Genomic DNA, 94752 nt, shown 5'->3' on the forward strand with positions numbered 1-94752 from the left:
GCGTCGCGCACTCGCGCAATTCGCGGCTTTCGTTAAGCCTTAGCCCATCGAATGCCCCGGCGAGCACCAGCCGTGCAAGCGTTGGCACGAGGACTACGCCGTTGGCCCAATTGCAGCTTTTCGTATAGGCGATGACGCGCTGCGCGCTGTCTTCGTCGATCAAAAGACGCGCTTGCTCGCCGGCGGACTCGACTTCGATCGGTCCGGCCGTTCGGCGAATCGTGACGGCCAATTTGCCGGCCGGCGGCAGACCGAGACGTTGGCAACTCGCGTCGTCGAGCGAGTGCAGATATTGCTCGAGTTGTTTGTCGAGCGGGCGAGGTTCGAAGGCGAAGGGCGCGGACGTGTCCATCGTGGCGGTGTCGGTTCAATGAGTATGCTGTCCCGCAAGGGGGGCGTGGGTCGTCAGCTAGCTTGCTCGCGGCTCAACTGATCGGCGATATGCGCGCTGAGCGCGCCGATGGTCGGATGGTCCCAAACAGCCGAGGCGTCGAGGAGCGTGCCGAATTCGTCGCTGAACGCCATCGTCAACTCGATGGCAAGCAGCGAGTCGAGGCCGATGGCGGCAAACCGGGTTTCGGGCGACAGCGTGAGTTGGCGATCGCGTGTCCGCTTGGCGAGCCAGCTCAGCAACCACGCTTGAAGGCGCGCTTGCAGAGCCGGGTCGGTGCCGCCCGGCGCAGGAGCAGGGCGTTCGCGCGGCGAAAGGGGCATCTCGGCAACGGGTGGCGTCGCGGGCGCGTCGATCGCAGCGATTTCATCGCGCAACAGCGGATCGAGCGTACTGGTGGCCGCCGGCACGCTCTGTTCAATGGGGCCGATTTCGCGCGCCACGTTCGCCGCCCACTCGTTCAATGCGTCGACGCTGGCGAGCGCTCGCCGGCGATTGACTTGACGCTGCGCGGCCTCGATCGCGGTTTCGTAATGATGCTGAACCCAAGCCAGTATCTCCGGGTCGACTCGCCGATGCCGCGCCGCATGCTCGAGGACGCCCAACAGCAACGCCCATTGAGCCGTGGTACCGAGCCAATAGTGCAACCACTGTATCGCCTGCGTGGCGTCGCCGAAAGGCTCGCGGTTGCGCGCCGCGTCTCGCGCCAGTTCATCGGCGAGTTGCCGGAGTTCGGCGGCGAGCGAATGCGCGCCCAAGCGTGCTTCGAGAAAGCCGCTAAGATCGTCGCCGCCATTGAGCACGCGGTTGCCGAGATGCGAGAGCAATACTTCCGACGGCCCCTCGAATATGCGGGCGATCCGTGCGTCTCGATACATCTGCGGCACGTGGTTCGTTTCGATATAGCCTCGCCCGCCGAGCGCCTGCATCAACTCGTCGGTGGACTGCGATAGAAAATCCGAGCCGAGGACTTTGGCGACGAGCAGACCGTCGTCGGGCGCGGCGCGACCGGCGTCGAATTCCACCGCCAACGTGGACACGAGCGTATCGAGCGCGTCGATACGGTGACGCAAATCGCCGAGCCGCTGACGCGTGAGCGGATTGGCCAGCAACAGTCCCGTGCCGATCGAGCGGCGAGCGGCATAACGATGCATGAGTTGAGCGCAGCGCCGCATGCCGCCGACGGCGATCGCGCCGATGCCGAGCCGGGCCACGTTCATCGTTTCTTGCGCGACCGCCATCCCGGCGCCCGCCGCCCCGAGCCGCGCGGCATCGTCCACGCGGGCGTCGTACAAATGCAGCGTGTTTTGAATCATTCCGCGCAGGCCCATCGTCAGTTCCTCCGCGCCGATCGCCAGCCCCGGCGTGCCTTGACGTACGGCTAGCGCAACCATGCCGGCCCCGTCGGCCTGCTTCGCGAACACGTTGATGACACCAGCCCATGCCGATGACCCGCTCCAGCTTTTACGGCCGTTCACGAGCCAATGCGCTTGGTCGATGCGCCGTGCGGTGGACGCGATCGCATAGGGATTGGAACCCGCCGCGGGCTCCGTCAACGCGAACGCCGCCAGCATGCGCCCTCGCGCCAGCGGCTCCAGCAGCGCGGCGCGAAGCGAAGGTTGTCCGTGCCGGAGAATCGGCAGAACGCCCAATGCGTTGTTCAAGCCGACGAAGAAGGCAAGCGTGAGATCGATCGCGCCGAGCTGAGCCAGAACCCGAAACATCTGATCGTGAGAGAGTGCGAGGCCCCCGTGCGCTTTGTCTATCGGCATGCCGAACAAACCTTCATTGCCGAAATCGAGGACGATATGCGGAGGAACGGTACGGCGTTCGTCGATCGTGCGCGTGTCGATGCGCGTGCGGGCATAGTGCCGCAACCACTCGTTCAACTGTTCGACGGTATCGCGCTCGGCCGCTTCGCCCGAGGCGACGGAATGAGACGCGGGGGCAGTCATCGATGCGCCGCCGCTCTCGATGGAGGCGTTCTCGCCGGGGCGGCTGCTCCATTCGCCTTGTTGCGCGAGGATACTCAATTCGCTTTGTTGCAGACGCGCGCGGCATTCGCTGCGCCGTACTTTTCCGCTGGATGTCTTTGGAACATTGCCTGCCAATACGAGCACGATGGCGGCCGGCGCGATGTCGTGACGCCGCCAGACCGCCTCTTGGATCGCTTGCAGCGTGCCGTCGAGATCGCCCTTGCGCTGCGTGCGTTCGACCTCCGCCACGACGACGAGATGCTCGTTTGCATCGCGTTCCACGCTGAAGGCGGCGCAGCCGTTCGGGACGAGCGAGGAATGCGCGCTCGTGGCGGTGTACTCGATGTCCTCCGAATAATAGTTTCGTCCGGCGATGATGATCATGTCCTTCAAGCGGCCGGCGATATAGAGCTCGCCGCGATGAAAGAAGCCTAGGTCGCCCGTGCGTAGGAACTCGTCCGGCTCGATGCCTTCGATGCGGCATTGGAACGTGTCGGCCGTGCGCTCGCGCTGGCGCCAATAGCCGGCGGCGACGCTCGCGCCGGCCACGCATACCTCGCCGACCGCATCCTCCGGGCATTGTGCCCTCGTATGGGGGTCGCGCACGACCACGCGCTGTTCGCCGGCCGCCACGCCGACGCTGACGATCTCGCGCCGGTCGGTATGCGCCGTGATCGACGGCGGTACGCCGTCGAATTCGTCGCGAATCGCGACCTGTTGACGTTGCAGCATCGCGAGGTCCACCTGTACGGCATGCAGCGGCGCCCGCCGCGCGCGTCCGGTGACAAGCAAGGTACCTTCGGCCAAACCATAGCAAGGCGCGAAACTTTCGGCGTCGAAACCGGCCTTGCCGAAGCGCTGCGCGAAGTCCGTCAGCGTCCCGGCGCGCACCGGCTCGGCGCCGCTGAAGGTCGTGCGCAGGCTCGTTAGGTCGAGCGCGGCCAATTGTTCATCGGAGACGCGGCGGCAGCACATGCGGTAGGCGAAATCCGGCGCGCCGGTGACGGTGGCGCGATATTGGCCGATCGCGCCGAGCCATAAATGCGGGTGTTGGACGAACCGCTCCGGCGCCATTAACACCGCGCGGTAACCGCCGAACAGCGGAGCGAGAATGCCGCCGATCAGACCCATGTCGTGATAGGGCGGCAACCAGCTCACCATCGTGCTGTGCTCGCCGCTCTCGAACCATCGGTGGATCAAGCCCAGGTTATGCATGAGATTGGCGTGCGTAACCATCACGCCCTTGGGCTTGCCCGTCGTGCCGGACGTATATTGCAGAAACGCGATTTCCGCGGGCGGGACATCGGGCAATGCGGCGGTCTCGCGAATATCGCGCGCATCGCCGAGATTCAGCAACGGGATCGCGGGCGCGTCGATCTCGCGCAAGAGCTTGTCGCATCGCGCGAGATCGCCCGGCGTGCATACGATGGCGCGCGCACCGGCGTCCTCGACGATGGCCACGACCCGCGCGGCATGGTGGCGGTTACGCGGCGGATAGACGGGCACCGCAACCACGCCCGCGTAGAGGCAGCCGAGAAAGCCGTAGATGTAGTCGAGTCCCGGCTGGCACAGCAGCAGTACGCGCTCTGCGACGCCCACCCGGGCATCGCGCAGCAAGGTGGCGACGCGGCGCGCGGCGAGATCGAGACCGGCGAAATCGATCGAATCTCGATGTTCGTCTTCCGGCGGTCCGCTCAAGAACATATAGGCGGTCCGCTCGGGCCGCGTCGCGGCGTACGAGCGAAGCAATGCATTCAATGTCGCGGGTGACGTTGGCATGGTGGTGGCCGTGGCAGTGGGTTGGGACCGCTAATGACGACACGCATGGAACAAGCCGATCATTCTTTGCATGCTTTTGAGGTGCAGATCGGCGGGCACGACGGACGCGCTAGGTTGGCTATGGCGCTCGGTCCATTGGCGCGCTAGCGCGAGCGTCGCGTGCTCGTCCGCCCGCGTGCGTCGCGCTTCTTCCTCGAATTGGTCGAGCGCGGAGCGCGCCTGGCGCGCGGCATGCCTGGCCCATTCCCAAGCGAGGATGCCGTGATGGCCCAGCGCGATGCGGGCGGCGTGGCGCGCCTCGACGACGTCGAGCGAGTGCCGATAAGCGGCCAGGTCGTGAAATACAAGGGGCAACCAGCGCCCCGGTCCCTGATACTCGCCGAGCGCATCGGAGGCGAAGAGCAGGTCGAGCTGGGGGCAGTAGTAGCCGGATTGACAAACGCTGTGGCCGGGCAAGGCGATCGCGAGCAACTGCATGCCCGCGCCGATGTCGAGCACGTTGCCTGCTTTGATCGGATGCAGCGGGATGTCGGCGAGCGGGCAAAGCGCGCCGTCGAAGGGCGCAGCGAATGCACGGGAGGCCATCGCATCGAGCCTCACGATCGTGCGGCAGGCCGACTCGCTTTGCAGTGCATCGGCCGTGCCGGGCGAGCCGACGACGTGCAGCCAAGGCATGCGCGACTTGAGCGTCATCAAGAGCGAACAATGATCGTAGTGCGAGTGCGTGATCACCCAGTAACGCAAATGACGGATGCCGCCGAAGTCACTCATCAATGCATTGATCTGACGCCATACGAGTTCCGTCATCCCGCTCAATCCCCCCTCCACGAGCGTGGCGGCTTCGTCGTTGATGAGCACGTAAAGCGGCATATCGGCGCGACCCACGATCGCGATTTCGGGCGTCACCCAGCCCGGCGTTCCATACAGCATCGTTAGCTCCGGTAGAGCGCGCAGCCCCAGGTAGCGCCGGCTCCGTAGGTCGTCAACAGATTGAGTTGGCCCGCGGGCATCCGTCCGGTCTTTTGCGCGAGCGATAGCGCGATTGGAAACGCGGCGCTTGCGCTATTGCCGAGCGTATCGGCGCAGATCATGCAGCGTTCCCTTGGCAGTCCCAGTTCCGCGAGCACCGCTTCGATGATGCGCAGGTTCGGCTGATGCGGGACGACGAGCCCGACGTCGCTCGGGCTCAGACGGTGCTTGTCCAGCATCTGCCTGCACGCCTGCACCATATGTCGCGTCGCGTCTTCGAACGTTTCGGCGCCGAGCATGCGGAAGAAATGATGACCGGCTTCGATATCGGCGGCGTCGATGAAGTGCGGTCGTTTCGCACCCGGCGCCTTCGTATGGAGGAATTCGAAACTCGTGCCGTCCGCGCCGAGGGAGATATCGATCAGCCCTTGGTCTTTGTCCGTATCGATTCGAAGAACCATCGCGGCCGCGCCGTCGGCGAGCAAAATCGAGAGGTTTCGTCCGGCATTGCTCGTATCGATGCGGCGCGACAGCGCTTCGGCGCAGACCAGCAGCACGTTGCGATAAGCGTTGCTTGCGAGAAAATGCCGAGCGATCTCGATGCCGTACAACGCGCCGCTGCATTGGGCGCGAATGTCGAAGCATGGAACGTTGCGCAAGCCGAGCCGCGGCTGGATATAACACGCTTGCGAGGGGTCGTGGAAATCGGGCGACAGCGTATTGACGATCAGCAGGTCGATGTCGGCGGGACGCAAGCCGGCCTGCGCGATTGCTTGCTCGGCGGCGGGACAAGCAAGGTCGGCGAGGTGTTCGTCGTCGGCGAGATACCGGCGCGTGACGACGCCCGTGCGCGTGCGAATGAATGCGTCGCTCGTGTCGATGCGCGCCGCCACTTCGTCGTTCGTCACGATGCGTGTGGGCAGGGCATGGCCGAGGCCCGCAATGACCAGTTTAGATGCCATCGGAAGGTATCCCGTTGTTCGTTTCGAAGCTCAGGGGCGTCACTGCCGTCTCACCCCAGCGCCACAGTTGCGCCCCGAACCCCCAGCCGGCGCCGGCCGTCGCGATGACCACGAGGCCGCCGGGGCGCACGATGCCTCGCGCGATGGAATCGTGCAAGGCGAGCGCGACAGCGGCCGACACCAGACAGGCGCAGTCGGCCACGCGCACGACGTATTGCTCCGGCCTAAGCCCGAGGCGTTGCGCCCAGGCATTGACGAGAATTTTCGAGGGCTGATGAAAGACCATCGCATCGACGTCTTGCGCGGCGAGCCCGTTTTTCCGCAGCAGGCGATCGACGATATCGGGAATGGCTTCGGGCATGAAGCGCGCGATCAGCTCTTGCGCCTGCTGCGCGAGCGTGAAATAAACGCCGAAGCGAGGCGGGCGCTGGGAACTCGTCTCTGCTTCGCACTCGGCTCGCTCGTGCGCGCCGCGCCACCGCATCGTCGCCAACCCATAGTGCGTCGCGTCGCTGCGATAGACCGCGTCGAGCCAATCGGCGCCCGAGGAACTGTGTTCGTCGGCCACGAGCACCGCAGCCGCGGCACCGTCTCCGAAATTGGTCGACGATTTGCTCGTATAGTCGACGAGGGCCGACATCCGCTCGGAGGAGCAGACCAGCACTCGGCGCGCACGGCCTTGCTTGATGAAGTTGGCCGCGATTTGCAATTGGAGCGCGAAGCTCGCGCATTCCATTTCCACGTCGGCATTGAGCGCGCGATGCGCGCCCAAACGCTTGCACAACGTCCCCGAGAGCCTCGGTGCGAAGCGGCGCATACCGCTCGCGCTTGCTCCGCGCTCGTCGTGTTCTTCGTGCTCGCCCGTGACGAACGGCGACGTGGAGTTCGACAACACGAGATCGAGCGCCTCGGGTTCGACACCGGCACGTTCGAGCGCTTGCCGGGCGGTATGTTCGGCAAGCGTCAATTCCGATTCGCCCGCTTGCGAATCCATGAAATAGCGCGACTCGATGCCCCAGAATTGCCACCATTGCGCATCGATCGGTTCGACCTGCGCGAATGCGGGGTCGTCGTTGCGCACCAAGCGAGATGGCAGGTTGCAAGCGAGGCTCGCCATGCGGACATTGTGCGGCATCAAACAACCTCCAGTGCGATGGCGGCCAAGCGCGACTTGAAGATATCGAGCGTCAATGCGACGTCGACGGACGACGTTACGGACGTGCGTTGCGGGCCGTCCTTTCGTTCGGCGAGCCAAGCCGGCAACTGATACGGCGCGGGAACGTCCGCATCGGCGCCGGCGACTTCCATTCGACGATCGCCGTGAGACCACGAAGCGAACGGCAGCCAATTGTCGAGCCACGACTCGCGAAAGAGCGCGCCGGGCGTCGCGCCGCCGCCACCGAGCACGTGACCCACGACGTTTTCCGCCGCGGCGCCGACGCCGTGCGGCACCGAGGGAAACCGACGCCCGGCGCCATCGAAGTGGCCGTCGATGCGCGCGACATAGCGCGTGTCGCTCGCTGCGGCGGTGGTCATTTCGACGAGCGCCTCGGCGTCCAATTGAGCGTAGGCGGCGCGCGTAGGCTTGTGCGTATCGACGGTGAATACGATCGCGCCTGCTCCATCGGCAAGGCCGCTGCATTCGATGCCTTCGACGTCGTCGAGCGCCTCGGCTCTGACAACGAGGGCGCGGCGAAACCCTAGCGCGCGGCTTTGGCTTTGCGCGATATCGAGCGCGAAAGTCCAATCGGCATCCAATAAATCGAAGACATAAGCCTGATGCGCTCTGAGATCGCGTTGAACGGGATGGGCAAGACGAGGCCCCGCGATCGATACCGAGTCCGCCACTCGGTTGGGACTCACCGATAGACTCACGATGAGATCGAGTTCGGATGGGAGGCAACGCGCTTGCGATAACGCGAGCTTCGCCGCCTTGACCGCATAGGTGCTAGCAAGCGCTGGCCTACGGTCCGTGCTGCCTGGCAAGGCAATACCCGCGCCTAAGATTTTCATCGTCGATCTCGAAAGCCCGTATAGTGGGGAATCGAGCGGTACTTTATCGATTCGATTAAAGCCGGTATAGCCGCGATATTTAGTAGGCGGGCATTAATTGATGCGTGGTGCATAAAAATGCGATTTAAATAAAAACGGCGCGTTATACGCGCCGTCCTTTTATGCACATTCGTAGTCCGTCATCGCTCGATTTGCTGATTCCAGCGCGTATCCCATTGGGCGCGGTGCGCGTTGATCGCATTCCAATCGACGACCGTCACTTTATGGACGAGCTCATCGATATTGCCGAGGCTTTGTTGCATCGGCGCCGGCATTTTGGCCAGGCGATTGGTCGGGATTTGCTTGCCCGCTTCGGCGGCCTTCTCTTGCGCGGGTGCCGACAGTAAGAACTGCGCGAGTTTTTGCGCGAGTTGATCGTCGGGGTTGTTCTTGACGACACATACGTCGACGAGCAGCAGCACCGGGCCTTCCTTCGGATTCACATAAGCAACCGGCAGCCCCTTGTCCTGCAAATCGGCGACCCCCGTCGGCGTGAGCGGGAAGAGGGCGGCCTCACCGGTTTGCACCATCTCCGAGATCTTGGCCGAGTTCGGAATGTACTCGACCACATTGGGGCCGACCGTGCTCGGCCATTTCGTGAATGCGGGTTCGACGTTTTGCTCGCTGCCGCCCCAGATGCGGTTCAGCGCAAGCAGCCCGTGCAGACCGAAGGTGCTGCTCGAGGCCGATTGAAACACGACCTTGCCTTTGTATTTCGGATCGGCGAAATCGAGCCAAGAGGCGGGCGGGGCCCAGCCTTTCTCCGTGAATAGCTTCTTGTTATAGGCGATGCCCGTCATGCCGAGTTGCACGCCGGCTCCGACGTCGTCCTTCATGCGTGCGAACGGATAAAGCTCCTTGAGCACGGGCGAGTCTTCGAGTTTCTCGCAGACGCCGAGACTGACGGCACGCGCCATCACGCCATCGTCGAGGAAGGCGACATGCACCTGCGGATGCGCGCGGTTCGCGAGCAGCTTGGCCAGGATATCGGACGAGGTGCCGGGCACGACGGTGACCTGTACGTTATTCGCTTTCTCGAACGCCGGTAGGACTTGGCTCGTGTAGGCCTTTTCCATCGGCCCGCCGTTCATGCCGATATAGATCGTTTTCGATTGCGGCCAGGCGGCCGGCGCGGCGAGCATCGCGCCGGCCACGATCGCGGCGGCCGAGAGAGAGCGGAAAGCGTTCATTGAGGTCTCCTAACGATTGAAGAGCAAAGTATCATGCGGGCACGGCCGAGAAGCGGTTGACGTCGAACGCGTCGAGCGGCGTCTCGGTGGCGCCGTCGACGACGAGATCGGCTAGCACTTCGCCGACGCCCGGTGCGAGCAGGAACCCGCCGCCGGAAAAACCGAATGCATGAAGCAGCCGAGGCACCTTGCGGCTCGCGCCGATCACGGGATTGTGGTCGGGCGTGCAACCTTCCACGCCGCTCCACGTGCGAATCAAGAGGGCGTCGCGCAGCGCCGGCAAAAGCGCGCAGGCGTCGCGCATGACCGCGCGCGTCGTGTCCGAGGACGGTTGCGCGAATTGGCCGTCGCCGTGACCGCGTCCGCCGCCGATGACGCAATTGCCGCGTTCGACTTGCCTCGCGTAAATACCGCCCCCGAACACGCCGAGGTTATGCTCGAGAAAGCGCGGCAGCGGCTCCGTGACCCACATATTCGGATAAATGGGCTTCATGGGAACGGCGTCGCCGAAGCGTTCGGCGAGCGTCAGTCCCCAGGCGCCGGCCGCATTGACGAGCCAGTCGCTCTCGAACGTCGTATCGCCCGCGCGCAGCGAGAACCGCTCTCCATCGTAATGCGCCTGAGTCAGCGCGGTAAGCTCGAGTACGAGCGCGCCCGCCGCTCGCGCCGCGCGCGCGAATGCCGGCGAGACGAGACGCGGGTTCGCGTGGCCGTCGCTCGCGCACAGCGAGCCGCCGACGGCAGCCGCGCCGAGCCAAGGATAGCGCCGCCGGAACGCGGCGCCCGACATCAATTGCAATGCCAAACCATATTGCCGGGCCATGTCCGCATACGCTTCGAGACCCGCGAGGTCGGCCTCGCTGCGCGCCAAGCGCAAGTGGCCCGAGACGACGAATTCACCGTCGATGCCGATCCGCCGGGGCAACTCGTCCCAGATACGCCGTGCCCGCATCGCGAGCGGCAGTTGTTCGGCCGGGCGGCCCTGGCAGCGTACGCCGCCGTAGTTCACGCCGCTTGCTTGCGCGCCGCAGTAACCGCGCTCGAGCAGCAGCACGCGCATGCCTTTGCGCGCAAGCGCCAGCGCGCTAGATGCGCCGACGAGCCCACCGCCGACGATCGCCACGTCGAAGTGTCGTGCGCCATCATTCATCGCGAGCGTCCTCGGGCACGTCCGCCACGCGTTCGTCGCATAGCGCGGCGGCGAGCGGGATGGGTTTGATCGGCGCTTGCGCGCGCATTCGTCCGAGCGCCGCGGGGGACAGCCCCGTTTCACACGCGAGCAGCGCCGCGGCCGCCTCGCCGCACATCCGGCCTTGGCAGCGTCCCATGCCGACGCGCGTCAACGCTTTGAGTCGATTGAGTTCCCGCGCGGCGCCCGAACGAATGCATTGGCGAATCTCGCCCGCGTCGATTTCCTCGCAACGGCATACGGTCATTGCGTCGGGCCACGCACCTGCGCGTTCGAAGGGCGGGGGGAACGCCGCTTCGAGCCCGGCCCGGAAGATGCCCGTGCGCTGCTGTGCGCGGCGCGCGGAAACCGCGGCTTCGACGCGCGCGTTCGTGCGGTGGCCCGTGTCGTTCGTAGGGTCCATATCGTCGAGCACCGCGAGTGCGGCCAGGCGTCCCGCGCGTTCGGCGGCGTCGGCCCCCGCGACCCCGGCGCCGTCGCCTGCCACGTAGATCCCGCGCACGGAAGTACGGCCCGCCTCGTCACGTTCGGGAAGCCAGCATTGGCCGAGCGCGTCGTAGCGAAACCGGCAGCCGGCGATATCGGCAAGCTGCGTTTCCGGACGCAAGCCGAAGCTCGATCCCACGGCATCGCACTCGAGCGTATCGATGCGGCTGTCCTGCGAATCGGACGTTTTCATACCCGAGCGCCACGCGATCCCCGCAACGTGGCCGTCGCCCCGCACGCCTTCGAGCGATACGCCTCGCTCGATGCGGATGCCGTGCGCACGAAGCCAGCCGACGTAGTAGAGCCCCTTGCCGAGCACCGACGGATGCGCCATGAGCTTAGGCAATGCGGCCGCTTGCGCGCCGGCACGGCTCGTATCGAGCACGGCAAGCACATGGGCGCCGGCTTTGGCGTATTGATAGGCGACGAGATACAGCAGCGGCCCGGTACCGGCGAAGACGATACGTCTGCCGATTGCGCAGCCTTGCGATTTCAACGCGGTCTGCGCCGCGCCGAGCGTATAGACGCCCGGCAAGGTCCAGCCCGGCATCGGCAGCACGCGATCCGTCGCGCCGCTTGCGATGATCAGATGCGTGAATGGCACGCTTTGCTCGCGCGTTCCGCATAGCGTGGCCAAATGCCCCGCAAGCGTACTCGAATCGGCGGCGGATGAAGGCGCTTGGGCTGCGGCGCCGGCTGGGGTTTCGCATGCCCAGACGAGCGTATTCGGGCGATAGTCGACCTGCGGCAATGCCCGCGCCATCGCCGCATGCAGCGCGGCGGCCTTGCGCGCCTCGAATCCGTACAGTGCGCGCGCCGGCCGTACGAAGCCCGCGCCCTCGGGTGGTTGCCGATAGATTTGACCGCCCCAGCGCGCGTTTTCGTCGAGCACGACCGGATGCACGCCCTCGGCGGCTAGCGTTTCGGCCGCCCGTACTCCGGCGGGGCCCGCACCGACGATCACGACTTTCGCCGGACGCGTCATGGCGCGGTCCCGCAGGGGCTCTGGCGCGGGTGCGTCAGCAGGCGCATGCCGGCTTCGATGCCTGTCGTGCAGGCGCGTAGCGGTTGACCCTCTTCGGTTCGAACCCAGCAGTCTTGGCAAGCGCCGATCAAGCAAAATCCGGCGCGTGGTTCACCCGTGAAATCCGCTGCGCGTAGCGATCGCCGCACCGTGAGAATGGCCGTGAGCACGGTGTCGCCCGCGAGGGCCCGGGCGCGCGTGCCGTCGAGCGAGAAGAAGACGGGAACGCGGCCGGTTTCGGCTATGCGTACCAGTTGCGCTTCGTCGTGGTGCATGTTCGGTGTCCTAAGTACGGAAAGAGCGACGCAGTCAATGCTGGCCGATCAATATGCGATTCAAGCCGTAGATGCGATCGAGCAGCAGCATGGCGGCGGCCGTGACGAAGATGACCAGCGTCGAGACGGACGCCATCATGGGATCGATCGATTCCGTCGCGTACATGTACATGCGCACCGGCAAGGTCACGGTTTGCGGTGATGTGACGAAGATCGACATCGTGAGTTCGTCGAAACTATTGATGAATGCGAGGAGCCAGCCGCCCGTGATGCCCGGGACGATCATCGGGAGGGTGACGCGCCGAAACGTCGTCCACGCGTCGGCGCCCAGCGATTGGGCCGCATGCTCCACGCTGCGGTCCAAGCCGGTTGCCGCGGCCAGCACGAGGCGCAGCACGAACGGCGTGACGATCACTGTATGAGCGAGGACGAGCCAGGCGAACGAGCCCGTCGCGCCGATTAGCGCAAAGAAGCGCAGCAGCGCGATGCCGAGCACGAGTCCGGGGATGACGAGCGGCGACAGCAACAACGCGTTCAAGAAGTCCCGGCCGGGGAAGCGCGCTCGCGCGATGGCCAAACCGGCCGGCAAGGCGATGGCCAGCGAGAGGGTGGCCGAGGCGAACGCGAGCTTCAGGCTTGTGAGGAAGGCCGAAATGAAGTCCGGATAATGCAAGATCGCGCGGAACCATCGGAGAGACAATCCGTGCGTAGGTAACGTGAGCGTCTCTTCGGGCGTAAACGCCACGAGTACGACGATCAAAAGCGGAGCCAGCACGAACGCAATGACGAGCGTGTGGAAGGCGAGGGCGAGTGGGCCGTTGCGTCGCATGGGAATTTCCTCTCGCTTAGCCCATCGCGCGGCCGTAGCGGCGTTCGAGCACGCGGTAGTAGGTCAGCATGATGACTAGGTTGGCGGCGAGCAGAAGCAAGGCGATCGTGGCGCCGAGCGGCCAGTTCAGCGAGCCGAGAAATTCGTCGTAGACGGCGGTCGCCGCCACTTTCAAACGCCTTCCGCCGAGCAAGCCTGGGATCGCGAAGGCGCTGGCCGACAGCCCGAACACCATCAAACTGCCCGAGAGCACGCCCGGCATGATCTGCGGCAGCACGATGCGGCGCAGCGTCGTGGCGGGCGAGGCCATCAAGGAAAGGGCGGCTTGCTCGGTTTGCGGATCGAGCTTTTGCAACGAGGTCCAAACCGGGATGACCATGAACGGCAGCATGACGTGCACGAGCGCGATGATGATCGCGAACTGCGTGTATTCGAGCTTGTAGGGACCGAGGCCGAGGAGCGCGAACGCTTGGTTGACGACGCCGGCGGTGCCGAGCAGCATGCTCCAGCCGAACGCCCGGACGACGACCGACACGAGCAGCGGCGCGAGGATCACGAGCAGGCAGGCGGAGCGCCACGGATCGCGCATCTTCGATAACACATAGGCTTCCGGTGCGCCGATGGCCGCGCACAAAACGGTCGTCGTCGCCGCGATTCCGAAGGTGCGCAAGAAGATCGTTTGATAGTAGGGCGAACTCAAGACGTTCGAATAGTTGCCGAACTGGAACGCGGCGATCGGCCCGACCGACGGATCGAACCGGTAAAACGTCAAAACGAACGTCATCGCGAGCGGCACGAGCACGAGCACCGCGAATAGCGCGAGCGCCGGCGCGCATAGCAGCCACATCGGCGCGTAGGCTCGCCATGTGATGCGCGGCGCGGCGCCCGGCGCTGCCTGCCGCGACGGTTGTTTCACGCCCGCTTCCAGCGTCGCGTTAGCCATGGCGGGTATCCTTCGCAACCAAGCGCACGGCCTCGCGCTTCCAATCGATGGCGACGCTTTCGCCTTCCGCGATCGGCTCGCCCCCCTCGTTCTGACAGCAGACGAGCACTTCGCCGAGCCTGCAATCGACACGGTACAGCCATTGGCTGCCGAGGAAGAAGCGGCTCGTGACCGTTGCGGGCACGCGGCCTCGGCCGCTGACGTCCAAGCGTACCTTCTCGGGGCGAATGCAGATGGTGACGGCATCGCCGGTCGTCACGGCATCGTTTCGCGGGTGCGCCGCCTGACCGACCTCGATACGATCGTCCCCGATCGTCACGTGCAAGTTCGCATCGTCGTGCGCGACGACGGTCCCCGAGAAAAGATTGGCCTTGCCGATGAATTCGGAGACGAACCGGTTTTCCGGTCGTTCGTAGGCACGGTAGGGCGTATCGACTTGCGTGATGCGGCCGGCTTCCATGACGACGACGCGATCGCTGATGGACAGCGCCTCCGATTGGTCGTGCGTGACCATGATCGTCGTCGTGCCGATGCGGCGCTGAATGGCTCTGAGTTCGAATTGCATTTCCTCGCGCAGCTTGGCGTCGAGGTTCGACATCGGTTCGTCGAGTAGTAAGACGGGCGGGGCGATGACGATCGCGCGGGCGATAGCGACGCGTTGACGCTGGCCGCCCGAGAGCTCGCGCGGGAAGCGATCGGCGAATGCATCGAGGCGTACGAGCGAGAGCGCCTCGCGCACGCGCGTGTCGCTCTCGGCCTTGCCGACGCGGCGCATCTCGAGCCCGAAGCGCACGTTCTGCGCCACGGTCATATGCGGAAACAGCGCGTAGCTTTGAAAGACGATGCCCAGGCCGCGCTGATTCGGCTTCATATCGGTGATGTCGCGCCCGTCCAGCACGATGCGCCCGCTCGTCGCTTGCACGAAGCCGGCGATCATCTGCAGTGTGGTGGTCTTGCCGCAGCCGGACGGGCCGAGCAGAGAGACGAATTCGCCTCTTTCGACCGACAAATTCAAATCGGTTACCGCGTGCAAGTTGCCGAACGACTTCGAGACGTCGGCAAGCGTGAGGAACGACATGATTCGGACTCCCTTGCCTGATAGGTCGGCCCTCTCGATGCGTACGCGTATCGGGGCATCAGGCTGCGCCGATTCTGTCCAGCCATATAGGCTGAGTCAATTTAGAATTCCGGTCATTGATAGAAAAATGGAAAAAATTCCGTCCAATGAAATAACTGTGCGACGACGCAGAGATATCTTTCATCGGGTGAGGGGAGGGTTATCCCTCGGCGTGTGCAGCCTCAGGGCACCCGGCGGGGAAAGCTGCGATACTGCGCGGGCGATCGATGAAGCCGACGATATTCCACTGATCAGAACCTGAGGACGGAGAATGGCCCAATGAGCGGGGTATCCCTACAGGAAGACGAGTTCAAGCCCGGCGACGAGAGCGCCGATGCCCCCGGCGTGGGCATGCTCCCACGGGCGTTCGCGCTCGTGCGGGCACTCGCCTTGCACCAAGCGAGCGGGGCGCGCGTGACCCAACTGGCCAAGATGGTCGGGCTCACGCAAGGCACGACGCACCGCATTTTGCGCGCCCTCATCGCGGAGGGCATGGTCGAACAGGACGAGCGCTCGAAGCTGTACCGGCTAGGCGTGGATTTTTTCGCCCTGGCGGCGCAGGCCGGAAATCCGGGCGGCATGCGTATGTTGTGCCGCCCCGCGTTGCTTAGGCTATGCGCGAGTTTGGGCGAGACGATCTTCCTGCTCGCAAAAAGCGGGTTCGACGCCGTGTGCCTCGATCTATGCGAGGGCCCTTTTCCAATCCGTTCATTTACGAACGACGTGGGCGGACGCATCGCGCTAGGGGTGGGGCAAGGGAGTCTCGCGATCCTCGCGTTCCTGCCCGAAGCCGAGCGGGAGGAAATCATTCGCTTCAACGTGCCGCGTATTCGCGGTCATGGCGTACTGGACGAGGTCTATCTGCGTACCGAAATAGAACGCGTGCGCCAGCTCGGCTACGCGGCGCGCAACAGCGGGGTGCTCGAAGGGATGGCGGGCGTCGCCGTGCCCATTCTCGATCGCACCGGAACGGCGGTGGCGGCGCTCAGCGTCGGTACGTTGTCGTCTCGGCTCGGTGAGGACCGGCTGCCGATGGTCGTCGAGTTGTTGAAGCGGCAAGCCGATTCGATCGGCCCATTGACCAATCCCTTCGACGTCGCGCTCAAGCGCCGGCCGGCGCACGGGCTGGGCGCCGCGCTCGGCGCATAGACACACCGGGAATATCGTGCAGGATTAACGATTTAATCGAAGTCTAATACAAGGATGTCGTAATAAATTTGAAATAACCGAGGAGTGAGTCCATTCCGATGCGGGGGCGCTCGATGCATAGTGAGAAAGCCGATCGGCGGCCTGCTAGTTTTTGTAGCGGGGGGCATTTGTTATTTGTTTATCGATAGGGTTCAATACGGTTCGTTGAATAAAACGAACGCCAGATTGAGAGAGATTCGAAAGACTGGCGATACGGATGATAGTCCGAAAGACCAGTCAGTACCTGCCGGGGCACTCTCACTCTTCTGGAGGTTCATCGATGAAACGATCCGTATTGAAGGCATTCGTCGGCGCATGGCTGCTGGCTGCCGGTGGGCTCTTATCGGCCGCAGCCGTCGCGGCACCGACGCTGGTGACGGAGCCGGACCAAGGCTTGACGCCCATCTATACGTTCATGCAGTCGGCGACGAAAACGCTCGATATGACGATGTACGAGCTCGTCGATACGCAAGCCGAGGACATCCTCGTGCAACTGGCGGCCAAGGGCGTCGCGGTACGCGTGATCCTCGATCAAAATCTCGAATCGAACAACAACCAACCCGCGTACGACTATCTGAGCCAAAACGGCGTGAACGTGGTGTGGGCGAACCCGACTTACTCGGCGACGCACGAGAAGGCGATCGTCGTCGACGGTCGAACCGCCGCGGTGATGACGCTCAACCTGACGAGCCGCTACTACGCGAGCTCGCGCGATTTCGCCGTTATCGAGAACGATGCGAACGACGTGGCGGCTATCGAAACGACCTTCGAGGCCGACTTCGCGAGCAATGCCGTGACGCCGCCGACGGGCGACGACTTGGTTTGGAGTCCTACGAATTCGACGTCGGCGCTGCTCAAGCTGATCAATTCCGCGACGAATACCTTGCAGATCGAAAACGAGGAGATGAGCAACTCGAAGATCGTGACGGCGCTCGTCAACGCAGCCAATCGCGGCGTTCAGGTGCAGGTGACGATGACCTACAACTCGAAATACGCGAGCAACTACGACAAGCTGAGCGCCGCCGGCGTGCTGATCAGTACCTACGATCCCAAGGCTTCGCTCTATATCCATGCCAAAGTAATCCTCGCCGACTATGGCACGTCGAGCGCCGATGCGTTCGTCGGCTCCGAAAACTTTTCGGTGGCATCGCTCACGCGCAATCGCGAACTGGGGCTCGTGACCCGCGATTCGTCGCTGATGGCGTCGCTCGCTTCGGTGCTGCAATCGGATTTCCGCGGCGGCACGCTCTACGGCAGCGGCGCGAGCTCGACGCAATCGCCGTTCTTCTGATGGCGGCCTCGCGGCGGGGGTGATCCGCCAAGGCGAGGTGTCCGCCCGCGCCGATTCCGATGGGCGGGCGCGACTCCGGTAAACTCACGCCTTTCGCCCGCATTTTTTTTCTTCGCGCCATGACTCAAGACGAACTCAAGCGACTCGTCGGCCAAGCCGCCGCCGATTATGTAAACGCCCACGTGGCCGAGGGGGCCGTGATCGGCGTCGGGACCGGATCGACGGCCAACTGCTTTATCGATGCGCTCGCGGCTCAAAAGCACCGGTACCGCGGCGCCGTCTCGAGTTCGGTCGCGACGACGGCGCGGCTCGAGCAGCACGGCATCAAGGTGTTCGATCTCAACGAAGTCGAATCGCTGCCCGTGTACGTCGACGGTGCCGATGAAATCGATCCGAAAGGCGCCATGATCAAGGGCGGCGGGGGCGCGTTGACGCGCGAGAAGATCGTTGCTTCGGTCGCCGAGGTGTTCGTGTGTATCGCCGATGCGTCCAAACGCGTGCCCGTACTCGGTGCATTCCCGCTGCCGATCGAAGTCCTGCCGATGGCGCGCACCGCCATCGGCCGCCGGGTAACCGCGCTCGGTGGGGTGCCCGTGTTGCGCGTGAACGCCCAAGGCGCGCCCTATATCACTGACAACGGTAATGAAATTTTGGACGTCAAAGAGCTGACGATCCACGATCCTCGCGCGCTCGAAGCCGAAATCAACGCGTGGCCGGGCGTCGTCACCGTGGGTCTGTTCGCCGGCCGCGGCGCCGATTTGTGCCTGCTCGGCTCCGACGCGGGCGTGGAAACGCTCGTCTATCGCTCAAACGGCTAAAGGGTGGACCGGTTTTTGCCGTAGTACCCGGTATCCGTAGTCGAGCCGCCGCGCGATACCGCGCACGGCGGCACACCACACGGGCACACCACACGTTTTGAGGATTGGATCCGATCATGCAACGCGAACTCAGGCGGGCCCTGGATACGGCCTATTCGCGGCTGAAAGACGGACGGGCGGAACCGGCCACGTTCGCGAGCCACTACGCGTTGGGACTTGGGATCGTCGCGGGCGGGCAAGCCTGCGGCGGGATGACCGAGGAGGAAGCGGCGGGCGAGCGCGCTCATCTGGGCATGCTCGCCGCTTTATTCGAGGTCCAGGCGCGTATCAGGATCGACTCCGACGCGCGGTGAACGCGCTCCGTCCGGCGTGCGAGCCCGCCGGGAGGCGGGTTCGATCAGTTCAATCGGGTTCAATCGACAGTGTTCGTTTGATGCAAGCTCGGCAGCAGCCGATCGAACTCGCGCTTGACGAGTCCGTAGCACTCGCATGCCCGTGCTTCCAACCCCTTGCGGTCGAGCACCTTGATATGCCCGCGGCTGTGATGGATCAACCCTTGATCGTGCAGCTTGCCCGCCGCCTCCGTGATTCCCTCGCGCCGCACGCCGAGCATATCCGCGATCAACTGCTGCGTCACGGCCAACTCATTCGTCGCCGCGCGGTCGATTTCGATCAAGAGCCAGCGGCATAGCTGCTTGCTCAGCGAATGATGGCGATTGCACGCGGCCGTTTGCGCGACCTGCGTCAGCAAGGCCTGCATGTACAGCAACATCAGCCGGCGCAGCAAATCGGAGCGGGCGATCTCGTGCTTGAGTTGCTGCGCGCTCATCCGGTAGGCGAAGCCCGAGCATTGCACCTGCACGCGGCTGGGCATGGTCTCGCCGCCCGTCAGCACTTGTACGCCCGTCATGCCTTCACGCCCAACGGCGGCCAGCTCGACCGAGCCGCCGTCTTCCATCATCGAGAGGATCGAAATGATGGCCGTCGTCGGAAAATAGACGTGATGGATCTTATGGCCGCAGTCGCAAAGCAATTGCTCCGTACGCAGATGGACCAATTCCAGGTGAGGCGTCAGCGCCTGCCATTCATGCGACGGCAATGCGCCGAGCAGGTGATTGCCGTGAAGGTCGGATTGTAGCGTCAACATGATCGGTCCTCGGTTGCTTGCCGCGCCGTGCGCTCTCTTGCACGTGTGTGTTGCGGCTTGTTCGTTACTAGGCGGGCGAGGCGCGGGCATCGGCGAAGATCGAATCATCGGCGGATGATGCTCGCACGCCGCGCCGTCGTTTTGGCCTGTCTCCCCGGCCGGTGCGCCGTCTGTGCGGCAGCGCTCGGTGTGTGCGCCCCGGCAGGTGCGAGGATCGTGCCAAGCCCAGTCGCGGCGAGCCCAGGCGCCAACGAAGCGCGGCGGCATCGAGCGCAATGTGCGCTACCCCCGCTTTTTGTTTCAAATCTGCACAAGGGGCCGGGCCTTTGGCTTGTTGCCAAGCGTGCTCAACTAGTCAGCCCAAGTGCTTGATCGGCTTGAGGTTTGAGACCATGCCGCGCCGCTCCTCGCGCGTCCGCCGTTCCAAACGCAGGCGGACAATGCCCGGCGGCGCGGCTGTCGGAGGCCCCGGGCGTTGGCGCCAAGCCCTGAAAGGCGCCGCGCCGCAAATGAGTCATTGTTGAGACACGGCCAAGACGCCTTGTCGTTGCGTGATTTCCCCAATGGCGAACGAACCGGTCGACGTGGGTGCGATGCCGAACGGTATTACGGTTGCGCGCGACGTACCGTGGCGCCATGGCGATTCGTCGTATGTTGTTTCGGACAACGAAACGTTTCGCTCGAGGTCCAATGTATCGAGGGTGTGAGCTACGTCAAGCCGGTCTGGGCATGCTCGGGAAATTATGCAGGTGTCCGAAACAACGCCGAGCGCGCCGGTGCGACGGCTCAATACGCAGACGATTGGCGGCGCACGGCCTGCGCCGGTTTCGTCAGAGGGATAACCCTGTTCAGGCGTTTCCCAATGGCGCGTCGTGACGGATCCAAGCACCGTAACGCTTACCGGCCGAAGTTTGGCGGGAGGTGCGCAATGAATCAGGTAAAGAAGCGTCGCATGGCGCATCGGGGGGAGTTATGGAGCAGGGCAAAGACCGTTCGCTGGTGAGCAAGGTCATGGACGGGCTCGTCAGCGGCATCGTCGAGGAAAAGTACGGCGCGATTCTGCCGCCGCAGGACGTGCTATCGAAAGAGTTCGACGTAAGCCGGACGGTCATGCGCGAGGCGCTCTCGATGTTGCTTGCACGCGATATGCTCGACGTTCGGCCGAAAGTCGGAACGCGGATCCGGTCCATGCGCGATTGGCGCATGATCGATGAGGACGTCGTGAATTGGCGGTTTCGGGCCAAGCCCGATCCGCAGTTCATGCGCGACGTGATCGAATTTCGGATGTTGATCGAGCCGCGGGCCGCGGCGCAGGCCGCGTCGCGCGCAAGCGTCTCGGAAGTGGCGGCGATTCGCGAAGCGTTCGAGGTGTTTAAAACGCTCGCACCGGGCGATCCCGGCTATCAAGCTGCCGACGAACTGTTGCATACGCGCATCGTCCATGCGAGCGGGAATCAATTCTTCCAGCAGATGGCGGCCATCATTCGCGGGGCGCTATCGGCCACCCATCCGATGCTCAGTCAAAAGCCGGGGGCATGGGAGATCTCGGTGCGGACCCACGAGCGGCTCGTCGAGGCGATCGAGCGGCGGGACCCCAAGGAGGCCGAAGCCGCCGCGTTGGCCGTGATCGACTTTGCGGCCGATGAAATCAGCCGTGAATTCTCGGTCGAAATGCCCAACCGGAGATGATCGTTCGTACCGCATGACAAGACCGGCGCCGTTTCGCGCCGGTCTTGTCGTTTTAGGCAATGATTCGCCGATCCTTTCGTTCAGTGGCAAGAGAACCCGGGCCACGCTTGCGCGTCTTATGATGGCGGACGCCTCGATCGACGGCGATCGAGGCAATGTCATCCAACGAGGAACGATTCGACGATGAATGCGAGAGCAACGATCCACTGGGGCATCGTAGGCGCGGGGCGCATTGCGCATCGCTTCGCACAAGGGTTGGCTCATGTGAGCGATGCGCGCATCGCGCGGGTTTGGTCCCGTCGCGCCGAGAGCGTGGACGCATTCGTCCAGCGTCACGGCGGGCAGCCGAGCGCCACGTTCGATGAGCTGTTGGCCAGCGACGTGGATGCGGTCTACATCGCCACGTTGAACGATACCCATGCCGATTTCGCGCGCGCGGCGTTGGCGGCCGGCAAGCACGTACTCTGCGAAAAGCCGGCGACGTTGAACGTGCGCCAGCTCGAAGCCGTGCTCGATACGGCGCGCGCATCGAAGCGTCTTTTCATGGAGGCCATGAAGCCGCCTTTCTTTCCGCTGTACCGCAAACTGCGCGAGCATTTGCGCGACGATCCGATCGGGCCGGTCGGTCTCGTGCGAGCCGGGTTCGCCGTGGCGGACGTTCCCGCGGACCACCCGTCGTTCTCGCTGCGCGAAGGCGGCGGTGCGCTGCTCGATATCGGCATCTACGAAATGTTTCTGGCCGTCGACTGGCTCGGCGCGCCGCTCGACGTGCAAACGTTTGGCCGACTCGGGCCTTCGGGCGTCGATACGTTTGCAAGCGTCCATGGCAGGCACGAGTCGGGCATCGCGCAAATCTTTTGCGGCCTCGATCTGGACGCGAAGGGCGACGCGCTGCTGGCGGGGCCGCTCGGGCACGTCTGGATCCACGAAAAGTGGTGGAACCCGGTGCGGGCGACCGTCAGTTACGCGGGCGGACGCATCGTCGAGTTGAATGTTCCGTTCGAAGGCGGCGGGCTTAACTACGAGACCGCGCACTTTTGCGAACTGATTCGCGAGGGGGCGCTCGAAAGCCCGATCATGACGCACGAGAAGTCGCTGCAGATGATCTCGATGTGCGACGCCGCGCGTGCTTCGCTGGGATTGAAGTTCCCCGGCGAATAGGCGCTGCGCCGGGCTCGGCGCACGGTATTCGCATACTCTGGGATGTCCCTGTTAGCGTTACCGGCGCGCAGCCCCTAGTGAGGCATGCGCGCGATACGATGTCCTCTCGTTCGACGACGGCGAAAGCGACCGCATGGCGGCTTGCCGATCAATACACGGAGGCATCATGTTAGAAGTGGATCGAAACGGGTTGGTATTGACGCCGTACGGTCAGTTGCCGGCGTCCGAGGTCATCGAGGTGAGTGCCAATCAAATCGTCGGCCTAGCGGATGGCCGCTTGGTTTCGAAGGATATGAAAACCGGCGAGATTGTCGCCGACCACGGCGCGGTCTCTGCCGAAGCATTGAGCGAGGATCCGCGCGTTCGCGCGAAAAGGCTTTGCCAGGACTATCTGAAAGAAAACGGGTTGACCGTCGATCGTCTGGACACGCTCTATCCCGGCTACTACACGTGGGCGGCCGCGACGCGAGTGGATCGCTTCAGCACCACGTGGGTCGTCCCCGACCTGCCGACGGATCAAGTCAATAGAACCTTCTTCATCTGGAACGGCGCCGACGGCGGGAGCTTGCAGCCCGTGTTGCAGTGGGGGAATGGCACGCTTGCTTACCAGATCGCAAACTGGGCCTACGTGGGCGGGTACTTCCATGGAACCTACGTTCCCGTTGCGCCGGGGGACGTGCTTACAGGCATTGTTAAGTTCGTCGCCGGGTCGGGAGACAAGTGGACGTTTAAAGAGTCGTTCGACGGCTATCCGGCGGCCGACCTGACGGTGGTGCGTCCAAACGACGTCAGTTCCGTTTGCCAGTGCTTCGAGGCCTACACCCCCGACCCGACTCAATGGCCGGCCAACGAGTACACCGCGATGAGTAAAATCAATCTGGTGCGAAGGGAAGGCGCATTTCCGCAGTCGAACTTCCAATGGACGATCAGCACGACCACCACGCCGCCTGCGACGAAAAGCGGAAAGACAACGGTGATCGTCAGCGAGTCGGCGGTGAACGGCGAGATCGATTTTTACTTCCACTAAGCGCGCCATTGGGCTCCCGGCTTGCCGCGCGGTACCGCTTGAAGCCGCGGCGAAGTTGCGGGGCCCGGACATGCTACGATGCGCCATCATGTTCACGGAGCGGGATTCATGTCCAAACATTTCGCCAATCTATGGCGCTCGAACAAGAATCTGATCGCCTTTCTGTTTTTAATGGTGCTATTCCGCAGCGCCATCGCCGATTGGAACGTCGTGCCGACGGGATCGATGCTCCCGACGATCCGCATCGGCGATCGTATCTTCGTCGATAAGATGGCCTACGATCTGCGCGTGCCGCTTACGCATATCGAAATCGCGCACTTGGCCGATCCGAAGCGTGGCGATATCGTCACGATCGATTCGAAAGCCGCTCACGAATTGCTCGTCAAGCGGGTAATCGGCGTGCCCGGCGACGTCATAGCAATGCGTGAGAACGTGTTGTATGTGAACGGCGCGCGGGCCGATTATCGCCCGCTCGCTCGCGCGCCCATGCTCGATGCCGCATCGGGCCAAGCCGTCTATTTGACCGAGCGATTCGACGGCGTCTCTCACGTCGTTCGCCTCTCGCCGTTGGCGCCTAGTCCCGTGAGCTCGTTCGGTCCCGTCACGGTGCCCGCGGGCGAATATCTGATGCTTGGCGATAACCGCGACGATAGCGCCGACTCGCGCTATATCGGCTTCGTTCCGCGCAAGGAAGTCATGGGACGCGCGCGCAACGTGGCGTTCTCGCTCGATCCCGAGCACTTCTTTTTGCCGCGCGTGACGCGGTTCGGCGCGGCGCTCGACGAGCCGATCGCGTTCAACCACTGATATTGGACCGGGCGTCACCGCGCGGTGACGCGCCGGCGAAGATATCGCCGTCTATTGCGGCCCGTACACGTAAGCCGAATTGATATGGTCATAACCGTCAGTCATGTCTCCGTCGGTCCATATCGTAACGTTACTGGCTGCGGCGCAAGCGACAAATAGGCAGTTGGCGACGCTGTCTCCGTCGCTTCCCTTGTCGATGAGAAAACTGCCTATTTTTGTACCGTCACTTTGCGTGAGCGTGAGAAAGCAACCCGCCGAGGTCCAGCCAGGTCGGATGTTAATCGAAGAAACGATGCCGGAATAACTCGCCATAGCCGCTCTCCTTTATTGAGTTTTTTGAATCTCGAGGCGCGTTATGCTGCAAGAAAATTTATGATTTCTATCGCGTGAATTAAGCGTGGTCGGTATTGATCGGCTAAATTCAGAGGCAATGTTACCTCAAGGCGGCCGGGTACATTCTATGGGTTGGATGCGCGTAATGGCGCATTCTCACAGTTTAATAACGATTAGTGGATTTTCGTTATTGCGTTCAATGATGCCGTCCGGGCGGCGCGTGACGATCGCCGTAGCGAAAGCGAACAGCCGCCCGATTCGATCCGCTCAATGGCGCGTCGGCAGCGCCAGCCGTCGCTCATAGCGGTGCTGCACCCATTCGAGGACCTGACAAAGCACCCAATAGACGGCTGCCGCCGCGAGATAAAGCGGTAGCGGCTGATAGGTGGCGGCGATGATTTCCTGCGCGCTGCGCAGCAGTTCCGTGACCGTGATGACCGAGACGAGCGACGTATCCTTGATGAGGCTGATCAGGCTATTCGAGAGGCTCGGCACGGCGATGCGCAGCGCCTGTGGCCCGATTACGTAGCGCAACGTTTGCCGGCGCGACAGGCCGAGGCTATAGGCCGCGAGCCACTGACCGCGATGAATGCCGTTGATCGCGCCGCGCATGCTTTCCGACAGATAGGCGGCGACATTGGCGGACAGGGCGATGACCCCCGCGGGCGTGGGGTCGAGCGAAATCCCGAGGCTCGGAAGCCCGTAGTAGATGACGAAGATCTGGACGAGCAGCGGGGTGCCGCGCATGACGCTCACGTACACCCGCGCGATCCAATTGAGCGGCTTGCTATGGCTGATGCCCATCAGCGCGAGCACGACGGCCGCAACGAGCCCGAAGATCATCGAAAGAACCGCGAACTTGACCGTCAAGACGGCGCCCTGCGCGAGCACGGGCAGCGATTGGACGAGCAGCGTAGTGGTGGACATGGCGTATGTTGTTGAGGACAGCTAACGAGCCGGCCCGGGGGCGCCGGGCGCGTGAGCGCACATGATATACGCGACGAAAAGGCCGCGCCGGTTCATAGTCGGCATGCGCGCTGCGTGCGCGCCGAACAAAAAAGCTAAGGGCGGCATCGGTTCGATGCCGCCCTCACGCGTTCCATCTGCGAAGAAGCCGCTTATTTGGCAACCGGCTTCGTCACGTCGATGCCGAACCACTTCTCGGAGATCTTCGCGAACGTGCCGTCGGCTTCCAGTTGATTGACGGCGTCCGAGATCGCCTTGGCGAACTTCGGATTGTCCTTCTTGAACGGAATCGCCGAAGGATTGCCCGTGCCGACGAGGGCGCCCGGGCGCAGCGGCAGTTGCGAGTTCTTGAGCAGATAGGCCACCATCAAGCGGTCGTTCAGCGCGGCGTCGATCCGTCCCGCGGCGAGGTCGCTCAGATACTCGGGCGCGCCCGGATAGGTCTTCACGTCGATGCCGGGCACCGACTTGGCCATATCCATGTAGTTCGTGCCTAGACCGACGCCGAGCTTATGGCCCTTCAACTCCTCGAGCGACTTGAACTGGCGGTCGTCGTTCTTGCGCTGGATCAGCTCGGCGCCCGAGAATGTGTAGCCCGGCGAGAAGTCGAGCGACTTTTGACGCTCGGGCGTCACGCCCACTTGATTGACGATCACATCGAACTTGCCGGCTTGCAAACCGGCGATGATGCCGCTCCATTCCGTCGTGACGAACTCGGGCTTGACGCCGAGCTTGGCGGCCACGGCCTTCGCGATGTCGACGTCGAACCCCACCAGCTCGCCGTTCGCGGCTTTGGAATCGAACGGAGGGAACGTTCCCTCGCAGCCGATGCGCAGCGTGCCGCGGGCCTTGACCTGATCGAGCAGGTCTTCGGCATGGGCGGTGGCCGCCACGAAGGTCAAGCCGATCACGCCGGCGGTGAGGATTTTCTTGAGCGTCGCAAATTTCATGGTTTAAGTCTCCTTGGCGAAGCGCCGGAAAGCGGCGCTTGCGAGTGCGGCCATGATAGCGAAATCGCAATCAAGCCATAAATATCGTTTGTTTATGTCTATATGCGGGCCGCATGCGCGATCGCGTCGACGCATTCCCCCACGAGCGCGGGCCCACGATAGATAAAGCCCGTATAGAGTTGCACGAGCGAGGCGCCCGCGGCGAGCTTGGCCACCGCATCCAGGCCCGATGCGATGCCGCCCACGCCGATGATGGCCACGTCTTCGCCCACTTCGGCCCGCAGCTTGCGAATCACCGCGTTCGAGGCATCGAACACGGGCTTGCCCGACAGGCCGCCGGTCTCGTCCGCATGGGCCATGCCCGCGACGGCCGCGCGCGAGAGGGTCGTGTTGGTCGCGATGACGCCTTCGATGCGGTGGCGCAACAACGTATCGGCGATCGCCTTGATCTGCTCGTCGTCGAGATCGGGCGCGATCTTCAGTGCGAGCGGCACGAGTTTGCCGTGCAGATCGGCGAGCCGCTGCTGCTTATCCTTCAACGCTCCGATCAGCGCATCGAGTTCGTCCGCGCCTTGCAGTTGCCGCAGGTTTTTCGTGTTCGGCGACGAAATATTGATCGTCACGTAGCTCGCGAACGGGTAGACGCGCTCCAGACAGTACAGGTAGTCCTCGGCGGCGCGCTCGATCGGCGTGTCGGCGTTCTTGCCGATGTTCAAGCCGAGCGGCCCGCGGTAACGCGCGGCCTGTACGTTTTTCACGAACTGATCGACGCCGCGGTTGTTGAAGCCCATCCGGTTGATGAGCGCGCCCGCCTCGGGCAGCCGGAAGATGCGCGGGCGCGGGTTGCCCGGTTGCGCGCGCGGCGTCACGGTGCCCACCTCGATAAAACCGAAGCCGAGGGCGGCGAGCCCGTCGATGCAGGCGCCGTCCTTGTCGAGCCCCGCGGCCAGACCGACCGGATTGCGGAAAGCGATGCCCATCACGGTGCGCGGCAAGTCGGGCACGTGCGGCGCGAGCAGACGCGCAACGCCGGTGCGGCCGGCGGCGCCCAGCATGCCGAGCGTGAGATGGTGGGCATCTTCCGCGTCCATGCGAAAGAGGCGGGAGCGGACGAGCGGGTAAAGGGAGCTGAACACTAGAGGGCCGGCGCTTAGGAAATGAGAAGCGCGTTATTTTACCGGTATCCGTTCGGCTGTCCGATGGCCGGGTTAAGGTCGCTGCTGATCCAGCGGCGCCCAGCGCCCGTCCACGAGTCCCTCGAGCGGCCGAAAATTCGACTTGTAGGCCATCTTCGCGCTTTCCCGAATCCAATAGCCGAGATAGACATAGGGCAGCCCCAAGCTTCTCGCTTGCTCGATTTGCCACAGAATGTTGTAGGTGCCGTAACTGGCGTGGGCCGCGTCGGGCTCGAAAAACGTATAAACGGACGAGAGGCCGTCGCCGAGAATGTCGATCATACTCACCATGCGCAGCACGTCCGTATCGCCGGTGGTCTCGCGGAACTCGACGAGACGCGAGTTGATTCGGCTATGCAAGAGGAACTGCTCGTACTGATCGCGGCTGTCGCGATCCATTCCGCCACCGGCATGGCGGGCGGCCTGATAGCGCATATAGAGCACGTAATGCTCTTCCTCGTAATGCAGCGCGGAGACGGCGGCGGCAAGCGTGCCGTGCCGCTTCCAGACCTTGCGCTGCGTGCGGTTCGGCGCAAAGGCGGCAACCGGTACGCGCACCGGCACGCAGGCCCGGCAGCCTTCGCAATAGGGGCGATAGGTAAAGACACCCGAGCGCCGGAACCCGGCCTTGACGAGGTCGGTATAAACGTCTGAGTTGATGAGGTGGCTAGGCGTCGCTACCTGCGAGCGGGCAATGCGTCCTTCCAGGTAACTGCAGGGATAGGGCGCGGTCGCGTAAAACTGCAGCGCGGAAAGCGGTGAAAGCGGCAGCTCATTCGGGTGAGTCATCGGCGGCTCTCAATGCATTGTCCGTTATTCCAACGCGCCGCCTCGGGCATCGGCGAGCGGCGGCACGCGCGTCAAGCTACACCGCATGCGGCAGGACTTCGAGCAGCGCCGCTTTATCGAACTGCCACGGAATGGGAGCCGCGGCCACAGCGGTGCGCACATGGGCGACGAACGTCTTGCGCGCGATCTCACGCCCTCCTAAAGACGCGAGATGCGGCGTATTTTGCTGGCAGTCTATCATTTCTATTTCGTGACGGCGCAGGTGGCCCACGAGTGCGGCGAGCGCGATTTTCGAGGCGTCGCTGACCTGCGCGAACATCGACTCGCCGAAGAACATGCGGCCGAGCGAGACGCCGTACAATCCGCCCACGCGCTGACCGTCGAGCCAGGTTTCGATGCTATGCGCATCGCCGATGCGATGCAGCGAGGTATAGGCGTCGAGGATCTGATCGGTGATCCAGGTGCCTTGCTGGCCGCGTCGCGGCGAGTTGGCGCAACTGCGCATCACGGCCGGAAAATCGGCATCGACGCGGATTTCCCAGCGCGGATCGCGCAGGACGCGCTTGAGCGTTTTGCGCAGCGACGGCGAGACTTTGAATTCGCGCGGCAGCAGCACCATGCGCGGGTCGGGGCTCCACCAGAGAACGGGCTGACCGTCGGAGTACCACGGAAAGATTCCTTGGCGGTAGGCATCGACGAGCCGCCACGGCAGCAAATCCGAGCTCGCGGCCAGCAAGCCCGGCGCACCGCTCGCGCGGCCGAGCGCCCGCGCGACAGGCGGAAAGGGGTCGTCGGGGCCGAGCCAGGGGACCATGCTTGACGTATCGGGATACGAACTAGGAGGCGGCGTGCGATCAGCCGTCGCGCAGCGAGCGGAAAATATCGCCCGTGTGCAACCCGTAGGTGCCGGCTGACCGGTCCGCGAAGAAGAAACGCAGCGTTTGGCCGACCGTCGGGAAGGCGATGTCGTCCCAGGGAATCTCGGCCTCGTCGAACAGGCGCACCTCCAGGCTTTCCTCCCCGGCCTCCACGTCGATATCGAGCAGCCGGGCCAGATAGAACAAGTGCACCTGATGCACGTGCGGCACGTTCAGCAGCGAAAACAGGTGCTGCACCTCGACCCGGGCGCCGGCTTCTTCCAGCGTCTCGCGCGCGGCCGCTTCCGCCGTCGTCTCGCCCATCTCCATGAACCCGGCCGGCAGCGTCCAATAACCGTAGCGAGGCTCGATGGCGCGCCGGCACAGCAACACCTTGTCTTCCCATACGGGGACGGTGCCCACGACGTTGCGCGGGTTTTGGTAGTGCACGGTGCCGCAGTTTTCGCAAACGAAACGTTCGCGGTTGTCGCCGGGAGGGATGCGTAAGCTGACTGCTTGGCCGCAGACTGAGCAGAATTTCATAGGGACGGTGCGGAACTGGGTGATGCGAGTGTATCACCGGGCGCGGCGCGTGCAGTGCGACGGCATCATTGTTCGGACGCCGCACCCGCCAACGAAAAAGCCGGGCAATGCCCGGCTCCTTTCGATGCGGCTCGCGTTCGTTCAGCCGAACAATTTCATCGCTTGCCTGAGGGTGTTGACGACGCCCCAGGCCAGCGGGATCAGCACATAGGCCCAAAACAGGATCAGGCGGGCGGAGCTCGTTTGCCGCGTGGTTTGCGAATCGTTTTGCATAGCGGGATCTCCTTAACGCTCGGCCGCGAGTTGTTCTTCGCTCATGTGATGAACCGGATCGACGCGTTTGACGAGCAGATTGCAGACGAACCCGACGACGAGCAGTACGGCCATGATATGCACGGTCATCGTGTAGGCGTCGGCTTTGGCCACGCCGTGCGCGACTTCATAGGCGCGGATGTAATTGACGAGAACGGGGCCCGCCACGCCCGCCGCTGCCCATGCCGTCAGCAGGCGGCCATGGATCCCGCCGACGAACGCCGTGCCGAACAGGTCGGCCAGGTAGGCGGGCACGGTGGCGAAGCCGCCGCCGTACATCGACAGAATCACGCAATACGACAACACGAACAGGGCGATGTTGCCCGCTTGCGCGAAGCTCGGAACGAGGTAATACAGCAGCGCGCCGAGCACGAAGAACACGAAGTACGTGTTCTTGCGCCCGAGCTTGTCGGACGACGACGCCCAGACGAAGCGCCCGCCCATATTGAACAGCGAGAGCAGACCGACAAAGCCGGCGGCCGCCGAGGCGCTGACCGTGTTCTTGAAGCTTTCCTGGATCATGACGGACGCTTGACCCAGAATGCCGATGCCCGCCGTGACGTTGAGAAACAGGACGAGCCAGACGAGATAGAACTGCGGGGTCGTCAAGGCGCGATCGATATGCACGTGGTTGCGCGTGATCATCTTATGGGTGGTGTCCGGGGGCACCCAGCCCGCCGGCTTCCAATCGGCGGGCGGCACGCGAATGGCCAGCGCCCCGATCGTCATCGAGATGAAGTAGGCAATGCCGAGGACGACGAACGTTTCGGCCACGCCGACGCTCGTCGCGCTTTTGAAGTGATTCATGAGCGCGACGGACAGCGGCGCGGCGATCATCGCGCCGCCGCCGAAGCCCATGATCGCCATCCCCGTCGCCATGCCGCGGCGGTCGGGAAACCAGCGAATCAGCGTGGAGACGGGCGACACGTAACCGAGCCCGAGCCCGATCCCGCCGATGACGCCATAACCCAAATAGAGCAGCGCGATCTGATGCAGCCATACGCCGAGGGCGGAGACGAGAAAGCCGCCCCCGAAGCAGCATGCGGCCGTGAACATCGTGCGGCGCGGCCCCACGTGCTCGAGCCATTTGCCCGCGAAAGCGGCCGACAGTCCAAGGAAGACGATCGCCAGCGAAAAGATCCAGCCGAGCGTGGTCAGCGACCAGTCGCCGGGGGCGGATTGCGTGATGCCGATGACCTTGGTCAGCGGCCCGTTGAACACGGAAAAGGCATACGCTTGCCCGATGCAAAGATGCACGGCGAGGGCGGCGGGCGGCACCATCCAGCGCGAAAAGCCCGGCTTGGCGATAGTCGCCTGTTTAGAAAAGAACGGCGGCGAACCGGCGATGCCGGTCGAATGAGTCGTGCTGCTCACTGGGGTCTCCATCTCGTCTCGTTGGCGTGGGTCAGCGGGCGAGCATGCATGCTCGACATGCGGACAGAACTGTTGCGCGCTCAACGATATGAGCGCAGGTTAGTGCCTGCAATAGGAAACGGGAATGCATAAAGGGTTGTGACGGATGACGTCCGATCAAGTTGGTCAAATATTGGTATGTCAGCAAAGCCCGAAAAACAAAAAAGCCCGATCAAGGGATCGGGCTTCGATGTTTGGGCGATGCTCCTGAAAGAAGCGAATGTGCGCGGTTCTTTCAGATTTTCTCGCGGTGACTGCGCTTTGGCATGAGCGCTTGGTTGCGGGGGTAGGATTTGAACCTACGACCTTCGGGTTATGAGCCCGACGAGCTGCCAGACTGCTCCACCCCGCGTCCGTCGAAAGATAAGAGTATAGGGGAAACCAGAATGCGGTGCAACTGAAATCGACGGAGCAGGGCAAATACGCGGCGCGTTCAGGAACGTCGCCATCGCGCGCGTAGGCTAGAATCGGCCCATGAACCTCGAACACGACCTTCTAGCCATTGCCGATCAAGAGCGCACGCTCGTCTTTCCGCGCTTCGATGCAGCGCGAGCGTGGAAGCTCGGCGTCTTTTTGCGCGAGCTGGCCATTGCCCGCAATCATGCGATTGCGATCGACGTCCGCACGTTCGGATTGCCGCTTTTTTTCACCGCGCTCGACGGCACCACGCCCGATAACTCGGCGTGGGTGCGGCGCAAGAGCAACGTCGTCGCGCACTTCCGGCGCAGCTCGTACGCGGTGGGCTTGCGTCTGCAGCAAACGAACGCGACGCTCCCGGAAAAATATGGTTTGCTCCCGGCCGAGTACGCCGCGGCCGGCGGTTCGTTCCCGATTACGCTGGCGGGCGTCGGCGCGATCGGCGCGGTCACGGTGTCGGGTCTCTCGCAGCGGGCCGATCATGAACTCGTCGTCGAGGCGCTGTGCGCGGAGCTCGAGCACGACTTCGCCAAGCTTGCGCTCGACAAGGTTTGATCGATGCGCGGCTCGGGCTATGTTTGGCTGGCGATCGCCATCGTCGCCGAGGTCGTCGGCACGTCGGCGCTGCGCGCATCCGAAGGATTCACGCGCCTCGCGCCGGCGCTCATCGTCGTCGCGGGATACGGGCTGGCGTTCTACTGTCTGTCGATGACGCTCAAGTCGATGCCGGTCGGCATCGTTTACGCCATTTGGTCGGGCGTCGGCATTGTCCTCATTACGCTCGTCGCCATGGTGCTTTATCGGCAAATTCCCGATCTCGCGGCTGTGGCAGGCCTCTCGTTGATTGTCGCGGGCGTGGTCGTGTTGAACGTTTTTTCCAAGATGCAGGCGCACTAGCGGGCGGCGAACTCGTTGAGCGCCGAGGCCTCAGCCCTGCGGGCGGCCGTCTTGATCGACAAGCACGCGGATGCCCGCGCGCGCAACCGCCTCGCGGCTTGTTTCGCCCTCGGGCGTCGCGGCATCTTCCCATAAGTTGATCGCCCGAGGCACGTCGATTCCGTTACGTTCGGCGTAGTCGAACCAAGCCGTCGATGCCTCCGGTTCGGGCACCGGGCGGTCGTGCAAAAAGTACTGATCCATGGCGGCGCTCGTTAGAAATTTCGGCTGATCCTGCGTAGCAAAAAACGGGCTCCGCTCACGGTGTGCCGCTTGAGCCTCGCGCATGCTACCTTCATCGTTTCTCGACTTTTTCGCATGCCGCCCATGTCCAAGTCAGAATCGATTGCCGCTTCGCGCGACGACGTCGTGACCCGAGTCGAAAACCGCATCGGGTTCATTGAGCTGAATCGGCCGCAGGCGCTCAATGCTCTTTCGCTTCCGATGATCCGCACGATTCACGCCGCGTTGGATGCGTGGCGCGAGGACCCCGAGGTGCTTGCGGTCGTTGCGCACAGCTTGCATCCGCGCGCGTTTTGCGCGGGCGGCGACGTCCGCTTCTTTTACGAGGCCGGGCGCCGGGGCGACGTAGCGGCGCGCGACGCGTTCTTCACCGAGGAATACGCGCTCGATCACGCCATCTTTACTTACGCCAAGCCGTATATCGCGCTGATGGAAGGCGTCGTCATGGGCGGTGGCATGGGCATTTCGCAGGGTGCTCATCGTACCGGCGGGATGCGGATCGTCAGCGAGACGACGAAGATGGCGATGCCCGAGACGCGCATCGGCTTTTTCCCCGACGTGGGTTCCGGTTGGTTCCTCGCGCGCACGCCTGGAGCGATCGGCCGCTATTTGGCCGTGACGGGTGCGACGATCGGCGCAGTCGATGCGCTGTATGCCGGATTGGCCGATGCGTACCTGGACAGTTCGGTGATCGCGGCGCTCCTAGATGCGCTCAGTCGAACAGCGTTCTCCGACGCGCGGGATGTGCTCGCCTGCGTGGAGGGTTTCGCAAGCCCGAACGCGCCGGTGGCGCAGCTCAGGCAGGGGGAGCATGCGGACGGCTTATCGCTTGCCGCGGCGCGCGGGTGGATCGATCGGCACTTTAGCCAGCCCGACGTTCAGTCCATCCTCGGTTCGCTGGCGTCGGAGACCGAGCCCGGCGGGCGCGAGTGGGCGCAAGACATGATTCAGGTGATGCGAGCGCGCTCGCCGTTGTCGATGGCGGTCGCGCTCGAGGTGGTCACGCGCGCGGAAGGGACGATGTCCGATTGCCTGCGGCGCGATCTCGATTTGACGCGTTCGATGTTCGATCACGGCGACGTCATCGAGGGCGTGCGCGCCCGTATCGTCGACAAGGACGACCGTCCCGTATGGCGTATCGCCCGAGCGGAAGACGTCACGCGCGCCGAAGTCGAGCACATGTTCGTCAGTTCTTGGCCGCCCGAAGCGCATCCGCTGCGCCATCTGGTGGGGTAGCTCCGGCGGTAGACGGCGCCGGTCAAGATTCGTCTTGCAGCGGACGCATGAAGGCGCGCATGAATACGAGCGCCCCCCATCCCCATACCGCATTGGCCGCGAAGCCCACGGCGAGTCGCGGGAGCATGTTGCCGCTCGGCCAGATGCCGCGTGCGGGGTCGAGCGCGAAGACGCGCGCGGCCGTCAGGACGATGCCGCCAAATACGAACGCCGGCAGCCAAGGCGCCGTGCCTTCGGGTCCGACGCGCAGCAACCACGCCATTAGGACGGCCCAGGCGGCGCTCCAAAGCGCGTTGGCGATGAATTCGGGGATGCCGAGCGGCGCGAAGGGATCGGTGGAAAAACCCGTGGCCGAAATCAAGCCCGCCGCATGCAGCAATCCGAGCGTGGCTTCGCGAAAAAACAGCGCCGCGAGGAATCCCGAAACGAAAGGCAGAATGAATTTTTGCATGTAGTGCGGGGCGAATGTCTTGGATGCGGGCGGCGCGGCGCGCGGCCCATGCGGATTCGCGGCTTCGCGAAAATCGAAACGAGCGACATTATAGGCGGGCCCCGCGCTTGCGCCGGGCGCTTGCGGCATGCCGGCTGTGCAACGCTCAGAAAATGCTACTCTGAAAGAGCGATGGCATGAGATGAGGAGCGGGCCATGTCCAAATCCTTGAGTCCGGAAGCGGTCGAGGCGTTGCGTCGCTTGGATGAAGTCGGCGTCGGTCAGGCGCCGCCGCTGGTCTCCACGTCGATCGCGGCCGAGTTGCTCGGTGCGGGTCTCGCCGGCGAAAACGGGAGCGGCGTGATCGAGATTACTTGCGACGGCCGCAAATATTTGTCCGGGGATTGCGATTAGGCGGCGAGCGTCGAACCGTACCGGTGCCGACTCTGGGCCCGACGCGGCGACGCGAAGACCGTATCGGAGGGTAGCGATGGAACCGAACGGTATCGATATGGGCGACTACGTCGAGCGTTATCGCGGATTTACGCTCGAAGTTGCCGTCGAGCAGGTCGCGACGGGCTTGAAGTCGCATTACCGCGTCTTGCGCGACAGCGAGATCGCACTCGATTGGCGTTTGCTTTCGGTCGACGATACATGGCCGACGGAGCAGCGCGCCGCACAGCATGCGCTCGGCGCGGCGCGGGCGGCGGTGGATGCCGAGTTGATGTGCGCATGGCCGCGCGAGCCGTAACCGGCATCGACTCCGGCACGCGGGCGGCCGACGCCCGCGCGCCCGATCGAAGTCTCGTCAGGTGATCGACGGTTCGCTCGCGCGCTTGGCCGAGCCGGTCTCGCCCGCGTCGCGCGTTTCAGGCAGGGTGGCCCACACGAGCAGCACCGCGAGGGCGCCGGCCGCGGCTAGGGCCATGAAACTGACCGTATTGCCGAACCGGTCGGAAATGAAGCCGGCGGCTAACGTGCTCAGCGTCGCGCCGATACCGGCCGTCAAGCCGAATAAGCCGATACATAGGTTGTAATGCCCCTTGCCGCCGGCGACGTCGGCTGCGATCAGCGGCAGCATGACGCCGAAGACAGCCGCGCTGATGCCGTCGAGCAATTGCACCGGCACCAGCAGATAGGGGCTCGAGACGCCCGCGAACAGTAGCGCGCGCACGGGCAGCGCCGCGAATCCGAAGACGAGAAGCGGGCGCCGCCCCCAGCGTTCGGCCGATCGCCCGACCCAAGGCGACATGGCCGCGACGACCATCTGCGGCACGATGATGCAGGCCGCAATGACGAGTTGGACGTTATCGGTCATACGGGCCGTCACTTCGCCGGCAGCCAGATTGAGCATGGCGGCATTCGACAGATGGAACAGCGCGATGCAAGCGGCGAAGATCAGCACGCGACGGTCGCGCAGTAGCGAACCGATGCTTTCCCGATGCTGGCGCGAGTCCGGCGGGGGCGTTTTTTCGGCGTCGGGCGAACTCGGTTCGGGCGGCGGCGAGAATGCGGCTCGTCCCGTGTCCTCGATCATCGATAGCGCGATGAGCGCAGGGACCGTCAGCGCGGCGGTCAGCCAGAATACCGCGCGTGCCGACGAGTATTCGCCGAATGCGCCCATCGCCGCCGCGGCGAACGCGCTGCCGATCGAGGCGAAACGCGCGTTCCTGCCGAGCCGGTCTCCCAGGGCGTGGCGACCCACGAGTGCGAACGAGATTGCGGCGATCGCCGGCGTCAGCATGCAACTCGCGAACCCGTGAAAGAGTTCGGCAGCGAGGACAGGCAACAAGGTGGGGCTGGCGGCGAGCAGCAGCGCGCACGCCGCGATCGCCAGGATCGCGGCGGCCCCGGCGGCCTTTTTATTGCGCAGTGCGTCGATGAGCGCGCCGGCCGGCACTTGGCTGAGCATTGCCGTTGCCGTGCCTACGCTCAAGGCGATGCCGATCTCGCCTTGGGTCCACTTGTTGGCGGTCAGGTAAGCGGCGATGAACGGACCGAACCCCGTCTGGACGTTCGCCAGAAAGAAATTCAGCCAGTCGAGCGCGCGAAGACTTCGTGAAATGGCCATCTGCGCGTTCGTTACTTGGTGGGATGGCCGGCCGAGGCCGCCGTGTCTGCCGCAGCCGGCGCGACGGTGCGCACGGGCTGATTGGGCGTATAGGGCGGCGCGGCGTTGACCTGCGCATCGGTCAGATCGGTTTGCAGGTCCAAGCCATCCTCCTTTTGGACGAACCGCAATGCCGACCAATCGGCCGCGATGCTGCGCCGTTCGTGAATCAGACTGCCGACGTCGACCACGGCCGCTTGCGGTTCTCCATGACTGTCGAGCAGGACATCGACGACGCGACCCACGCGCTCGCCGTTAGCGCGTTCGGCGGTGGCGTCGATGATGCCGAGCAAACGCGCATCGTTCGCACCCGCCCCCGATCCGTTTTCCTTGGCCTTGGACGAGGCGGCCGCGGGCGCCTCGTTCGGGCCGATCGACAGCGTGATGGGGACCGTGCGCTGTTTCGGATCGAAGCGAAAATCGCTCCAAGGAAAGCGCATTTTACGGTCGCCGATGCCCATGAAGCCGGCCAATCGGACCAGCATCTCCCGCGGTTTGCCGGCCGTATCGACGAGCATGTCGATGGCGCGCCCGATGACTTTGCCGTCGGGGCGTTGCACGCGTGCGTCGAGCAGACCGTGGGTGTCGCCGTCGGCGAGCGCGCGGGTGGCGATCAGCGGCGGCGGCGCGGCGGGCTTGGCGGGCGGAGGCGGCGGCGCGCTCTGAGGCCGGCGCGGCGGATGATAGACGGGCCTGGGCGCCACGCGCTTGCGTTCCGGGGCTTCGCGCGGCGCCGAGGCCGCCGCCGGCGCGGACGCTTGCGGCTCGGATGCGGGTTCCAGCGCCTCCTGCTCCAGGGGCATCGCATTGAGGTCGGGGTCTTGCGCCGGCGTCAGGGGCGGCGGTCCAAACCATGTACTGCACCCGGCCAGCATCGCTAGCACAAGCACGAGAAAGACGCGCGCGGCGAGGCGCTGACGGGACGATCCGTCGCTCATTGACCGAAGCTCCTATATGTCTGGCGGCGGGCCGGCAAGGCGGCATAGTCGCAGGCCTCGCCGCGTTCACGCGGCCTACATTCTAGCGGGTGAGGTAAAATTACGGGCTCGCCGTTCGTTTTACTCGATGGGGTAATGGCGTGCCGCTGTCGTAGCGCCGCTTCACAGTGGCGCGGTGCGTTTGGGACCGCGCTTGTAGTTAGCTCCGGTGGTGCTAATATCTGCTATTAGAGGTGGCGCATTCTGCGGGCGCCCGATCCCGAACGGACGCTGAAAATGGAAAGAACCGTGGACATCCTTCGCACCGAGGCAGAAATCGGTAAGTTGATGGCCGAGACACGAAAGCTCAGCGACGAAGCAGCAAAGCTGCAAGCCGAAACGGCGAAGCTGAACCGTGAGGCACGATGGTATCCGGCATTCTGGGCCGTTGCCTTTATTGGCGCGGCGGCGGGGTTCGCGAAGCTCTTCCACTAAACACACAAGGCCCGCCGAAAGGCGGGTTTTTGCTATATGCGATATTCGTCCCCGTCCGCTGATGACTTTGAGCGCTTAAAGCATTCGCTCGGAAAGACAGGTAACGAAATGGCTGAGCTTTTTGGAGTGGCCGGCGGTCAACAATGGCGCAAATATACGAGCAGGTCCGAGTCGCGCCAGATGTCGCCGCAGATTCTATTTTTCGGCGCTGCTCGGCTTGCCCTATCTGACGAGGAACTCGCGCGTGTACTCGAGCGGATGCGGGAAATCGGCGCGGATATTGACCTCGCACAAGAATAATAGAGCCGCTGGCTGACCTTCCGGCATCGGCTTGCGCGTCCACTTTTAGCGGGTGAGGTAAAATTACGGGCTCGCCGTTTGCCTTATCCGCCATGTCGCCACGCCCCCCAATCAGTCCCCGCCGCGTATCCGTCGCGCCGATGATGGACTGGACCGATCGTCACTGCCGTTATTTTCATCGGCTCATCTCGCACCATACGTGGCTCTACACGGAAATGGTGACGACGGGGGCATTGCTGTTCGGCGACGTGGCTCGGCATCTCGCTTTTACCGCGGAAGAGGCGCCTGTCGCCCTGCAGTTGGGCGGCAGCGAGCCGGCCGATCTCGCGCGCGCCGCCAAGCTCGGCGAGCAGTGGGGCTACGACGAGATCAATCTGAATTGCGGATGTCCGTCCGAGCGGGTGCAGCGCGGCGCGTTCGGTGCCTGTTTGATGAACGAGCCGATGCTCGTTGCCGATTGCGTGCGGGCCATGCGCGACGCCGTCTCCGTGCCCGTCACCGTCAAGCATCGTATCGGCGTGGACGCCGTCGAGGACTATGCCTTCGTGCGCGATTTCGTCGGCACGGTGGCCGACGCCGGGTGCGAGGTCTTTATCGTCCATGCGCGCAACGCGATCCTTAAGGGCCTCTCGCCGAAAGAAAACCGCGAGATTCCGCCGCTGAAGTACGAGTATGCGTATCGTCTGAAGCGCGACTTTCCGTCGCTGGAGATCGTCATCAACGGCGGGATCAAGACGCTCGACGAAGTGCAGTCGCACCTGGAGCATGTGGATGGGGTGATGCTCGGACGCGAGGCCTATCACAATCCCTACGTGCTGGCCGGCGTGGACGCGCGGTTCTACGGCGGCGGCGACGCCAAGAGCCGCGAGCAAGTGGAGGCGGGGCTCATCGATTACTGTGCTGCGGAACTCGAGCGCGGCACTTTTCTCGGGGCGATTACGCGCCATGCGCTCGGGCTCTATCGCGGCGTGGCCGGCGCGCGAGGTTGGCGGCGCGTGCTTTCGGATAACAAGCGGCTCGCGTCCGGGGATCTGTCGATTTTCGACGAGGCGCGCAGCCATCTTCGCGAGCCTTCGGAAATTATCGACTGAGGGGCTATGCAAGCAGCAATTCTATTCGTATAATCTCGCTTCTTCGTTGCCGAGGTGGCGAAGCGTAAGAAGTAACAGTGGTGGCTGTAGCTCAGTTGGTAGAGTCCAGGATTGTGATTCCTGTCGTCGTGGGTTCGAGTCCCATCAGCCACCCCAAAATTTCCTGCAAAAACAGCGCCCTGACACGGCGCTGTTTTGTTTTGGCGCACGAATCCGAATTTTCGGAGGATGCTCTCTCAAGCTTTGGGGAGAGCATTAAGCTATGCGACGAGGCTAATGCTACGACAAGGTGCACATGTTCCCCGTCATCGAAGTAGATATCGACACGGCTGAGATGTACGAGCAACTCGGTACCAAGGCAAAGTTTTGGTATCGTGATCCTCAGATGGGGCGGTGCCTGTTCAAGCGAGGCAGAGAAAATACGGGCGAAAACTGGGCCGAAAAGTTCGCTTGCGAACTCGCGGCAGTGCTCGGGGTTCCTCACGCATACTACGAATTGGCGCGCTGTGGTGACGACCTCGGTGTCAGTACTCCTAATTTCGTTCCGCGTCGAGGCCGTTTGGTTCACGGCAATGAGGTCTTGGCGGTTACGAAAGAGTACAAGCAAGCGCGGGATGCTCGGTTCTATCAGTCTCGAGCACATACGATTACGCTTGTGCTCTCGATGCTGATGGCCGCCGTAGGGAGCGACGATTGGCCGCTTCAGCCTCCAGACGGCTTCCTGGCATTCCCTGGGGTGACGACTGCGGCCGACGTATTCGTCGGATACTTGATGCTCGATGCGTGGATCGGCAATCAGGACCGTCACGACCAAAATTGGGGCGTGGTCGTAGAGCTTCATGGGCTGGGCGGCGAGCCGCAAATGATTCTGCGGCTCGCGCCGAGCTTCGATCATGGCTCAAGCCTTGCGCGAAACGAGACGGACGAATCCTGCCGTGAAATGCTCGAAACCCGGGACAGAGGGCGTCATATTTCGGCTTATGTGGGGCGCGCGCGATCAGCACTTTACCCGCATGGAGCTACGGGAAAACCGAAAGCTCTTTTTACTCTTGATGCATTTGCTTTTGCGCGGCGTCAATTGCCATCCGCAGGTGATGCATGGTTACGACGACTTGAATCTATCACCCATGAGCGAATTAATGAAATGGTACATATGCTGCCGGATGAATTCGTCAGCGAAATTCGACGCGAATTTGTGGTCGAGTATCTTAAATTAAATCGCCAGCGCTTGCTGGCGTTGCGTGAGGCATCGTAAGCATGGAAGCGCTATATTTGGCTTGGCAGCAGCCGGAATCGCGGGAGTGGATCCCGGTTGCACGACTCGACCGGCAGGATGACGTTTTTCGCTTTGTCTACACAAAGGGCGCCAAGCGCGCTTCGGGCTTTCGCCCATTTGGGCGGATGGTCGCCCTAGATAAAGCCTATTACTCTACTGAACTGTTCCCTTTGTTTAATAATCGAGTATTGACGCGCTCGCGGCCTGAGTTTGCTGATTATTTTCGATGGACAGGGTTGCCGGAAGAGAGCATCTCCGATCCTTTGCCAATTCTGGCGGTAACCGGTGGACTCCGAGGAACCGACCCGATCGAACTGTTCGCGGCGCCCGCAAGAACGGCTGATAACAAATTCAAAGTCGATTTCTTCGCTCGCGGGCTTAGGCATGTTGCTGAACCTAATTTAAACGCGGCTGACGAGCTTGTCGCTGGTGCCCGTCTTTTTCTCATGCACGATATTCAGAATGGCTTCGATCCATTCGCACTATCGCTGCGGACGAGTGATCCCTCGTATTTGGTTGGGTATTGTCCTAAATACTACACGAAGACCCTTTGCACACTTTTGCGTCGTGATCCGTCTCGAGTCTATGTCACTGTCAAACGAGTAAACAGGAGGGCGCCATTGTCAATGCGGTTGCTTTGCAGTTTGCAAGCGGATTGGCCGGAAGACTTTGTGCCCTTTGTCGATAGCGATGACTTTGCGCCTCTTGCTTCCATTTAATGAATTGCCTTCACGTTGTTGGCCGCCACGATCGGACCTCTTGCACGCCACGCGCTCCTCGGCGTGCCAGCGCATAGCGATAATCCTGCCGTCGGCCTCCTAATTGCGGTCGGGCCCACGGCAACAAGCCGATAAGCCGCGGAGCGGCTCATCGCAGATGGTACGATTCGTCCATTGGACGGCTGCCACGGGGCGCCGGCGCGAACAACCGACAAACGAGCGAGCCACTATACGATCATGGGCAACCAAAAGACCGATCCCAAACTCGAGCAAGCATTGACGCGCGGCGACCTCGCCATCCGGCAGGCGAATTCCGTGCGCGCCACCGCGGTGTTGCAGGCCCTCGGCAAGATGGTCGTCGATGCGTGCGCCACGATCGGCGTGGAAGCATTCACGTCGATTCCCGACGGCGAGCGCATCTACGATCCGCACGACGGCCTCTGGCCGCAGAAGCTGTTGATTTCGCTGGACGGTCCCGTCGCCGAGGCCGACCCGGACGAACTGCGCACGGTATGGCTGCTGGCGGAAAAGCCATCGGTCGTTTTTCGTCTCGAATGGCAACGCGCCGACGGCAAGGTCGGGCGGCACGAGGCCCGTCCGTTTGCCATGGTCGCGTACATCACCGATGTCGAGGTGCCGTGGAGCGACGACGAAGAGTAAGGCACCCTGGCCCTGGGCGTCTTACCGCATCAACCTCCGCCTAAACAGCATGGCGCACACGAAGAACGGCGCAATCGCATAGGCGGCAAGTATGCATAGATGCAGGGCTGCGCCGTCCAACGGGCGCCCCAGCATCGCGGCGCGTATCAGTTCCACCGCGTGAGCGAGCGGCAACGCCATGGCGGCATGACGCACGCCGGAGGGCAACTGCGATAGCGGAAAAAATACGCCCGAAAGCAGCAGCATCGGCGTGAGCACGAGCGTCTGATAGAACATAAAGAAATCGTACGAAGGCGCGAGCGCCGTCATGATCATCGCGAGGCTGGCGAACGCGAGTCCCGTCAGCGCCACGACGGGCAGCGCAACGAGCATGGACGGAAATTGCGCATAGCCGAGTACGCCGGCGACCAGCATGATCGCCGCGCCCGAGAGCACCGCCTTGCTTGCCGCCCAAACGATTTCGCCGACGACGACATCGCCCAGGGTGAGCGGCGTGTGCATGATCGCCTCCCAAGTGCGCTGCACATGCATGCGAGAAAACCCCGAATACATCGCCTCGAACGTGGCCGACATCATTACGCTCGAGCCGACGGTTCCGGCCGCTAGGAAGGCAATATAAGAGACGCCGTCCACATGACCGACCATCAAGCCGAGTCCAAGACCGAGCCCGAACAGATAGATCATCGGGTCGGCCAAGTTGCCGATCATCGAAGCCGCGGCCAGCTTGCGCCAGACGAGATAGTTGCGGCGCCACACGGCGGTCCAGTTCGTCGCGTTGGCCGGCAGCGCTAGCCGCCAGCGGTTCGGCTTCGCTTGTTTGTCGCTGCTGCGTGCCGGTGCGCGCGAGTGGTAGGAGGGGGCATCCATCGTTTCGTTCTCGTCGTTTCGGGTTGCGGCCCGCGCATACGGGCCGCGATCGCATTTAGTCTTGCATCTCTCGTCCGGTCAGCCGTAAGAACACATCTTCGAGATTCGCCGGCCGGTGCACGTACCGTAAGCCTGCGCGTCCCGTCAGGCGCGCATGAACGGGTTCGGCGTCGCGCACGTAACAGAACAATGTCTCGCCGCTGATTTCGGTACGCGTGGCGAACGGTGCCAACTCGTCTCGCAAAGCCGTCGGCGCCGGTCCGTAGACCTCGATGACATCGCAGCCGATTTCCTTCTCGACCAGATCGCGCGGCGTGCCCTCGGCGATCTTGCGTCCTTCTTCAATGATGCAAAGCCGATCGCATAACCGCTCGGCTTCTTCCATGAAATGCGTCGTCAGCAAGATTGTCTTGCCGCGGCCGAGCAAGGAGCGCAGCCGGTCCCAAATCAAATGACGCGCCTGTGGATCGAGCCCGGTCGTCGGTTCGTCGAGAATCAGCACATCCGGATCGTTGATCAGCGATCGCGCCAGCGTCAGCCGCCGTTTCATGCCGCCCGACAATTCGCCGACGCGCGCATCGGCTTTGCTCTCCAGGCGCGCGAATTCGAGCAACTCCGGCACCATGGCGCGCGTCTTGCTCGCCGATAGTCCGTAGTAGCGGCCGAAGACGAGCAAGTTCTCGCGCACGCTGAAATCAGGGTCGAGGTTGTCGAACTGTGGGACCACGCCTACGCGCTGACGCGCTAAGCGCGCGCCGGACGGGATAGCGTAGCCGCCAAGCGTTATCGTTCCCGCATCGGGCTCCACGAGACCGAGCAACATCTTCAGTGTGGTGGTTTTACCGGCGCCGTTGGGCCCTAGCAGGCCGAAGCACTCTCCAGCGCGGACATGGAAGGACAGCCCGTCGACGACGGCCTTATCGCTGTAGTACTTCACCACGTCGCGAAATTCGATGGCGTTGTTGGACATGAGGACGAACGAGAGGTACCGCACTAGTTCAGGGCCGACGGTGCCCCATTCTATTGCATAGCACTCGTTCCCCTGCGCAAAGCCAATGCGTGCCTGGCTGGTGCGGCGCAGCGCGGATGGCGGTGCGGGCGCGCGCGGACGAGCGGGAAGTAGGCGTTTTCCTAGCCTTGCAAGTCCCACTGCGCCGCACCATGATTGAAACGACATACCGCGATTCGCGCGGCTCGGAGGCCATGATGGCGAGCTACAAGAAAATCCTACTGTGCTACGACGGTACCCGCGAGGGCCGCAAGGCGCTACGCTGCGGTGCCGATCTCGCGCTCGATCTCAAGGCGGAGACGCATTTGCTCTCGGTCGTCGATATGCGCACGAGCATCGCGCAAAGCGCCGGCCTGCTGACGGACGTGGCGTGCGGCCGATTCGAGGATGCCGCGCGGGAAATTCTGCAAGAGGGCGTGGACTGGCTAACCGAGCGCGGTGTGCTGGCGCATGGTCATTTCGCTTTCGGCCATCCGATCGACGAGATCACCAATCTGGCCAACGAGCTCAAGGTGGATCTCATTGTCGTCGGTCATCGCGCGCGCAGCGGATTGTCGCGATGGTGGATGGGCTCGGGCAATACGCTGTTGCTCGACCGCGTTTCGTGCAGCATTCTCGTGGCCGTTTCCGCGCCGCGCGAGCAGGAACCCGTGGAAGCCGCTACGGCAACGACACCGGCAGGTGCCTCCGGCACTTGAACGCGCCGAGGCCGAGGCGGGGGCGCGTTGTCATCCGTCGCTGCCTCGTATCGGTTTTGATGCCCGTTCGACGCCTACGGATTCAGTTCGACGGCGTCGATTTGCCACGTGAACCAGCCGCGGCGATGAAAAATGACGCTATAAGGCACGCCGCCGGGATCACGGGTGTAAGTGACCGCGAATGTGCTGCTGTCCCGGTAACCCGCGTTTGCTTTGGCCGCGGATGTTGGCGCTGACGCCGGTGAGGCCGGTGCTTGTCGTTCTGCTTGCCCTTGTTGCGCAGCGTCCGTTTGCGCGTCGCCGGCCGGCGGCGGCGCTTCGCCTGGCTCGCCTCGTGGCGGCAGCCCTTTAAGCAATGCGGCTACGCCGTCCGGCGTTGCGTAAGCATCGACGAGCGGATTGACGAACGCCATGCCGACCAGGGCGCCTAATGCCGTCAGCGGGTGTTGAAGCTTCTCGGCATCGACCCGTCGACTCAACATCTGCGTCACCTCCGCCTTGAGACTGACTCTTAAGGCGGGGTAATCGACATACCGATTGATCGTTGCGCTATCGCGCGCCTGCACCGCGTCTCGCAGCCGGCTCAGCACAAGATAGGGCGACGCGTACGAGAAAGCCGCAAGCACGACGACGACAAAAACGACGCCCGTGACGATCGTCGTGGTTAGCGGTTTGCGTGCAGGGGAACGGTACTCAGCGGTCATGAGAGATTGCCTTTATCGATGGTCAATCTACATTGACCGCAAACGCGCCAAAACGATCCGCGCGCATCGCCCGCCTACCCAAAGCCGCTCAACCCCACTGCGCCGCCGGTACGCCTGCACGCTCATCGTCGATGCACCGGTCGATCATTTTGCAGACAGCGTCGATGGTGCCGACCATGATCACGCGCGAAGGACCATGGTAGACGCGCACGGGGGCGCGCCTCGCTGGCTCGGCGTGCAATGCGCTATTGAGCGAAACGCGCGCGAATGCGGGCAACGCGTTCGGTTGCATGCTCGCCCGAGCCGCATCGTCGTGCCGCTCGGGGCTGATGACGGCGGCAACCAGCGGCGGGCATGGAATGACGCCACGCAAATGGCGCAAGCGGCCGAAAGCGCGAAAAGGCATGAGGCGGGCAAGGCGATCCATGACGGCTCCCTAACGTATGCGGTGTACGAAATCAGAATTCGGACGGGCGAATCAGCCCGACCGCGATGCCTTCCAGCGCGAAATCGGCGCTCCCGGCTTGAACGAAGATGTTTTCGTAGTCCGGGTTTTCGGCGATGAGCTCGATGCCGTTGGGACGGCGCTTCAGGCGCTTCACGGTCACGTCGTCGCCCAGACGCACGACGATGATCTGCCCGTCCTTCGCTTCGGTGCGCCGTTGCACGGCAAGCAAGTCGCCGTCGAGAATGCCGGCGTCGCGCATCGAGAGCCCCCGGACCTTCAGCAGGTAGTCGGGCTTGCTGGAGAACAGCGCCGGATCGCAGGCGTAATGCTGCGAGATGTGCTCTTGTGCGAGGATCGGACTGCCCGCCGCGACTCGGCCCACGAGCGGCAGCGATAGCTGCATCAGGCCCGGATGGGGCAGCGAGAACTGATGAGGCATGTCCTCGGGCGCGAGCAGCCGAATGCCGCGCGACGCACCGGCCGCCAACTCGATCACGCCTTTACGCGCGAGCGCCCGCAGATGTTCCTCGGCCGAGTTCGCCGACGAAAAGCCGAGTGCCGCGGCGATCTCGGCACGCGTGGGCGGAAAGCCGCTGTGCTCGATCGACTGGCGGATCAAATCGTATACCTGCTGCTGCCTTGCGGTGAGTTTGGTCATGTCGCACTGTATGGATAGACAGGTTGCTGTATTTTTATACAGTATTCGCGGAAGATCAAGTGCTGTGTTGCGACCCCGTCGCGCCGCTTTAAAACATATAGTTATTAAAAAATAAGTATTTATTAGTTATGAGAATAAAAAGCATCGCCTAGACTGGCTCGACCCGGGCGCCGAGAGATGGGAGAGACGGCGCCGATCGACGATTCCCGCTTGCCCAGGAGAAACCCACGCATGAACTTCCAACAGTTGCGCTTCGTGCGCGAAGCGGTGCGCCGCAACTTGAATCTCACGGAAGTCGCCAACGCGCTGTTCACGTCGCAATCGGGCGTCTCCAAGCAGATCAAGGATCTCGAGGACGAACTCGGTATCGACATCTTCGTGCGGCGCGGCAAGCGGCTCACGGGATTGACGGAACCGGGCAAGGCCGTCCATCAATTGATCGAGCGGATGTTGCTCGACGCGGAGAACATGCGGCGCGTCGCCCGGCAATATGCCGACGAGCAGACCGGCCACCTCGTGGTGGCGACGACGCACACGCAGGCCCGCTATGCGTTGCCGAAGGTCGTGCGCGAATTCACGCGCGCTTACCCGAAGGTTCAGCTCGCGCTGCGCCAAGGCAATCCGCAGCAAATCGCGCAAATGCTGATCGACGGCGAGGCCGACATCGCGATTTCGACGGAAGCGCTCGATCGCTTCTCCGACATCGTGACGTTTCCGTGCTATACGTGGCATCACGTCGTCGTCGTGCCCAAGGGCCATCCGCTCGCCGCGCGCGAACGCGTCACGCTCGAGGAGGTCGCGGAGTATCCCATCGTGACCTACGACCGCGATTTCACGGGCCGTTCGCATATCGACGCATCGTTCGCGAAGATCGGCGCGTTGCCGGACGTGGTGCTCACGGCAATCGATGCCGACGTCATCAAGACCTATGTCGAACTCGGGATGGGCGTGGGGATCGTCGCCGCGATGGCCTACGACCCGAAGCGCGATACCGAACTCGTCGCGCTCGACACGCAGCATCTGTTCGAGGGCAGCACGACGCGCGTGGGCCTGCGCAGGGGCGCCTTCATGCGCGCGTACGCGTACCGCTTCATCGAGATGTTCGCGCCGCAGTTGTCGGAGGCGGGCATGTCGGGGCAGTTGCGCGAAGCGGCTTGATGCACCGCTAACCCGCTTGTGCGCGGGTAGGTGAAACGAGGGCGTTCGCCCGCGAAGGCGGGCGGTTAGAATGGCGCCCATGATGACGACCCAATCCTCCTCCTTAGGCGCGGCGCTGCCGCGCATCGCCGTGCTCGCGACCGGCGGCACCATCGCCGGCTCCGCGGCCGACGCTTCGCAAACCTCGGGCTATCAGGCCGGCGTCGTCGGCGTCGATCGATTGCTGGCCGCCGTGCCGGCGCTATCGAGCGTCGCCGATATCGAAGCGCAGCAGGTGGCGAGCATCGACAGCAAAGACCTCGAAGTCTCGCTTTGGACGACGCTTGCCGAGCGCATCGCGCAGTTGGCGGCGCGCGAGGACATCGACGGCATCGTCGTCACGCACGGCACCGATACGCTCGAGGAAACGGCTTATGCGCTGCATCTGACCGTGAAGACCGCCAAGCCTGTCGTGATGACGGCGGCCATGCGTCCGTCCTCGGCGCTCTCGGCCGACGGACCGCTCAATCTGCTCGGCGCCGTGACCGTGGCGGCGTCGCAGGCCGCGCGGGGGCAGGGCGTCCTGGTTGCTTTCAATAATCGAATCCACAGCGCGCGCGACGTCGTGAAGACGAGCACGTATGCCGTCGATGCCTTCCATTCGCCCGAGATCGGCGCATTGGGCTGGGTGCAGGACGGCCGCGTGGAATTTGCCCGCACCGTCACGCGCGCTCATACGAACGGGACCCCTTTCGCCGCGCGCGCGGGCTGGCCCGTGGTCGAAATCGTCGCGAGTTATGCCGGCGCCTCGCGCACGGCCGTCGATGCGCTCGTGGCCGCTGGCGTGCACGGCATCGTCGTCGCCGGCACGGGCAACGGCTCCATTCATGCCTCGGTGCAAGCGGCGCTGGCCGACGCGCGCGAGCGCGGCATCGCCGTCGTGCGCTCGTCGCGCGTGGGCTCGGGGCACGTCATGCGCAACGGCGCCGCGCCCGACGATGCGCTTGGGTTCGTCAGCGCGGGTTCGCTCAATCCGTACAAGGCGCGCGTGCTGCTCATGCTCGCGTTGAACGCGGGCGTACACGAACCGGCCGCGCTGCAACGGATGTTCGATACGTACTGACGGAATACGGATACCGGCCCGGCGGGGCCTCGGCGCGATGCGCGCGAGAGCGCATGCTCGCGGCGATTGCATGCGTGACAATCCGACAGGCGGACACCCGACGACGACGTCTGACCGACCAAGGCTTCCCCGGCGCCGCCGGGTGCCGCTGCGGACCCCACTGCCGCTTTCAGCCCGGAAGCGGCTTTTTGCCTGCCATGCGTGTACTCGGCGCCGACCTCGTACGCACCCATGCATCGATCGATGCCCGGTCGCTCTCGGTCTTGCCTTGCACGCGCCGGCGAGGCGCCCCACGTGTAGGCCGTTCGCGTTCGATCGAACGGCCGAATACGGCTGATTTCGTTCGTTTGCCTCGAGCCCGATGTTCGGGCCGAGTCCTCATGCCGCGACGGCTTCGGCCGGCGCTCGAGCGATCTCGAAGCCCGACATGATTTCCAGCGCACGCAGCAGCGCCGAGTGATCCCAGCCGCCGCCGTCGTGCGCGGCGCACACGCTGAACAACTGCTGGGCGCTGGCCGTGTGCGGCAGGGCGATGCCGAGCCGGCGCGCGCCGTCGAGTGCGAGATTCAAATCCTTGCGATGCAAATCGACGCGAAAACCGGGCTTGAACGTGCGCGCCGTCATCCGTGCGCCGTGCAGCTCGAGGATGCGCGAGGATGCGAACCCGCCCATCAGCGCTCGACGCACGCGCTCGGGGTCGGCGCCCGAGCGCGCCGCGAACAGCAGTGCCTCGGCGACGGCCTCGATATTGAGCGCGACGATGATTTGGTTGGCGACCTTACAGGTTTGGCCGGCGCCGTTTTCGCCCACGAGGGTGATGTTCTTGCCCATCGAGTCGAACAGCGGCTTGGCGCGCTCGAAGGCCTGCTCCGGGCCGCCCACCATGATCGAAAGCGTCGCGTCGCGCGCGCCGACTTCGCCGCCCGATACGGGGGCGTCCAGGTAGTCGCAGCCCAGCGCGTTGATGCGCTTAGCGAAATCTTGCGTGTCGAGCGGCGAGATGGAGCTCATGTCGATGACGAGCTTGCCGGCCGAGAGGCCCTTGGCCACGCCGTCGTCGGCGAACAGCACGTTGGCGACGTCGGGCGTATCGGGAACCATGGAGATGACGATGTCCGATGCGCGTGCAACCGCCGTCGAATCCGCCGCTATCGTAGCGTGTTCGCGCAGATCGTCGGGTACGGGATAGGCGCCGTTGACGACGAGCGAGTGGCCGCCCTTGAGGAGGTTGCGCGCCATGTGCGCGCCCATGATGCCGAGGCCGATGAATCCGATCTTTGCCATGTCGATAGAGTCCGTTTAGCTGTTTGTCGTCTTGCTTCGGGGGGGGATGATCAAGCGCCGCCCCCGCGAATGGAGGTCAGCGCGGGGTCACCGCGCCCCGGCGATTTCGCGCACCCACGTAAGACCTTCGAGCGTCGTCGTGCGTGGTTTGTACTCGCAGCCGATATAGCCGCCGTAGCCGAGCCGGTCGAGCCAGTCGAACAAAAACGCGTAATGGATTTCGCCCGTGCCCGGTTCGTGCCGGCCGGGGTTGTCGGCCAGTTGAATGTGGGCGATGCGCGGCAGCAGCGTTTGCAGGGTTGCGGCGATTTCGCCCTCCATGCGCTGCATGTGATAGATGTCGTACTGCAGATATAGATTGCTCGAACCGACATCGCGAATCACGTCGAGCGCCTCGCTCGATCGATTGAGCGCGAAGCCCGAGATGTCGTATGAATTGCACGGCTCGACGAGCAGCTTGATCCCTTCCTTTTCGAGCGCGGCGGCCGCGTAGCGCAAGTTCTCGACGATGGTCGAGCGCGCGCGTTCGGGCGTGAGCCCGGGGCCCGGGATGCCGACGAGACAATTGAGCTGCGGCACGCCCAACGCTTTCGCGTAGTCGATCGCGCGCCCCACGCCGTCGCGAAATTCGGCCACGCGATCGGGCAGGCATGCGATTCCGCGTTCGCCCGCTTCCCAATTGCCGGCCGGCAGGTTATGCAAAACGAGGCGCAAACGGTTCGCCTCGAGCCGCTCGGCCAATTCGGCCGCGGCGAAGGGATAAGGAAACAGGAATTCCACTGCGCTGAATCCCGCGCGTGCCGCCGCCTCGAAACGCTCGAGGAACGGCACTTCGTTGAACAGCATGGTCAGGTTGGCTGCGAATTTCGGCATGTTGCTGTCACTCTTCGGTCGGTTGTCAGTCGAGCAGCGAGATCGCCGTCGGCGCGTCGTTGCGCGAATCCGCGAGCGGTTCGAACTCGTTGATGGCGTCGATTTCCGTGCCCATCGCGATATTCGTGACGCGTTCGAGGATGACTTCGACGACGACCGGCACGTTGAACTCGGCGGTCATTGCTTGCGCCTTTTGCAGCGCGGGGGCGATCTCCTCGGGCTCGAACACGCGCAGGGCCTTGCAACCGAGGCCTTCGGCCACGGCGACATGGTCCACGCCGTAGCCGTTCAACTTCGGCGCGTTGACGTTCTCAAACGCGAGTTGCACGCAGTAATCCATCTCGAAGGCGCGCTGCGCTTGGCGAATGAGCCCGAGATACGCGTTGTTCACGACGACGTGCACATAGGGCAGCTTGAACTGGGCACCCACAGCCAACTCTTCGATCATGAATTGGAAGTCGTAATCGCCCGAGAGCGCGACGATCGGACGGCTCGGGTCCGCGGCCCTCACGCCGAGCGCGGCGGGTATCGTCCAGCCGAGCGGGCCGGCTTGGCCGCAGTTGATCCAGTTGCGCGCCTTGTACACATGCAGAAACTGCGCGGCGGCAATTTGCGACAACCCGATCGTGCTGACATAGCAGGTATCGCGGCCGAACACCTTGTTCATTTCTTCGTATACGCGTTGCGGCTTGATCGGCACGTTCTCGAAGTGCGTCTTGCGCTGCAGGCTGCGTTTGCGCGCTCGGCAGGCTTCGCTCCAAGCGCCGCGGTCTTTCAGCTTGCCGGCCGACTTCCATTCGCGCGCTACTTCGACGAACAACTCGAGCGCCGCCTTCGCATCCGACACGATGCCCAGATCGGGGCCGAACACGCGGCCGATTTGCGTCGGTTCGATATCGACGTGCACGAACTTGCGACCCTTCGTATAGACGTCGATGCTGCCCGTATGCCGGTTCGCCCAGCGATTGCCGATGCCGAGCACGAAATCCGCTTCGAGCATCGTGGCGTTGCCGTAGCGATGCGACGTTTGCAGACCGACCATGCCGGCCATGAGCGGGTGATCGTCGGCAATCGCGCCCCACGACATGAGGGTCGGCACGACGGGCACGCCCACCGTTTCGGCGAACTCCACGAGCAGGGCTTCGGCGCCGGCATTGAGCACGCCGCCGCCCGACACGATCAACGGGCGCTCGGCGGCATCGAGCATCGCAAGCGCGGCTTCGATTTGCTTGCGCGTCGCCTTGGGCTTGTACGCCGGCAGCGGCTCGTACGTCTCGATGTCGAATTCGATCTCGGCCAACTGGACGTCGATCGGCAGATCGATCAACACGGGCCCGGGCCGGCCCGAGCGCATCAAATGGAACGCCTGTTGGAACGCGCGCGGCACGAGCGCCGGCTCGCGCACCGTGACGGCCCACTTCGTGACGGGTTTGGCGATCGATTCGATATCGACCGCTTGAAAGTCTTCCTTGTAGAGCCGCGCTCGGGGTGCTTGTCCCGTGATGGCGAGAATAGGAATCGAGTCGGCCTGCGCCGAGTAAAGTCCGGTAATCATGTCGGTACCGGCGGGTCCCGATGTGCCGATGCATACGCCGATGTTGCCCGGTGCGGCGCGCGTGTAGCCCTCGGCCATATGCGAAGCGCCTTCGACGTGACGGGCCAGAACGTGGCTGATGCCGCCCGCGCGGCGCAGCGCCGAATAGAGCGGATTGATCGCGGCGCCGGGGACGCCGAACGCGGTGTCGATGCCTTCTTTTTCCAGCACGAGCACGGCTGCGTCGACGGCTCTCATCTTCGGCATGGTGTCTCCTTCTCCTGTTCGTCAATGCGCAAATCGCGGGTTAGTCGCACTGTAGGACCACCGGAAAGGTTTGATAAGATCGCTTCGAGTTCGTTATTTCGATACAAAAAGTATCGAATCGGTGGCGAAGAGGTGCGCGGCGCGATTGCGTCGCAGGCAGTGCGAGGACGGGAAGATGGATCGTTTCAAGCAGATCGAAACATTCGTGCGCGTAGCCGAGGCCGGCAGCCTGGCCTCGGCGGCATTGGAGGAGGGCGTGTCACCGGTGATTCTCGGGCGCCGAATCGACGCACTCGAAAAACGCCTCGGCGTGAAGCTCATGTACCGCTCGACGCGGCGCCTCGTCGTGAGCGAGGCGGGCGCCGCTTTCCTCGAGCGCTGCAAAGGGCTGCTGGCCGATTGGGATCAGGCCGAGAACGAGTTGGCCGCCGGCCGCCGGGCCGTGAGCGGGCATTTGATCGTCTCGGCGCCGGCCGCGTTCGGGCGCAAGCACGTCGCGCCGCTCGCGCCGTCGTTCCTCGCCGACAAGCCCGGGCTGCAAATGTCGTTCAATCTGACCGACCGAGTCGTCGACCTCGTGCGCGAGGGCTACGATTTGTCGATCCGGATCGGCGGCGCCGTGGATCCGAATTTCGTGGCCGTCAAACTGGCGACCAACCGGCGCGTCGTCTGCGGCACGCCCGCATACTTCGCGCGGCACGGCCGGCCGCGTTCGCTCGACGATCTGCTCGCCCACAACTGCCTTGCCTTCAACCTGCAAGGCGGACAAAACCGCGGCTGGTACTTTCAGCGCGGCGGCAAGCGCGTGACGATGCGCGTGACTGGTTCGCTCGATTGCAACGACGGCGAACTGCTGCACCGTTGGGCCTCCGAAGGGCTCGGGCTGGGCTGGCGCTCCACGTGGGAGATCGCCGATCAGCTCGCCCGTGGCGAACTGGAAACCGTATTGGACGAATTCGCGTTGCCCGAGTACGACATCCTTGCCGTCTACCCGCAGCAGCGCTACGTGCCCGCCAAGGTGCGGTACTTTATCGATTACCTGAAGGAAGTCTATGCGCGGCCCGGCTATTGGGGCGGTAGCGCGTCCGGCGCCGATTCCGCGGCGGATTAGCCGGGCGACCGATTGGCGGGCGATCGTCCTCCGGCCGCGACCCATTGGCGTGGGCCGGAGTCGCGTGCAATCCTTAAATTGCGCCCCGGCGGCCGATGCGCTATACTCTCCGGCTTCTCACTTGCCACACCGGTTGGCCCGATCCAGTTCATCGCATTCGCGGTGCAAAAAGGTATCGGGGCATCGACGCCCGGGTGGCTTCTATCCACAAGGAGTGTGTATGCGTCATTACGAAATCGTCTTCGTCGTACACCCCGATCAGAGCGAGCAAGTGCCCGCGATGATCGAGCGGTACAAGTCCACGATTACCACGCGCGGCGGCAATATCCACCGCATCGAAGACTGGGGCCGTCGCCAACTGGCCTACATGATCGAGAAACTCGCGAAGGCTCACTACGTCTGCATGAACATCGAATGCGATCAAGCTACGCTCGAAGAGCTCGAGCACGCATTCAAGTTCAACGACGCCGTGCTGCGTCACCTGATCGTCAAGATGAAGAAGGCCGAGACCGGCCCGTCGCCGATGATGAAGGAAGTGCAGCGCGAAGAAGCCAAGAAGGCGGCTGCCTCGTCGCAACCGTCCGAAGCGCAGGCTTAACGGTATTCACGGTTTAAGCCACCTGGGTTCCATCGGTTTTCCGCCGCTCTCGTGAACAGGCTGCAACTCACGGCCAGCGTGGTCGAGCGCGAGCCGCTGCGCTATACGCCGGCGGGCGTTCCGATCGCAAGCTGTACGCTGCAGCATCGCGGGGAAGTCGTCGAGGCCGGTATCGTCCGGCAAGTTGAATTGACGATGCCCGCGCTGGCCGCGGGTGCCGCGAGCGGGAAGCTGGAAACATGTGAGATGGGCGTCGAAACGCTCTTCACCGGCTTCCTGGCGAAGAAGAACCGCAACGCGAGAACCTTGGTGTTTCACATCACAGAATTGCAGGACATTGGAAAGGACTGAACATGCCCCGCCCGACTGGTAAGAAATTCGACAAGCGCCGTCAGCAACAAAACCCGCTGTTCAAGCGCAAGAAGTTTTGCCGCTTCACGGCTGCTGGCGTCGAGTACATCGACTACAAAGACATCGAAACGCTGAAAGACTTCATCGGCGAAAACGGCAAGATCACGCCGGCTCGTCTGACGGGTACCAAGGCCCACTATCAACGCCAGCTCGATACGGCGATCAAGCGCGCGCGTTTCCTCGCGCTCTTGCCGTACACCGACCTGCACAAGGCCTAATCAGACGGCGCGATAAGGAGAATTCGAATGCAAATCATTCTTTTGGAAAAAGTCGTCAACGTCGGCAACCTCGGCGACGTGGTCAAGGTCAAGGACGGCTACGCCCGTAACTTCCTGATCCCGCAAAAGCTCGCACGCCGTGCAACGAAGGCTGCGATCGCTGAATTCGAAGTGCGCCGCGCCGATCTCGAAAAGGCTGCCGCCGAGAAGCTCGCCGCCGCGCAAGCGCAAGGCGAGAAGATGGCCGGTCTGACGATCCAGATCGGTCAGAAGGCCGGTGTCGACGGCCGTCTGTTCGGCTCGGTCACGAACGCGGACATCGCCGAAACGCTGACGAAGCAAGGCTTCGCGGTGGAAAAGGCGCAAGTGCGTCTGCCGCAAGGCCCGCTGAAGATGGTGGGCGACCACCCCGTGCAAGTTTCGCTGCACACGGACGTGACGGTCGACGTGACGGTCTCGGTGCTCGGCGAGCACGCGTAAGTGTCGCTAGCCGAACCGGGTATCGCCCCGGTTTGGCGCATAGATTGAAAAGGGCAGGAGCCGGCGCGCCGGTTCCTGCCTTTTTTGTTTTGGCCTCGTTTTCGCCGCTGGCGGATGCCCGGCCATTTCGCGATAATGCCTCCCCATGAACGCTCCGACGAACGATCCGCAACTCGAATCGCTAAAAGTCCCGCCGCATTCGATCGAGGCCGAGCAATCGGTCCTCGGCGGGCTGCTGCTGGACAACGCCGCCTGGGACCGCATTGCCGACTTCCTGTCCCAAAGCGACTTCTACCGGTACGATCACCGGATTATTTTCGAGCATATCGGCAAGCTGATCTCGACGACGCGGCCGGCCGACGTCGTGACGGTATACGAAGCGCTGACGACCTCGGGTAAGGCCGACGACGTCGGCGGCTTGGCCTATTTGAATGCGCTCGCTCAGAACACGCCGAGCGCGGCGAACATCCGGCGCTATGCGGAAATCGTCCGCGACCGCGCGGTGTTGCGGCGCTTGGTGTCGGTGGCCGACGAGATCTCGGCCGATGCGTTCAATCCGCAGGGCAAGGAAGTCCGGCAATTGCTGGACGAGGCCGAATCGAAGGTGTTTTCGATTGCCGAGGAAGGCGCGCGCGGCACCCAGGGTTTTCTAGAGATCGGGCCGCTGCTGACGGAAGTGGTCGAGCGCATCGATACCCTGTATCACACGGCCAATCCGAGCGACGTGACGGGTACGCCGACGGGGTTCGTCGATTTGGACCGGATGACGTCCGGTATGCACGGCGGCGAACTGATCATCGTGGCCGGACGCCCGTCGATGGGTAAAGCCCAGCCCCTGGATGCGCGAGTCAAGACGCTCACGGGCTGGAAGCGGATGGGCGACCTGGAGCTTGGCGACGCACTGGCGTCAGTCGATGGCGCCCCCTCGATGGTGACCGGCATCTACCCGCAGGGCGAGCGGCAAGTCTATCGCGTGACGTTCTCCGATGGACGCTCGGCCGAGTGTTGCGACGAGCACCTTTGGCGAGTTCACTATCGCGAGTGGGAACGGCCACGCGTCGTCGATACGGCGCAATTGCGTACGCTGCTGACGCGCGAGCGGTACCGAAATCGCCTATGGATCGACCTGCCGAGCGGCGATTTCGGTCACCGCGAAGCGCTGCCCGTGGACCCGTGGGTGCTCGGCGCGCTGTTGGGCGATGGAGCGATCGATGGAACGTCGGTGCGCTTTAGCGTCAAGGCCGACGAGACGCTTGCGCGGATGCGCGCGCGCGTCGGTGAGAGCCTTCAACTCGAGTATGCGGGGCAGTACGATTGGCGCATCAAAGGCCGCCCGGCCGCGGCAGGCACCCAGCGCCCCAGCGTAAACCCCATCAAGCAGGCGTTGGAGCTGCTTGATTTGTGGGGCTGCACGAGCTACGACAAATTCATCCCACGCGCCTACTTGGATGCCGCCAAAGAGGTGCGGCTCGATGTGTTGCGCGGTTTGCTCGATACCGACGGCTGGGTGGAGTCGTGGGGCACGGTGCGCTATTCGACCGCGAGCGCCCGGCTTGCGGCCGACGTGACGGAACTCGCGCGCTCGCTTGGCGGATGGTGCTCGGTATCCACGAAGAAGACATGGTGTGTGCGCGACGGCGTGAGGCAGGAAGGCGCGATCGCCTATCAATGCACGATCAGTCATCCGGACCCGCAAAGCCTGTTTCTATTCGAAGGCAAGCGCGAGCGGCTCGAGCGCGGGCGCACGCGGCGCAAGATGCCCGTCGTCGTCTCGATCGAACCGACGCGTCGGACCGAGACGCAATGCATTTCCGTATCGCATCCGACGCGGCTCTACGTCACGGACGATTACGTGGTGACGCACAACACCGCATTTTCGATGAACATCGGCGAATACGTCGCGGTGGAGTATGGATTGCCCGTCGCGGTGTTCTCGATGGAAATGCCGGGTACGCAGCTCGTGATGCGGATGCTGGGTTCGGTCGGTCGTCTCGATCAGCATCGGATGCGCACGGGCCGCCTGACCGACGAAGACTGGCCCAAGCTCACGCACGCTGTGCAGAAAATGAGCGAAGCCCAGTTGTTCATCGACGAAACGGGTGGCTTGAATCCGATGGAATTGCGCTCGCGCGCGCGACGCTTGGCGCGCCAGTGCGGCAAGCTGGGGCTCATCATCATCGATTACTTGCAGCTTATGTCGGGCTCGTCCTCGGGCGAGAATCGCGCGACGGAAATCTCCGAAATCTCGCGCTCGCTCAAGGGGCTCGCCAAGGAACTCGATGTGCCGGTGATTGCGCTCTCGCAGTTGAACCGGAGTTTGGAGCAGCGGCCGAACAAGCGGCCCGTGATGTCGGACTTGCGCGAATCGGGCGCTATCGAACAGGATGCCGACGTGATTCTGTTCATTTACCGGGACGAGGTCTACAACCCGGACAGCCCCGACAAGGGGACGGCCGAAATCATCATCGGCAAGCAGCGTAACGGCCCCATCGGCCCGGTTCGGCTCACGTTCCTCGGGCAGTACACCAAGTTCGATAACTTCGCCGGCCCGCAGACGTTCATGGGCGGCGAGTAATCCGGTGCCGCGGCGCCCGGTCGCGGCATTTCCTTTGCGTTGATGCTCCCAACCTCGCGGCCCCGCTCGGCAAGCCGCGGGGCACCGACGCACGACCGTGCGTCGGTATAAAAGCATTCAGTATGCTTTCGAAGGCGCTCGCCCATTTTGCCTCCCAAAAATACTAGATTTTCAGTATCTCCATTTTCTCCAGAAATACGAGGTTTTACAAAACGGCTTGCGATTTTCGGCTTTGTTTCTCGATCCGGTGTTTAAAACGCCTGCATTTTATTGGCGCTCTATGAATATGTTTGACTGCATTCATTAGCGTCGATATCTTTGATCCGCATTATCCATCGCCACGGGTTTCAGAGTGCTCTCGAGAAGCACTGGCTCGCATCTGCATTTTTCTAATGAGTTCCGGATCGAATTCGAAATCCACTTTCCCGAAGGAGAAAGAGATGAGTCGAGAAAAACTCAAGCCGTTGTTCAACATCTGGGTAAGGCTGCTTGTCGCGGTCCTTTTGATCGGTATGCACGCGCCGCAGGCGGCGGCATCCAACCCGCCGCCGTCGTCGGTCGGCGGCTACTCGGTCGTCAACGCCAATACGGTGGCGTTTAACGCGTCAGGCGGTGCATGGATCATTCTTCATTATGTAGTCGGTAACAATCCCCAGCTCAATGTCGCCATGACGATGTCGGGAACGAACGGCAGCTATTCGGTGACCGGCATTCCGGCAGGAACTGTCGTCAAATATTCGTTCACCGTGGGGCAGGCGGATGGTTCGGCTTTCGACACGACTTGGGCCCAGTTCACGATGGGTTCGACAACGCCGCCTCCGGGCCAAGGGTCGTTTCCATCGGCCGGAACGACGATCAACCTAGTCAACGGTACTAACGGCGCCTATCCGGACAGTCAAGTCTATTGGACGATCGTGGGCATGGACCCGGCGAACAACAATGCCTATGTCCATGTCAACTGTGCCGGCACACTCGTTCCGATGAGCGCCGCAGACGATTCCGAACAGACGAAGAACGGTATCGGCTATGCGAATTATTCGATTCCCTTGTCGCAATGCAACTCGGTGACGATTCCGCAAATTACATCGGCCCGGTTATATCTGAGCTTAGGCAGCACGATGTATTTGCAAGCGGTCGGCAACCCGGTAACAGGGTACACTGGTCCGAACATCGATAACCCAACCGATCCGAATATCGATGTGACGTTCGATTTCATCGAATTCGATATCAATAGCGCGAACTTCTTCGGCAACACCACGCGCGTCGATCAGTTCGGTTTCCCGCTCCAACTGCGATTGCAGGGACAAGGTGGGTACGATCAGACGGTGGGCGAGACGGAGAGCCGGGCGGCCTTGTTCCAGGAGTTCCAAGCGCAGGTGCCGGGGGCGTTCCAAGGGCTCGTGCACGCGCCTTATCGTATCGTTGCGCCGGGACACGGCGGCTTTAGCGCAGGCGGCCCTAACTCGACCTATCTGGACAGCTACATTCAATCGATCTGGAATCAATACACGACGCAAAGCCTGACCTTCACGGACGCGCAGGGCACGTTCACCGGGCATGTCGTCAATGGTCAGTTCCAGTTCACGGACGGACAGGGCACTTACTACGTCAACGCCATGCCGACCACCGGGGAGGTGCTGCTCGGCAACGGGGTGCTCAACGACGCGAGAAACGCGGCGCCGGGCGTCGCGACGGCAAAACAGTTGCAGATACAGGCGCAGTTGTGCGCGGCATTGAATCGGCACGTCGCCGAGAATCCCTCCTTATGGGGTACGGCCAGCGCTTTCTACGCGACGCAGCCGACCAACTCGTACTCGCAGTTTTGGCATGCTCACGCCATCAACAATCTGACGTACGGCTTCCCGTACGATGACGTGAGCGGATTCAGCTCGTCGCTGGTTGGCACCAATCCGACCATCGCGACGATCAGGATCGGGTGGTAACTGTCCGCTCGGACCGCACTGTAGCAACGAAGGCAGGGACCGCAATCGCCGTCCCTGCCTTGCGCGTCAATACGGATAGGCGCAGCCCGGCGTCGAGGGGTTGGTTGTCGTAAGCTGAGCCGTTCCGTTGAAATTACAGAAACTGGCATTTTGCCCATTATTCTGGAAGTAGCTGTTGATTGCATACGACGTATGCGCGTAGAGGTTATTGGGTGTGTAGCACGCGCCTCCCGGCTGCAAGGGACTGCAATCCGCGCCGGCGCCGCACGCATAGTCATAGTCACGTTGATATGCGGTGTCGGGCAGATTGGCGATCGCGACACACCAGATCGCGATGTCCGTCATCGATGCTCGCGCCTCAAGTGTTAATCCCGCTAGTCCCGCCATTGCGGCAACGACTACAGAGCCTAAACGAACGGCTGTGCGCGTATTCGGCATGTTTCTTCTCCATTCTCGATAAATGTCTCATCGGATCGATGCAGACATACCAAAGCCTAGTTCAGCTTTAGGCACGAAAACCTGCACGAATAGCAAGGAGCGCTCGCCGGAATCGGTATTTGCCGGATATTGGGAGGGCGAGGCGGCCTGCATCTTGCGCGCGCATTACGTCCGGGGGTGATCGGGCTTTCTCCGGCGCAAGCGGGCTGGTCTGTTGCTCGCATGCGCCGCGACCTGACGATGATCGTCGGCAGTGGGGCGCTTTCCGGTACACTGTGCGCCGTCACGAAAGTGTCACAGCCAGACGCGGCGTAACCTCTTACCCACGCATGAAATCCGCTCCTGCGCGCGCATGCGGCTCAGACGTCGGCGGCACGTTCCTTAACCGATTGATTTTATTATGGTTTGTTGACTCTATGTTTGGTCGATTCATGCCCACCGAGGGCAAGTTCTTTGAGATTTTCAACGAGCACGCGAAGTGCATCGTCTCGGCGAGCGAGGAGCTCGAGCGTCTGGTCGACAACCTGAGCGAAGCCGAGGTCCATAAGCAACGCGTGCAAGCCAACGAAAAGGCGGCCGACAAGCTCACGCACGAAACGATCGATCTGCTGCACAAAACCTTCATCACGCCGCTCGACCGGGACGAGATTCACAAGCTGATCACGACGATGGACGACATCCTCGATCTGATGGAGGATGTCGCCACGGCCGTCTCGCTGTACGACGTGCAGGCCATGACGTCGGAGGCGAGCCAGCTCGCGCATATCTGCACGCAAACGGCCAAGCACGTGCAAAAGGCCGTCAATATGCTCTCCGATATGAGCCAGGCGCGGCAAATCCTGACGGCCTGCGAAGAAATCGATCGTTTGGAATCGGAAGCCGATCGGGTGCTCCGTGCCGCGATGTCCAAGCTCTTCCGCGAGGAAGACAACGTCAAGACGCTGATCAAGCTCAAGGCCGTATACGAGTTGCTCGAGTCGATCACGGACAAGTGCGAGGATGTGGCGAACATCATCGAAGGCATCGTGTTGGAAAACGCGTAACGCGGGCGGACCACACCGATGCAATCGATTCAGATCGCCACTTGGGGCCTCGCGACGTTGATCGTCGTCGCGCTGGCCTTCGATTTCATGAACGGCTTTCACGACGCGGCCAATTCAATCGCCACCGTCGTCTCCACGGGCGTGCTCAAGCCGCAGCAGGCCGTGGCCTTCGCCGCGGCTTGCAACGTCATCGCTTACTTCATCTTCCACCTGAAGGTCGCACAGACGGTCGGCAAGGGTACGATCGATCCGAAGATCGTCGACCACTATGTGATTTTCGGGGCGCTGGCCGGGGCGATCGTCTGGAACATCCTGACCTGGCGTTTCGGTATTCCCGCGAGTTCGTCGCATGCGCTGATCGGCGGCCTCGTCGGCGCGGCGCTGGCCAAGTCCGGCTGGTGGGCGCTGAACATCGACGGCATTTTGAAAACCGTCGCGTTCATCTTCATCTCGCCGCTGCTCGGTTTCGTGCTCGGCTCGTTTTTCATGACCGCAGTGTCGTGGATCTATTTCCGAACGCCGCCAAGCAAGGTCGATCGGCGTTTCCGGCGCCTGCAGTTCCTTTCGGCCGGGCTCTATAGTCTCGGCCACGGCGGCAACGATGCGCAGAAAACGATCGGCATTATTTGGATGCTGCTGATTGCAACGGGCTATGCGTCGGCGACCGCCGATGCGCCGCCGGTATGGGTGATCGGCGCGTGCTATCTGTCGATGGGGCTCGGCACGTTGTTCGGTGGTTGGCGCATCGTGCGCACGATGGGGCAGAAGATCACGAAGCTCAAACCCGTCGGTGGTTTTTGCGCCGAAGCGGGCGGGGCCATCACGCTGTTTACTGCGTCGGCGATCGGTATCCCCGTGTCGACGACGCACACGATCACCGGCGCGATCGTCGGCGTCGGCGCCACGCGCAAGCTGTCGGCCGTGCGCTGGGGCGTTGCCGGCAGCATCGTCTGGGCATGGGTGTTGACGATCCCTGCCTCGGCGCTGCTCTCGGCGGCCGCTTGGTGGCTTGGGCGGCGCTTCCTATAGGTTGGTCCGCGTGGCGGCCCCGGGAGAGGGCCGCGATGCGGTTATTCGCCGTTGTTCGCGAAACGGGCGATCGGGTCGTCGCTGGTTGCGGTTGGCGCAGGTTGCACGGTCGGCATCGTTGAAGCGCGCATGACCTGCACATTGGGTTCGACAGGCATCGGCTGCACCGACACAGCGCCCGCTTGCCGCGCTTGTTGAGCGGCCTGGCGGGCGACCGGCGGAGGCGGTTCGAACGCATCGGCTGCCGCGTCGATCGCATCCTCGTTGCCCCTGGCCGCCACAGGCGCCGGCGAGGCGGCCGTCAATGGAGCAGACACCACGGGGGCGGGCGCGATTGCCGCCATGACCGGCGGCGGACTCGCAACCCCCACGGCAAGTTGCTTAGGCGCTTCAGCCGGCGCGTCGGGCGTCGCCGGTGAGCGTCGCGCCGCGAGTTCTGTCGGTGCGTCGAACGGCGACTTCGGCTTGACCGGCGCGGCCACGCGCCGAATCCCGTCGAATCGCTTCGCCCAATAGGGGTTGGTCAGATAGTCGAGCCGCACGGTGCCGCCCGTCGAAGGCGCGTTCACGAAGCGCAATTTCCCGACGTAGATCCCCACGTGCGAATGCGGCCGGCCCGTCGTATTGAAAAAGATGAGGTCGCCCGGGGCGATTTCGTCGGGCTCGATCGAGTCCCCGCGGCGGCTCATATCGACCGTCGTTCGCGGTAAATCGACATCGGCGGCGCGCGCGACGACATATCGCACGAGACCGCTACAGTCGAATCCGCTGTCGGGCGTGTTGCCGCCCCAGCGGTAGGGAATGCCGATGAGCCCCATCGCCTCGATGGAGATCTCTTCGCGGCCCGTGCTGTGATCGACGAATCGCGGGGCGCCGGGCGGCATGGTGCGCCAAGCGTTTTCCGCCGATGGGGCGCCGCTCGAGCGCACGGCCCTAGGCGGCGCGCTCGAGCACGCCGCCAACGACAGCACGACAAGAATGACAAGCCAAAATCTCATGAGCGATCAACCGTGGGCGCGCGATCCGAGGCCCCCTCAAGCCGACTCCTCGGCCGACGCTTCAGAGTCTGGAAACGGCCGGCACGCGCTATTGCGGCCGATAGTAGCCCTGCCGGCGGGGCTTCGGCAAGAATTCTTCATAATTTACTTGAAGTTTGGCGGCGATGCGTTGCAGTGTGCCGACATGGTGATTCAACCCCATAAAAGAAAACGCCCGGCAGAGCCGGGCGTTGCAGGTTATCGCGCCGAGACCCGCACGGTCTCGGCGGCGCATCAGAGGATGTCGGAGGCGTAATCGGCCAGCCGCGAGCGCTCGCCGCGCGCGAGGGTGACATGCCCGCTATGCGTCCAGCCCTTGAAGCGATCGACGACGTAAGTGAGCCCCGAACTGCCTTCGGTCAAGTAGGGCGTATCGATCTGCGCGATATTGCCGAGACAGACGATCTTCGTGCCCGGGCCCGCGCGCGTGACGAGCGTCTTCATTTGCTTGGGCGTCAGGTTCTGCGCTTCGTCGATGATGAGGTACTTGTCGACGAAGGTCCGCCCGCGCATGAAGTTCATGCTCTTGATCTTCAAGCGTGAGCGAATCAGTTCCTGCGTGGCGGCGCGGCCCCATTCGCCGGCGCTATCTTCGGTCCGTTGCAATACTTCGAGGTTGTCGTCGAATGCGCCCATCCAAGGCTGCATCTTCTCCTCCTCGGTTCCGGGCAAGAAGCCGATATCCTCGCCGACGGGCACCGTGGCCCGTGTGACGATGATCTCGTTGTAGCGCTTTTCATCCAGTACTTGGGCGAGGCCCGCCGCCAACGCGACGAGCGTCTTGCCCGTACCGGCTTGGCCGAGCAGCGTCACGAAGTCGATGTCGGGGTTCATCAAGAGATTCAACGCGAAGTTCTGCTCGCGATTGCGCGCGGTGATACCCCAGACGTTGTTCTTGTGATGACTGTAGTCGCGCAGGGTCTGCAGGACGGCGGTCTTGCCGTTCAGCTCGCGTACGATCGCCTGGAACGGCGGCTCGCCCGTTTGCGGTTCGAGATAGACGAATTCGTTGACGAGCAGCGACGGACACAGCGGGCCGGTCACGCGGTAATACGTCGTGCCCGTCTTATTGTCCTGCCAGCTTTCCATGCCCTTGGCATGTTTCGTCCAGAAGTCTTGGGGCAGGGCGCGCACGCCCGAGAACAGCAAATCCTTGTCCTCGAGCACCTGGTCGTTGAAGTAGTCTTCCGCGGGCAGGCCGAGCGCGTGCGCCTTGATCCGCATGTTGATGTCTTTCGACACCAGCACGACTTGGCGATCTTGCCGATCGCGCTGCAAGGCGCGCACGACACCGAGAATCTGATTGTCGGCCTTGCCCTGCGGCAGCCCCTCGACCGGTTCGATATCGGCGAGCTTCGTCTGGAAATACAGCCGTCCGAGCGCTTCGCGGCTGCCGAGTCCCGCGAGCGGCAACCCTTCCGCGATCAAGCCGGCGTTCGCGACGAGCGCGTCGAGCGTGCGGCTGACTTGGCGCGCGTTACGCGCAACTTCGGACATCCCCTTCTTGTGGTTGTCGAGTTCCTCGAGCGTCATCATCGGCAGATAGACGTCGTGTTCCTCGAAACGGAAGAGGCAGGTCGGATCGTGCATCAGCACGTTCGTATCGAGCACGAACAGCTTGCGCAATTCGGTTTCGACCGCGGCGGCTTTGGTCGAGCGCGGCTTGGCGGCGCCGCGGGCGGCACCCGTGGGCGAGACCGGTTCCGTCACGGCCGCCGGTTCTTGCTTGCGTGCATGCGCGGGAACGGGAGCCGATGCGGGGGGCGCCACGGGCGTTGCCGGTTGCAGCAGCGCGGCGGTTTGCTTCGGTTTGCGGCCACGGGCGGTGGGAGCGGGCTCGGCGGCGGCCGGCGAAGGCTGTAGCGCGCGCACGGTTGCGCCCGCGTTGGCAGCCGCGCCCATCGGGGCGGCGACATGGGTGGTCGCGCCGTACTCGGCCGCTTCGGTTTGCTCCCCCATGGTCCCCTGTTTTTTGGCGCCTCGCGCCGGCCTGGCTTTGGCCTTGAATTCATCGGGCGGCAACAGACTGCCGAGCTTGCTGGGCGGGGTAGGCAAAGGCATGGTTTCCCTCAAAGAATCGGGTCGCATCTCATACGCCGCCGAATACTCGGCCCCGGGTTACGTGGGCCAGGATTCGCGCAGCGCGTTTCAGGTTTCGGTTCGCCGGTTCGCCTAGATTTCGATCAGCTCCTTCGCAAGAGACCGGCGGCCGGCCAATGGCGAGGCCGCCGAAAAACAAAAAAGCCGCCGCTCCTGTTGCGATGGAGCAAGCGGCTCGGTTTCGAGCATCGCGCGGCGCCTGATGCATGAAACGTCGACCTGATCGACGGCGCACAAGCGGACAAGACGAAGTGAACGGGAACTCATTGCAACGCAATATAACGCGCGTCAAAGTGCTTGTACAGCCTCCAGCGTCTCATCGACGTGCCCCGGGACTTTCACGCCGCGCCATTCGCGCCGCAAGACGCCGTCGGCATCGATCAGAAACGTCGAGCGCTCGATGCCGCGCACTTCCTTGCCATACATCTTTTTCATTTTGATGACGCCGAACAGTGTGCACAGCGCTTCGTCGGCGTCCGAAATCAACGGAAACGGCAGCTCCAGCTTGGCTTTGAAGTTCTCGTGCGAACGCAGGCTGTCGCGCGACACGCCGACGATCTCCGCACCGGCCTTCTTGAACTTCGGATACAAGTCGCGAAACTGCAAACCCTCTGTCGTGCAGCCCGGTGTGTTGTCTTTCGGATAGAAGTACAAGACGAGCTTCTTGCCGCGCAAGCCGGACAGCGTGAAATCGCCGCCCGTCGCGGGGGCCGAAAAATCGGGGACGGGTTGGTCGACTGCAATGGGCACGTGGTTCTCCTGTTTTTATCGCGCAAATGGTCGAATGGGCCGATACGAGCGCCGGCCGGGAAAGCCTTAATCGGGCTGAACGATGAGCTCGCCCGAACGCCCCGGTATCGCACCCCAGGTGACAGGGTACGATGGCAACTCACCGAGGTCCAGCGCGGCATGGTAGTCGCCCATCGTCGCGAACGTATGGCCCTGGGCGTGCCAGCCCGCCAGCAACCGCTCGAAGATCGGGGCAAGCTTCTGGCCTTCGAGCTCAGCATGCAGCGTGAAGACTTGGTCGCTCGGGCTGTGCGCCGTCGAGGCAAGCAGGCGCTCGGCGACATTCGATTCGTCGCAGCCGTCCACGCCGATCAATTCGTCCAGCGTCGGCAGCGTGGTGGGCAACTGGACGTGCTCGAGCGTCTTGCCGCCTACGACGGGCCGGTAAGGCGAGTGGCCGCGGCCGTCGGATGCGTAGCGCATGCCCCAGGCATCGATCTGCTCGAATGCGTGGTCGTTCATCTGCCAGCCGGCCGAGCCGTGCGTCGCGGGCGGCGCACCGAAGATCTCCACGAAGCGCCCGTAACTTTTTTGCATTTCGCCCGCGGTCCAGGCTTGTCCGCGCGAACGAACGTTATCCTGCCAATACACGTGATCCCAGGTATGGATGCCGCACTCGAAACCGGCTTCGTGGATCGCGCGCATCTCGGCCGCCGCACGCCGGCCGATGTCGGGGCCGGGCAGCAGCACGCCGTACATCAATTGCTTGATGCCGTAGTGCTCGAGCACCGAGGTGCGAGAGACCTTCTTCAAGAAGCCGGGCCGCAGGACGCGGCGCAGGGCCCAGCCCGTGTGATCCGGGCCGAGACTGAACAGGAACGTCGCGCGCGCCTTGAAGCGATCGAGCATGCGCGCGAGGTTGGGTACCCCCTCGCGCGTGCCGCGCAGCGTGTCGACGTCGATTTTAAGAACGATACGTGGCAAAGGCGGTCCTTCCCAAGCGGGGCGGCTGCGCGGCGAGGCCGCGATTACTGCTGCTCGACGAGGGCGCGCGCATCGGCCACATGGCCGCGATACGCTTCGAAAATCTTGCGCAACGCGTCGTCGAACGTCGCTTTCGGCGCCCAGTTCAATTCCGTCATCGTGTTCTCGATCTTCGGCACGCGGTTTTGGACGTCTTGATAACCCTGGCCGTAGTAGGCGCCCGAGGACGTCTCGACGAGATTCACGGCCTTGGCCGATTCCGCGTATTCGGGGTATTCCGCCGCGAGCGCGAGCATCTTGTGCGCAAGCTCGCGCACCGAGAAGTTGTTCGTCGGATTGCCGATGTTGTAGATCTTGCCCGAGGCAATGCCGTTCGGGTTTTCGATGATCTTCATCAGCGCGCTGATGCCGTCGTCGATGTCCGTGAACGCGCGCTTTTGCGAGCCGCCGTCGACGAGGCTGATGTTCTCGCCGCGCACGATGTGGCCAAGAAACTGCGTTACCACGCGCGAGCTGCCTTCCTTCGGCGTGTAGATCGAATCGAGGCCCGGCCCGATCCAGTTGAACGGGCGGAACAGCGTGAAGTTCAGGCCTTCTTGCATGCCGTAGCCCCAAATCACGCGGTCCATCAATTGCTTGGAGCACGCGTAAATCCAGCGCGGCTTGTTGATCGGGCCGTACGTGAGCGGCGATGCTTCGGGGTCGAACTCTTCGTCGGCGCACATGCCGTAGACTTCCGACGTCGACGGAAACACGAGGTGCTTACGATATTTGACGGCCGAGCGCACGATCGGCAGATTCGCCTCGAAGTCGAGTTCGAACACGCGCAGCGGCTGCTGCACGTAGGTGGCGGGCGTCGCGATCGCCACGAGCGGCAAGATCACGTCGCACTTTTTCACGTGATATTCCACCCATTCCTTGTTGATCGTGATGTCGCCTTCGAAGAAGTGCATCCGCTCGTGCTGCGTCAGATCGCCGAGGCGGTCCGTCTGCATATCCATGCCGAACACTTCCCAATCGGTCGTCTCGAGGATGCGCTTGGACAAATGATGGCCGATGAAGCCATTGACGCCGAGAATCAGGACTTTCTTGGCGGAACGTTCGGTTTTGACGGAATTCATGGGTGGCGGGAACGATAAGTGAGCTGGGCGAACTGCGCAGGCGTCACGACGGTTTCTTCCCCGTCGCGCTGGTGCCGCAGCTCGGAAATGACGATGGCGCGCGCGTCGCCGCACACGCCGAAACACGTATTATCGCTTACGTGCAGACCGGGGGGCAAATCGGCCAATCCGGCCTTGGCGATCGCGTCGATAGGGGCCAGCCTAGCGCGCGCGATCACGAAGCGCTCGCCGGCGATCTCGGTGAACGCGCCGGGATAGGGCGGCGCGACCGCGCGGATCAAGTTATAGACTTCGCCGGCGGGCTTGGACCAGTCGATGCGTCCGTCCTCGGGCTTGCGCCCGCCGAAGTAGCTGCCGCGCGCCAAGTCGTTCGGCAGATGCGGCGCTTCGCCGGCCAACAATGCCGGCAACACGCGCCAAAGCGTCTGCTCGGCGGCAACCGTCACCTTGTCGAACACTTCCTGCGCCGTGTCGTCGGGCAGGATCGGCACGCTCGTTTGCGCGACGATGGCGCCGGCGTCGGGTTTGGCCGCCATCTCGTGCAACGTCGCTCCAGTCTCGGTTTCGCCGTTGAGCACCGCCCAATTGGTCGGCACGCGGCCCCGATACTTGGGCAGCAGCGAGCCGTGCATGTTGTAGGCGCCGCGCGGCGCAAGCGCCAGCAGGTCGGCGGGCAACATGTGCCGGTAGTAGAACGAGAAAATGAAATCGGGCCGCGCGCGCGCGACGGCCTCGCGCAATGGCGGCCCGGCCGGATCGGCGGGCGTAATCGTCTCGATGCCGTGCTCGGCGGCGACTTGCGCGACGCTGCCGAACCAAATGCGCTCGGCCGGATTGTCTTCGTGCGTGACCACCAGCGCGACGTCGACGCCCCGCGCGAGCAGCACGCGCAGGCAGCGCACGCCGACGTTGTGATAGGCGAAGACGACGGCGCGCGGTTTCATCGGTCGCGCTCCGGTGCGCTCGTTTGCGGCGCGACGGCGGCACCCGTCACGTTCGTCACATTCGCCGTGCTCGGCACCTGAGCGGCGGCGGGCAGATCGCCGGGACGCCCTTCAAGGATCGTCTGCACGAGATAGCGCGGCCGCGCGCGTACTTGCTGGTAGATGCGGCCGATATATTCGCCGAGCAGCCCCAGCGCGAAAATGATCACACCGAGCATGAAGAACGTAATGGCGAACAGCGTAAACACGCCCTGAACTTCGGCGCCGATCACGAAGCGCCGCACCACCAGCAGCAGGAACAAGCCGGCCGAACCCATCGACAAGATCACGCCGATGAACGACAGCCATTGCAGCGGCACGACGGAAAAGCCCGTCACGAGGTCGAAATTCAGCCGAATAAGGCTATAGAGCGAGTACTTCGATTCGCCCGCGAAGCGCTCCTCGTGCGCGACGTCGACCTCGATCGGGTTTTGCGCGAACGTATAGGCGAGGGCGGGGATGAACGTATTGACTTCGCCGCAGCGGTTGATCGTATCGATGATCTGACGGCTATACGCGCGCAGCATGCACCCTTGGTCGGTCATCTTGATGTGCGTGATGCGCTCGCGCAGCCGGTTCATCGCGCGCGAGGCCTTGCGGCGCCAGAGCGTGTCTTGGCGCTGCATGCGGATCGAGCCGACGTAGTCGTAGCCTTCGCGCATCTTCGCCACGAGCTTGCCGATCTCCTCGGGCGGATTTTGCAAGTCGGCATCGAGCGTCAGGACGATTTCGCCGCGCGACGCCTCGAAGCCCGCGAGGATCGCCATATGCTGGCCGTAGTTACCGTTGAGCAGGACGACGCGCGTCGTATCGGGACGCGCGCGGAATTGCTCGGCGAGCAGTGCGGCGGATTTGTCGCGGCTACCGTCGTTGATGAAGATGACTTCGTAGCTGGTCCCCAAGGCATCGAGGGCCGGGTACAGGCGTGCATAGAGCGCGCGCAATCCCTCTTCCTCGTTGTAGACGGGGATGACGACCGTGACTTCCGGTCGTGCCGGCCGGTGTTCCGTATAACTCATGTCCGCTTATTTCCCAAATTGTTCGCAGATCTCGTTGACGGCGCCGCATACGCGGGCCACGTCGCGCTCGGTCATCAGCGTGAACAGCGGCAGCGTGACCGTCGTCGCGCCGAAGCGCTCGGCATGCGGGAACATGCCGGGCGCGAAGCCGCGCGCGCGGTAGAGCGAGAAAAGATGAATCGGCGGGTAATGCACGCCCGTGCCGATCCGGTAATCGTCATGCAGCTTCTGCATGAAGCTCGCGCGGTCGATCGTCAGGCGTTCCAGCGGCAATGTGATCTGGAACATGTGCCAGTTGCCGTTCTCGAATTCGGCGAGCGGCAGCCCAACGCCGAGCGAGCGCGCCGCGCCGCCTTCGAACCCCTGGAAGTAGGCCCGCGCGAGCGCCTTGCGTTGCGCCTGAAAGCGTTCGATATGCGCGAGCTGGCCCAGGCCGACGCGCGCCGCCACGTCGGTGAGATTGTACTTGCCGCCGAGCAGGTCGCAGTCCATGCCGTCGTAGCCCTTGCGCGTGATGCCTTGCAGCCGGTATTTGCGCGCGAGTTCGGCTTCCTCTTCGTTGTTGAGCACGAGCGCGCCGCCCTCGATCGAGGTCAGGTTCTTGTTCGGGTGGAAACTGAACGAGACGATGTCGCCTAGCTTGCCGATGCGCTCGCCGCGCCAGGTGGAGCCGAACGCTTGCGCAGCATCTTCGATCACGCGCAGCTTGTAGGCGCGCGCGATGTCGTAAAGGCGATCCATGTCGACGGGCAACCCGGCCAGATAAACGGGCATGATTGCTTTCGTGCGCGGCGTGATCGCCTTCTCGAGCAGATTTAAATCGATATTGCGCGTGAGCGGGTCGATATCGACGAAAACGGGCGTCGCGCCCACTTCGAGAATCACGTTCGCCGTCGCCACCCACGATGCCGGGCTCGTGATGACTTCATCGCCCGGTCCCACGCCGGCGATACGCAATCCGACCTCGAGCGTGGCCGTGCCCGAATTGAACGTGCGAACGGGCCGGCCGCCGCAAAACGCGGAAAGCTGCGCTTCGAAGGCCTGGTTTTGCGGACCCGTCGTAATCCAGCCCGAACGCAGCACGTCGGCCACGCCGGCAATCGTTTCCTCGTCGATCTCGGGGCGCACGAAGGGCAGGAATGAAAGGGAGTCTTGGGTCATGGGCTTGGCTCGAGTATCGAAGTGTTGTGTCGTTCTGAGGTTCTCGTGGCGCTCGCCGGGGCGAGCGGTGCTTTCAATGCGTCTATCGCGGCGGCTCAACTGCGTGCCAAAACGAGCACGCCGACCAAGATGATGCCGATGCCGACGAGTCGCTGCAGGCTCAAGACCTCGCCGAACAAATACCAGGCCGCGAATGCGTTGACCACGTATCCGAGCGAGAGCATCGGATAGGCGATCGAAACGTCGACGCGCGACAGGCCGACGATCCAGACGACCACGCTGATCACGTAACAGGCAAGGCCGCCGATGATCGGCAATTGGGTCGCGAGCTTGAAGCCGATCGGCAGAATATTCGCACGGGTGAATTCGAAGTGTCCAACGGCGTTCACGCCGGCCTTGAGCAGCAACTGCGCGCAGGCGTTGAGCGTCACGCCCGCCAAAATGCAAAAGAGGGAAATGGGATTCATCGATGAAAAGGCAAGCGGTGCCGGCGGATGCGGCGGTCAGGGTTTCTCGACGACGACGCGCCGCGCATCGCTTGCGATGACGCGCATCGGAACATGCGCTTCGGCGAGGTCGCGGTAACGATCGGGTTTCATCTCGGCGAGGGCCGGGCCGCCGGCGTTCCAGCGGGCGATCCATTCGTCGATCGTCGGCACCCACTTCGACGGCTCTTGCGTGACCCCGAACGTCAACTCATCGGGGCTGGCGACCATGATCATCGTATGGCCGACGTAGAACGGCAGCGTATGGTCTAGCATGGCGACCGAGTAAAACGGCGTGCCGGCCGGCAGGCGAGCCAGTTCCGCCTTGATGGCCGGTGCGAGCAGCGCGCCCGAGCTTTGGCGTCCGAATACTTCATGGCCCGCCCCGGCGATCGTGCAGAGCATCACCCAGGCGGCGCCGAATACGACCGCCGACGGCAGCACGCCGCGCTCGGGGCGTTTGAGCACGGCGAGCGCCGCGAGGGTCATGACGAAGGCTACGCCGAGCGCGGCGAAGACCCAGATCTGGAAATCGCGATAAAGCCCGTTCGGCGTACGGGCATCGCCGAGGCGCGCAATGAAGACGGCGCCGATCGCGCCCGCGACGAGAAACCCGGCGTAACCGACGAGATGGCGGCGCCAAGCCTGGCGCGAGACGTGCGGCAAGTAAGCGCCGATGATGAGCGCAAGGGCCGGTGCGACCGGCAGCACATACGATACTAGCTTGGAGTGCGAGGCGCTGAAGAACAGGAAGATCAACGCGCTCCAGACGACGAGCAATTTGCCCGGCGCAAACCCGTTCAATTGCCGCGGCTGGGCCAGCGCGTGACGAATGCTGCGCCAGCCGAGCGGCAGCCAGGGCAAGAAGCCCACGAGCAGCACCCAGACGAAGTAGTACACGGGGCCGGGGCGGTGCTGATCCGGAGTCAGGTATCGATCGAACTGCTGAACGATGAAGAAGAAGTTGAAGAATTCGGGATTGCGCTGTTGTACGAAGACGAACCAAGGCGTCGCGATCGCGAAAAAGACGGCCAGTCCGCTCGGCAGATAGAGGCGCTTCCAAAGCGCCCAATCGCGCTGAATCAGCGAATAGGCGACGAGCACCATGCCCGGCAGCAATACGCCGATGAGTCCCTTGGACAGCACGGCCAGGGCCATCGCCGCCCAGCATAGCCACATCCACCGGCGCGCCTCGCGCGCGCCGACGCCGACGCGCTGCGCGAGCAGCATCGCGCACAGCGTGACCTCCATCCAAAACGAGAGGCCCATGTCGAGCGTATTGAAATGCCCCATCAACTGCCAATACGGCGCGCTCGCGAGGACGAGCGCCGCGGCGAAACCGGCCGCCGGGTTCACGAGCCTAGCCGCCGTATAACCGGCGACGAGCACGCCCGCGAAGCCGGTCAAGGCCGTGTAAAGCCGCGCTTGCCATTCGCCGATGCCGAACCAGGCGAACGTCAGCGCATTGAACCAAGTTTGCAGCGGCGGTTTCTCGAAATACTTGTAGCCGTTGTACCGGGGCGTGATCCAATCGCCGGTCAGCAGCATCTCGCGCGCCATTTCGGCGTACCGGCCCTCGTCGCTCGGCACGAGGTGCCGCCAGCCGAGGGGAACGAACCAAACGAGCGCGAGCGCGACGATCAGCAACACGACCGTGAGCCGGCTGGCGGGCCGGTAGGTGGCCGCGGCGCCCGGCGGCGGCGTGCTATTGGCTGCGGCTGCGCTGTCGGCGGGGGAGAATCGTTGAAACGGCATAGGGCGGCGTTCGGGAGGTCTATCGATATTCGCTTGCCGCGCGGCTGGCCGGCTCGCGCGCGTTCATTGCTCGATGAGCAGGGCGGCCGCGACGCGCCGGCCTTCGGCCATCAGAATGTTGTAGGTACGGCACGCGGCCATGAAATCCATGGTCTCGACGCCGACCCGCCGGGCGGCGAGCGCCGCGGTGAGCCGCGGGTGCGGGAAGCGCAGGCGCGCGCCGCTGCCGAACACGACCAGCTCGGGCGTCTGCGCGAGCAAGAGCTCGAAATGTTCGGGGCCGAGCGCGTCGAACGACGCGACCGGCCAAGGCTGCACCGGCGTGTCGGGCAACAGCAAGATGCTGCTTTCGTGACGCACGAGATTGACGTCGACGTAATGGGCGCCGTAGCCGGTCACCGTATTGAGCGCGCCGCTCGAGTCCTGGTGTAATTTCAAATTTCTTTCCGTGGTTCCGTCGGCCGGAGCATGACCGCTCGCGACCTCATCGAGGCCGAAAGGGGGCTTTCGCTAGAATGGTGCATTGCGAAAGTCGGCCGAAATCCGCTAAATTATAACTTTTTAGCCGCCCCGCGGCGCCCAGCATCGTGCACGCGCGCGAGCGCATCCCATCCGCCGCCCCCCCGTGCGCGCCATAAGCGCGCCGTCAACCGGGCGAACGAGCCGCGCGCGCTTCATTCGGCGAACCGCCGCCACATGGGCGCAGCAATGCCTTGCGCGCATGGAAACGCGCGCGCTTCCCGTCTTTCGGCTCTCCCCAGGAACTGTGTCCGCCGTGAAACCGATTCTTAAATCGAACAAGCTGCTCAACGTCTGCTACGACATCCGCGGGCCCGTGCTTGAACACGCCAAGCGTCTCGAGGAAGAGGGGCATCGCGTGATCAAGCTGAACATCGGCAACTTGGCCCCGTTCGGATTCGACGCGCCCGACGAAATCATTCAGGACATGATCCGTAATTTGTCGGCGTCGTCCGGCTATTCGGATTCGAAAGGGGTATTCGCCGCGCGCAAGGCGATCATGCATTACTCCCAGCAAAAGGGGGTGGCCGGCGTCGAACTCGACGATATCTACATCGGCAACGGGGCGTCCGAGCTGATCGTCATGGCGATGCAGGGCTTGCTCAACGACGGCGACGAAGTTCTGCTGCCGGCGCCCGACTATCCGCTGTGGACCGCGGCAGTCAGTCTATCGAGCGGCACGCCCGTGCACTATTTGTGCGACGAATCGAACGCGTGGATGCCCGATCTCGACGATCTGCGCTCGAAAATCACGCCGCGCACGCGCGCGCTCGTCGTCATCAATCCGAACAACCCGACCGGCGCGCTGTATTCGGACGAGTTGCTGCTCGATTTGCTCGACATCGCCCGCCAGCACGGGCTCATCGTCTTCGCCGACGAGGTGTACGACAAGATCGTCTATGACGGCAAGAAGCACACGGCGCTCGGGGCGTTGTCCGAGGACGTCGTCACCGTCACGTTCAACAGCCTGTCCAAGAGCTATCGCTCGTGCGGCTATCGCGCGGGCTGGATGTATATCTCGGGGTTGACCGGTGAAAACCGACGCCGGGGCAAGGATTACTTCGAAGGTCTCGGCATCCTCGCCTCGATGCGGCTGTGTCCGAACGTGCCCGGACAGTACGCGATCCAGACGGCGCTCGGCGGCTATCAGAGCATCAACGAACTGATCGGGCCGAGCGGGCGGCTATCGCGCCAGCGGCAGGTCGCCTACGAGATGCTCAACGCGATTCCCGGCGTGAGCTGCGTCAAGCCCGAAGCGGCGCTCTATATGTTCCCGCGGCTGGATCCGGAGATTTATCCGATCAAGGACGACCAGCAATTCATTCTCGATCTGCTGCTCGAGGAGCGCGTGCTGCTCGTGCAGGGCAGCGGCTTCAATTGGCCGCGGCCCGATCACTTCCGCGTCGTGTTCCTGCCGAACGTGGACGATTTGACCGACTCGATCAACCGCATCGGGCGCTTTCTCGAAGGCTATCGCAAGCGGCACGGCACCTAGCCGGCGCTGGCGGGGGGGCGGCTGGGTGCCGGCCCCGCGCTTTCCCTCTTCAATGAATCATTAACTAGAAAACGCTGCATGGAACCGATCAAAGTTGGCTTGCTGGGCTTCGGCACGGTGGGCAGCGGCACCTTCACGGTGCTGCGCCGCAATCAGGAAGAAATCAAACGCCGCGCCGGCCGTGGGATCGAGATCACGCGCATCGCCGTGCGCAATCCGGCCAAGGCGCTCGCCGCGCTCGGCGAGGCCGCCAGCACGGTCCAGCTCGGCAGCGATTTCAACGCCGTCATCGACGATCCGGCGATCGACATCGTGGCGGAGATGATCGGCGGCACGGGTATCGCGCGCGAACTCGTGCTGCGGGCGATCTCGAAAGGCAAACACGTCGTCACGGCCAACAAGGCCTTGCTCGCCGTGCACGGCACGGAAATTTTCGCGGCGGCGCGCACCCAAGGCGTGATGGTGGCGTTCGAGGCGGCGGTCGCGGGCGGTATCCCGATCATCAAAGCGCTGCGCGAGGGGCTCACGGCCAACCGGATTCAATCGATCGCCGGCATCATCAACGGCACGACGAACTACATTCTTTCCGAGATGCGCGAACGCGGTCTCGATTTCGCCACGGCGCTGGCCGGCGCGCAGGCGCTCGGCTATGCGGAGGCCGACCCGACGTTCGACATCGAAGGCGTGGACGCGGCGCACAAGCTCACGATCATGAGCGCGATCGCATTCGGCATTCCGATGCAGTTCGATCGCGCGTACGTGGAAGGCATCAGCAAACTCGCCGCGATCGATATCAAATACGCCGAGGATCTCGGCTATCGCATCAAGTTGCTCGGTATCACGCGCCGCACGGAGCGCGGCATCGAGTTGCGCGTGCATCCGACGCTGATTTCGGCGAAGCGGTTGCTCGCGAGCGTCGAGGGCGCGATGAACGCCGTGGAAGTGCATGGCGACGCCGTCGGCACGACGCTCTATTACGGCAAGGGCGCGGGCGCCGAGCCGACCGCCTCGGCCGTCGTGGCCGATCTCGTGGACGTGACGCGCTTGCATACGGCCGATCCCGGCCATCGCGTGCCGCACCTCGCGTTCCAGCCGCAAAGCCTGGCCGATACGCCGGTGTTGCCGATCGATGACGTGACGAGCGGTTACTACCTGCGTTTGCGCGTGGCCGACGTAACGGGCGTGCTGGCCGATATCACGCGCATCCTGGCCGACGCGGGCATTTCGATCGACGCCTTGCTGCAAAAAGAAGCGGAGCAGGTCGCGGACAACGGCGAGACCGACGTCGTGATCATCACGCACGACACGCTCGAGAAGAACGTGAATGCGGCGATCGCGCGCATCGAAGCGCTTTCGACCGTCGTCTCGAACGTTACCAAGTTGCGGATCGAAGCCCACGGCTAAGTCCCACACAGAAATCGATTGATCGAGTTGAACATGAACTACATTTCCACGCGCGGCGCCGGTATCGGTGAGCGCCATACGTTCTCCGACATCTTGCTCACCGGGCTCGCCAAGGACGGTGGCTTGTATTTGCCGGCCCAGTATCCGCGCGTGACGCCAGAGGAACTCGCGCGTTGGCGCGCGTTGCCGTATGCCGATCTCGCCTTCGAGGTGCTTAGCAAGTTCTGCGACGACATCGCCGCCGACGATCTGCGCGCGTTGACGCGCCGCACGTATCGCGCCGACGTCTACAGCAACGTGCGAGCGGGCGAGGATGCGGGCGAAATCACGCCGCTTACGCTGCTCGGTGTCGAACACGGCGCGCCGTTGTCGCTGCTGGCGTTGTCGAACGGGCCGACGCTTGCGTTCAAGGACATGGCGATGCAGTTGCTCGGCAACCTGTTCGAGTACACGCTCGCCAAAAACGGGCAAAGGCTCAATATTCTCGGCGCGACGTCCGGCGATACGGGCAGTGCCGCGGAATATGCGATGCGCGGCAAGGCTGGGATTCGCGTATTCATGCTCTCGCCGCACCGGAAGATGAGTGCGTTTCAGACCGCGCAGATGTACAGCCTGCAGGAGCCGAACATTTTCAATTTGGCGGTCGAAGGCGTATTCGACGATTGCCAGGACATCGTCAAGGCCGTCTCCAACGATCACGCGTTCAAGGCGCGCCACAAGATCGGCACGGTTAACTCGATCAACTGGGCTCGCGTCGTCGCTCAAGTGGTCTATTACTTCAAGGGCTACTTCGCCGCGACGAAGTCGAACGACGAACGGGTGTCGTTCACGGTACCCTCGGGCAATTTCGGCAACGTCTGCGCCGGCCATATCGCCCGCATGATGGGATTGCCAATCGAGAAACTGGTCGTGGCCACGAACGAAAACGACGTGCTTGACGAGTTTTTCCGCACGGGCGTCTATCGCGTTCGCGGCGCCGCGCAGACTTACCACACTACGAGCCCGAGCATGGACATCTCCAAGGCGTCCAATTTCGAGCGCTTCGTGTTCGATCTGCTGGGCCGGGATCCGGCGCGCGTCCTGCAACTGTTCCGCGACGTCGAGGAAAAGGGCGGCTTCGACCTCGCCGCGAGCGGAGATTTCGCGCGAGTGCGGCAATTCGGCTTCGTGTCGGGGCGCAGTACGCACGACGACCGCGTCGCGGCGATTCGCGACGTCGATGCGCGCTACGGCCAAGTCATCGATACGCATACGGCCGACGGCCTCAAGGTGGCGCGCGAGCACTTGGATCCGGGCGTGCCGATGATCGTGCTGGAGACGGCGCAGCCGATCAAGTTCGGCGAGACGATTCGCGAAGCGCTCGGCCGCGATCCGCAGCGGCCCGCGGCGTTCGAGGGGCTCGAATCGCTGCCGCAACGCTTCGACGTACTGCCGGCGGATGCGGCGCGCGTCAAAACGTTTATCGCCGAGCATACGGGCGATTGACGGGCCGAGGGGGGATACGGCCCCGGTGATGAGTCATGACCACCCGGCGGCCGCCCGCGTGGGCGGCCCGCGGCACGGCTTATGTCGCATAAGCCGATGCCTCGCTACAATAAGGGCTTTCGCAGCGAGAACCGCTTGCCGATGTCCACCCCCGCTCATCCGACGCCCCGCGCACGGCTTCTCTCGACGGCCGAGGCACTCGCGACGTTGTTGGCCTCCGCCACGCCGATTACCGATACCGAATTGGTCCCGACGCTCGACGCGCTCGGCCGGGTACTCGGCGCCGACGTCGTGTCCGAACTCGACGTCCCACCCACGAACACCAGCATGATGGATGGCTACGCGGTGCGCGTGGCCGATCTGTTGCAAGGCGATCGCCGCCTCCCGATCTCGCAACGCGTGCCGGCCGGCCATCGACCCGAGCCGCTGGCGGCGGGCACGGCCGCGCGGATTTTTACGGGCGCGCCGATCCCGCCGGGGGCGGATGCCGTCGTCATGCAAGAGCAGACGGAAACGGACGGCGATGCCGTCGCGATTTTGCACACGCCGAAGGCCGGCGAATGGATCACCGCGCAGGGCGCCGACATCCGGCGCAGCGCCGTCATCTTGCCCGCCGGGACGCGGCTTTCGCCGCAAGCGCTCGGCTTGGCGGCCTCGATCGGGGCCGCGCGGCTCGAGGTCGTGCGCCGCTTGAAGGTCGCGGTGTTTTTCACCGGCGATGAACTGACGATGCCCGGCGAGCCGCTGCAACCGGGCGGCATCTACAACTCCAACCGATTCACGTTGCGCGCGCTGCTGACACGCTTGAATTGCGACGTGACCGATCTCGGCATCGTGCCCGACCGGTTGGATGCCACATGCGATGCGCTGGCCGCGGCGGCGCGCGAGCACGACCTGATTCTGACCTCGGGCGGCGTATCGGTCGGCGAGGAAGACCATGTGAAGCCCGCGGTTCAATCGCAGGGCCGGCTCGCACTCTGGCAGATCGCGATGAAACCGGGCAAGCCGCTCGCGTTCGGCGCGGTGCGTCGAGGCGTCGGCGCCGGTGCCGGCGCCTCCGGACGCGGCGAAGCGCATTTCATCGGGTTGCCCGGCAACCCCGTCTCCAGCTTCGTCACGTTTTTGTTGTTCGTGCGGCCGTTCTTGCTGCGTTTGGCCGGCGTGCGCGACGTCGAGCCGCGCGCCATTTCGCTGCGGGCCGATTTCACGCAGGCCAAGGCCGATCGCCGCAACGAGTTCTTGCGCGCGCGCGTGAACGCCGCCGGCGGGCTTGAACTCTTCCCGAATCAGAGCTCGGCGGTGCTGACCTCGACGGTTTGGGGGGACGGGTTGATCGACAATCCGCCTAATCACGCGATCAGCGCCGGCGAGACGGTGCGGTTTCTCCCTTTTTCCGAATTGCTCGGCTGAGGGCGCGTTTGCGCAGGCCAGTCCCACACGGTGTCCACAATGAAAATCGAGCTCAAATATTTTGCGAGCGTGCGCGAGGCGGTCGGACTTGCCGGGGAAGCGGTGACCGTGCCGGAAGGCGTCGCGACCGTCGGCGACGTGCGGGCCTGGCTGCGCACGCGCGGCGGCGCGTGGGCCGAGGCACTGGCCGAAGGCCGGGCTTTACGCATGGCCTGCAACCACACGATGACGGACGCCGGCGCGCGGCTGACGGACGGGTGCGAAGTCGCGTTCTTTCCGCCCGTGACGGGTGGCTGAGACGGCTAGACGACGAACCGGGAGCGTGATGCGATGACTGTGCGTGTGCAGACGGAAGACTTCGATTTATCGGCGGAAATCGCAGCGCTGCGGGCCGAAAATCCCAAGATCGGGGCCGTGGTGGCGTTCATCGGCACGGTACGCGACCTTAACGAAGGGGATAGCGTCGAGGCGATGGAACTCGAGCATTACCCCGGCATGACCGAGAAAGCGCTCGAGGGGATTGAACAGGAAGCGAAACGGCGTTGGCCGGGCTCGGAACTGCTGATCGTGCATCGAGTGGGCAAGCTGTTGCCGCGCGACCAAATTGTGTTGGCGGCGGCGACCTCCGCGCACCGGCACGACGCGTTCGATGCGTGCTCGTTCGTGATGGATTACCTGAAGACGCAGGCGCCGTTCTGGAAGAAGGAAACGACGCCGAACGGCGCCCGCTGGGTGGACGCCCGCGTGACCGACGATGTCGCGCTCGCTCGATGGGGGATTGCGGGGACCAACGCGGCGCAGAACGATGCGCCGGAGCATTGAATGTCGGGCCGCTCATCGGCCAACGCGCGACACGGCGATCGGGATCGCCGCGCTGCCGTCAGCGTTCTTCCGTCGAATCGACATCGGGCGCTTTCGACCCGCCGATGATCTTGACCGGGAAGGGGTCGCGGCCCGGCTTGTCATGCGGCAAATCGTCGCGCGGCCGCCTCGGTGCGATGCGATCGAGCAGAGCTTGCTGCTCTGGCGGAATCGCGTAATTCCAGCCAAAACGGCTCAACTGCAAACTTTGAGCGATTCTGAGCGCCGGTTCCATGAAGCGAACGGCTGCCGCCGGCTCGTAGCGATCGCACACCGTATCGAGAAACAAGTGCAGCCATCGGCTGAAGTGCCGCGGCTCGATGCCTTCGAGCGGTTGATGGGCTTGTTGGACGTTGCCGCGGTAACGTTTGTCTCCGAGCACTAGGCTGCCCCAAAATACACACATCTTGGGCAAGTGATCGTCCCACCGGCCTCGCAAGACCGCATCGAACACCGGGCCGAGCAAGGCATCGGCGCGCACCCGATCATAGAAGGCATAAACGAGTTCGCGGATGTTCTCGGCGGTGGGTTCGCGGTGACGCGCGGGGGATACGTCGGCGGCTGCATCGCCCGAATTCGTGGAGGTTGGCATCGAAGTACAGGAAGTCATGAACGGTTTGTGGTCTAATCCGCCGCAAACCGCGTGCAAAGCAAACTAAATTGTCGAAAAACGCTCGTGCCCTAGCAAGCGCACGATATTACTTGTGCGGTCGATGCATGTTATGGTCAAGCCGCCGCCCATACAACCCTTCGCGCGGTGCGGTTTTGCCGCGGGGCGCGTTGCGTCCCGCCGCCTCGCACCGGGCCCTCATTCAGCCGTAGCCTGCCCATGAGACTGACCGATTACACCGATTACGCGTTGCGCGTGCTGCTGTTCCTGGCCGTTCGCGACGAGGGCCTAACGACCATCCACGACATATCGGAGGCCTATGGCATTTCGAAGAACCATCTCATGAAAGTCGTCCAGCGGCTTGGAGAATTGGGGTGGATCGAGACGGTGCGCGGGCGGCACGGTGGCCTGCGGCTCAATGCGCGCTCGCTGAGTTTGACGATCGGCGAGGTGGTGCGCGGCACCGAGACCGATTTCGCTCTCGTCGGTTGCTTTCGACATGACGGCGCCGAGCAGCGGCAGTGCGTCATCGAGCCGCAGTGCCGCCTCAAGCACGTTTTCGAGGCAGCTCGCGGCGCGTTCCTTGCGGAACTCGACCGGTACACGCTGGGCGAGCTCGCGGAGCCCGCCGCGCCGCTGGCCGAGCTGCTCGGTCTGGCCGCCGCCCGGGGCGCGAGCGGGCGGCCGGTGGTGCCGATTGCCGCGACATAGGGTGGCCGAGCGCGCAAACCGGATGCGGTGGGGCAAAAAAAGCGCTTGAAACGAGCCAAGCGCACCTCATTTTGGTGATAGTCAAAATTGGAGGTCTCTTCATGAGAATCGACAAGCTCACCACCAAATTCCAAGAAGCGCTCGCCGATGCCCAAAGCCTTGCCGTGGGGCGTGGGCAACAATACATCGAACCCGTCCACGTCCTAGCGGCGCTCGTCGCGCAGCAGGACGGCTCGGCGCGCTCGCTGCTGTCGCGCGCCGGCGTGCATGTGCAGGCCCTGCAAACCGCCTTGAACGAGGCGATCGGGCGTTTGCCGCAGGTGCAAGGCACCGACGGGAACGTGCAGATCAGCCGCGAGTTGAACGGCTTGCTCAATCAGGCCGACAAGGAAGCTCAGCAACTGAACGATACGTTCATCGCGAGCGAAATGTTCCTACTGGCCGTGGCCGACGATAAGGGCGAGGCGGGGCGGCTCGCGCGGCAGTACGGCCTCGCCCGCAAGTCGCTCGAGTCCGCGATCGCGGCCGTGCGCGGCGGCGCGCAGGTGCATAGCGCCGACGCGGAGAGCCAGCGCGAGGCGCTGAAGAAGTACACGATCGACCTGACCGAACGCGCGCGGGCGGGCAAGCTCGACCCTGTGATCGGCCGCGACGACGAAATCCGCCGTTCGATCCAAATTCTGCAACGCCGCACGAAGAACAACCCCGTGCTGATCGGCGAACCCGGTGTCGGCAAGACCGCGATCGTCGAAGGGCTCGCGCAGCGCATCGTGAACGGGGAAGTGCCCGAATCGCTGAAGAGCAAGCGTGTTCTGTCGCTCGACATGGCGGGGCTGCTCGCGGGCGCCAAGTATCGCGGGGAATTCGAGGAGCGCCTGAAGGCCGTCTTGCAGGACATCGCGCGCGACGAAGGCCAGACGATCGTCTTCATCGACGAAATCCACACGATGGTCGGCGCGGGCAAGGCCGAAGGGGCGATGGACGCCGGCAATATGCTCAAGCCGGCCCTTGCGCGCGGCGAACTCCACTGCATCGGCGCCACGACGCTCGACGAGTACCGCAAGTACATCGAAAAGGACGCGGCGCTCGAACGGCGCTTCCAGAAAGTGCTCGTGGACGAGCCGTCGGTCGAGGCGACGATCGCAATTTTGCGCGGCCTGCAGGAAAAATACGAGTTGCACCATGGCGTCGAGATCACCGATCCGGCGATCGTCGCCGCGGCCGAACTCTCGCATCGCTATATCACCGACCGCTTTTTGCCCGACAAGGCCATCGATCTAATCGACGAGGCCGCGTCGAAAATCAAGATGGAGATCGATTCCAAGCCCGAGGAAATGGACCGGCTCGATCGCCGCTTGATCCAACTGAAGATCGAGCGCGAAGCGGTGAGGAAGGAAAAGGACGAGGCGTCGCAAAAGCGGCTGCAACTGATCGAGGAGGAAATCGAGCGGTTGAACCGTGAGTATTCCGACCTCGAAGAGATTTGGACGGCCGAAAAAGCGGCCGTCCAAGGCAGCGCGCAACTGAAGGAAGAGATCGAAAAGACGCGGGCCGAGATCGCGCGCCTGCAACGCGAGGGCAAGCTCGAGAAGGTGGCCGAGTTGCAGTACGGCAAGCTGCCCGAACTGGAGGCGCGCTTGAGGCAGGTGACGCAGGCCGAAGCGAAGGAGCAGAACAATCCGACGCAGCCGCGTCTGCTGCGTACGCAGGTCGGTGCCGAAGAGATCGCGGAGGTCGTTTCGCGGGCGACGGGCATCCCCGTGTCGCGGATGATGCAAGGCGAGCGTGAGAAGCTGCTGCAAATCGAAGGGAAGCTGCACGAACGCGTGGTGGGCCAGGACGAAGCGATCTCGGCGGTGGCCGACGCGATCCGTCGCTCGCGCGCCGGCCTTGCCGATCCGAACCGGCCCTACGGCTCGTTCTTGTTCCTCGGGCCGACGGGCGTCGGCAAGACCGAGTTGTGCAAGGCGCTGGCCTCGTTCCTGTTCGATTCCGAGGAGCACCTGATCCGGATCGACATGAGCGAGTTCATGGAAAAGCATAGCGTCGCGCGGCTCATCGGCGCGCCGCCGGGCTATATCGGCTACGAGGAAGGCGGCTATTTGACGGAAGCGGTGCGCCGCAAGCCGTACAGCGTGATCTTGCTCGACGAAATCGAGAAGGCGCATCCCGACGTCTTCAACGTGCTGCTGCAAGTGCTCGACGACGGCCGTATGACCGATGGACAAGGGCGCACGGTCGACTTCAAGAACACGGTCATCGTGATGACGTCGAATCTCGGTTCGCAGATGATTCAATCGATGGCGGGCGAGCCGCAGGAAGCGGTGCGCGAGGCGGTGTGGTCTGAAGTCAAGGAGCACTTCCGGCCGGAGTTCTTGAACCGGATCGACGAGGTCGTGGTGTTCCATTCGCTCGATCGAAGCAATATCGAGTCGATCGCCAAGATCCAACTGGAGCGTCTGCACGAACGGCTCGCGAAGCTCGACATGCAGTTGCTGGTATCGGACGCCGCGCTCGAACAGATCGCGAAGGTCGGTTACGATCCGCTGTTCGGCGCCCGCCCGCTCAAGCGCGCCATCCAGCAAGAAATCGAGAATCCGGTCGCCAAGCTGATTCTCGCGGGACGCTTCGGGCCGAAGGACGTGATCCCCGTGGAAGTGGAGGGCGGCAAGCTGGTGTTCGAGCGCGTCGTGCATTGATTGCGCGATAGCCGAGCCGCCTGCCATGGCCGAGCGTTGATGCGCTCGGCCATTTTTTTTACCCGGTGCGAATGCGCTTGACTTAGAGTGTGCTCGAAGTCTTAACGTTGAGGTCGTCATGTCGGAAGCACTTACCATCGGTCGAATGGCTGAAGCACTTGGCGTTTCGACGCACACGCTGCGCTACTACGAACAAGCCGGATTGATCCGGCCCGTGTCGCGCTCGCAGGCGGGACACCGGCTGTATTCGCCGGCCGATATCGAATGGCTGCGCTTGGTGATGCGGCTCAAGGCCACGGGTATGCCGATCGCCGGTATCCAGGCGATTGCCCGGCTCCGAGCCGAGGGCCCGGCTACGGCCGGAGAGCGGCGCGCGCTGCTGCTCGAGCATCGCGACGCTGTGCGAGCCGAGTTGCGGCAGTGGCAAGCGAACCTCGCCGCGATCGAGCAAAAGATCCTCGACTACGATGCGATGCTGAGCGACATGACGGATGAGAAGAACCACCCTCAATCGTCAAAGGAACGACCATGGCAATCGACACGAACGCACGCAACGAGCACAACGCCCAGAACGTCCGCTACACGCGCGGATGGGAAAAACTGAAAGAAGTCGACGGCGAAGTCGGCGAGCGCGTGGTGGCGTCCTTGGCCGACATCGCGCCGGACTTCGGCCGGCTTTTGATCGAATTCGGCTTCGGCGATATCTATAGCCGCCCGGGCCTCGACTTGAAGTCGCGCGAGATCGCGACGATCGCCGCGCTCGCGGCCCTCGGCAATGCTCAGCCGCAATTGAAGGTCCACATCGAAGGGGCCCTGAACGTCGGCTGCACCCGCGAGGAGATCGTCGAGGTGTTCATGCAGATGGCCCTGTATGCCGGCTTCCCGGCTGCGCTGAACGCGCTGTTCGCCGCACGCGAGGTATTCGCCGCGCGCGACGCGGCCCACTCGGCCATCGCCGCGTAAATCACGCTAGCGCGCGGCCGGCGCCTCGCCGAGCCGGCGCGCGCTGATCGTGCGCCAATGGATGAACAGGCCGCCTCCGGCCACGGCCAAGCTGGCGGCGCTCGCCGCCCAGAACCCCCGCGCACCCGTCAGCCAGGACGGAATCGCGCCGCCCACGTCGAATCCGAGCGCATAACCGCCGCCGAGGCCCACGCCCCATAGTGCGAGCGCGTAGATGACGGTGGGCACGACCGCGACCTTATAGGCGCGCAGCACGAACGCCGTGACCGTCTGGAAGGTATCGAAGATGTGATAGGCGAGCATGATCGGCAGCAACGGCATCGCGGCTGCGATGACGGCCGCATTCGTCGTATAGCCGGCCAGAATCGCCGGCCGCAGCGCGAAGGCGATCGTGGCGTAGGCCAACCCGATCGCACACGCCATAACGATGCCGTGCAACGCCAGCGTGCGGGCGTCTTGCTCGCGATGCGCGCCGAGCGCTTGCGCAACGAGCGTCGATGTCGCGATGCCGATCGACATCGGCGTCATATAGAGCACGGCGCCGAGATTGCCCGTGATTTGATGGCCGGCGAGCGTCGTCGTGCCGAAGCGCGCGATGAACAGCGCCATGAACGTGTACGAGGTCACCTCGATCAGGTACGAAAGCCCCATCGGTACGCCGAGCTTGAGCAGGGCGATTTGGCGCCTGCGTTCGGGCCAGCAGAAGTGCTTGAAGATCTCGAATTGCGCGAAAAAGTCGAGCTTGCCGAGCAGCGTCATGCCGATGGCGGCGAACGTGAAGTTGATGACGGTACTGGCCAGCGCGCAGCCCGGGCCGCCCAGGGCGGGCACGCCGAAGCCGCCGAAGATGAACCACAGGTTCAGCGGGATCTTGAGCAGCAGCGCGGCGACTTGCAAGATCATGACCAAGCGCGGCTTGCCGATGCCGTTGGCGAGCGAGGTATAGACGCGAAAGACGAGACTCGCGGGCAAGCCGAGCGCGGCGATGCGCAGATAGCTTTCGGTGCGTTCGTGCAGCGCGGGCGGCACTTTGGAGATGGCCAGCAGCGGCCCCGGAAAGAACATGACGGCGAAGCCGAGCACCGCGAGGGCTGCCGACAGCCACAGCGCTTGACGGACTTCCTCGCCGATCTCGGCATAACGCCCCGCGCCGTACAGTTGCGCGGCGATCGGTTGCAGGGCGAGCACGACGCCGGTCAGACCGACGAATACCGAGATATAGACGGATGAGCCGAGGCCGAGCGCCGCCAAATCGACGGCCGAGAAGCGGCCGACCATCACCGTGTCCATCACGCCGAAGGCGATCACGGCCAATTGGCCGATCAGGACCGGCCAAGCAAGACCGGCGATTTTACGGATATCGGCGAACATGGGCGGCGCTAAGCTAGGAGCGGCGTGGGCGAATAGGGCGTCGATGCCGCTCCACTTTCGGCACGGGCCGGTCGACGCGCACGTACAGGCGGAACAATTCGTCGCGGTCCGCTGCGCGCCGGCCTTCCCAGACGAGCTTCCAAGCGTAGTTGAGCATCGGACTCGGCGCGCTGAAGTCGGCGGTATCTTGCCGTAGTAGCACGTCGCAGTCCTGATTGAACGAGAACTGCATGTCGGCGAAGTAGGCGAACGAGGCCAGTTGCGCGTCGCCGAGCCGCACGGGGGAGATGCACGTGTAGTCGTCGGGCAAGTGTTCGGCGATCTGCAGCGCGACGTCTCGATACGTCCGGCTGTAGTTCACCATCGGCAACCAGAGCGTCATCAACAGCACCCACATCAGCGTCGTGCCGGCGCTCGACAGCACGACGCTGCGCCAGAGTACCTTCGGGTGCCGAGCGATGCGCCAGCGTACGAGTGCGAGCCAGCACACCGTCGCCGCGATCGCGCACGCGAACGCGAGCACGTTGAACTGCGGGACGAAGCCGGGCACGAGCCGCGCGAGATTGCGCGCCAGCGGATGCGGAAAACCGGTTTGCGCCGCGAGCCAAACGAGCCAAACGAAGATGCTGAGAATCGAAAAGCTCAGTACCGCGAACCAATCGATGGCGTTGATGGCACCGCGCTTGAGCGTCGGCAGCGCGAACGCGGCCAGTGTCGCTAGCGGCGGCAGCAGCAGGATATAAAGCCGGTTCGTTTGATGGCTTTGCAGCACCGCAAGAACCAGCAGCGGCAACGCGACCGACACGGGGATCGCCACGTGCGGCTTGCGGCGCAGTCCGCCCCAACTCACCCAGGCCCAGAGGGCAAGCGGCCAGGCGGGCCAAGTGAAGAGCGGGAGATTCTTAAACGCGTAAAGCCAGACATGGCCGGGCGGCGCCGAGAAGCGATTGATGCTGCCGTTGATCCATTGCTCCACGAACCAGCGAGCATCGTCCGGGTAGGCATGCAAGATGACGAGCGGCCACGCAACCGAGAACGCGAGCGCAAGCGGCAGCCCGACCGCCAATAGCCAAATCGAGCGCAGCTCCCGCACGAACACGATCATCGCCAGCGTGCTCGCGAGCAACGCGATGACGAGCAGCGGGTTGCCCGACAGGGCGAGAAGCCCCAGCGCCAGCGCCCACCAGAGCGCGCCCTGCAACGGCTTTTCCGCGCCGCGCACGAGCCCGTAGACGAGCATCGAGACGGCCATGACCTGCGACAGTTGCGGGGTGGCCTCGTGCCCGCGCTCGGCGAGTCCGAAGCAAGCGACGAGAATGAGCAGGGCGCCGTCGGCTAGCGTGCGCCCATAATCGCGCGGCTCCGGTTCGCCGCCGAACGCGTATTTGAACGGCTGAACCTCCGCGCGACGGCCGAGCAGATATGCCGCGTACCAAACGAACGCGCAGGTTGCGCAAAAGAGCAGGCCCGTGGCGAGCCGAGAGGCGTTCGAGGCGTCGACCCACGGCGCGAGCGCGCGGATCGAGATCGCGCCGAGCCAGTAGCCGAACGGGCCGTCATCGGTGATGAACTTGCCGACGAGGTTCGGCAGGAGCCAATCGTGCGTATTGCCGCCGGCCATTGTCCACATGACGCCGAAGCCCGCCGCATCTTCGTTCTTCCACGGGTCGCGGCCGAACAGGCCGAACGCGGCGTAGACGATGCAAAGCGTAAGCAACAGCCAGCGCGGAAGCGCGCGGGTGGCGGATGCGGTAAGGCGAACGACGGGTCTCATGCAGGCTGCGGGTCTCGGAAGGCGGTTGTCATGCTTATAAGGCGGGCGGCGGGACGCGCGCGATCCGGCATTGTAGTCGCGCGCCGCCGCGACCGCCATGCAACGCAGCGGATCTGTGCCTCAGCACCAACGAAAATGGGCAGCGAAAGGCTGCCCATGACGTAAAAAAGGGCAGCATATTGCTGCCCTTCGGTTCGCTCCGGCATAACGGCCGGGCGCAGCGGTTGCGCCGTACGTTTACTTCGCTGCCTTGCCGGCTGCGCGCGCACCGAACTTCTTGTTGAACTTCTCGACGCGGCCTGCCGTGTCCATGATCTTTTGCTGGCCCGTGTAGAACGGGTGCGATTCGGACGAGACTTCGATCTTGGCGAGCGGGTAGGTCTTGCCGTTGTGCTCGATCGTTTCACGCGTTTGGATCGTCGAGCGCGTCACGAACATGAAGCCGTTCGACAGATCGTGGAAAACGACTTCGCGGTAATCGGGGTGAATGCCTTCTTTCATGGTAATTCCTTTAGTCTGGCGGTAGCCAACCCACGCTGCACTGCCGCGCAAATCGCCCCGTAAAGAACGAACGTACGGCATGCCTAAGGCGCGAGCCACTTGCCTAAGGTCGAAAAACGGCAATTATGCCAGAAAATCAGTTGGTTGACGAATTATTCGTGCCGCGCCAGTACGCCCGTGCGGGCGGGATCTTGACGGTAGTAGCGCGCAAGCAGCCGGTACAGTTCGGGATACGCCTGTTCGAACGCCTGCGGCTGGACGAATAGCGCCTCGCTGCAGACGGCGAAGAACTCGGACGGATGGTCGGCCGCATAGGGGTCGATCAGCGATTCGCGTTCGAAGCGCGACCAGCGGCGGTGCGGGACGGCATCGACCGTGCGGCAGAAGCGATCGTAGGCATGGTCGAATACGTCCGCCCATGCTTGCGCGTCGAGCGGTGCATGCCAGCGCCGAAAGAGGGGCGGGTGGCCGTCCGTTTCGCCCGTCAGCATGTCGATCTTGTGCGCGAATTCGTGGATGACGACGTTGTACGCGTCTTGGCCATCGGTGAGTTGCGCGTCTTCCCAAGACAAAATCACGGGACCGCCTTCCCAAGCTTCGCCGCTCGCGTCGTGCTCGACTTCGTGGACCACGCCGTCCTCGTCCTCGACGGTCTTGCGAATGACGAACTCGCCCGGATAGACGGTAATGCCCACCCACCCGCGATAGAGATCGAGACTTAAATTGAGAACCGGCAGACACGCTTGCACTGCAATGCCGACCATCATCGTGTCGGTCAATTCGAGTTCGTGCGCGGTCGAGAATTGCTTCCGAGCGAGGAACAGACTCGTCATCTCGCGCAGGCGGGTAAGATCGCCTGCATCGAGATAGCCGAGAAACGGCAGGCCCTCGAGCGTTGCCTGCCATAGCGCATCGTCGATGGCGTGCTCGCGCAACGCGCGCTCGCGGCGGCGCGCATCGAACCAGCGCGTGAGCTTGGAGAGCATTGGGAGGGCAATCGAGGTTGCCGCCTTCATCGTTCGAAGAAGGCGGCGCGACGCCTTAGCCGCCGCGGCGCATCAAATCGAAGAACTCGGAATTGCTCTTCGTTTGCCGGATCTTGTCGAGCAAGAACTCCATGGCCTCGACCTCATCCATGTCGTGAATGAATTTGCGCAGCACCCAAATCTTTTGGAGGATTTCGGGCTTGATCAGCAATTCTTCGCGGCGCGTGCCCGACTTGTTCAGGTTGATCGAGGGGTAGACGCGCTTCTCGGCGAGGCGGCGCTCGAGGTGCACTTCCATATTGCCCGTGCCCTTGAACTCTTCGTAGATGACGTCGTCCATCCGGCTGCCCGTTTCGATGAGCGCCGTACCGATGATCGTCAGCGAGCCGCCTTCCTCGATGTTGCGCGCGGCGCCGAAGAAGCGCTTCGGACGTTGCAGCGCGTTCGCGTCGACACCGCCCGTCAGCACCTTGCCCGAAGCCGGGATGACCGTGTTGTAGGCGCGCGCGAGACGCGTGATCGAATCGAGCAGAATGACGACGTCTTGCTTCATCTCGACGAGACGCTTCGCCTTTTCGATGACCATCTCGGCCACTTGCACGTGACGCGTGGCCGGTTCGTCGAACGTGGAGGCGATGACTTCGCCCGCCACCGAACGCTGCATTTCGGTCACTTCCTCGGGGCGTTCGTCGATGAGCAGCACGAACAGCACGACGTCCGGATGGTTCTGCTTGATCGCGTGCGCGATGTGCTGAAGCATGACCGTCTTACCGGACTTCGGCGAGGCGACGAGCAAGCCGCGCTGGCCTTTGCCGATCGGGGCGATCATATCGATGATGCGGCCCGTCACATTTTCCTCGCCGCGCATTTCGCGCTCGAGCAGCAGCGGCTTGTTCGGATGCAGCGGCGTGAGGTTCTCGAACATGATCTTATGTTTCGAGGCCTCGGGCGGCTGTCCGTTGACCTTATCGACCTTGACCAGCGCGAAGTAGCGCTCGCCGTCTTTCGGCGTGCGCACTTCGCCTTCGATCGTATCGCCCGTATGCAAATTGAAGCGACGGATTTGCGAGGGGCTGATGTAGATGTCGTCCGTGCTCGCGAGGTACGACATTTCGGGCGAGCGCAGGAAGCCGAAGCCGTCGGGCAGCACTTCGAGCGTGCCGTCGCCGAAAATGGTCTCGCCGGTTTTGGCGCGCTTCTTCAGGATGGCGAACATCAGCTCTTGCTTGCGCAAACGGTTCGCGCTTTCGATCTCGAGGCCGTTCGCCATCTCGATCAATTGAGACACGTGCAGAGACTTAAGCTCGGATAAATGCATACGGAAATCCCGCCGGGGAAGGTGCGACGAAAAGAAATGTGGGAGGAGAATTGAGCGGAACCGCTCAGAGACTTATACGTCTTGAAGTCTTATGATTCTAGCATAGCACACGCGGCGCGCGGCTCTATTGGGCTCGGTGCCGCAGGCCGGGCCTGTTGTCATGTTGCAACAGGCCCGGCCGGTCTATCACAGATGGCTGTCGAGGAACGCGGTCAATTGCGATTTCGACAAAGCGCCGACCTTCTGCGCCGCCACGGCTCCGTTCTTGAACAGAATCAGCGTCGGGATGCCGCGCACGCCGAACTTGGCGGGCGTCGATTGGTGCTCGTCGACATTGATCTTCGCGATCTGGAGACGGTCGCCGTAATCCTTCGCGACTTCGTCGAGAATCGGGGCAATCATTTTGCACGGACCGCACCACTCGGCCCAAAAATCGAGAAGCACGGGCTTGTCGGATTTCACGACGTCCTGTTCGAACGATGCGTCGCTGATGTGCTTGATTTGTTCGCTCATGTAAAAGTACCTCTTCGGGTTCGAGGCCCGCGTCTGAAATTGCCCGCCACGATACACTAAAACCGGAAATCGTTCCGAACGCGCGCGGCTAGCCGGATGAGCCGGACACGGACGCGGCGCCGGCCTCGCAAGAACAGCGCGTGAGGGGAGCCGATCCACGGCTCGCTCGAGTTGCGGGTCGCCTATCTGTCATATTAGCCCAAATTGCTATGTCTCGTGCGAGGCGATAGTCTCCACGCGAGCGTTGCCGCACAAGCGTCGCCGCCGCTAGGCCATGCCGCGTTCGGCAGGTCGGCGCGCTAGCGCGCCGATGGTGCGCTGCGAAACAAATTGCGCGAGCGCCTCGAAGCGGTGATAGAATGCGACGTGACGGGCCTCCTCGCATGGAGGGGCGGTCAACCTGGTCAGGTCGGGAACGAAGCAGCCACAGCCGTTTTCCACCAGTGCCGAGGGTCGGGCTCGTCACCTTCCGCTTGTCTTCAGCTTTCCTTTCTCTTCCCGCTTTGCTTCGCTGTACTTTCACTTCGCGAACGCGCGCAGTTGCATTGGCGCCGCGGCGTTGCTGATACAATTTCGCGATGACCTATCAAGTTCTCGCACGCAAGTGGCGACCGAGGGATTTCGCTTCGCTCGTCGGACAAGAACACGTCGTGCGCGCGCTCACGCACGCGCTCGACGGCGCGCGTCTGCATCACGCGTATCTCTTTACGGGAACGCGCGGCGTGGGCAAGACGACGCTTTCCCGCATCTTCGCAAAAGCGCTCAATTGCGAAACCGGCATCACGGCGAAGCCGTGCGGCGTGTGCCGCGCGTGCCGCGAAATCGACGAAGGACGTTTCGTCGATTACGTCGAAATGGATGCGGCCAGTAACCGCGGCGTCGATGAAATGGCCGCGCTGCTCGAGCGCGCCGTTTATGCGCCCGTCGACGCGCGCTTCAAGGTCTACATGATCGACGAAGTGCACATGCTGACGAACCATGCCTTCAACGCGATGTTGAAGACGCTGGAGGAGCCGCCGCCGCATATCAAGTTCATCCTCGCGACGACCGATCCGCAAAAGATTCCCGTCACGGTGCTCTCGCGCTGCCTGCAGTTCAACTTGAAGCAGATGCCGGCCGGCCATATCGTCGGGCATCTGGAAAAGATTCTGGCGGCCGAGCAAATCGTGTTCGAACCGCAGGCCTTGCGCCTTCTCGCGCGAGCGGCAGAGGGCAGTATGCGCGACGCGCTGTCGCTGACCGACCAGGCGATCGCCTACTCGGCCAATGACGTGACCGAGGAGGCCGTGCGCGGCATGCTCGGTGCGCTCGATCAGAGCTATCTGATTCGTTTGCTCGATGCGATCGCCGCCGGCGATGGTCCGCTCGTGTTGTCGATCGCCGACGAAATGGCCGTGCGCAGCTTGTCGTTTTCGACGGCGCTGCAAGATTTGGCGAGTCTGCTGCATCGCGTGGCTTGGGCGCAGTTCGCCCCGGCCTCGGTGCTCGACGAGTGGCCCGAGGCGGGCGACCTGCGCCGGTTCGCGCAGATGCTGACGCCCGAGCAAGTGCAACTGTTCTATCAGATCGCCACGCTGGGGCGCGCCGAACTCGGCCTCGCGCCCGACGAATACGCGGGCTTTACGATGACCCTGCTGCGCATGCTCGCGTTCGAACCGGCATTGCCGCCGGGATCGGGACCCGCCGGACCCGCGCCGAAACGCACGGGTGGTCCCGGCGCGTCCACCGGCGCGGCGGGTGCGCGCGGTGCTGCCGTCGTCGCTCAGGCGGGCCGCGGCGCGGTGCCGAGCGCGGCGGCTCCGCGTTCGACGCCGGTGCCGTCCGCGGCGCCG

At 63.3% G+C, this 94752-nt stretch carries 95 protein-coding genes, 2 tRNA genes, 1 other RNA gene and 1 pseudogene (1 of these 99 running past the window's edge); 44 read left to right on the plus strand and 55 right to left on the minus strand.

Annotated elements, in window-relative coordinates:
* The 13 genes from DXT59_RS07575 to DXT59_RS07635 all read right to left on the minus strand — a co-directional run.
* Nucleotides 1-352, minus strand: the start of a protein-coding gene (locus tag DXT59_RS07575) for an AprA-related methyltransferase (protein ID WP_116136301.1). 1811 nt of this gene lie to the left of the window's left edge; the window shows 352 of its 2163 coding nt (coding positions 1-352); its start codon is at nucleotides 350-352; the stop codon falls past the left edge of the window.
* Between the two features lie 53 nt (nucleotides 353-405).
* Nucleotides 406-4146 carry an AMP-binding protein gene (locus tag DXT59_RS07580; protein ID WP_116136302.1) on the minus strand — a complete coding sequence of 1247 codons (3741 nt, stop codon included), beginning with the start codon at nucleotides 4144-4146 and terminating at the stop codon, nucleotides 406-408.
* A gap of 30 nt (nucleotides 4147-4176) precedes the next feature.
* Nucleotides 4177-5076, minus strand: coding sequence for an MBL fold metallo-hydrolase (locus tag DXT59_RS07585; RefSeq protein ID WP_116136303.1), 900 nt, complete (start codon nucleotides 5074-5076; stop codon nucleotides 4177-4179).
* Between the two features lie 2 nt (nucleotides 5077-5078).
* On the minus strand, nucleotides 5079-6077 hold the full coding sequence (locus DXT59_RS07590; protein WP_116136304.1) for a ketoacyl-ACP synthase III: 999 nt from the start codon (nucleotides 6075-6077) through the stop codon (nucleotides 5079-5081).
* The gene (locus DXT59_RS07595) at nucleotides 6067-7212 is read right to left on the minus strand and encodes a 3-oxoacyl-ACP synthase III family protein (protein ID WP_116136305.1); all 1146 of its coding nucleotides are present in this window, start codon (nucleotides 7210-7212) and stop codon (nucleotides 6067-6069) included. The genes DXT59_RS07590 and DXT59_RS07595 overlap by 11 nt, the downstream gene beginning before the upstream one ends.
* Nucleotides 7212-8090, minus strand: coding sequence for a beta-ketoacyl-[acyl-carrier-protein] synthase family protein (locus DXT59_RS07600; protein WP_116136306.1), 879 nt, complete (start codon nucleotides 8088-8090; stop codon nucleotides 7212-7214). Before DXT59_RS07600 ends, DXT59_RS07595 begins: the two co-directional genes overlap by 1 nt.
* A gap of 179 nt (nucleotides 8091-8269) precedes the next feature.
* The gene (locus DXT59_RS07605) at nucleotides 8270-9271 is read right to left on the minus strand and encodes an ABC transporter substrate-binding protein (RefSeq protein WP_420823372.1); all 1002 of its coding nucleotides are present in this window, start codon (nucleotides 9269-9271) and stop codon (nucleotides 8270-8272) included.
* Nucleotides 9272-9350: 79 nt separating this feature from the next.
* Nucleotides 9351-10469 carry an NAD(P)/FAD-dependent oxidoreductase gene (locus tag DXT59_RS07610; RefSeq protein ID WP_116136308.1) on the minus strand — a complete coding sequence of 373 codons (1119 nt, stop codon included), beginning with the start codon at nucleotides 10467-10469 and terminating at the stop codon, nucleotides 9351-9353.
* Nucleotides 10462-11979, minus strand: coding sequence for an FAD/NAD(P)-dependent oxidoreductase (locus tag DXT59_RS07615; RefSeq protein ID WP_116136309.1), 1518 nt, complete (start codon nucleotides 11977-11979; stop codon nucleotides 10462-10464). Before DXT59_RS07615 ends, DXT59_RS07610 begins: the two co-directional genes overlap by 8 nt.
* The gene (locus DXT59_RS07620) at nucleotides 11976-12293 is read right to left on the minus strand and encodes a (2Fe-2S)-binding protein (protein WP_116136310.1); all 318 of its coding nucleotides are present in this window, start codon (nucleotides 12291-12293) and stop codon (nucleotides 11976-11978) included. Before DXT59_RS07620 ends, DXT59_RS07615 begins: the two co-directional genes overlap by 4 nt.
* Nucleotides 12294-12327: 34 nt before the next feature.
* Nucleotides 12328-13122 carry an ABC transporter permease gene (locus DXT59_RS07625; RefSeq protein WP_116136311.1) on the minus strand — a complete coding sequence of 265 codons (795 nt, stop codon included), beginning with the start codon at nucleotides 13120-13122 and terminating at the stop codon, nucleotides 12328-12330.
* Between the two features lie 16 nt (nucleotides 13123-13138).
* Nucleotides 13139-13969, minus strand: coding sequence for an ABC transporter permease (locus DXT59_RS07630; RefSeq protein ID WP_420823373.1), 831 nt, complete (start codon nucleotides 13967-13969; stop codon nucleotides 13139-13141).
* Between the two features lie 88 nt (nucleotides 13970-14057).
* A complete protein-coding gene (locus DXT59_RS07635) occupies nucleotides 14058-15143 on the minus strand; it encodes an ABC transporter ATP-binding protein (protein ID WP_116136313.1) in 1086 nt (361 codons plus the stop codon).
* Nucleotides 15144-15461: 318 nt separating this feature from the next.
* Between DXT59_RS07635 and DXT59_RS07640 the strand changes: the two genes are divergently transcribed.
* The 4 genes from DXT59_RS07640 (at nucleotide 15462) to DXT59_RS07655 (ending at nucleotide 18832) form a co-directional block, all read left to right on the plus strand.
* Nucleotides 15462-16331, plus strand: coding sequence for an IclR family transcriptional regulator (locus tag DXT59_RS07640; protein ID WP_116136314.1), 870 nt, complete (start codon nucleotides 15462-15464; stop codon nucleotides 16329-16331).
* Between the two features lie 319 nt (nucleotides 16332-16650).
* On the plus strand, nucleotides 16651-17661 hold the full coding sequence (locus tag DXT59_RS07645) for a phospholipase D-like domain-containing protein (protein WP_162877998.1): 1011 nt from the start codon (nucleotides 16651-16653) through the stop codon (nucleotides 17659-17661).
* A gap of 119 nt (nucleotides 17662-17780) precedes the next feature.
* Nucleotides 17781-18479, plus strand: coding sequence for a ribose-5-phosphate isomerase RpiA (gene rpiA / locus DXT59_RS07650; protein WP_116136389.1), 699 nt, complete (start codon nucleotides 17781-17783; stop codon nucleotides 18477-18479).
* A 116-nt stretch (nucleotides 18480-18595) separates the two neighbouring features.
* Nucleotides 18596-18832 carry a hypothetical protein gene (locus DXT59_RS07655; protein WP_162877999.1) on the plus strand — a complete coding sequence of 79 codons (237 nt, stop codon included), beginning with the start codon at nucleotides 18596-18598 and terminating at the stop codon, nucleotides 18830-18832.
* Nucleotides 18833-18891: 59 nt separating this feature from the next.
* Here the strand turns inward: DXT59_RS07655 and DXT59_RS07660 are convergent, their stop codons facing one another.
* Complete coding sequence (locus tag DXT59_RS07660; protein ID WP_116136317.1) at nucleotides 18892-19626, minus strand: Crp/Fnr family transcriptional regulator; 735 nt, start codon at nucleotides 19624-19626, stop codon at nucleotides 18892-18894.
* Between the two features lie 972 nt (nucleotides 19627-20598).
* Here DXT59_RS07660 and DXT59_RS07665 point away from each other — a divergent pair.
* From DXT59_RS07665 to lepB, 4 genes are all read left to right on the plus strand, one after another.
* Nucleotides 20599-21315 carry a FadR/GntR family transcriptional regulator gene (locus DXT59_RS07665; protein WP_116136318.1) on the plus strand — a complete coding sequence of 239 codons (717 nt, stop codon included), beginning with the start codon at nucleotides 20599-20601 and terminating at the stop codon, nucleotides 21313-21315.
* 183 nt (nucleotides 21316-21498) lie between these two features.
* On the plus strand, nucleotides 21499-22476 hold the full coding sequence (locus DXT59_RS07670) for a Gfo/Idh/MocA family protein (RefSeq protein WP_116136319.1): 978 nt from the start codon (nucleotides 21499-21501) through the stop codon (nucleotides 22474-22476).
* A gap of 166 nt (nucleotides 22477-22642) precedes the next feature.
* Complete coding sequence (locus DXT59_RS07675) at nucleotides 22643-23503, plus strand: hypothetical protein (RefSeq protein WP_162878000.1); 861 nt, start codon at nucleotides 22643-22645, stop codon at nucleotides 23501-23503.
* Between the two features lie 108 nt (nucleotides 23504-23611).
* Nucleotides 23612-24310, plus strand: coding sequence for a signal peptidase I (gene lepB / locus DXT59_RS07680; RefSeq protein WP_116136321.1), 699 nt, complete (start codon nucleotides 23612-23614; stop codon nucleotides 24308-24310).
* A 51-nt stretch (nucleotides 24311-24361) separates the two neighbouring features.
* On the opposite strand, the gene DXT59_RS07685 is transcribed toward lepB, so the two are convergent.
* The 10 genes from DXT59_RS07685 to DXT59_RS07730 all read right to left on the minus strand — a co-directional run bounded on the left by DXT59_RS07685 (nucleotide 24362) and on the right by DXT59_RS07730 (nucleotide 32000).
* Nucleotides 24362-24622 carry a hypothetical protein gene (locus DXT59_RS07685; protein ID WP_116136322.1) on the minus strand — a complete coding sequence of 87 codons (261 nt, stop codon included), beginning with the start codon at nucleotides 24620-24622 and terminating at the stop codon, nucleotides 24362-24364.
* A 288-nt stretch (nucleotides 24623-24910) separates the two neighbouring features.
* Entirely contained in the window at nucleotides 24911-25570 is a 660-nt protein-coding gene (locus DXT59_RS07690; protein ID WP_116136323.1) for an amino acid ABC transporter permease, read from the minus strand.
* 191 nt (nucleotides 25571-25761) lie between these two features.
* Entirely contained in the window at nucleotides 25762-26559 is a 798-nt protein-coding gene (locus DXT59_RS07695) for a transporter substrate-binding domain-containing protein (protein WP_116136324.1), read from the minus strand.
* A 98-nt stretch (nucleotides 26560-26657) separates the two neighbouring features.
* Entirely contained in the window at nucleotides 26658-27695 is a 1038-nt protein-coding gene (locus tag DXT59_RS07700; RefSeq protein WP_116136325.1) for a quinone-dependent dihydroorotate dehydrogenase, read from the minus strand.
* A gap of 72 nt (nucleotides 27696-27767) precedes the next feature.
* Entirely contained in the window at nucleotides 27768-28523 is a 756-nt protein-coding gene (locus DXT59_RS07705; protein ID WP_116136326.1) for an arginyltransferase, read from the minus strand.
* A 76-nt stretch (nucleotides 28524-28599) separates the two neighbouring features.
* A complete protein-coding gene (gene aat / locus DXT59_RS07710) occupies nucleotides 28600-29337 on the minus strand; it encodes a leucyl/phenylalanyl-tRNA--protein transferase (RefSeq protein WP_116136327.1) in 738 nt (245 codons plus the stop codon).
* A gap of 40 nt (nucleotides 29338-29377) precedes the next feature.
* Nucleotides 29378-29923, minus strand: a complete 546-nt coding sequence (locus DXT59_RS07715; RefSeq protein ID WP_116136328.1) for an NUDIX hydrolase — start codon at nucleotides 29921-29923, stop codon at nucleotides 29378-29380.
* Nucleotides 29924-30064: 141 nt separating this feature from the next.
* Complete coding sequence (locus tag DXT59_RS07720) at nucleotides 30065-30196, minus strand: MFS transporter small subunit (protein ID WP_116136329.1); 132 nt, start codon at nucleotides 30194-30196, stop codon at nucleotides 30065-30067.
* Nucleotides 30197-30208: 12 nt separating this feature from the next.
* Complete coding sequence (locus DXT59_RS07725) at nucleotides 30209-31609, minus strand: L-lactate MFS transporter (RefSeq protein ID WP_240324440.1); 1401 nt, start codon at nucleotides 31607-31609, stop codon at nucleotides 30209-30211.
* A 314-nt stretch (nucleotides 31610-31923) separates the two neighbouring features.
* Nucleotides 31924-32000: transfer RNA gene (locus DXT59_RS07730), tRNA-Met, on the minus strand.
* Between the two features lie 122 nt (nucleotides 32001-32122).
* On the opposite strand from DXT59_RS07730, the gene DXT59_RS07735 reads away from it, so the two are divergent.
* Nucleotides 32123-32620 (plus strand): heme-degrading domain-containing protein, encoded by a 498-nt coding sequence (locus tag DXT59_RS07735; RefSeq protein ID WP_116136331.1) that lies wholly within the window; start codon nucleotides 32123-32125, stop codon nucleotides 32618-32620.
* 3 nt (nucleotides 32621-32623) lie between these two features.
* The gene (locus DXT59_RS07740; RefSeq protein WP_116136332.1) at nucleotides 32624-32962 is read left to right on the plus strand and encodes a DMT family transporter; all 339 of its coding nucleotides are present in this window, start codon (nucleotides 32624-32626) and stop codon (nucleotides 32960-32962) included.
* A gap of 30 nt (nucleotides 32963-32992) precedes the next feature.
* Here the strand turns inward: DXT59_RS07740 and DXT59_RS07745 are convergent, their stop codons facing one another.
* Nucleotides 32993-33205, minus strand: a complete 213-nt coding sequence (locus DXT59_RS07745) for a hypothetical protein (RefSeq protein WP_116136390.1) — start codon at nucleotides 33203-33205, stop codon at nucleotides 32993-32995.
* A gap of 123 nt (nucleotides 33206-33328) precedes the next feature.
* On the opposite strand from DXT59_RS07745, the gene DXT59_RS07750 reads away from it, so the two are divergent.
* A complete protein-coding gene (locus DXT59_RS07750) occupies nucleotides 33329-34480 on the plus strand; it encodes an enoyl-CoA hydratase/isomerase family protein (RefSeq protein ID WP_116136333.1) in 1152 nt (383 codons plus the stop codon).
* A gap of 22 nt (nucleotides 34481-34502) precedes the next feature.
* On the opposite strand, the gene DXT59_RS07755 is transcribed toward DXT59_RS07750, so the two are convergent.
* Complete coding sequence (locus DXT59_RS07755; RefSeq protein WP_116136391.1) at nucleotides 34503-34931, minus strand: hypothetical protein; 429 nt, start codon at nucleotides 34929-34931, stop codon at nucleotides 34503-34505.
* A gap of 195 nt (nucleotides 34932-35126) precedes the next feature.
* On the opposite strand from DXT59_RS07755, the gene DXT59_RS07760 reads away from it, so the two are divergent.
* Entirely contained in the window at nucleotides 35127-35324 is a 198-nt protein-coding gene (locus DXT59_RS07760) for an HAD family hydrolase (protein WP_116136334.1), read from the plus strand.
* Between the two features lie 76 nt (nucleotides 35325-35400).
* Nucleotides 35401-35661, plus strand: a complete 261-nt coding sequence (locus DXT59_RS07765) for a hypothetical protein (RefSeq protein ID WP_116136335.1) — start codon at nucleotides 35401-35403, stop codon at nucleotides 35659-35661.
* Nucleotides 35662-35718: 57 nt separating this feature from the next.
* Here DXT59_RS07765 and DXT59_RS07770 read toward each other — a convergent pair whose 3' ends face one another.
* Both DXT59_RS07770 and DXT59_RS30500 read right to left on the minus strand, forming a co-directional pair.
* Entirely contained in the window at nucleotides 35719-36981 is a 1263-nt protein-coding gene (locus DXT59_RS07770; protein WP_116136392.1) for an MFS transporter, read from the minus strand.
* An 11-nt stretch (nucleotides 36982-36992) separates the two neighbouring features.
* The gene (locus DXT59_RS30500) at nucleotides 36993-37958 is read right to left on the minus strand and encodes a PRC-barrel domain-containing protein (RefSeq protein ID WP_162877987.1); all 966 of its coding nucleotides are present in this window, start codon (nucleotides 37956-37958) and stop codon (nucleotides 36993-36995) included.
* Between the two features lie 276 nt (nucleotides 37959-38234).
* On the opposite strand from DXT59_RS30500, the gene DXT59_RS07775 reads away from it, so the two are divergent.
* The 7 genes from DXT59_RS07775 to DXT59_RS07805 all read left to right on the plus strand — a co-directional run bounded on the left by DXT59_RS07775 (nucleotide 38235) and on the right by DXT59_RS07805 (nucleotide 42478).
* Nucleotides 38235-38432 carry a hypothetical protein gene (locus DXT59_RS07775; protein ID WP_116136336.1) on the plus strand — a complete coding sequence of 66 codons (198 nt, stop codon included), beginning with the start codon at nucleotides 38235-38237 and terminating at the stop codon, nucleotides 38430-38432.
* Nucleotides 38433-38540: 108 nt separating this feature from the next.
* Nucleotides 38541-38732, plus strand: a complete 192-nt coding sequence (locus DXT59_RS07780; RefSeq protein WP_338065157.1) for a hypothetical protein — start codon at nucleotides 38541-38543, stop codon at nucleotides 38730-38732.
* A 92-nt stretch (nucleotides 38733-38824) separates the two neighbouring features.
* Nucleotides 38825-39823 carry a tRNA dihydrouridine(20/20a) synthase DusA gene (dusA, locus tag DXT59_RS07785; RefSeq protein ID WP_116136338.1) on the plus strand — a complete coding sequence of 333 codons (999 nt, stop codon included), beginning with the start codon at nucleotides 38825-38827 and terminating at the stop codon, nucleotides 39821-39823.
* Nucleotides 39824-39903: 80 nt separating this feature from the next.
* Nucleotides 39904-39979, plus strand: a tRNA-His gene (locus DXT59_RS07790).
* Between the two features lie 139 nt (nucleotides 39980-40118).
* Nucleotides 40119-41078 carry a HipA domain-containing protein gene (locus tag DXT59_RS07795; RefSeq protein WP_116136339.1) on the plus strand — a complete coding sequence of 320 codons (960 nt, stop codon included), beginning with the start codon at nucleotides 40119-40121 and terminating at the stop codon, nucleotides 41076-41078.
* A 2-nt stretch (nucleotides 41079-41080) separates the two neighbouring features.
* A complete protein-coding gene (locus DXT59_RS07800) occupies nucleotides 41081-41818 on the plus strand; it encodes an HIRAN domain-containing protein (RefSeq protein WP_116136340.1) in 738 nt (245 codons plus the stop codon).
* Between the two features lie 237 nt (nucleotides 41819-42055).
* Complete coding sequence (locus DXT59_RS07805; RefSeq protein ID WP_116136341.1) at nucleotides 42056-42478, plus strand: hypothetical protein; 423 nt, start codon at nucleotides 42056-42058, stop codon at nucleotides 42476-42478.
* Nucleotides 42479-42499: 21 nt separating this feature from the next.
* On the opposite strand, the pseudogene DXT59_RS07810 reads toward DXT59_RS07805, so the two are convergent.
* Nucleotides 42500-43273, minus strand: a pseudogene (locus DXT59_RS07810) (ABC transporter permease); the annotation flags it as partial.
* Between the two features lie 127 nt (nucleotides 43274-43400).
* Nucleotides 43401-44315: a nodulation factor ABC transporter ATP-binding protein NodI gene (nodI, locus tag DXT59_RS07815; RefSeq protein WP_116136343.1), complete on the minus strand. Its 915-nt coding sequence runs from the start codon at nucleotides 44313-44315 to the stop codon at nucleotides 43401-43403.
* Nucleotides 44316-44551: 236 nt separating this feature from the next.
* Between nodI and DXT59_RS07820 the strand changes: the two genes are divergently transcribed.
* The gene (locus tag DXT59_RS07820; protein WP_116136393.1) at nucleotides 44552-45052 is read left to right on the plus strand and encodes a universal stress protein; all 501 of its coding nucleotides are present in this window, start codon (nucleotides 44552-44554) and stop codon (nucleotides 45050-45052) included.
* Between the two features lie 74 nt (nucleotides 45053-45126).
* Here the strand turns inward: DXT59_RS07820 and DXT59_RS07825 are convergent, their stop codons facing one another.
* The 3 genes from DXT59_RS07825 to lexA all read right to left on the minus strand — a co-directional run bounded on the left by DXT59_RS07825 (nucleotide 45127) and on the right by lexA (nucleotide 46862).
* A complete protein-coding gene (locus tag DXT59_RS07825) occupies nucleotides 45127-45756 on the minus strand; it encodes a DUF2939 domain-containing protein (RefSeq protein ID WP_116136344.1) in 630 nt (209 codons plus the stop codon).
* Between the two features lie 88 nt (nucleotides 45757-45844).
* On the minus strand, nucleotides 45845-46183 hold the full coding sequence (locus DXT59_RS07830; RefSeq protein WP_116136345.1) for a hypothetical protein: 339 nt from the start codon (nucleotides 46181-46183) through the stop codon (nucleotides 45845-45847).
* A 31-nt stretch (nucleotides 46184-46214) separates the two neighbouring features.
* Nucleotides 46215-46862, minus strand: coding sequence for a transcriptional repressor LexA (gene lexA, locus DXT59_RS07835; protein WP_116136346.1), 648 nt, complete (start codon nucleotides 46860-46862; stop codon nucleotides 46215-46217).
* Between the two features lie 231 nt (nucleotides 46863-47093).
* Here lexA and DXT59_RS07840 point away from each other — a divergent pair, with 231 nt between their 5' ends.
* Both DXT59_RS07840 and DXT59_RS07845 read left to right on the plus strand, forming a co-directional pair.
* A complete protein-coding gene (locus tag DXT59_RS07840; RefSeq protein WP_116136347.1) occupies nucleotides 47094-48020 on the plus strand; it encodes a CysB family HTH-type transcriptional regulator in 927 nt (308 codons plus the stop codon).
* An 82-nt stretch (nucleotides 48021-48102) separates the two neighbouring features.
* On the plus strand, nucleotides 48103-49122 hold the full coding sequence (locus DXT59_RS07845) for an asparaginase (RefSeq protein WP_420823374.1): 1020 nt from the start codon (nucleotides 48103-48105) through the stop codon (nucleotides 49120-49122).
* A 378-nt stretch (nucleotides 49123-49500) separates the two neighbouring features.
* On the opposite strand, the gene DXT59_RS07850 is transcribed toward DXT59_RS07845, so the two are convergent.
* The 3 genes from DXT59_RS07850 to gcl all read right to left on the minus strand — a co-directional run bounded on the left by DXT59_RS07850 (nucleotide 49501) and on the right by gcl (nucleotide 53080).
* Nucleotides 49501-50406 carry a 2-hydroxy-3-oxopropionate reductase gene (locus tag DXT59_RS07850; protein ID WP_116136349.1) on the minus strand — a complete coding sequence of 302 codons (906 nt, stop codon included), beginning with the start codon at nucleotides 50404-50406 and terminating at the stop codon, nucleotides 49501-49503.
* An 87-nt stretch (nucleotides 50407-50493) separates the two neighbouring features.
* Nucleotides 50494-51279 carry a hydroxypyruvate isomerase gene (gene hyi, locus DXT59_RS07855; protein WP_116136350.1) on the minus strand — a complete coding sequence of 262 codons (786 nt, stop codon included), beginning with the start codon at nucleotides 51277-51279 and terminating at the stop codon, nucleotides 50494-50496.
* A gap of 25 nt (nucleotides 51280-51304) precedes the next feature.
* Nucleotides 51305-53080, minus strand: a complete 1776-nt coding sequence (gene gcl / locus DXT59_RS07860; RefSeq protein WP_116136351.1) for a glyoxylate carboligase — start codon at nucleotides 53078-53080, stop codon at nucleotides 51305-51307.
* A gap of 175 nt (nucleotides 53081-53255) precedes the next feature.
* Between gcl and DXT59_RS07865 the strand changes: the two genes are divergently transcribed.
* The 7 genes from DXT59_RS07865 to DXT59_RS07895 all read left to right on the plus strand — a co-directional run bounded on the left by DXT59_RS07865 (nucleotide 53256) and on the right by DXT59_RS07895 (nucleotide 60416).
* Nucleotides 53256-54191, plus strand: coding sequence for a LysR family transcriptional regulator (locus DXT59_RS07865; protein ID WP_116136352.1), 936 nt, complete (start codon nucleotides 53256-53258; stop codon nucleotides 54189-54191).
* A gap of 220 nt (nucleotides 54192-54411) precedes the next feature.
* Nucleotides 54412-54789, plus strand: a complete 378-nt coding sequence (gene rpsF / locus DXT59_RS07870; protein ID WP_102608211.1) for a 30S ribosomal protein S6 — start codon at nucleotides 54412-54414, stop codon at nucleotides 54787-54789.
* A 51-nt stretch (nucleotides 54790-54840) separates the two neighbouring features.
* Nucleotides 54841-55140 carry a primosomal replication protein N gene (priB, locus tag DXT59_RS07875; RefSeq protein WP_116136353.1) on the plus strand — a complete coding sequence of 100 codons (300 nt, stop codon included), beginning with the start codon at nucleotides 54841-54843 and terminating at the stop codon, nucleotides 55138-55140.
* Between the two features lie 2 nt (nucleotides 55141-55142).
* Nucleotides 55143-55418, plus strand: coding sequence for a 30S ribosomal protein S18 (rpsR, locus tag DXT59_RS07880; RefSeq protein ID WP_018442035.1), 276 nt, complete (start codon nucleotides 55143-55145; stop codon nucleotides 55416-55418).
* A gap of 27 nt (nucleotides 55419-55445) precedes the next feature.
* Complete coding sequence (gene rplI, locus DXT59_RS07885; RefSeq protein ID WP_116136354.1) at nucleotides 55446-55898, plus strand: 50S ribosomal protein L9; 453 nt, start codon at nucleotides 55446-55448, stop codon at nucleotides 55896-55898.
* Nucleotides 55899-56043: 145 nt separating this feature from the next.
* Nucleotides 56044-58473: a replicative DNA helicase gene (gene dnaB, locus DXT59_RS07890; protein WP_116136355.1), complete on the plus strand. Its 2430-nt coding sequence runs from the start codon at nucleotides 56044-56046 to the stop codon at nucleotides 58471-58473.
* A 440-nt stretch (nucleotides 58474-58913) separates the two neighbouring features.
* Complete coding sequence (locus tag DXT59_RS07895) at nucleotides 58914-60416, plus strand: glycoside hydrolase family 64 protein (protein ID WP_240324441.1); 1503 nt, start codon at nucleotides 58914-58916, stop codon at nucleotides 60414-60416.
* A 66-nt stretch (nucleotides 60417-60482) separates the two neighbouring features.
* Here the strand turns inward: DXT59_RS07895 and DXT59_RS07900 are convergent, their stop codons facing one another.
* Entirely contained in the window at nucleotides 60483-60854 is a 372-nt protein-coding gene (locus DXT59_RS07900; RefSeq protein ID WP_116136356.1) for a carbohydrate-binding X8 domain-containing protein, read from the minus strand.
* A 416-nt stretch (nucleotides 60855-61270) separates the two neighbouring features.
* Here DXT59_RS07900 and DXT59_RS07905 point away from each other — a divergent pair, with 416 nt between their 5' ends.
* Nucleotides 61271-61897 (plus strand): DUF47 domain-containing protein, encoded by a 627-nt coding sequence (locus DXT59_RS07905; RefSeq protein ID WP_116136357.1) that lies wholly within the window; start codon nucleotides 61271-61273, stop codon nucleotides 61895-61897.
* A gap of 18 nt (nucleotides 61898-61915) precedes the next feature.
* Nucleotides 61916-62926, plus strand: a complete 1011-nt coding sequence (locus DXT59_RS07910) for an inorganic phosphate transporter (protein WP_116136358.1) — start codon at nucleotides 61916-61918, stop codon at nucleotides 62924-62926.
* A gap of 41 nt (nucleotides 62927-62967) precedes the next feature.
* Here the strand turns inward: DXT59_RS07910 and DXT59_RS07915 are convergent, their stop codons facing one another.
* The 11 genes from DXT59_RS07915 to DXT59_RS07970 form a co-directional block, all read right to left on the minus strand.
* Nucleotides 62968-63924 (minus strand): C40 family peptidase, encoded by a 957-nt coding sequence (locus DXT59_RS07915; RefSeq protein WP_116136359.1) that lies wholly within the window; start codon nucleotides 63922-63924, stop codon nucleotides 62968-62970.
* Between the two features lie 273 nt (nucleotides 63925-64197).
* Nucleotides 64198-66024 carry a PhoH family protein gene (locus DXT59_RS07925; protein ID WP_116136361.1) on the minus strand — a complete coding sequence of 609 codons (1827 nt, stop codon included), beginning with the start codon at nucleotides 66022-66024 and terminating at the stop codon, nucleotides 64198-64200.
* Nucleotides 66025-66351: 327 nt separating this feature from the next.
* The gene (locus DXT59_RS07930; protein WP_116136362.1) at nucleotides 66352-66813 is read right to left on the minus strand and encodes a peroxiredoxin; all 462 of its coding nucleotides are present in this window, start codon (nucleotides 66811-66813) and stop codon (nucleotides 66352-66354) included.
* Between the two features lie 66 nt (nucleotides 66814-66879).
* Complete coding sequence (locus DXT59_RS07935; protein ID WP_116136363.1) at nucleotides 66880-67776, minus strand: polysaccharide deacetylase family protein; 897 nt, start codon at nucleotides 67774-67776, stop codon at nucleotides 66880-66882.
* A gap of 44 nt (nucleotides 67777-67820) precedes the next feature.
* Nucleotides 67821-68897: a bifunctional UDP-4-keto-pentose/UDP-xylose synthase gene (locus tag DXT59_RS07940; protein ID WP_116136364.1), complete on the minus strand. Its 1077-nt coding sequence runs from the start codon at nucleotides 68895-68897 to the stop codon at nucleotides 67821-67823.
* A complete protein-coding gene (locus DXT59_RS07945; RefSeq protein WP_116136365.1) occupies nucleotides 68894-69841 on the minus strand; it encodes a formyltransferase in 948 nt (315 codons plus the stop codon). The genes DXT59_RS07940 and DXT59_RS07945 overlap by 4 nt, the downstream gene beginning before the upstream one ends.
* The gene (locus tag DXT59_RS07950; RefSeq protein ID WP_240324442.1) at nucleotides 69838-70899 is read right to left on the minus strand and encodes a glycosyltransferase; all 1062 of its coding nucleotides are present in this window, start codon (nucleotides 70897-70899) and stop codon (nucleotides 69838-69840) included. The genes DXT59_RS07945 and DXT59_RS07950 overlap by 4 nt, the downstream gene beginning before the upstream one ends.
* A 6-nt stretch (nucleotides 70900-70905) precedes the next feature.
* Complete coding sequence (locus DXT59_RS07955; RefSeq protein ID WP_116136366.1) at nucleotides 70906-72060, minus strand: DegT/DnrJ/EryC1/StrS family aminotransferase; 1155 nt, start codon at nucleotides 72058-72060, stop codon at nucleotides 70906-70908.
* Between the two features lie 95 nt (nucleotides 72061-72155).
* Complete coding sequence (locus DXT59_RS07960) at nucleotides 72156-72527, minus strand: SMR family transporter (protein ID WP_116136367.1); 372 nt, start codon at nucleotides 72525-72527, stop codon at nucleotides 72156-72158.
* Between the two features lie 36 nt (nucleotides 72528-72563).
* Entirely contained in the window at nucleotides 72564-74300 is a 1737-nt protein-coding gene (locus DXT59_RS07965) for a glycosyltransferase family 39 protein (RefSeq protein ID WP_116136368.1), read from the minus strand.
* Between the two features lie 63 nt (nucleotides 74301-74363).
* Nucleotides 74364-74738 (minus strand): Mth938-like domain-containing protein, encoded by a 375-nt coding sequence (locus DXT59_RS07970; RefSeq protein ID WP_116136369.1) that lies wholly within the window; start codon nucleotides 74736-74738, stop codon nucleotides 74364-74366.
* A gap of 328 nt (nucleotides 74739-75066) precedes the next feature.
* Between DXT59_RS07970 and DXT59_RS07975 the strand changes: the two genes are divergently transcribed.
* The 6 genes from DXT59_RS07975 to moaE all read left to right on the plus strand — a co-directional run bounded on the left by DXT59_RS07975 (nucleotide 75067) and on the right by moaE (nucleotide 81435).
* The gene (locus DXT59_RS07975; RefSeq protein WP_116136395.1) at nucleotides 75067-76314 is read left to right on the plus strand and encodes a pyridoxal phosphate-dependent aminotransferase; all 1248 of its coding nucleotides are present in this window, start codon (nucleotides 75067-75069) and stop codon (nucleotides 76312-76314) included.
* 78 nt (nucleotides 76315-76392) lie between these two features.
* Complete coding sequence (locus DXT59_RS07980) at nucleotides 76393-77718, plus strand: homoserine dehydrogenase (protein WP_116136370.1); 1326 nt, start codon at nucleotides 76393-76395, stop codon at nucleotides 77716-77718.
* 33 nt (nucleotides 77719-77751) lie between these two features.
* Nucleotides 77752-79203: a threonine synthase gene (thrC, locus tag DXT59_RS07985; RefSeq protein ID WP_116136396.1), complete on the plus strand. Its 1452-nt coding sequence runs from the start codon at nucleotides 77752-77754 to the stop codon at nucleotides 79201-79203.
* A 141-nt stretch (nucleotides 79204-79344) separates the two neighbouring features.
* A complete protein-coding gene (locus DXT59_RS07990) occupies nucleotides 79345-80613 on the plus strand; it encodes a molybdopterin molybdotransferase MoeA (RefSeq protein WP_116136397.1) in 1269 nt (422 codons plus the stop codon).
* 39 nt (nucleotides 80614-80652) lie between these two features.
* The gene (gene moaD, locus DXT59_RS07995) at nucleotides 80653-80910 is read left to right on the plus strand and encodes a molybdopterin converting factor subunit 1 (RefSeq protein ID WP_116136371.1); all 258 of its coding nucleotides are present in this window, start codon (nucleotides 80653-80655) and stop codon (nucleotides 80908-80910) included.
* A 33-nt stretch (nucleotides 80911-80943) separates the two neighbouring features.
* Nucleotides 80944-81435: a molybdopterin synthase catalytic subunit MoaE gene (gene moaE / locus DXT59_RS08000; protein WP_116136372.1), complete on the plus strand. Its 492-nt coding sequence runs from the start codon at nucleotides 80944-80946 to the stop codon at nucleotides 81433-81435.
* A 58-nt stretch (nucleotides 81436-81493) separates the two neighbouring features.
* Here moaE and DXT59_RS08005 read toward each other — a convergent pair whose 3' ends face one another.
* Complete coding sequence (locus DXT59_RS08005; RefSeq protein ID WP_116136373.1) at nucleotides 81494-82066, minus strand: group III truncated hemoglobin; 573 nt, start codon at nucleotides 82064-82066, stop codon at nucleotides 81494-81496.
* A 237-nt stretch (nucleotides 82067-82303) separates the two neighbouring features.
* On the opposite strand from DXT59_RS08005, the gene DXT59_RS08010 reads away from it, so the two are divergent.
* The 4 genes from DXT59_RS08010 to DXT59_RS08025 all read left to right on the plus strand — a co-directional run bounded on the left by DXT59_RS08010 (nucleotide 82304) and on the right by DXT59_RS08025 (nucleotide 86457).
* Entirely contained in the window at nucleotides 82304-82795 is a 492-nt protein-coding gene (locus DXT59_RS08010; protein ID WP_116136374.1) for an Rrf2 family transcriptional regulator, read from the plus strand.
* Between the two features lie 101 nt (nucleotides 82796-82896).
* Nucleotides 82897-85494, plus strand: coding sequence for an ATP-dependent chaperone ClpB (gene clpB / locus DXT59_RS08015; RefSeq protein WP_116136375.1), 2598 nt, complete (start codon nucleotides 82897-82899; stop codon nucleotides 85492-85494).
* Nucleotides 85495-85639: 145 nt separating this feature from the next.
* On the plus strand, nucleotides 85640-86098 hold the full coding sequence (locus tag DXT59_RS08020) for a MerR family transcriptional regulator (RefSeq protein ID WP_420823371.1): 459 nt from the start codon (nucleotides 85640-85642) through the stop codon (nucleotides 86096-86098).
* A complete protein-coding gene (locus DXT59_RS08025; protein WP_116136377.1) occupies nucleotides 86023-86457 on the plus strand; it encodes a carboxymuconolactone decarboxylase family protein in 435 nt (144 codons plus the stop codon). The genes DXT59_RS08020 and DXT59_RS08025 overlap by 76 nt, the downstream gene beginning before the upstream one ends.
* A 6-nt stretch (nucleotides 86458-86463) precedes the next feature.
* On the opposite strand, the gene DXT59_RS08030 is transcribed toward DXT59_RS08025, so the two are convergent.
* From DXT59_RS08030 to trxA, 6 genes are all read right to left on the minus strand, one after another.
* Entirely contained in the window at nucleotides 86464-87828 is a 1365-nt protein-coding gene (locus tag DXT59_RS08030) for an MATE family efflux transporter (RefSeq protein ID WP_116136378.1), read from the minus strand.
* A 13-nt stretch (nucleotides 87829-87841) separates the two neighbouring features.
* Nucleotides 87842-89602, minus strand: coding sequence for an ArnT family glycosyltransferase (locus tag DXT59_RS08035; protein ID WP_116136398.1), 1761 nt, complete (start codon nucleotides 89600-89602; stop codon nucleotides 87842-87844).
* Nucleotides 89603-89839: 237 nt separating this feature from the next.
* Entirely contained in the window at nucleotides 89840-90103 is a 264-nt protein-coding gene (locus DXT59_RS08040) for a type B 50S ribosomal protein L31 (protein WP_116136379.1), read from the minus strand.
* Nucleotides 90104-90255: 152 nt separating this feature from the next.
* Nucleotides 90256-91089 (minus strand): M90 family metallopeptidase, encoded by an 834-nt coding sequence (locus DXT59_RS08045; protein ID WP_116136380.1) that lies wholly within the window; start codon nucleotides 91087-91089, stop codon nucleotides 90256-90258.
* Between the two features lie 55 nt (nucleotides 91090-91144).
* Nucleotides 91145-92407: a transcription termination factor Rho gene (gene rho, locus DXT59_RS08050; protein WP_116136381.1), complete on the minus strand. Its 1263-nt coding sequence runs from the start codon at nucleotides 92405-92407 to the stop codon at nucleotides 91145-91147.
* Nucleotides 92408-92593: 186 nt separating this feature from the next.
* The gene (trxA, locus tag DXT59_RS08055) at nucleotides 92594-92920 is read right to left on the minus strand and encodes a thioredoxin TrxA (protein WP_102647006.1); all 327 of its coding nucleotides are present in this window, start codon (nucleotides 92918-92920) and stop codon (nucleotides 92594-92596) included.
* Between the two features lie 368 nt (nucleotides 92921-93288).
* Here trxA and ffs point away from each other — a divergent pair.
* An RNA gene (gene ffs, locus DXT59_RS08060) (signal recognition particle sRNA small type) lies at nucleotides 93289-93387 on the plus strand.
* Between the two features lie 111 nt (nucleotides 93388-93498).
* A partial coding sequence (gene dnaX / locus DXT59_RS08065) for a DNA polymerase III subunit gamma/tau (protein WP_240324443.1) occupies nucleotides 93499-94752 on the plus strand: 1254 nt, incomplete at its 3' end.

This window comes from Trinickia diaoshuihuensis, from assembly GCF_003390925.1.
In the GTDB taxonomy this organism is placed as follows: domain Bacteria; phylum Pseudomonadota; class Gammaproteobacteria; order Burkholderiales; family Burkholderiaceae; genus Trinickia; species Trinickia diaoshuihuensis.

What these genes read in the sequence shown, in the direction of transcription:
- DXT59_RS07580 (WP_116136302.1), bottom strand. Translation starts at nt 4,146, where the DNA reads ATGCCAACGTCACCCGCGACATTGAATGCATTGCTTCGCTCGTACGCC.
- DXT59_RS07585 (WP_116136303.1), bottom strand. Translation starts at nt 5,076, where the DNA reads ATGCTGTATGGAACGCCGGGCTGGGTGACGCCCGAAATCGCGATCGTG.
- DXT59_RS07590 (WP_116136304.1), bottom strand. Translation starts at nt 6,077, where the DNA reads ATGGCATCTAAACTGGTCATTGCGGGCCTCGGCCATGCCCTGCCCACA.
- DXT59_RS07595 (WP_116136305.1), bottom strand. Translation starts at nt 7,212, where the DNA reads ATGCCGCACAATGTCCGCATGGCGAGCCTCGCTTGCAACCTGCCATCT.
- DXT59_RS07600 (WP_116136306.1), bottom strand. Translation starts at nt 8,090, where the DNA reads ATGAAAATCTTAGGCGCGGGTATTGCCTTGCCAGGCAGCACGGACCGT.
- DXT59_RS07605 (WP_420823372.1), bottom strand. Translation starts at nt 9,271, where the DNA reads ATGCTCGCCGCGCCGGCCGCCTGGCCGCAATCGAAAACGATCTATATC.
- DXT59_RS07610 (WP_116136308.1), bottom strand. Translation starts at nt 10,469, where the DNA reads ATGAATGATGGCGCACGACACTTCGACGTGGCGATCGTCGGCGGTGGG.
- DXT59_RS07615 (WP_116136309.1), bottom strand. Translation starts at nt 11,979, where the DNA reads ATGACGCGTCCGGCGAAAGTCGTGATCGTCGGTGCGGGCCCCGCCGGA.
- DXT59_RS07620 (WP_116136310.1), bottom strand. Translation starts at nt 12,293, where the DNA reads ATGCACCACGACGAAGCGCAACTGGTACGCATAGCCGAAACCGGCCGC.
- DXT59_RS07625 (WP_116136311.1), bottom strand. Translation starts at nt 13,122, where the DNA reads ATGCGACGCAACGGCCCACTCGCCCTCGCCTTCCACACGCTCGTCATT.
- DXT59_RS07630 (WP_420823373.1), bottom strand. Translation starts at nt 13,969, where the DNA reads ATGTGGCTGCTATGCGCGCCGGCGCTCGCGCTATTCGCGGTGCTCGTG.
- DXT59_RS07635 (WP_116136313.1), bottom strand. Translation starts at nt 15,143, where the DNA reads ATGTCGTTCCTCACGCTTGCCGACGTCTCGAAGTCGTTCGGCAACTTG.
- DXT59_RS07640 (WP_116136314.1), top strand. Translation starts at nt 15,462, where the DNA reads ATGAGCGGGGTATCCCTACAGGAAGACGAGTTCAAGCCCGGCGACGAG.
- DXT59_RS07645 (WP_162877998.1), top strand. Translation starts at nt 16,651, where the DNA reads ATGAAACGATCCGTATTGAAGGCATTCGTCGGCGCATGGCTGCTGGCT.
- rpiA (WP_116136389.1), top strand. Translation starts at nt 17,781, where the DNA reads ATGACTCAAGACGAACTCAAGCGACTCGTCGGCCAAGCCGCCGCCGAT.
- DXT59_RS07655 (WP_162877999.1), top strand. Translation starts at nt 18,596, where the DNA reads ATGCAACGCGAACTCAGGCGGGCCCTGGATACGGCCTATTCGCGGCTG.
- DXT59_RS07660 (WP_116136317.1), bottom strand. Translation starts at nt 19,626, where the DNA reads ATGTTGACGCTACAATCCGACCTTCACGGCAATCACCTGCTCGGCGCA.
- DXT59_RS07665 (WP_116136318.1), top strand. Translation starts at nt 20,599, where the DNA reads ATGGAGCAGGGCAAAGACCGTTCGCTGGTGAGCAAGGTCATGGACGGG.
- DXT59_RS07670 (WP_116136319.1), top strand. Translation starts at nt 21,499, where the DNA reads ATGAATGCGAGAGCAACGATCCACTGGGGCATCGTAGGCGCGGGGCGC.
- DXT59_RS07675 (WP_162878000.1), top strand. Translation starts at nt 22,643, where the DNA reads ATGTTAGAAGTGGATCGAAACGGGTTGGTATTGACGCCGTACGGTCAG.
- lepB (WP_116136321.1), top strand. Translation starts at nt 23,612, where the DNA reads ATGTCCAAACATTTCGCCAATCTATGGCGCTCGAACAAGAATCTGATC.
- DXT59_RS07685 (WP_116136322.1), bottom strand. Translation starts at nt 24,622, where the DNA reads ATGGCGAGTTATTCCGGCATCGTTTCTTCGATTAACATCCGACCTGGC.
- DXT59_RS07690 (WP_116136323.1), bottom strand. Translation starts at nt 25,570, where the DNA reads ATGTCCACCACTACGCTGCTCGTCCAATCGCTGCCCGTGCTCGCGCAG.
- DXT59_RS07695 (WP_116136324.1), bottom strand. Translation starts at nt 26,559, where the DNA reads ATGAAATTTGCGACGCTCAAGAAAATCCTCACCGCCGGCGTGATCGGC.
- DXT59_RS07705 (WP_116136326.1), bottom strand. Translation starts at nt 28,523, where the DNA reads ATGACTCACCCGAATGAGCTGCCGCTTTCACCGCTTTCCGCGCTGCAG.
- aat (WP_116136327.1), bottom strand. Translation starts at nt 29,337, where the DNA reads ATGGTCCCCTGGCTCGGCCCCGACGACCCCTTTCCGCCTGTCGCGCGG.
- DXT59_RS07715 (WP_116136328.1), bottom strand. Translation starts at nt 29,923, where the DNA reads ATGAAATTCTGCTCAGTCTGCGGCCAAGCAGTCAGCTTACGCATCCCT.
- DXT59_RS07720 (WP_116136329.1), bottom strand. Translation starts at nt 30,196, where the DNA reads ATGCAAAACGATTCGCAAACCACGCGGCAAACGAGCTCCGCCCGCCTG.
- DXT59_RS07735 (WP_116136331.1), top strand. Translation starts at nt 32,123, where the DNA reads ATGAACCTCGAACACGACCTTCTAGCCATTGCCGATCAAGAGCGCACG.
- DXT59_RS07740 (WP_116136332.1), top strand. Translation starts at nt 32,624, where the DNA reads ATGCGCGGCTCGGGCTATGTTTGGCTGGCGATCGCCATCGTCGCCGAG.
- DXT59_RS07745 (WP_116136390.1), bottom strand. Translation starts at nt 33,205, where the DNA reads ATGGATCAGTACTTTTTGCACGACCGCCCGGTGCCCGAACCGGAGGCA.
- DXT59_RS07750 (WP_116136333.1), top strand. Translation starts at nt 33,329, where the DNA reads ATGTCCAAGTCAGAATCGATTGCCGCTTCGCGCGACGACGTCGTGACC.
- DXT59_RS07755 (WP_116136391.1), bottom strand. Translation starts at nt 34,931, where the DNA reads ATGCAAAAATTCATTCTGCCTTTCGTTTCGGGATTCCTCGCGGCGCTG.
- DXT59_RS07760 (WP_116136334.1), top strand. Translation starts at nt 35,127, where the DNA reads ATGTCCAAATCCTTGAGTCCGGAAGCGGTCGAGGCGTTGCGTCGCTTG.
- DXT59_RS07765 (WP_116136335.1), top strand. Translation starts at nt 35,401, where the DNA reads ATGGAACCGAACGGTATCGATATGGGCGACTACGTCGAGCGTTATCGC.
- DXT59_RS07770 (WP_116136392.1), bottom strand. Translation starts at nt 36,981, where the DNA reads ATGGCCATTTCACGAAGTCTTCGCGCGCTCGACTGGCTGAATTTCTTT.
- DXT59_RS30500 (WP_162877987.1), bottom strand. Translation starts at nt 37,958, where the DNA reads ATGAGCGACGGATCGTCCCGTCAGCGCCTCGCCGCGCGCGTCTTTCTC.
- DXT59_RS07775 (WP_116136336.1), top strand. Translation starts at nt 38,235, where the DNA reads ATGGAAAGAACCGTGGACATCCTTCGCACCGAGGCAGAAATCGGTAAG.
- DXT59_RS07780 (WP_338065157.1), top strand. Translation starts at nt 38,541, where the DNA reads ATGGCTGAGCTTTTTGGAGTGGCCGGCGGTCAACAATGGCGCAAATAT.
- dusA (WP_116136338.1), top strand. Translation starts at nt 38,825, where the DNA reads ATGTCGCCACGCCCCCCAATCAGTCCCCGCCGCGTATCCGTCGCGCCG.
- DXT59_RS07795 (WP_116136339.1), top strand. Translation starts at nt 40,119, where the DNA reads ATGTTCCCCGTCATCGAAGTAGATATCGACACGGCTGAGATGTACGAG.
- DXT59_RS07800 (WP_116136340.1), top strand. Translation starts at nt 41,081, where the DNA reads ATGGAAGCGCTATATTTGGCTTGGCAGCAGCCGGAATCGCGGGAGTGG.
- DXT59_RS07805 (WP_116136341.1), top strand. Translation starts at nt 42,056, where the DNA reads ATGGGCAACCAAAAGACCGATCCCAAACTCGAGCAAGCATTGACGCGC.
- nodI (WP_116136343.1), bottom strand. Translation starts at nt 44,315, where the DNA reads ATGTCCAACAACGCCATCGAATTTCGCGACGTGGTGAAGTACTACAGC.
- DXT59_RS07820 (WP_116136393.1), top strand. Translation starts at nt 44,552, where the DNA reads ATGGCGAGCTACAAGAAAATCCTACTGTGCTACGACGGTACCCGCGAG.
- DXT59_RS07825 (WP_116136344.1), bottom strand. Translation starts at nt 45,756, where the DNA reads ATGACCGCTGAGTACCGTTCCCCTGCACGCAAACCGCTAACCACGACG.
- DXT59_RS07830 (WP_116136345.1), bottom strand. Translation starts at nt 46,183, where the DNA reads ATGGATCGCCTTGCCCGCCTCATGCCTTTTCGCGCTTTCGGCCGCTTG.
- lexA (WP_116136346.1), bottom strand. Translation starts at nt 46,862, where the DNA reads ATGACCAAACTCACCGCAAGGCAGCAGCAGGTATACGATTTGATCCGC.
- DXT59_RS07840 (WP_116136347.1), top strand. Translation starts at nt 47,094, where the DNA reads ATGAACTTCCAACAGTTGCGCTTCGTGCGCGAAGCGGTGCGCCGCAAC.
- DXT59_RS07845 (WP_420823374.1), top strand. Translation starts at nt 48,103, where the DNA reads ATGACGACCCAATCCTCCTCCTTAGGCGCGGCGCTGCCGCGCATCGCC.
- DXT59_RS07850 (WP_116136349.1), bottom strand. Translation starts at nt 50,406, where the DNA reads ATGGCAAAGATCGGATTCATCGGCCTCGGCATCATGGGCGCGCACATG.
- hyi (WP_116136350.1), bottom strand. Translation starts at nt 51,279, where the DNA reads ATGCCGAAATTCGCAGCCAACCTGACCATGCTGTTCAACGAAGTGCCG.
- gcl (WP_116136351.1), bottom strand. Translation starts at nt 53,080, where the DNA reads ATGCCGAAGATGAGAGCCGTCGACGCAGCCGTGCTCGTGCTGGAAAAA.
- DXT59_RS07865 (WP_116136352.1), top strand. Translation starts at nt 53,256, where the DNA reads ATGGATCGTTTCAAGCAGATCGAAACATTCGTGCGCGTAGCCGAGGCC.
- rpsF (WP_102608211.1), top strand. Translation starts at nt 54,412, where the DNA reads ATGCGTCATTACGAAATCGTCTTCGTCGTACACCCCGATCAGAGCGAG.
- rpsR (WP_018442035.1), top strand. Translation starts at nt 55,143, where the DNA reads ATGCCCCGCCCGACTGGTAAGAAATTCGACAAGCGCCGTCAGCAACAA.
- rplI (WP_116136354.1), top strand. Translation starts at nt 55,446, where the DNA reads ATGCAAATCATTCTTTTGGAAAAAGTCGTCAACGTCGGCAACCTCGGC.
- dnaB (WP_116136355.1), top strand. Translation starts at nt 56,044, where the DNA reads ATGAACGCTCCGACGAACGATCCGCAACTCGAATCGCTAAAAGTCCCG.
- DXT59_RS07895 (WP_240324441.1), top strand. Translation starts at nt 58,914, where the DNA reads ATGAGTCGAGAAAAACTCAAGCCGTTGTTCAACATCTGGGTAAGGCTG.
- DXT59_RS07900 (WP_116136356.1), bottom strand. Translation starts at nt 60,854, where the DNA reads ATGCCGAATACGCGCACAGCCGTTCGTTTAGGCTCTGTAGTCGTTGCC.
- DXT59_RS07905 (WP_116136357.1), top strand. Translation starts at nt 61,271, where the DNA reads ATGTTTGGTCGATTCATGCCCACCGAGGGCAAGTTCTTTGAGATTTTC.
- DXT59_RS07910 (WP_116136358.1), top strand. Translation starts at nt 61,916, where the DNA reads ATGCAATCGATTCAGATCGCCACTTGGGGCCTCGCGACGTTGATCGTC.
- DXT59_RS07915 (WP_116136359.1), bottom strand. Translation starts at nt 63,924, where the DNA reads ATGAGATTTTGGCTTGTCATTCTTGTCGTGCTGTCGTTGGCGGCGTGC.
- DXT59_RS07925 (WP_116136361.1), bottom strand. Translation starts at nt 66,024, where the DNA reads ATGCCTTTGCCTACCCCGCCCAGCAAGCTCGGCAGTCTGTTGCCGCCC.
- DXT59_RS07940 (WP_116136364.1), bottom strand. Translation starts at nt 68,897, where the DNA reads ATGAATTCCGTCAAAACCGAACGTTCCGCCAAGAAAGTCCTGATTCTC.
- DXT59_RS07945 (WP_116136365.1), bottom strand. Translation starts at nt 69,841, where the DNA reads ATGAAACCGCGCGCCGTCGTCTTCGCCTATCACAACGTCGGCGTGCGC.
- DXT59_RS07950 (WP_240324442.1), bottom strand. Translation starts at nt 70,899, where the DNA reads ATGAGTTATACGGAACACCGGCCGGCACGACCGGAAGTCACGGTCGTC.
- DXT59_RS07955 (WP_116136366.1), bottom strand. Translation starts at nt 72,060, where the DNA reads ATGACCCAAGACTCCCTTTCATTCCTGCCCTTCGTGCGCCCCGAGATC.
- DXT59_RS07960 (WP_116136367.1), bottom strand. Translation starts at nt 72,527, where the DNA reads ATGAATCCCATTTCCCTCTTTTGCATTTTGGCGGGCGTGACGCTCAAC.
- DXT59_RS07965 (WP_116136368.1), bottom strand. Translation starts at nt 74,300, where the DNA reads ATGCCGTTTCAACGATTCTCCCCCGCCGACAGCGCAGCCGCAGCCAAT.
- DXT59_RS07980 (WP_116136370.1), top strand. Translation starts at nt 76,393, where the DNA reads ATGGAACCGATCAAAGTTGGCTTGCTGGGCTTCGGCACGGTGGGCAGC.
- thrC (WP_116136396.1), top strand. Translation starts at nt 77,752, where the DNA reads ATGAACTACATTTCCACGCGCGGCGCCGGTATCGGTGAGCGCCATACG.
- DXT59_RS07990 (WP_116136397.1), top strand. Translation starts at nt 79,345, where the DNA reads ATGTCCACCCCCGCTCATCCGACGCCCCGCGCACGGCTTCTCTCGACG.
- moaD (WP_116136371.1), top strand. Translation starts at nt 80,653, where the DNA reads ATGAAAATCGAGCTCAAATATTTTGCGAGCGTGCGCGAGGCGGTCGGA.
- moaE (WP_116136372.1), top strand. Translation starts at nt 80,944, where the DNA reads ATGACTGTGCGTGTGCAGACGGAAGACTTCGATTTATCGGCGGAAATC.
- DXT59_RS08005 (WP_116136373.1), bottom strand. Translation starts at nt 82,066, where the DNA reads ATGCCAACCTCCACGAATTCGGGCGATGCAGCCGCCGACGTATCCCCC.
- DXT59_RS08010 (WP_116136374.1), top strand. Translation starts at nt 82,304, where the DNA reads ATGAGACTGACCGATTACACCGATTACGCGTTGCGCGTGCTGCTGTTC.
- clpB (WP_116136375.1), top strand. Translation starts at nt 82,897, where the DNA reads ATGAGAATCGACAAGCTCACCACCAAATTCCAAGAAGCGCTCGCCGAT.
- DXT59_RS08020 (WP_420823371.1), top strand. Translation starts at nt 85,640, where the DNA reads ATGGCTGAAGCACTTGGCGTTTCGACGCACACGCTGCGCTACTACGAA.
- DXT59_RS08025 (WP_116136377.1), top strand. Translation starts at nt 86,023, where the DNA reads ATGGCAATCGACACGAACGCACGCAACGAGCACAACGCCCAGAACGTC.
- DXT59_RS08030 (WP_116136378.1), bottom strand. Translation starts at nt 87,828, where the DNA reads ATGTTCGCCGATATCCGTAAAATCGCCGGTCTTGCTTGGCCGGTCCTG.
- DXT59_RS08035 (WP_116136398.1), bottom strand. Translation starts at nt 89,602, where the DNA reads ATGAGACCCGTCGTTCGCCTTACCGCATCCGCCACCCGCGCGCTTCCG.
- DXT59_RS08040 (WP_116136379.1), bottom strand. Translation starts at nt 90,103, where the DNA reads ATGAAAGAAGGCATTCACCCCGATTACCGCGAAGTCGTTTTCCACGAT.
- DXT59_RS08045 (WP_116136380.1), bottom strand. Translation starts at nt 91,089, where the DNA reads ATGCTCTCCAAGCTCACGCGCTGGTTCGATGCGCGCCGCCGCGAGCGC.
- rho (WP_116136381.1), bottom strand. Translation starts at nt 92,407, where the DNA reads ATGCATTTATCCGAGCTTAAGTCTCTGCACGTGTCTCAATTGATCGAG.
- trxA (WP_102647006.1), bottom strand. Translation starts at nt 92,920, where the DNA reads ATGAGCGAACAAATCAAGCACATCAGCGACGCATCGTTCGAACAGGAC.